Here is a 115343-nt window from a genome sequence, read left to right as displayed (position 1 = left end):
TGATTAAGAAAATATTCCTAATTGGTAGTCTCTTTAAAAAGATCTTCTGCTCCGTTGGCATGGGTGTAGAGGTGATATAGTTTACCCGTTTCCATTTTTTATCAAGACCTCCAAGGTCTCAAAGACCTTGGAGGTCTGTTACCCTTTTAGTTTTTTATAAATCTCCAGGCAAACCCAGGCATCAGTAGCAGCATACTCCAATTGTTTTTGGGTAAGGGTTGGCGCTTCCCAATTGGAGGTTTGGGCACCTTTTGATATACGAAAGCCAAGCAATAATGCAGAAAGTTTTTTTACACTCTCCACCTGTAAACCGGCTTCTTTAGCCAGGGTCGACAGTTCAGTAAAACCACCAGGTTCAAAGCGCGAAAGTTTTTGCATGGCTTTGATGTCGTCCCGGATGCCCACACCGGCCTTTACTAAAGAATCATTTTCAACAAAATCAATAATGTGTTTGGTGAAACCGGTTTGGTTAAGGCGAACTAAAAAAACTTTGTTCGGTATGGCTACTTGCAAAAGTGATACCTTATGCAGGACGCCCTTTTTAAAACTTGGCCTGGTTTCCGTATCAAAGCCGATATAGGCATGTTCATGGATTTCCTCAAAAGCCCGGCCCAGCTTTGACGCTTCCTGAACCAAAACAATTTTTCCCGTAAACGACCGTAACGGAAGGTCGTTTATCTCTTCATGTGAAATGGTTATGTTCCCGTTAAGGTGCGGGGTTTTCCTGCTTGTCATCCAACCTGCGAATCTTAATATTCAAATAAGCAAAAAGTACCGTCATGAACGGACTGATAATACAAAAAAATGTATAAGGAGCGTATACGGCTGTGGCTATTCCCAGCACACCAGCTTGCGTAGCACCACAGGTATTCCACGGAACCAGTACAGAGGTAACCGTTCCGGAATCTTCCAGTGTTCGGCTTAACACTTCTGGCTTTAAGCCACGTTTGCGATAGGTATCGGCATACATACGGCCGGGCACGGCTATGGCCATGTATTGATCGGAGGCGGTAACATTAAAGAATAGACAGGTGGCGGCTGTTGATGTTACCAATGATCCCGTAGAATGGGCAAACTTGATGATTTCATCAGCAATGCGTTTTAACAACCCACACGATTCCATTACGCCACCAAAAATCATGGCGCAGATAATCAACCATACAGTATTTAACATACCGTACATGCCTTTGCCGGTAAGCAGTTCATTGATTTGTGCGTCATCCGTTTGAACATGAATGGTGGTGGATAAGGCATTCATTACGGCAACAAACGATGATTTTAAATAGTCGCCATCAATGCCTGAAACCTGGTTGACAACCTGCGGTTGAAAAATAACAGCAAATAAACCACCCAACAATGCCCCAACCAGTAATGCCGGTGCGGCCGGTACGCGTTTAACGATCATGAAAATGACCAGGGCAGGAACAATGAATAACAGCGGACTTAAATTGAAGGATGCTTCCAATGCCGAAAGCACCGCATCTGAATCGGTTTGTGCAGCGCTTGTATTAAATGTAAAGCCCCACACCAGGAAAATAACAAGTGTAATGCCCAATGATGGAATGGTAGTGTATACCATGTACCGGATGTGCGTAAACAAATCGGTGCCCGCCATAGCGGGCGCCAGGTTGGTGGTATCGGATAAGGGCGACATTTTATCACCGAAATAAGCACCTGATATAATGGCTCCGGCAACCACCCCAACGGGTAAATCAAGTGCCTGGCCAATGCCCAGCAAGGCAATACCCACGGTGGCAATGGTAGACCATGAACTGCCAGTGGCCAGGGAAACAATGGCGCTTACTATACAAGCTGCAAATAGAAAAATGGTAGGATTAAGGATTTTAATACCGTAATAAATCATGGCTGGAACAATACCGCTTAGCAGCCAGGTACCAGAAAGTGAACCGATGGTGAGCAAAATAATGATGGCCGACATGGCCGAGCTAATGCTTTTAACAATGCTGCTGTTAATTTCGGTATAGGTGTAACCTAAATACCAGGCCACTAAGCCGGCCACACCGGCAGCGAGGAGCAATACAATTTGATTGGCACCGCCAATCGCATCCGATCCGAATACGGTCACATTTAAAGTAAGCAACGCAATCAGAACAAGTATGGGGAGCAGCGCCTGGAATAAAGTAGCCTGTTTTTTCTGCATCAGTCCATGGTTAATTCAGGCAAGATATAAATTATATTTTACGTGGTATTGAGTTTCAGAGCGTTAGTTCATTTTTGCTTGCTACTTACTACTTGCTACTTATGTCTGTTTTATAATTCACCCCCCGCTCTTTCAGGTAACTCAAAATAAACTTGAAATCATTCTCGTCTTCTCCTAAATACTCTGGCGGGCAAATGCCCTTGCGGTTGAATTTGTTATCAGCCACCAAATGAACAACGGCAGTGCACGTATACCCGGTTGTACGCGCCATGGAAAGTGTTGCGGTAGTTTTCTCGGTTCGGTCAAGTAAATTGTATTGATATATTTTTGGAGCACCATCTTCCTCACCTTCAATCCGAATACGCATCACAGTAAACTCTTCTTCACCGGGTTTTAGTTTCCACTTAGGAAAAAGGAGTTTAGCGGTTACATCAATGGGCCTCACTTTAACACCTTTGATGTCAATCTCATCATAAGAAAAATACCCGGTGTCGCGCAACACGCGCAGGTATTCGATACAACCTGGGTAGCGCAACGTTTTTTCAATCATGTTGGGAATGTTCGGCATGGTTTTGATGAGTGAACGCAAACCATCCGAATTCCACGACTCTAATGTACCCACCTGATCAAAAGGGATTAGTTCCGGATCACTTAAAGCTTCTTTTATAACTACCGCTCCGTTTTGAACGTAACGAGCCGGTCGAACATATTCTTCAATAACATCAATAGGGGAGAACACAGCTTTGTATTCATAAGGCCATTCACGCACCACAGGCAGCCCGCCTACCAGGCATTCATAAGAATTGATTTTCATTCGCTTATTGTGGTAACCCAGAATAACATTGCCCATACCAGGGGCAACACCACAATCGGTAACGATGGTAACGTTATTCTTTTTGGCAAGCTCATCGAGGAGAAACGGATCTTCCGGAAAAAACGAAATATCCACCATATTTTTACCGGCTTCAATTACGGTCTTGGCGGTTTGAAAGCCCATGAAACCGGGCACAGCCCCCACAACCAGATCGAATGGTTTTAAAAGGCCAGCGAGTTGCTGAAGATTTGAGAGATCGGACTTTTTAGTTTTTATACCATGCGCAGCAACGCTGTCCAGCGCATCCTCATTTATATCGGTGGAGGTAACATCAAAGGATTTTGCAAGGTCAATAGCCATGGCTTTACCCACCAGCCCGGCACCAAGAACAATTATTTTCTTCATGCCGCAAAATACTGCCCTTATCTTAAAATCCCATAGAGTAACGCAGCCAGGGCAGGCATCATTAATACAATATCCACTAATGAAATTTTCTTTTTCATGGCAGCACGGTTAATGTTAACTGAAAAGGCTGGGATTAGGAGGGAAACAGAAATTGGTTAGTTCCACTTAACGAGGACTGGTGGATTGGGTTGCAAAAATTTTATCTTTAGACACCATAAACCTGATTCAGCCTATGTTTAGCCCCGATGAAATACTATTGAAAGCCAGAACTTCAAAGTTCCACCTAATGCTACTTAACTGGTCGCTTAGCCGGATGATCCCATTCAATAAACCGCACGGATTCAAAGTATTGGAAGTGAATGAATTCCGACTGAAAACATTGATGCCGTATAAGCGGAGCAATTTCAATCACATTAAAGGATTGCACGCCTGCGGCCTGGCTACCATATCAGAATTTACAACCGGTTTTCTTTTACTCAGCAGCCTGGACATGAAGAAGTACCGCATTATTATGCAACGCATGGAAATGGACTATCACTACCAGGGAAAGATGGATGCAACTGCTGAGTTTACCATTTCGTCTGACTGGCTGCAGGAAAAAGTAATCCAACCTTTACAAACTCAGGAGGCTGTAGTTGTTCCTTGTGAAGTTAAAATTCATGATGCCAAAGGCAACCATTTAACCACAGGCAAAGTATTTTGGCAAATAAAGGATTGGGCCAGGGTAAAAACAAAATTGAGTTGATTTGAGGATTGTAAATAGATCATTAACTTCAACCACATAAATAGAACTGCAATGAGACGAATCGATGCCCTGCTTTCGGAATATGGTGAAAGTCATCAAAACGAAACCAATAAAGCCATTCATTGGATCTGTGTTCCACTAATTTTCTTTAGTGTAGTGGGTTTGGTTGCTTCTATTCCCTCAGGTTTTGTCAGGGGGTTTTTAGGCGACAGCCCGTATGCCCATTGGGCAACCGTAGTATTGGTACTGGCCATTGTATATTACGTAACGCTTTCTATACCGCTAAGCCTGGGCATGATGTTGTTTGCCGCGCTGTGCCTGTTTTTAGTTAAGGTTGTTGCCGGGTTAAACATTGCACCCCTGTGGGCCATTTGCCTTGGTATTTTTGTAGTAGCCTGGATTGGGCAGTTCTATGGTCATAAAGTGGAAGGAAAAAAACCCTCCTTCTTTAAAGATCTTCAATTCCTCCTTATTGGTCCTGCCTGGTTAATGCATTTTATATTTAAGAAAATCGGTATTCCCTATTGAACGATTACCACTTTACGGATCAGGCACCACCGGCTGACTATCGCGAAGATTTCAAAGCCTCAATTTTTCATGATAACAGGCATTTGAAGTTGCAGGCTGAAAGCGGCTGGCGATCATTCTATGTTCTCAATCAAAAACATAAAACTATTCAAGGTGCTGTTCATGTGCATGTGAAAGATCATGTTGCCGTTAGTCCATTAAAAGCATCGTTTGGATCATTTGCCTTTACTGGATCGCTCCCGGCCGAAATCATATTTCGTTTTATTGGATTTGTTGAAAATGCATTAAGGGCCTTGGGGATTAAACAAGTTGTCTATACTAATCCGCCCATAGCATATCAATCCAATCAGCTGCAGCTACTTTACGTGTTATTGAGTAATGCAGGGTATCAGGTTCAAACTGCAGAGGCGGGTGCGGTGATATCCGTTTCTGATGAATTACTTGATACAAAAATGGATGATTGGGAAGTTCGAAAATTGAAACAGGCCCGTGAAGCTGAGTTTGTATTTACATCTGCTACCGTAAATCCCGTTGATGAAATTTTTCAGTTTATTTTAAATGCCCGAAAGGAAAAGGGATATACACTTTCCATGACACAGGTTATGCTGGAACGTACCGTAGAAGCATTTCCAAGTCAGTTTGTTTTTTTTGAAGTGATGAAAGGATACGAACGCGCAGCGGCAAGTATCGCCATTCGGGTTATGGATGATATTCTGTATAATTTTTATTCCGCGCACCATTCCCGGTATGATGCCTGGAGCCCCGTAGTGATGCTGATTGACGGCATGTACGGCTGGTGTCAACACCAGCGAATCAGGTTATTGGATTTGGGAACATCTGCCTTGGACAACCAACCTAATTTTTCCTTGCTTGATTTTAAGTTACGCCTTGGGGCGCATCCTACTGCGAAGCTCACCTTTACCAAAGATCTTGCGTAAGCATGGGCCCGCCATTGGTATCGGTAATTTGTTTGTGCTATAATCAAAAAAGGTTTATACGTGAAGCGATTGAGTCGGTGCTTAACCAATCGTACCCATCGGTTCAACTTATTGTGGTAGATGATTGCAGTTCAGATGGTAGTCAGGATATGATTAAACAGTTAAAGGTTCAATATCCACAACTCGAAATGCTGTTGTTGAAGGAGAATGTTGGCAATTGCAGAGCGTTTAATATGGGTTTAGCGATGGCAAAAGGGCAATACCTGATTGATCTTGCCGCTGATGATGTTTTGCTGGCAGACCGGGTGAAGATTGGGGTTGAAGCTTTGGAGGAAGCCGGTAAAGAATTTGGCGTGCATTTTTCCGATGCAATTGTTATGGATGAAGACGGAAAGTTTTTGCAAAACCATTCCGACAGGTTTCCGCATCACTTCATCCCGCAAGGAGATATTTATACAGAAATTATTAAACGGTATTTCATCTGCCCACCAACCGTAATGTTTAGAAAAACGGTAATGGATAAATTGGGTGGATACGATGAATCGTTGATCTACGAGGATTTTGACTTCTGGGTTCGGTCATCCAGGTTTTTTAAGTATCGGTATTCAAAGGAGGTGCTTGTAAAAAAGCGTATTGTTAAAAATGCCCTGTCAGTCAGCCAGTTTAAGGTCCTGAGCAGGTACTCCATGAGTACATACAAAGTTTGTGAAAAAATACTTTCATTAAACAGATCAGTAAAGGAGCGGCAAGCCTTAAATGAAAGAATTCGTTATGAGATTAAATTGAATCTCAGGTTGTTGAATTTTGGGGTTGCTTTAAAATACCTGAAGTTGCTGAAGAAGAATACATCAACAACCTACGTATAGACTTTTTTTATTTCCGGTTATCCTCACCTGAAAGCATACTCAGGTAGTTGGCATACCGGCTAGTGGCAATTTCACCTTCCTCAACAGCGTGCTTTATTGCACACCGGGGTTCATTTACGTGCAGGCACCGATACCCGTATTTGCATTCAGAACGCAAGGCACGCATTTCCGGAAAATTATCAGAAAGTTCTTCGCCCGAAATATTCACAAGCCCCCATTCTTTTATCCCGGGCGTATCGATAACAAATGTTTGGTTGTTGATGCGGAACATCTCAGCGAACGTAGTGGTGTGTGTTCCTTTTTCAGAGAAACCCGAAATGCCTGAAGTTGTTTGGTTTATTTCTGGTGAAAGTTTATTGAGCAGTGTTGATTTGCCGACACCGGAATGACCGGCAATGAGGGAAGTTTTATTTTTTAATAATTCCTGTACTTCATTAAGGTCATCCGTAAGGGCTGAAATTTTAAGGCAGCGTACGCCAATCCTGGTGTATGTTTCGATGAGTTGATTTTGCAGGTCAAGGCTTTCGTGGTCCAATACATCCTGTTTGTTAAAAATTATTGCCTGTGGAATGTCGTAAGCTTCTGCCGTGACCAAAAACCTGTCGATAAAACCTGAAGATGTTCGTGGAAGGATCATGGTAACAACCAGAACGGCCTGATCGATGTTGGCGGCCAGCACATGGGCATGACCGGTTTTTTTTACCGATTGCCTGAGGATATGGTTTTTCCGATCCAGTATTTTATAGATAACACCTCCGTCATTTTCGATGTCCAGTTCAACATAATCACCAACGGCAACAGGGTTGGATTCTTTAAAACCCTCCAACCGAAGTTTACCTCGCGTACGGCATGCAAGTATCCGACCATCTTCCAAGTACACATCGTACCATGAGCCGGTAGAACGTTTCACCAGTCCTATCATGATTTTGATAATAATGGCGTGCAGTAATCCATTATTTTGTCGGTAGCACCAAGGTTTTCTTCAACGTATAAGCGGGTAACGTCACAGGCTAATAAAAAATTTTCCGGAAGGTTAACCGATTCGTATTTGGCTTTCATTTCCCGGTAATCCTCTACTTCAAACGCACCGCCACGGTTTATCAAATCAACTGCCTCCTGGAATTTTTCATAATTTTTGTTGCCAAAAAAAACAGGTATGCCATAGCAGGCAGCTTCAAGAATGTTGTGCAAACCTTTTCCAAAGGCCCCGCCCACATAAGCAAACTCACCATACCGGTAAAGCCGGCCAAGCATACCTACATTATCAATTATTAAAACATGGTACTCTTCAAGGTTACCCATGGCCTGCGAATAGCGGATGCATTTTGTATTTAACGCACCTTCTATCTCTGATAAAAATGCTTCTGTAATTTCATGTGGTGCAATAATGAACTTTAAACTAAAATAATGATCGTTGATGAACGGTATAAGTACATCCAGATCTTCGCGCCAACAACTGCCTACCACCATTACCTTATCGGTTCCCTTAAAATTTTTGGCAATGGGTATTTCATTGTCTTGCCTGACCAGTTGGTTAACCCGGTCGAACCGTGTATCTCCCGCACGCGATACTGATTTTATATTTATTTCTTTCAGCAAGCGTACTGATTCATCGTTCTGTACAAAAAACCAGGAGAAGTTTTTAAGGACGGTGCGATAAAAGCCGCCATAAGGTTTAAAAAATATTTGAGATGGACGAAAAATAGCAGAGATGGAAAGCAGGGGTATGTTTCTTTTTTTTAGTTCACTCGAGTAGTGAAGCCAGAATTCATACTTTACAAAAATAGCCAATACCGGGTTGCATATTTCGATAAAGCGTGTTGCATGGTTGTGCGAATCCCACGGGAGGTAAAAAACATAATCGGCATAGCGGTAATTTTTTCTAACCTCATAGCCGGAAGGCGAGAAAAAAGTTAGCAGTATTTTATAATGCGGGAACTCTGTTTTTAATTTTTCAATAACCGGTCGCCCTTGTTCAAATTCACCAAGCGATGCACAATGCACCCATATAACCGGATTGATCTCCTGGGCAAAAGCTTTTTGAAACCGTTTAAAAAAGTCGGCCCGGCCTGTTACAAATGCATGGGCTTTGCCATCGAAAAAACTGGCGATGAAATAAAAGAAACGGATAGCAGCAATGGTAAAGGAGTATAGTATAGTCATACTGCCCCAAAAATAGAAACATTAATGTGCTGTTTCTCTTGCAGTTTGTAAATAAATTTGAAAGTTTTACGATAATGAGCTTACCAAAAAACCTGTACTGGAATGTATGGGGCAAACGAAACAAACAAGAAACCTATGTTTATGAATACGATATCCAGATTGACTTGTGTATCATCACTTATTGTGTTTTTTCTTTTTTCAATTTCTGCCAAGGCACAGAACGAAGATGACATCATTCGCTTTTTACAGGCCGGGCAGGAGGATGGAGGTAAACTTATTACGGCCTATATCAGCCCCATGATTGAAGGGTTTTCGTATGCCCTTAACGGTGCGTGGTTTCACACCGCTAAGCCGCATAAGCTCGGTGGGTTTGATATAAACCTGGCGGTAACACCTGTGTTTATTCCCAAATCAAAAGATTTTTTTGATCCCGAGGCCTTGAATATGACTACCGTTGTGGGGTACGCTAACACAACCAACCCCGGTGGCAAGGCACCAACCATTATTGGCCCTAAAGACAGAACAACTTACCAGGTAGATTTTGATGGAGATCAGCAAGCTGACGCAAGCTTTGCCGGGCCACAAGGCTTAGGCGTTCGTAAAACCTTAAAGGTAGCCCCTGTTGGCTTACCCATGTTGCAGGTAGGAATTGGTCTGGTGAAGGGTACTGACCTGATGGTTCGTTTTATCCCTAAAACAAATGTTGGCAGTACCGATTTAAACCTCATTGGTTTTGGTGTGCGCCATGATGTTAAGCAGCATATTCCCGGTATAAAAATGTTACCGTTCGATCTATCGGTAATGGCAGGGTATACATCATTTAAAGGTGTTACTAACCTGGCCGGTTTGGCCACAGAGTTTCCACCCGCTACAGCAGGAACAACCCAAGAAAGTATTTACAAGTTTAATGCTTTTATGGCTGAAGCATTGATTTCAAAGAAGCTGGCCTTTGTTACATTTTTTGGAGGGGTTGGTTTTAATGGCATAAACACCACCGCTGATGTAAAAGGAAGCTACACATTTTTTGATGGAACACCCGGTGAATTTGCTTTGACCAATCCGTATTCGGCAAAATTCAAGAGCAGCAGCATGCGCCTGGATGTTGGTATGCGCATTAACTTGCTTGCATTTTATATTTATGGAAATTATTCCGTGCAGGAGTTTAATGCCTTCACCACAGGTTTAGGGTTTACGTTCAGATAAGCACAAAAACACGATTTAATATTTAAAAAAACGCTCCGTAAGGAGCGTTTTTTATTGTAATGGGTTATTGTAAGGCTGCTGAATAATTCTACCGAAGAAAGCCTCATCTAAAAATGCTTTCCTCCAGTTAGCCCAAGGCTGTCAGCGATAGGAGGGTTCAAGAACCTCAATAGCATTTTTGAAGATGACTTGTAGTATCTTTCTAACACGATGTATAAGCTGTGCACGACTATCGTCTTCTTGATTTTTATAATTGCTTTTGCGGCATGCAAGCGCATTAACCCGGAAGCACCAGCACGTATTCAACTAGACTCAACCCTTGTTGTGCCGGTTTCGGAGTTAAGTGTGCCGGTTTATTTTCCGGTGAAGGAACTGGAAAATATGGTTAATGAAAAACTTAAGGCACGCATAGTGGAGGCCCACATGGCAATCAATGATAAGGATGATAGCGTGCACCTGTTCATCTCACGGTTTCAACCGATCCGGTTGAAGTACGATGGTGAACGCGGAATTACCTATACGGTGCCTGTTCAGGTGGAAGGGTACCTTAACAGTAAGGTGATCGGCATCCGTATCCGGAACAAAGAACCTGTACAGGCAAAAATTATTATCACCCTTTTTTCAAACCTGTACCTTGATGATGCGTGGAACCTGGCCCCAAAAACCGAATTAAAATCAATCGTGTGGGTGGAGGAGCCACGGCTTACTATTGCCGGGATAAAATTCAACCTGAAGGGCTCTATTGAAAAAATACTGGAGAACCATAGAACTGAAGTAGTTACCCGGCTGGACGAATCGGCCAAAGACATTATCAAAATCAGGCCATCCATCGAAAAACTTTGGTCTGATATTCAAAAGCCCATCCGACTTAACCGAAATGTTGTGCCGGTATGGCTTAAGGCTGAAGCTTCGGAAATTGATGCGAGGCTCTTTCCGGTTTCAGAAGACACGCTACTGGTTAATGCCCGGTTAAAGGCGCAATTGTACACGGTGTTGGATTCGGCAAATGCGCTCACAAAATCCGGTAAGCTGCCAAAACTGAAACATCAGGTAATAAGCGAACCTAACGTGGAAGCCTATATTTTGGTAACCTTACCGTTTACTGAAATTAATGCCATCATAAACCAGGTGGTGGATACGATGCGTTTCTCGTTTGGTGGTCACGCGGTGCGTATTCAATCAAGCGAGTTGTACGGAACACCCGAAGGATTGGCCATGGGTATAACGTTGCGCGGTGACCTAAGGGCAACGGTTTATCTTAAAGGTACGTTGGGATTTGATTCGGTAGAGAAAAAGGTTGTCATTGAAAATTTCGGTTTTGACCTGGCTTCCGAACAGCGGTTGTTAACAGCAGCCAGTTGGTTTGCGCACGATCAGGTTGTTGAGCGGATTAGGCCTTACCTGTCATTGTCGGCCGAGACTTTTTTTGCCCAAGTTCCGGAGTTGATCGATAAAGGCCTGGAAAAAGGGAAATTGGGAAAGAAATTGAACGTTCACTTTGAAACCTGGGAACTTAATTTTCATTCACACCTGGTAACCCGGCACAACATCCAGTTGATACTTTCGGCAAAAGCAAGCGCAGGTGTTGAATTACAGAAAGGGCTGTTCGATAAAAAAAAGAAACCGGTTTGATACCGATGCTGGCAGAATTGCTTGCTAAACTAATTCATCGACAAAACTTGCTTCACTGTTTCGACTGACAGCGGTTTAACCAGGTAATCGGATACCAATGGATTGGCTTTCGCCCGGTTAACGTCCTCTGGTGCAATGGATGAGCTGACCATATAGATCGTGATCTTTTTTTTCAGCTTTTGTTTTAGTGTTTTAAATTCATCCAAAAACATCCATCCATCCACTATCGGCATATTAATATCCAACAAAATTACATCGGGTAATTTTTCAGCGTCTTCTGAATTTTTGTTTAAATAGCTAAGGGCCTGGTCACCGTTAAAGAATTGTGTTACGGTATAGGGCAGGTTTGTCAATTTAACAATCCGCAAAGTTGTGAACTGGAAAATTTCATCATCATCGATAAGGGCTATGGTTGACTGGGCACTCATTGTTTGTCATTCTGTTTTTTAAACAGTATGGTAAAGGTTGTGCCCTTATTTTCGGTACTCTGAACAGTAATACTCCCACCCATCGCTTCTACCTGATTTTTTACCAGGAAAAGACCAATGCCCCGTGCTTCCGGATGGTAATGAAACGTTTTTCGCATCTTAAAAATCTGGTGACCGTATTTTTCCAGGTTTATGCCCAGCCCATTATCGGTTACGGTAAGTATTACCTCCTGGTCAGTTTCGGCCGACTTTATGGTTATTAACAACGCACGGTTAGGATTGTTGTATTTAAGTGAATTGCTGAGCAGGTTCAGGAAGATACTCTCCAGGTAAATGGATGGAAAATATACTACCGGTGCATCATCAAAATCAGCATTTATCCGGGCAGATAGTTCCATAATTTTCCCGGTCAACATCTTCTTGGCATTTTCCAGCGCTTCGGCTAACCGTACATGCTGCCGTTCAATATCCCGGTTTTGCTTAATCTTCAAAACTTCGTTAAGCTCGTTTAGCGAAAGCAGTATGCTGTCACCGGTTTGTTTCAGTAAGCGAAAGTATTCTGTCTTTTCTTCGTGACTGTCTGTTTGCTCAAAAAGATTGAGCAAGGAGGCAATGTTGCCGGCCGGTGATCGAAGGTTGTGCGAAACAATTTGTGTAAACTCTTCAAGCTGATCGTTCTTTTTGGTGAGGTCTTCCGCGAGGTGTGTTAACCGTATATTCTGTTCTTTTATTTTTTCTTCGGCTATTTTTCGCATAGTAATATCACGGAACTCCGTTACACGTATGGTAGCACCACGGTAAGGGATTTCTTTTCCCTGGATTTCCAGGAAATACCTGCTGCCGTCTTTGCGAACACCTTCAACATCATAGGGTTTGTCGTAACCGGATAGGATATTTTTCTTCACCGTTTCCTGCCATTCGGGTGCTATCAGGTTAAAGCCGTTCATGCCTATCAATTCTTCATAACTGTACCCGGTTATATCGCAAAGCCCTTTATTGCAATCAATAATTTTGCCTTTGTCGTGCAAACCAATGCCGCCAAAGGAGGCTTGCTGCAGTGTTCTGAAACGGAGCTCGCTTTCGCGGATTTCATTTTCAATTTTCCTGCGCTCGGTTATGTCCCACGCGGTGGCGATTATTACGGCCTTGCCAAAATAAAACCCACGATTGGTATGCACTTCTTTTAAGAAGATCTCACCGTTCTTCTTCTTGCCCCACCACTCAAAGGTTTGCGGTGTCCCTGCAATAACTTCCTGAAATTTTCGGGCAATTGTTTCCAGGTCATTCATTCCTTCTGCCATAAAAATGGCAGGGGTTTGACCAACCAGTTCATTTTTTGTGTAGCCGTAAAGTTCAAGCACGCGTTGGTTCACATCCAGAATGGTTCCATTGAAATCGTGAACATAGATGGCTTCACCAACGGTATCAAAAAGGTTTCGGTAACTTACCTCGCTATGCGCCAATGCTTCCACTGAAAGTTTGCGTTCGATGGCCGCTGCCAGGCTCGATGAAAATGAATGAAGCACGGAAAATTCCAATTCGCTCCAATTTCGTTCGGTGGTACAATCATCAAACCCGATGAAGCCCCAGAATTTTTGCTTTACATAAATTGGAAAGATGAGGATAGATACAATAGACTGTCCTTGCAACAATTCCCTCAGCCCCTTATCAGCGATATTTTTTACTACTGAGTGAAAGGGTTTGTTCTTTAGCATGAGGTCAATGCCGGGAAACACGACTATGGGCAGGTTTTGCAATTCGGGGTTGTTGATTTGCGGGTCGGCATGGGATGAATTCCATTCAAAGCGTTGACTTGATGTTTCAATTGCCCCGGTTTCCGTAATATCATTCTGAAAAATGTATACCCTGTCAACGCGCATCATTTCGCCCAGTGATTGCAGAACGGATAGGATGGCATCCTCCCAGTTGGCGTGTTGAATGAATTCGCTGGTTACATGGGCTAGTGTTGCGAATAGCAAGTCACGATGCTGAAGCTGTCCTTCGTTGTTCTTCCGGTCGGTTATGTCACGCACGGTTCCGGTAAGCGACAAGGCTTTTCCCTCATCATTAAAAATTATTTTACCGTTACCTTCAATCCAACGGATTACATCTCCCTTGAGCACCACCCGATGCTCTACGCTGAAATCGATTTTATTTTTTAGGGCATTATTAATGGTTTGGGCTACAAAATCACGATCCTCCTCAACAATGTTATCCAGGTAGGTTTGGGCTTTTCCATCAAACTTGTTCTTAAGGCCAATAATGCGTTCAACATTTTCGGACCAGCGCACTTCACCTGTTTGCAGGTTCCACTCCCAAATGCCCATATTGGCTGCTTCTAAGGCCAACTTGAGGTGGAATTTTTCCAACCTGCCATCGGACTGCTGCCTGGGTGTATGGTGTGTATTGAAAGCCATGGAATGACAAAGGACAGTATTAAGATTGATTTTATTTCGGGATTTTCCAACAAAAACCTACCCCGTTCATACGCGTGGTAAATGTTGCTTAAGGATGGGCGGGAATCAAGAATTTAGGTGTTGCCCAGTTCCCCTGTTTCTGAAAGCCATACGGCAATAAAGCGGGTACTTTCAAAACGCGAAAAGGTGATTAGCATAACGGAGGTGATGGGCACAGAAAGGAACATACCCAGCACGCCCCAGATAACGCCCCAAAAGGTTAAGGCCAGCATTACGCCTAGCGGACTGAGATTAAGTGTGCGCCCCATCACCTTAGGTTCAAGCACGTTGCCTACTAATAACTGCACCGATTGAATGGCCAGGAATACCCAAAACAACATGGCAAACGATTGGAACTGGAACAATGCAAAAACAGCAGGCAGTGATGTGGCAATAAATGAGCCTATATAGGGGATGTAGTTGAGCAGGAAAATCAAAAAGGCCCAAAGCACCGGAAAGTCCACCCCAAAAAGCCACAGCAAAATGTAGCTCAACACACCGGTTAACAGACTCATTTGAGTTTTTACGGATATATATTTTCTGATGGCATCTGTAATTTGGCTAATTACCAGATCAACTTTTTCTTGCTTAGTGGAACTTGCGGTAACGGCATGTAATTTTTTGGTGAAGAATTTTTCTTCCACCAGCAAAAAGGCAACATAAATAATAATGATTACTGTATTGCCGGCAATACTGGTTAAGCTATTCAACAAGGCCGTAAGGATAGGCTGGATATCAAATTCTTTCGCACGGCTTACAATTCTTTCCTGTATGTCTTGAAAACCCTCAAGGGTCTGCAATCCGGAAATCATATTCTTAAAGTTCTCGGCATATTCGGGCGATTTTCGGATGACCAACTCCAGGTTTGAAGTAAGGATTTCAAAAACACCAAAACTGATGAGCAGGATAATCAGGAAAGCGAATGTGGTAAGCAACCAGTTAGGTAATGGTTTTCCTTTTATTTTGATTTTATCCAATAGCCGTTTCAATTCATATACGCCATACCAAATCATTATGGCTACAACAATGGGTTGCAGGAAATTGCTGAAGTAATTAAGGCAGAAAATAATTATAGCCAGAATGATAAACCACGCGGCTGTGCGTTCAACATTAAAAGTTCGTGAGCCTGATTGATCCATGCGCAAACGATCAGCGGCCCTTAAACTCGGCTTTTCTTTTTTCAACGAAGGCCTTCATGCCTTCTTTCTGGTCTTCAGAGGCAAAGGTTAAGTAAAAATTTTTACGTTCGAAGGCGAGCCCTTCGTCCAACTGGGTTTCAAATGAACGATTAATAGCTTCTTTAGCCAGCTGAACAGCCACCGGTGACATTTGTGCTATTTCTTTAGCCAGTTCAACCGCTTCGTGCAGGTACATTTCCACCGGCACAACCTTGTTCACCAAGCCATAAAAATGGGCCTCTTCAGCCGAAATGAACCTGCCTGTCAGGATCAGTTCCATGGCCTTGGCTTTGCCAACGGCTTTGGTCAGTCGTTGCGTTCCCCCGGCACCGGGTATTGTTCCTATTTTTATTTCGGGCTGGCCAAACTTTGCAGTTTCGGAAGCAATAATCATATCGCAGGTCATGGCAAATTCACAGCCGCCTCCTAAGGCAAAACCCGATACCGCGGCAATAATGGGTTTTTTGGTTTTCCGGATTTGATCCCAGGTGCTGAACTGGTCGATCAACAACATGTCAACTGCTGATTTGTCAGCCATTTGTTTGATGTCGGCCCCGGCAGCAAATGCACGCTCATCACCGGTAATGATGATGACGCGGACTGCCTCGTTTTTGTCAAGTTGCTGCAGCGTGTCACGCACCTCTTCCATCAACTGTTTATTCAACGCGTTGAGTTCTTTGGGACGGTTAAGTTGGATAAGGGCAATGGCAGGTTGATATTGTTCGGTAACCTTGATAAACTCCATAACAATCAGATTTTCACAAATCTAAAAAAATATTAACAGGCCGGTTAGTGAATACGGGGTGGGTATAAATAAGAAAAGCCCCCTTCGAGCAAGTGAAGGAGGGCTTTTCAAACCAAAAGGCGGTAAAAGTGTGCTATGCGTGTTTATATACGTTTGGGCTGGCTTTTTGTAACCCGGCCATTTATTATTTTAACCGCTAAATTCTGCAGTTTAACGTTAGCAAAAACTGACCAGCATCACGATGTCAAATGTAAAAGTACTTTTTGTTTGCCTGGGCAATATTTGCCGATCGCCCCTGGCAGAGGCTATTTTTAAACACAAAATTTCGCAACGGGGTTATCAGCACCAGGTTGAAGCGGACTCGTGCGGTACATCAAACTATCATATTGGTGACTTGCCTGATGAGCGGACAAGGGCCAATGCGCATCAAAACGGTATTTCCATTAACCACCGGGGCAGGCAATTACAACCAAGCGACCTGGAGTATTTTGATTTTATTTTGGCGATGGACAGGAGTAACCATCAAAACATATTGAATTTACCGAATGCTTCCCTTCATCGGCACAAAGTATATTTAATGCGTTCTTTTGATTCAACCGATGACCACGATGAAGTTCCTGATCCGTACTATGGCGGCATGCGTGGATTCCAGGAAGTTTTTGAAATCCTCGACCGGTCAACAGAAGCATTTCTTGTGCACCTTGAACAGAGCGTATTTAACAGGGAATAGATGTGGCGTGCCGAGCCCTTTTATTTATCCCTTTACAAGCACTTGCAATGTTGATCGTGACGATTGCTCCAATAACAGCCCGGGTATTTTCCGGTACGTTTCAAAACTGGGCTCATCATAATTTTTAATGGTGATGAGCGTGAGGTTTGTGTTGTAGTACACCTCAAAGTTTTGTTGTAGTTTTTCAATAAGCGCCATAACCTTGTTCTCGCGGAAGTCGATACAAAACGAAAAGGAAATCGCGGAGTTTTGCATCACATTTAATTTCATGTTCAATTCGGTTAATGCATGGAATATGGTACCGAGTTGCTCCTCATTAACAAAAGTAAAATCAGTAACCTTGCAAGAGATCAGGCATTGGTTATCCTTAAACACAATCATAGGCGGCAGGTTCTCCACCTTGCAGTCGTGTATTTTTGTGCCGGGCAGTTGCGGATTGGCAAAACTCTTCACCCATAAGGGTATGCCTTTAAGCGCTAATGGTTTTATTGTTTTCGGATGGATGACGGAGGCACCATAGTAGGTCATTTCAGCGGCTTCTTTGTAGGGTAACTCGTTAAATACAACGGCTGCCGGTAAGCGTTTAGGGTCGGCATTCATTACCCCGGGTACATCTTTCCATATGGTTACCGATTCGGCATGAAGGCAAGAAGCAAAAATGGCTGCCGAAAAATCAGAACCTTCGCGACCAAGTGTGGTGGGGTTTCCAGTTGCATCGCTTCCGATAAATCCTTGCGTAAGCAGTATGGAAGTATTTCGTTCACTTTTCAGCTTGCTTATATTTTTCTCAGTAGAGGCCCAATCGATTTTTCCTTCACGGAATGTACTGTCGGTTCGGATTAATTCCCGTGCATCAAGCCATTCGTTTTCAATGCCGGTTTCCTTTAGGTAATGATGGACAATGATGGAAGAGAAGATTTCACCAAAGCAAACTACCTGGTCGTACAGTGCGTCCTCATCCCCTGCTGCTTTAAGCTTGTCCAGTAACTGAGCGGTTAGTGGTTTCAAGGCAGTAAGGGCTGTTTGTGGGTTTTTGAAGAGATCATTCACAAGGCTTTCATGAAAGGATACTATGCTGTTGATTTCCGATTGAAAATCCCCACCGGAAAGGAAAGTTTTAACTACCTTTTCCAAAGCATTGGTGGTTTTGTCCATGGCGGAAACAATGATCACCAAAGGGCCGCTGGAATATTTACGCACAATAGCGACCATGTTGCGCACGGCCTGGGCATGTTTAAGGGAGGCACCCCCAAATTTAAAAACCTTCATATTTCGTTGTTCTAAATCGTTTGCAGGTTAATTTTACAGGCTGTAAAGATCAATTTAAAATAACGTAATGCCAATCATGGAAGAATCCCGGATTGCCGCACCCATCGGCAGCGCACTCGACAGGTTTATTAAAAGCAAGCAAAACCAGTTTGCCTACGCTAGCGGTGAGCTCTCCCAGCTTCTTCGCGACATCGCACTAGCCTCAAAGGTTGTTAACCGCGAGGTAAACAAAGCCGGACTTATTGATATTATGGGGTCGCTGGGATCAACCAATACAGGTGGTGAGCAGCAGCAAAAACTTGATGTACTGGCCAACATACGGTTTACGCGTGCGCTGATGAAAGGTGGGGAGGCTTGCGCCTTGATTTCGGAAGAGAGTGAAAGTTACCTTGATTTGAACAATGACGGAAAATATGTCATTGCCATTGATCCGCTTGACGGTTCATCTAACATTGATGTGAATGTTTCGATTGGTACTATTTTTTCGATTTACCGAAGAAAAACCAAACCCGGCACGCCCATACAAGAGGAGGATATTTTGCAGAAGGGATCAGAACAGGTAGCGGCAGGTTACATCTTGTATGGTTCATCCACCATGCTTGTGTATACAACCGGGCATGGCGTTAATGGTTTTACTTACGAACCCACATTGGGCGAGTATTTTCTATCGCACCCGAACATGCGGCAACCCATTAACGGAAAAATATTTTCGGTTAACGAAGGCTCTTATAAATCATTCTCACAGTCGGTGCGCAATTACCTGCATTATTGCAAGGATGAAGGTTACACCGGTCGGTACATTGGCTCATTGGTTGCCGACTTTCACCGAAACTTACTTAAAGGCGGTATTTACATTTACCCCGCAACGGCCAAAGATCCCAATGGGAAATTGCGCTTAATGTATGAGTGCAATGCACTTGCTTTTGTAGCCGAACAGGCCGGAGGTAAGGCATCCAATGGAAAGGAACGGATATTGGATATACAACCTACATCGCTTCACCAACGAACCCCATTTTATGTAGGCTCAAAAAATATGGTGGAGCTGGCCGAGCAATATTAATCTGGCTTTTTCTCTTCCACTTTGTTTTCAGCCGCTGCAAAAATTTCGGGCGCCTGAGCGATTAAAATACTGTACCAGCGCACCAGTTTTTTAATATCCGATACATAAACACGATCCTGATCGTATTCGGGCAGCACCGATTTCATAAAAGATTTTAATTCGGTATTATCCGCATCAGCATCTAGCCCAAGGTCGGCACCAAAGTTGGCATTTATTTTTTTTAAAACTTCCAATAAAGAAACCGTACCCTCTTTGGTTGTGGTATAAATCGAGATTTCACTGAGCACAGAAAGCTTGTGGTGAGCGGTTGCCACCAACTTGGTTTTTGCATCGTCAAGCGATTCCAGTATAACACCCGATTTGCCGGGTTTTAAGATTTTAAATAAGCCTCCTTTACCCGATAGTGTTGCAATGTCCTCTAGTTTCATAGTAGCAGTTTGTTCGGGCGCAAAACTAAAAGAAATTACTGATTAGCCTTTAGCACCGTATCGATAAAGTCGAGCACATCATCTTTACCGGTTTTTTTTTCTGAGGATGTTAAGATGCTTTGGGGCAATTCTTCCCAGGTTTTTAACAGTTCATTTTCAAAAACTTTCCGGTTTTGCTCAACTTTACTTTTTGAAAGCTTGTCTGCTTTAGTATAAATAAAAGCCAGGGGTATTTGTTGTGAACCTGCCCATTGTATGAAGCTCAGGTCGATGGGTTGAGGTTTGAGCCGGATATCGATGAGCACAAACAGGCAAAACAAGTTCGGGCTTTTCGTAACGTAGTTTTCTATGATCTTCCCAAATCCGGCCCTTTTCTCCTGGCTTACGCCTGCCCACCCGTAACCGGGCAAGTCCACCAGGTACCATTCACTGTTGATCAAATAGTGGTTGATGGTCTGTGTTTTACCGGGTTTTGCCGAGGTTTTGGCTAATTGCTTTCGGCCTGTTAACATGTTGACCAATGATGACTTACCCACATTGGAGCGGCCGATAAAGGCAAATTCGGGCAGTTTTTTCCCAGGCAATTGGGCAAGGTTGGTTATGCTGGAAACAAATTCGGCCTCGCGGATAATCATGGTTTTTGGTTGAAGTAAAGCTTTCACCCCAAAATACTAATAATGTAAGATTTGAGTGCTTTATGGCTGGTATTTGTGTTATTCTACAAGCGGTTTTTCCTATATTGGCATACTTATTTTTTTAAAACTATAGTTACCGTTAATCGTAAACCCATTTTTAGCATGTTCAGCACCCGGTATGTACTGGTTTTTTTAGCTGTTGCAGGGACGTTCGTCATTAGTTTCAGTCAAGATACCAAACAACAAGCTCAGGAATACCTGAAAGTTGCGGAATTGATGCGCGAAGGCTCGCAGGCCGACAACGATATACGCGAAGTTTTGGTTATTGGTGCCAATCTCGATCCGGAGAACCTCACCATTAACTTTGAAGCAGGGCGTTACCACCTCATGACTATCCAAAAGGACCTGGCCGTGCAATATTTCATGCGCGTTTACGAACAGGATCCGAACTATCGCTTTCATATCGAATACCTGATTGGGCAGAGCTACCAATATGGATTACAATTCGACAAGGCCATTGAATTCTATAACCGTTATAAAGATCGGGTCAACAAACGACCTAATTACCAGGGTCGCGATAAGGTTGACCTTGCCACGGTTGACAGGAACATTCAGGAATGTGAAAACGGAAAAGAGTTCGTAAGCAGCCCTAAAAACTATTCTATCGTAAACATAAGCCGTGAAATAAATTCCGAATGGGATGACTATGCCCCCGTATTGAATGCTGCAGAGGATGAAATAATCTTCACCTCCCGAAGAAAGGACGGCAACATGAATCAAAACGTGGATACAGACAACAAACCGTTTGAAGACATTTTTATCTCCAAAAAAGTAAATGGTGTTTGGCAGCCTGCTGAAAATATTGGTCCGGTTGTAAATTCAATCTACCACGATTCTAACCTGGCTTTCTCTGCCGATGGTCAAACGTTGTTTATTTATAAAACCGATAATGGCGGAGACATCTATTATTCCGAACGCAAGCCCGATGGCTCATGGGGTGTGCCTGTTCCACTGCCAGGCATCATCAACTCAAGTTTTGAAGAAAAATCAATAACAATTTCTCCCGATGAAAAAACACTGTATTTCTCCAGCAATCGCCCGGGTGGTTTTGGTGGGTTGGATTTATACAAGGCTACGCTTGATTCAAAAGGTGAATGGTCCAGTGTGAAAAACCTGGGTCCCAAAATCAATACATCAGCGGATGATGATGGCCCCTTTATTGACTACGATGGTAAAACACTTTACTTCAGCTCAAAAGGAAGAAAAGGCATGGGTGGTTTTGATATCTACAAATCGGTTTTTGATGAAGCTACCAATGAATGGACTGAGCCGGAGAATTTAGGATACCCCATTAACACCCCAGACAACGATATTTTCTTTGTGAGCACCAAAGATGGCAAGCGGGCCTATTATTCATCGGTACGCGAAGATGGATTAGGGTATGATGATATTTACATGATCACCATCCCTGACCAACCATTGGCTAAAAAAGATCCTGAACCCGTTTCAGATCAGGTTGAAGAGAAAACAAAAATTCCTTTACGCTACATTGTAAGTGCTGTTGATGCCCAATCAAAAGAGCCTGTTGACGCACGCATTCGATTGGAAGGCTTGCGCGATAACATCATTGTGCCATCATCAACCAAACAACCCGGTAAGGTGGAATTCAGGATAAGCGAAGCCGAGGCGAAAGACTACCGGCTATCAGTTGAAAGCGAAGGGTACATGTTTGTTAACCAAAATGTTCGCATAGAAGGTGCTTCCGATCAGGACAAGGAAGTAACACGTACGATTGAATTGCGAAAACTCCAAACCGGCATGGTGTCAATCTTACGGAACATTTACTTTGATTTTAACAAAGCAACGTTCAAGCAAGAGTCATACAATGAATTGAATAAACTTGAACGCATGATGCAGCAAAACCCAGGCATGAAAGTAGAGATTGCCGGGCATACCGATAACATTGGTACGGCTGCCTATAACATGGCCTTGTCGCAGCGAAGGGCCGAAGCAGTAAAGGATTTTCTCACCAAAAAGGGTATTGATGCCAGAAGGATAACCGCCATTGGCTTTGGAAAAACCAAGCCCCTGGCCAGCAATGACGATGAAGAGGAGGGAAGAGAGTTGAACCGCAGGGTTGAATTTAAGGTTATATCCAATTAAAAAAGTATACAGAAGAGCCTTGAGCCTCCGGTTTAGAGGCTTTTTTATTGGTTTTTATTAGCAACTTGCTGCCCGAAATTGTTTTCCTAAAAAAGTACCATGGAAGTTGTTCCATATAAAAACGAAACCGCAACAAAGAAAGAACAAGTGGCCCGCATGTTCGATAACATAAGCCACCGCTATGACTTTTTGAATCACTTCCTGAGCCTGGGGATTGATAAGGGCTGGCGCAAAAAGGCCATCAAGTTACTGAAGCCTGCAAACCCTAAAATATTATTGGATGTTGCCACCGGAACCGGTGATTTTGCCTTACAGGCCTTAACATTAAAGCCTGAAAAAATCATCGGAGTGGATATTTCGGCCGGCATGTTGGATGTTGGACGGAAGAAACTGGAAAAACGTGGCTTGACAGGAGTAATTGAAATGGTTCAGGCCGACTCAGAGAATCTTCCCTTTGAACAAAATAAATTTGATGCTGTAACCGTTGCATTTGGTGTACGCAATTTTGAAAATCTGGAGAAGGGACTGCAAGAGATATTCCGGGTTATGAAACCGGGAGCTTTGTTGGCTGTTTTGGAATTTTCACGACCTAGGCGTTTTCCTTTTAAACAGGGCTATAATTTTTATTTTAAGACCATTTTACCTAAAATCGGAAATTGGATATCGCGGGACAAAGCCGCTTACTCTTACCTGCCTGAATCGGTAGAGGCTTTTCCGGATGGGGAAGACTTTTTGAGAATACTTAAAGCAATTGGATATAAAAATGTTTCATGCAAACCGCTCACGTTCGGAATAAGCTCCATTTACACAGCGCAAAAGTAGTTGTTACACTGTTGTTGCTTTATGCGGGTGTGTGCCATGCACAGGGCTTTTTGTATGCCCGAAAGAATAACCCGTTTTATGATGAGAAGCGGAAAATAACATATGGGTTTCTGATTGGTTTGCACACCACAACCTATCAGATAAACTACAACGATCGGTTTGTTACCCCGGCTTTTGATACCTTGTTTGCTGTGACTCCGGAATGGAAGCCTGGCTTTTCGCTTGGGTTTATTGTCAACTACCGGGCGCATGAATTTCTGGATTTCAGGATAACGCCAAAAGTCGCTTTCTATGAACACTCCCTGGTTTACCGGTTTACCGATGGAACAAGTGAAAAAGAACTGGTTGAAACTACTATGGTGGAGTTTCCAATGCTGGTGAAATATAAGTCGATGCGCAGGGGAAACGTGCGTATGTACATGATTGGTGGCATGAAGCCGGGCATTGAGGCTTCCGGAAAAAAGGAAGTAGAAAATGTCACGAATCAACTGGAAGTCACTCCGTTCAACTTAAGTGTTGAAGCGGGCCTTGGATTTGATTTATACTTTCCATTATTCAAGTTCTCCCCCGAAATTCGTTTTTCGCGCGGTATCACCAACCACTTGGACAATACAACAAACAAATTCGGTGCGCCTTTAAGCCGAATAAATACAAACACTGTTACCGTATACCTACTCTTTCAATAATGCATAAACGAATTGCCTTAATAACCGGTGCAACCTCGGGCATTGGCCTGGCTACAGCACACCTATTGGCTAAAAACAATTTCAGGGTAATACTCTGCGGCCGAAGAAAAGACCGGTTGGCAAAAGAAAAAACTTTGCTTAACGATTTTACAGAAGTACTAACATTAACTTTTGATGTACGTGATCATGAGGCTGTTAAGAAAACTTTTGAAACATTGCCGCCCGAATGGAAAGCTATCGATGTATTGATTAATAATGCAGGAAATGCCCATGGCTTAGACCCAATACAAAATGGAGATGTGCGTGATTGGGACGCCATGATGGATATAAATGTTAAAGGACTGCTTTACGTTTCAAAAGAAGTAATCCCGGGCATGGTAAGCCAAAAGTCCGGACACATCATTAACATGGGTTCCATTGCCGGCAAGGAAGTCTATCCGAATGGTAATGTTTATTCGGCCAGTAAATTTGCCGTTGATGCGTTGACTAAAGGTATGCGCATGGACCTGAACCCGTATGGAATAAAAGTTACTTCGATCAATCCCGGGTTGGTTGAAACCGAGTTTTCACTTGTGCGTTTTAAGGGCGATGAAAATCGTGCAGGTTCTGTTTACAAAGGGTTTAAACCCCTAACAGCCGAAGACATTGCTGGTATAATTCTTTTTGTTTTGCAACAACCGGATCATGTTGTGCTGGCTGACATTACAGTTTTCCCGACCGCACAAGCCAGCAGCACAATTGTTAACAAAGAGATCTAAACCAGCAAATGAAGGGTGGGTTCATGAATTTCATGCCCACCGTCAAACGTGATCTGAGTTGGTTTAATGCCTAAACGCATAGTTAAATCCGTCATTTCTTTTAACCGGCCTTCGTTGATAAATGGATCGTGCTTTCCGTAAACAACCGTTACATCTTTATGTGAAAGAATTTCATTACCCTTTTCAAAATCCATGTCCGGAGGAAAAATCCCTGACCACAGGATTAAACGTTGATAATTTTCCGGGTAATGGATAGCCCATCGTGAAGCGGTTGCCGAACCTTGTGAAAAGCCTAGGATGGTTACGGGCGCAGATGTGCCGTTACTTAAAATCGTTTGATAGACGTGCTGAAGGTAATTGAGGTAATTGTCAATGTCCATTAACCTGTTTTCTGCAGTCATCCAGGTGGCGCCCACCCGGTTGTTTCCCGTTACGGCCCTTTTCGTTACATCTTCCAGGTAAAACCTCGAAAGTCCTTCAGGGGCAACTACACAAATATTCTGTTTTTGGAGTGTTTCAAATTTTGGTAAGAAAAATTTAGCCAACTGCCCATACCCGTGCAGCACAAACCAAACCTGCTTAGTTGTTGATGAGATTTCGCCTAGTTGATAATACCTGGCTTTAAAGCTAAACGATAGTTCATGTTCTTGCATGTCGAATTCTTATAGAAGTCATCTCAAAAATACAATTTTTGAAACCACAGCGTTCACAAAGGTCTGCACAAAGGGAACAAAGCGATTCAATTTAGCAGCTGCTTCTCCGTGGAACTTTGTGTTTTCTTCGTACCCTTAGTGGTTAAACTTATTTTTTAGATGGATTCTAATTTTATTTACCTAGATTGAAAAAAAGAAAACCCTGACGTTGTTGCCAGGGTTCTTAATTCATTATTTAAATTCCGATTATCTTTTAAAACCCAGGGCACTTCCTCCACAGTATTTCGATGAACCGTCAAAAGTGTACTGTATATAGTATATACCCGTTGCGTTACATGGAAAGGCAATGGCAGAAATAAACTGGCCATTGATTTTGCTGGAGGCAACTTTGTTACGGTTTGAATCATATAAAGTAACCACAATACCATCCGTAGGCTGCGCGGGGGCACAAATGTTAATCATGTACTGGGTGCCTTTGGTAAATACATAGGAGTATTCAACCTTGTCTTTCGATCCGTTGACACCATCAATCTTATAACTTTTCAAAAAATTAAAGCCGGATGCAAGCTTGGGAATACAATCATTCGAAAGATTCTCAGCATTACACTGCCCGGAGGCTTGGGAGGTACTGATTAAAAACACCGACAAAATATAAAAGAATAACCTTTTCATAGGGCTCAATTATCTTAGCTAATGATCTTATTTCTTATGGAACCAATTATTGTACGGATGCTATTAATATCATCCGGTGTAATATCAATGGTGGTAGTGCTATTATCCTTAATAACCATAACACCATTAACTACTTCAAAGGTAGACTCCTTATACGTATACGTAATGTTCACCTTGTCAAAAGCTGCCTTGAGTTCTGTCATGTCACTCAATAAGGATGCCATATTTTGGTCGCTTTCCTTATAAAAGGAGAGCAACAGCATAATGTTTTCAAGGATTACCTTTTGTTCACCGATTTTCTCCTGCAACTCTTTATTGTTCGGATCACTGGCGGCAACATTACACGTGATGTGCACTGCTTCAATCCATCCACCGGTTAAAAGTAGAACGCTCAAATTAGCACGCCCCTGCGTTTGCAAATAATGGTTAATGCTGTTGAAATTCTGGGTAGTGATCAATAATAAAGAGTCAAGGTTTTTGCTGTTGGTAGCCAAACGACCAATGGTTTCGATATCGAAAAACTGGCCGATATTAAGCCCATCAGCCAGGCTTTTAATGGCGGATATGTATTTTACACCATCCTGGTTTTGTTCGTAGATATTGGTATATCCCAAATCGGTACCATAAATTCCAAGATTTAGAGCCTTCTTGTAATTGCTGTTATACTTCGGAAGATTATCTGCCGAGTTTAACATGGAAGCATTGTACTTCTTTCCGGATTCTTTCAGCAATACGGAAATTTCCAACGGGCTGGGTATTTGTTGCAAGATGTCGCCAATAACGGCTTCGGAGATTGTGGGCCCTTCAGGTTTGCCTGTGTCCAGTGTTTCAAGGAAAGCCTGTTCATCAGATTTTTTATCTGAACCACACGCTGCCAAAAGCACGGCTATCAGCCCAAATTTCACAATTTTCATAGATTCAAAATTATGAGTTTACAAAGTTAACAATTCACCATTCCTGACCAAAAAGGTACAAGGATGCTATTTTTTCTTTGGCAAGTTAACCTTGCCAAACAGGTCAATAAATTTCCTGAGCCATTCAAAATATAACGTAACATAGAACCCTACAGCCATCAGCCAAATTACAACTATGTTAAACCAGTAGGTGTCCCACGAGGTGTTGAATAAATTTTTGGTAGGCGCAAAAAAGTGCGCCCGGTAATTCAATGCTCCTGTATTTCGGGGCTCTAAAAACACGGGGTTGATTTGCTGGATCAAAGCACCATTATACTCCAATATCCGGTTTTTGGTCGATACATTTTTTACAAGGTCGGCCAGGCTTTCGTTGTAATAACGGTTTTTATAATCGTTAAGGCTATAGGGCTTATTTTTATCGTTCTCCATCTTGTAAATCAACTGCTCGCGTGCAGCCACGGCCTTATTGTATACATCCTGATAAAAGCGTTTGTACGCCAACAGGAATTCCTCCAATTGTGTGTCAAATTCCTTGGTATAACTTTCAATCGTCCAAGGTTTTTCCCAATCTATGTTTTCAAGCCCGCGTTTAAAATAATCATCCTTCAAGCTCTTGCGGATAATTTCAAGGTCTTTTTGTGCGGCTTGCCGGGTGGAATCATTTTTTGTTTGAATGTTTTCGGCTATTGATTTTCTTTTTTTCTCTAATTCATCAATCAGAAATGAGGACCTGAAATCGGCCTGCGATTCAAATTTCTCATAATCATAAAAAGGCTTTTCGTAGGAGTTGCTTTTGAAGTTGTAAACGGCCAGCGCTTCAAACGCCCAACGCGAGGCCATAAAGTCGGCCACCAGCGGAACTTTTCCCTTTGTGCTGATCAAATCATTTAGTTTATCGAACCTGAAAAGCAGACCGCTCAAAATCATTTGCGGAATGAGCAGCAGGGGAATCATTACGTATACAGTAACTGCTGAATTGAAAGCGGATGAGATGTTGAGCCCCAAAATATTAGTCATGCATGATACTGTGAAAAGTGCAAACCAGAAGGGCAGGATCATACGCCACTCGATTTCCAGTATTAAATGCCCAACCAGTACAAACATTAGGGTTTGGATGGCTGACAATGTAAACAAAATGGAAATTTTAGAGACGAGGTAGCTGTTCCAACTCAGGTTCAGGAATGATTCGCGTTTAAGGATTTTACGGTCGCGGATAATTTCCTCGGCACTTACCGTTAGTCCCATAAACAGGGCTACAATAATGCTCATCAGTATAAAGGCAGGGAAATTGTCGTTAAACCGGAACATGTATTCCTTTCCACCGGGTGCACTTTTGTATTTGATGATAACCGCCAGTATAAACGCCAGTAGCGGTGCTTCCAGCAAATTGATGAGCAGGTATTGCTTATTGCTTAGCTTGGCCAGGGTATCGCGTGTTGCAAAGATGAACGACTGTTTGATTTTGGAAGGGAGGGTTAAAGAGCCGGGTGGTTCTTCTCTTACATCTTCCACCTTCGCCAACCGGAAACGTTCCTTGTACCAGTCGTGCCATTGTACAGGGGTGATTTTCCGTTTGTTTGTTGGCTGGCCGTATTCGTCAACCACTTTGGCTTCAATAATATTGAAGATTTGTTCGGGGTTTACGTTACCACAGGTTTCACATTGCCCGCGATTGCTGTCTACCTGAAGTGTGGATCGTTTAAAATAGGTTACAGCTTCTACCGGTGGCCCATAATAGGCAGGGTATCCTCCTGTATCCATAATGATCATCTTGTCAAACATCTTATAGATGTCGGATGAAGGCTGGTGGATTACGACAAAGATCAACTTGCCTTTTAATGAAAGTTCCTTCAACAGGTCAATCACGTTTTCTGAGTCACGGGAAGACAATCCTGAGGTAGGCTCATCCAGAAAAAGTATAGCGGGCTCACGAATTAGTTCAAGGGCTATATTAAGCCGTTTACGCTGGCCACCGCTAATGGTTTTTTCAAGTGGGTTTCCTACTTTCAAGTCTTTACGCTGATCCAAGCCAAGGTTTTCCAATACTTCCATTACTCTTTGCTGTATTTGCTCTTCGGTAAAGTGGGCAAAGCAAAGCTTGGCATTGTAGTACAGGTTTTGGTAAACGGTAAGTTCTTCAATCAGCAGGTCATCTTGCGAAACATACCCGATAACCCCGTGTATCTTTTCTTTTTCTTCGTAGATATCAAATCCGTTGATGAGGATTTTTCCTTTTGTAGGCGGCACTAACCCCGCCAGCACGTTAAGCAGGGTTGTTTTTCCAGCACCGCTGGCGCCCATAATCCCGATAAGTTTGCCGGGACCTTCCGAAACGACTACATCGCGTAAGCCAATGGCCCCGTTAGGGAAGCGCAATTCTTCCACGGTAGCGTTAAAGGATAGTTTGGTGGTTTTTATTTCATCGTTGAAATCGGCCACCAAATCGCTGTAATACAAGGCATCTCCGGCCTGTGTTTTAATGGTACTTCCATGCGAAAACAGGTAGGCCCGGTTGGGTTGCATAATAAACCCGTTAAGCATGTTTGATTCTTCGCCTACGTATTTGGTGTAATACATATCAACGCTGCGAATGCGCATGAACACCAAGGTTCCTTCCAGGTGGGCATGGATATGCTTGTGGCCCTTATCATCGCCTGATTTTTCTTTTTTGTTCGCTAACAGGATATCCGCGAAGCTCAGTTTTTCGGGATCTTCGGCAGTGATGAAGTTCTCAATTAAATCGTACTCTTCCTTTTCGATGTTAAACACCGTAGATACGGTGTTGATGATTTCCATTCGTTGAGCGGAGAAGTTCTTGTCGATGGCAACCAACTCCAGCAACTTGATGAGTACAACTATTTTTTGTTTTTGTGTAAGGGTTTTGTTGATCTTTTTACAAATACCCAGTACCCGTACCGACTCTTTAACTGAGGTTAGCTTTTTACCGCCCTCTTCATCGGTTTTGCCGTACCCGGATTGTTCGTCATACTGGGCCAGGTATTCTTTTATAGTGTCCTGATCAAGTTCGGTCTGGAAAAAGTTGATCACATACTGGCGCTCATTGGCAGATACACCACCATCTTGCTTGGTGATGATTGCAAAAAGTTGCGTTAGCGCTTTGAGTATTTCTTCACTCATGGGTCAGGTTTAAAAAATATCGGTTACCTGTTTTATTTTTTAGTCCAGATAACCGATTGAAACACTTTCTGTTTTTTGGATCAGTAGGTTTTGAATTCGAACGGGATTTCCACCAGTTCGGAAAACTCCTGTCCGGCTTCTTCCATGTCTTCATCGTCTTCGTGATAATACCACAAAATTTTCATGCCCTTTATGTCTTCCAAGGCAGAAAGTACATCCAAAATCAACTTTGACGATGCCGTGTTGAAGTATTCCAACTTAAAAACAAATTCGGTTGATGGGTTGGCATCACCGCCATAATTGCCAATCCACTCCAGTACAGGGCGGTAAAATTCAGCCGAATCTTCAGGCAGTGAGCGACCCGAGATTTCAAAAATTCCGTTTTTCTTATCAAGAATGATTTTAGGTGTATCTTCAGTTCCTTCTAGATTTAAGATTTCCATGGTGATAGTCAGTTATCGGTTAAGTTTTTTAGTCAATTATTATTCTTCTCCTCTTGGCACGTTAACCTTCAGGCAGAAAAAGCAATATTCGGCATTCATTTCAGGGAATGAGAACTCAAGCTTTTCGCCTGATTTACGGGCCATATCAACAAACCCAAGGCTTGCACCTCCTTTTTCGGAGATGGTTGTGTTTTTAATGATTTCCTTGTACAGATCTTTTAATCCGTCCTTATCCAATCCGTTAATATGCTCCAGCTTTTTTTGCAGGTTGGGGATGTTCACCTTTCGGATGGGGTTACCCGACATGATGGAGTAGCGGTTGGCCTCCCTGCCGATAAGGAATATGGCTGCATGACTGCGGGTTTCACCATCCACCAGTTCATCGCTGTGCTTTACAATATTTTGTAAGGCCTCAACCATTACGTTAAATACCTTCCGTTTGGTACTTGATCCTTCACCGGAAGAGTCAAGATTCCGCTCCGCCATGGCCAGTATGGATTTTGTTGTTTCCTGGGTGAAGTCGCCCTGGTACACCAGAATCAGTTTTTCTGACATCATGGTACGGTGCAGTTCGTAAATGAAGTTCATGTCGTTTGTTATGATTTGGGTTTCGAATTTATTAAGATTTGGGTCAATATCATGATTTAAATAGCTCTAAATGAGTGTTTTTCATACATGGGTTAAAACTTGATTCCGATCAGCAGCACATCATCCGTTTGCTTGGTTTCACCCCGCCAGCTTTCCCACTCATGGTCAAACGTTTTGGCGGCTTCCTGCATAGGTAATTTATGTACTTGTTCAATAATTTCGCGCACCCGCTTAGGCCCGAACTTCCGCCCTTCCGGGCCACCAAACTGATCGGGGTATCCATCGGAACTGAAGTAAATCGAATCGCCTTTTTTCAGGGTTAGTTTCGTGTTGGTGAAGTTAGTTTGATTCTTGAAGATACCTCCGCCAATCGGGAATTTATTCCCTTTAATTTCTTCCATTGCCCCGTTGCGCATAATGTACAATGGACGGTGTGCCCCGGCATACTCAACTTCCCGGCTGTCCATGTTCACTTTGCAAAGGGCTATGTCCATACCATCTTTGGTTGAGGCGTCTTCATCCTGGCGCAGGGTTTTAGTCACCCCTTCATCCAGCAAGTCGAGAATAACACCGGGGTCGGTAACCTTACGGCTGCGAACAATATCGTTGAGCAGGAAGTAACCGATTAACGACAATAATGCGCCAGGCACGCCATGGCCTGTGCAGTCTACCGCGGCAATGTAAATATCATTTTTAACCTGCATGTACCAAGGGAAGTCACCGCTTACCACATCGCGCGGCTTATATAATATAAAGGAGTCGGGCAGCGATTTGTTGATAACGCGTGAGTTGGGCAGGATAGCCGTTTGGATACGCTTGGCGTAGTTGATACTCTCGGTTATCTTTTTGTTTTTATTTTGTATTTCCAACTCGATCATCTTGCGTTCGGTAATATCGTGCGATACCACCAGTACCGACTCAAGTTTGTTGGACTCATCAAATTCCGGAATTGCATTAACCTGCATTACACGGTTGCCCAGTTCTGACGGGAAATCCATTTCGGTGGCCACCGTTTCGTTGGAGGCATTCACCTGCTCCACAATCCTTAGCCACCCTTCCAGGATGGAGTTGTCGAGTTCTGCCTCGCGGAATTTTTTGTTCAGGTAATCAGCCGGCCGTTTGCCCGTGTACGATTCAATTACCGGGTTGATGTAGGAAATAGCCTCACCTTCCAAACGAGTAATCAAGTCGGGCGAGTTTTCAGAAAGGGCTTGCATTTTACTGCGCATGCGTTGTTCCTGCTCGGCCCTTCTGCGTTCGGTAATGTCGCGGGCATTAAGGATATAACCGTGAATGGCCGGGTTCGACATACAGTTGGTTCCCGTGGCCTCAATCCAGATGTAGCTACCGTCTTTGGTTTTGTACTCGTATTGAACCGTTACTTTTTCATCCGGGTTTTCCTTCATCCGGGCGAACAAGCTTTGGTACACGTCTTTGTAATCGGCATGTACTTTCTCAAAGTCGCTACGGCCTATCATTTCTTTTTGGCCATACCCAAGAATGGTTTCAACTGAGGGTGAGATGTACCGTATGGTTTCATCTTCCTCATAAATGGTAATAACCTCAGAGGCATTTTCCAGCAGCAGTTGCATACGCTTTTGCGTGCGGTTAACTTCTTCCACCTGGTGCTCAAGTTGCGTGTTGGTGCGCTCCAGTTCTTCTTGCGTAGCCTGCATCTCTTCGGCATTCTGGCGCAAAACTTCCTGCTTTTCTTTAAGTTCGTTGCTCATGGCCTGCGACTCTTCAAGCAGTTTGCGTGTGCGCTCGTTTACTTTAATGTTGAAGATGGTGCGGGCGAGTATCAAGCTCAGTTCCTGCACAAATTTTACCTGCGAGGGATCAAACTTTTTCAGGGCTGCGTATTCCAAAACGCCATACACTTCTTCATTGGTGATCAAAGGCACAATGAGTATGCAGGTTGGACGCTGATCGCCCAGAATACCCGAGGTAAGCGTTACATAATCATCGGGGATTTCGGTTCGGAGAATCGTGTCTTTTTCAACAGCGGCCTGGCCCACCAAACCTTCGGCAAACCTGAATTTAGATTGCAGGTATTTTTTTCGCCCATAGGCAAAACTTGCACGCATTTCGATGATGGGTTCGCGGCCTTCATCGTCAACCACATAAAATGCGCCTTGTACCGCCCCGATTTTATCAAGTATAAATTTTACCACATCATCGCTTAGCGAATCGATGGAATCGTGAAGCCTTAGCATTTCGCTTATTTCGGCAACCCCACGTACAATCCAGTTGCGCTCGGTATCCCTGCGTTCATTATCCACCAGGTTTTTGCGCATGTTCAGTAACGACATGCCCAGCAAGTCGTTTTCTCCGGCCGGGGTAAACTCCGTATCGAACTTGCCTTCGCCAATACGCTGGGCGAAATCGGCATTTCTTTTTAGTGATTGGGTAAGTTCATTGATTTTGCCAGACATTTTACCGAATTCATCGCGGTTACTGTCATCTATTTTTTCGGGCAGTACACCTTCGGCAATCATACCCAGCGCGGTGGTCATGGTATTGATAGGGCGCAACAGCGTACGGGAGTATAGTATACCGGCCGCAATGGCCAGTAAGGCTATGCATAACCCAACGGTGAGGAAAATCTTTGTCAGCCCGGCAGCATCGCCCGATGCTTCGCTCAAATCCATTTTACCAACCAAGGCCCATCCCGGTTGATTGAGTTTATACCACACCTGTAATACTTCGGCATTGCGGTAATCGATGCCCTCGGCATTTCCCTCTTTATTCTCAAGCGCGTTACGGAAGGCAGAAACCAGCTTATCTGAATAATCGAATAATTTAATAGCTGCATCAGGTTCGGCCCGCAACGGGCTTACGAGCAGGATTTTGTTGTTTGCCTCATCTTTGCGTGCCACGATTACTTCGCCCGTATTTCCCAGGCCAGCATAATTAATGAGCGGTTTAAATGTATCGTTTAGGACCACCTTGGCAACCAAAAAACCATTGCCTGGTGCGGGCGCAAAAACATAAAGAAAATATTGAGAATCTCTTTTGAATACCGTGCTGAAATGAACACCCCGGGAGCCATTTGAAAAGCTGGTTCCATCCGGATCTTGGAATACCCGGCTCTCCAGGTTTTCATCGGTTGTTTCCAAAATGGAGCCATTGGAGGATAACAAGTATAGTTCGGAAAATCCGTAAACGCTTTTTTGTGTGCCCAGGTAATCGGCTATTGCTTCATTGGTAAGACCTGCTTGTACGGTGGCTATGGCTTTGGCCGTAGTGGTAAAAAAAAGATTTATATGCTCGGCTTTTGTTTCGGCAATGGCGTTTAGGCCGTAGATGTATTTTTCGCTGGTGGCTTTTTTGTTGAAGTCGAACGTAAACAAACTAATACTGCCTACCGCTACAACCGAAAGCAGGAGTACGAGTATTGTAATTTTAGAAGTGATGTCGAGATCGTTATACAATTTATACATAGTCTGCTTCCCGCTTAATTTTTAGAACTTAGTTTATCGGCCAAAACCTGGGCTGCTTGTTCGGCAAATTTTTGTTTGGTATTGTCGAAAGAAGAGAATGATGCCAGTTCGAAAACGCCCAATACTTCATTTTCTTTTTTAATGGGCACCACCAGTAAATAACGTGGCGAGGAGCTCCCCAGGCCGGAGATGATATTGATGTACCCTTCGGGTATTTCATCCAGGTTAATGATTTTGCCATCTGCCGCTACCTGGCCGATAAGGCCATCGCCCAAATCGAATTGAATGGTTTTTCCCTCTTCCAATATAAAGGCATATCCATCCGTAAAGTTTACCGTGATGAGGTCATCGTTTTTCACAACCTGGTAAATAGCGCCCTGGCCAACCTGCAGAACTTTGCCAATGGTTTGAAGGCCTTTATGTAAAATATCAGTTGTTTTTTTTGCTTCTTTTAATGCGGAATGAACAAGCCCTATGTTATACGATGTGGCTTGGGCTGTCTGGGCATTTTCTTCATCTTTATTGCTGACTACACGATCGCGTATTACCACCAGTTCTTTTTTATACTCCAATGCAAAAATCAATGCAGCGGCACCAAGCATAAAAGTTGCTGCAATAACGATGTACAGCGGAATCAAACGGTAAAAACCATCGGTGAGGTAAAGGGTTGAAGGTATCCGGTATAAAAAGTAAACGGAAAACAAAATGCCCAGGAAAAACAGAGCTGTTAACACGTGGCTGCTGCGAAGTTTATCTTTAACGATCTGCATCATCGGTATTGCTTATCAAGTTCTTTGAAAAATTCTACTATCTGGTCAACCTTCAACACGTGGTCGATGGTTGTTACGGCCATAGCTGATTTGGGCATGGTTTCGATCATACACTCGGCAGGATCCTGCACGATGGTTAACCCGCCACGGTCTTTAATATATTTCATTCCCAGGGCACCATCGCGATTGGCGCCCGAAAGTAAAATACCAATCAGTTTGTCTTTAAAAACATAAGCGCACGAGCCAAGGGTAATGTCAATAGCAGGCCGCGAATTGTTCATCATTTCTTCTGTCGACAAGGCAAAGTGGTTGCCCAACTCTACCGACAAATGGTAGTTGGCCGGGGCCAGGTACACGCCCCCCTTTTTTATAGGTTCTTTGTCATCAGGTTCAACCACAGGCACCACACTTTTTAACGATAACGCTTCAATAAACCCATGCCGCACATGCTTAAGCCGGTGCAAGGCCATGATAATCGGAAGCGGAAAGCCTTTGGGCAGTTGGGCAAGGATTTTAACAACCCCTTGAAAACTGCCGGCTGATCCTCCGATAACAACGGCTTTGTAGCTGTTATTTAGTGTAAACATGCTCATCCGGATCAACCTAGTCTTTTATCTTTTTATAAATTTTTTCTTCGTTGTTAACCACTATAAACCGGTTGGCGTAGTCGCACCAGATCAGCGATTCTTTTGACCCGATGGCCAGGTACCCGTATTTGAACAAGCTTTCGTGAAATTTTTTCAACACTTCATTCTGCAGTGTTTGATTGAAATAAATCATCACGTTTCGGCACAGTATCAAATCAAATTTGTTGAAGGGTTCGCCCAACACCAGGTCCTGTTTGCGGAAGTTTACATTGGCGAGAAGTTCTTTGTTGAAAACGGCCATACCGTTTTCTTCCTTGTAATAGTCGGTTAATGCACCGGCACCCTGAAAACGGATGTAGTTCTTCTCGTTGAGCTCCATGTTTTTTATGGGGTAAGTAGCCATTTTGGCCCGCTCCATAATGTTCACATCCAGGTCGGTGGCGTATAACTGCACATTGTTCAATATGCCCATCTCTTTCAACAAGATGGCCATGGAAAGTACCTCCTCTCCGGAGGAGCAGCCTGCGTGCCATATTTTGAATTGCTTGTGGTTAAGCAATATGGCGGGTATTATTTCTTCCCGCATTACCCTCCAAAAGCTTGGGTCGCGGAACATCTCGGTAACGTTTACCGTCAATTCGTCCAAAAACTCATTAATAAATAAAGGGGAGTCGTTAAGCTTTTTGACCAGGCCGTCAACGGTTAGCTTTTTAAGCTCTAGTATGCGCTGTACCCTGCGCTTGAACGATGACATGGCATAATTCCGGAAGTCATAATTGTACTTCTGGTAAATAAGCTCCGAAATCCTTTTCAGGTCGACTATGTCAATGTCCTGCATGAGAGTTGGTTCTTTTTTCTAAATACTGGCCTCAAAAATAGATCATGGCAAACGCCATTCAGGCCTAATTCTATGCAAAATATTACATGAGTTAAATACAGTGGCACCAAATCGATTTTAATTCATGAAGTAAAAACCAGTTTATTGTTTTGAGAAGGCTTAAAACCCCAAAAAGGCCATTTTTTGACCTAATAAGCCTGATTTTAGGGTTTAAAAACCAGCCTCTTGATTAGCCTGATTATTTTTTGGGATGAGCTTCAAGGTTATCTTTTGTGAAACTGAAGGGTAAAAGCGATGCTGCCGAAGGGGCAATAACCCATGAATTGTCGCTGACCTGCATAACAATGGCCAATGGCTTTTTTTGATTCGTTTCAAATTCAAGCATAACCTGCCGGCAAGGCCCGCACGAGGTAGCCGGTAAAAGTTCTTTGCCGCCTTTCTTTTTGGCTACTACGGCCATCTTCAAAATCCGCTTATCGGGGTGTTGCGCTGCTGCAGCAAAAAGGGCAACACGTTCGGCACACATGCCCGATGGGTATGCGGCATTTTCATAATTGGCTCCTGTTATTACCGTGCCGTCTTCCAGGATAAGGGCGGCACCTACCGTAAACTTCGAATAGGGTGCATGTGCATGGTTGGCTGCATCTTTCGCTTTATGGGCCAGGTATTTCGATTCCTGGTCCAGGTCATCGAAATTTTTAAAGAAACTAAATTCGCTCATGGCTGAGAGGTTAGGTTAGTAAGTTAAAAATTTTCGGTCGGTAATTCTACAAACCCCGTATTTCGGCTACTTTGCCGGGTATGAAAACCATTCTTGTTTTAGGCGCGGGACGGTCGTCATCATCGCTTATCGATTACCTGATTGCTACAGCAAATAAATTCTCATGGAAAATTATCGTGGGTGATGCTTCTCTTGATGCTGCCCGCTCACGCATCAGGGATTCGTCCTGTGCCACAGCCGTAGCATTTACTGTTGAGCAGCAAGAAACGAGTGATGACGCAATTGCTGCTTCAGATGTTGTTATATCCTTGTTGCCTCCCCATTATCATGTTACTGTGGCACGCCTGTGCCTGAGTAAAGGCAAACACTTGATTACCGCCAGCTATGTTTCGGATGAAATGAAAAGTTTGGATGGTGAGGCGCGATCCAGGAACCTGATTTTTTTAAATGAGTGTGGATTAGATCCGGGCATTGACCATATGAGTGCGATGCAAATTATCGATACCCTTCAGGCACAAGGTGGGAAAATTGTTTCGTTTGAGTCGTTTACCGGTGGTTTGATTGCGCCTGAAACGGATCCTGAAAATCCCTGGCGGTATAAGTTCACCTGGAACCCGCGCAACGTGGTTATGGCCGGGCAAGGCACAGCAAAATTTTTACACGAAGGAAAAGTTAAGTACATACCGTATCAGCAACTCTTTAAAAGGATAAATCACATTACTGTTCACGGGCACGGTGCATTTGAGGGTTATGCCAACCGCGACTCTTTAAAATACATAGAAACCTACCGGTTGAAAGGTATACAAACGTTGCTTCGGGGTACGCTTCGCGACCACGGCTTTTGTCCTACATGGAATGTGCTGGTGCAGTTGGGTTGCTGCGATGACACCTATACTATAGATGGTATAGAGCATATGACGCACCGCGATTTCATGGATGTATTTCTGGACGGTAGCAGGACTGAGGCTATTGAAGACAGGGTTATCAAACAATTTGACCTCTTGCCTGATGGCCCTGAAATGAGGCGCTTAACCTGGTCCGGGTTTTTTACCACTGAAAAGGTAGGCCTTAAAAATGGAACACCGGCACAAGTACTTGAGCATATTTTAAACAAACGGTGGGCATTAGCAACTGGCGATAAGGACATGATCGTGATGATCCATCGGTTTGTCATAGATTTTTCGGGCAAGTCAAAAACCCTGCAGGCTTCTTTGGTAGTAAAAGGTGAAGATGCAGTAAACACGGCCATGGCTAAAACGGTAGGTTTGCCCCTGGGCATTGCAGCCAAACTTTTATTGCAGGATAAAATAACCCTTCGAGGGGTTGTTATTCCAACCGAGGCAGAACTCTATAACCCGATATTGAACGAGCTTAAAACCCTGGGCATTGAAATGATTGAACATTAGCGGTTGTAGGCAACCAGCCCGCTAAGCGGTAAGGAAATAAAAAAAGCTGCTGCCCATAACGGTTGGTTTGTAAGGGCATAAAATACGGTTACCAGTATGGCATAATTCATTGGAACAAGGAAAATACCCAAGGCCACTTTTACAGAACCAACAAACTGATCATCCTTTATTTTTTTGGTCACCATCCAGTTGATGATAAGTGCAGGGAGAAGATGAACAAGCTTTCCGTAAGGAACCAACGGATTGAGCCAATGGAAAAGCGAAGGTTTGCGAGCGGCATTTCCTGCGTTTTCCTTTTTCCAGTTAGCCATGAGGTGCCGGTCGGCTTCCAGTTGTTCAACCAGGTCGGTTTTATATTGCCGGTTGTGGATGAGAAAACTTTTTCGCTCCGGATAATCTTCATCAAAAGGAATGGTAAGGATCAGTGAGCGAAGTTTCTCACCAGTGTGTTTTGAAAGTGCTGTTAATTTTTCACGGCTATCCTGAAAAGATCCGGTAATTTCCTTAACAGAGATAGGATTGCCATACGAAACCAACACACGCGACCGAAAATCCTGGTGGTTTTCGTAATGATAACCCACGGGTATGATAGAAATATCCTTGCCGGTTTGCTCGGTGTATTGAAGCGCCATGTGTGCAAACCCGCGTTGCAGTTCGCGGGTTGTCCAGGGTTGGTTGTGGTTTCCTTCGGCAAAAATTAAAATACACTCACCGTCTTTAAGCAGGTTAATGCATTCATTCATCATCCGGTCGTTCTTGCGCATGGCTTCATGCCCATCGCGAAAGCGAAACAAGGGCTTTATGCGGAGGAAGGTAAGCAGTTTAATGGCCAGTGGATTTTTAAATACATCGCCCCGTGCAATAAACCAAGGGTTTCGTTTTGTGCCACACACTACAAGCAAAGCATCTAAAAATGCGTTTTGATGGTTAGGCACCAGAATACAAGGGCCATCTGCCGGCATATTGTGCGTGTTAACGGATTGCCATTTTTTGAAGTAAATCCTAAGGCCAACAGTTACATATTTTTTTAGCAGGAAGTAGCGCCAGGAAGGAGTCATGTCAGTTGATGAATACTTTTACGTTGAAAAATATAGGCAACGGTAAACCCACTGATGAGGTGCCACACCCCCCACCAGGCAGCAATTAGCGCCATGTATCCGTTTCCATTAAAAAATGTAAAAATTAAAACAAGTGCCAAGCCCGAGTTTTGAATGCCTGTTTCAATGGCCACCGTTCGGTGCATATCGTTTCTGTTTTTGAGGAGGTAACTAAGGGTATAACCACCGGCAAGCGCCAATCCGTTATGGAGCATGACCAACCAAAAAATGAGCATGATGTATTCTTTGAACACCATGGCATTGGTGTAAAGTGTTACCACAATAAAGCTGATAAGGATTAGAATAGAGGTAACCCTTACAGGCTTGGAAATTTTTTCGGCTGCATTAGGAAAGCGATTGTTGAAAAGCATACCCAATAGGAGTGGCAACAGCAAAATGCCAATCATGTTCAGGAACAAATCCAGAAATTGAATTTCAAGTTGGCGCAACTGCGAAGAAAGCCCGGGTACAAACGATGCCCACAATAGGAAACTGGCAGGTGTTATAACAAAGGCCAGCAGTGAGGTAAAAGCAGTAAGCGTTACCGAAAGTGCAACATTGCCGCGCGAAATCATGGTGTAGAAGTTGGAAACATTGCCGCCCGGGCACGCGGCCACCAGTATCATGCCCAACGCAATCCAGGGAGATGGGGTAAGGATAATGATGAGCAAATAAGTTAATAGCGGTAGTAAAAGGTATTGTGATGCAAGTCCGGTGAACAAAGCTTTTTTCTGATGGCGAAGCTGGTAGAAATGCTGCGGCTTGATGGAGAGCGCAACGCCAAACATGATAATGGCCAGGCAAACATTTAATGCCTGTAGCGAACCTGGTGAAAAGTTTATTTTGGGCTCCAATGCATCGGTTTAACCGTTCAAGATAAGAAGCAAAAATGAAATGCCAAGATGGCCTTACTCTGGGGCTTTGTCGCGGTTATTTTCGTACCAGGTATCGGTATAAAGTAAAGGGCCTTGTGCAGCGGTTACGGCAAGCCCATCGCAACGTTCATTTTCCGGGTGGCCTGCATGGCCCTTTACCCAAATGAATTTTGGTTTATGTTTATGATACAGCGGGATAAAGCGTTTCCATAAATCAGCATTTGCTTTTTTGGCAAAGTTTTTCTTCTGCCAATTCCATATCCAGCCTTTTTCAACGGCCTCTACCACATATTTTGAATCGGAATATATTGAAACGGGTATACCTTCTTTCTTTATGGCTTCCAATCCGGCAATCACGGCCAGCAATTCCATGCGGTTATTGGTGGTTAGCCTGAACCCAGCCGAAAGTTCTTTAACGTGGTGGTTGAATTTCATCACCACGCCATAACCCCCGGGGCCGGGGTTTCCTTGTGCTGCGCCATCGGTGTAGATGCGGATCATCCGAAGGAAACATTGTCCTTGAAAATCTTAACGGCAATGGCCAGCAGTATTACACCAAACACCCTGCGTAAAACTGAGAACACCGACTTGCCAAGTTTTCGTTCCAGCCATGATGATGAGCGCAACACAAGGTAAACGAAAACCAGGTTTACCAGGATACCGATAAGCACGTTGGTTTGTTCATAAACAGCACGAAGGGAAAGTATGGTTGTTAAAGTACCGGCACCTGCAATAAGGGGAAAAGCCAGGGGCACCACCGATCCCGAACCTTTTGCTTCAGGGTCATCGCGGATCAGGGTTATGCCCAGTATCATCTCCATGGCAACAATAAAAATCACGATGGAGCCGGCCACAGCAAAAGACGCAACATCAAGGCCGAATAATTTAAGGATAGATTGCCCAAGAAAAAGAAAACCCACCATAAGTACCGCTGAAATAATGGTGGCTTTTTCGGCATGTATCCTTCCTTCGCGTTTTTTAATGATGATGATGAAGGGTATCGATCCGATGATATCAATAACGGAAAAGAGGATGAGTGTTACAGAAAAAATTTCTTTCAGGTTGGCCATAGGTTTAAACGAAACCACAAAACTAAAATAAAAAAGCCGGACTTGTGATCCGGCTGCTCAAACTTTGTTGTTGCAAATTATCTTCCTAAGGGTATACCAATAGTAAATTGAAGAACACGATTCTTAGAAGTTTGTTCTTCAAATAAATCGGATAATCCGATTCCGTATCTAATATCAATCATAACTTTATTGGCAATGGTTACTCCGCCACCTACCTGTACACCAAAGTCGATGGCATTATCTATATAAAGGTCATCGCTTTCATTAAATTCAGGTTCATTACCAAATTTAATCTTGCCTTTTTCTGATTCAGTATAAATATCACCGAAATAATTCTCGCGATAATCATATTTATATTTTCCACCAAAACCATAACCTATTGATGGACCTGCATTAATGTGGAATTTTAATGCATCTGGCCCTAATGAAACCTTTAGTAAAACAGGTAGTTCAATATAGTTGGTTGTAACATCATAATTCTCGGATTCTGAATAATCTTGTTCCTCATAGGTGTAACCAAATTTTGTTCCTTTTTGAATGAACAATAGTTCAGGTTGAACACTGAAAATACCGAGGTTTAATGAATAGGCAAGACCTGCTGAAAAACCGATTATACTGGTTGCGCTGTATTCACTGTCATCAAAGTTGATAGTCGATAAGGTAATTCCTGCTTTAGGAATGAACTGGGCATAAGTAAATATGCCCGAGCACAAAAAAGCAATTAATAGGACGTTCTTTTTCATTATGATAAGGGTTTAGTCAACCTTAACATACATCTTTATTTCGACTAAATCAATTGTCAGACAAAATGTTTTCTAAATCAAAACAGATTTAACGGGACACCAAGGCTAATTGCAATAACGCGATTCTTGAAGTCTGTATCATTGATCAGGTTGGTAACGCCCGTTGTGTAGCGTACATCAATATTTACTTTCCCGAAAAGCAGTGCGCCCGCGCCAACCTGTATCCCTGCATCTATACGGTTATCGATATAAACATTATTGCCATCGTAATCAGTTGGTTTATCGGCAAATTTTATTTTACTGTTTACATCTTCGTTAAGGGGTAAGCCACCAAATGTACTTCGGAATTTGTAGGTTCCTCCAAGCCCTAAGGCTACGGAAGGGCCGGCATTAACATAAAATTTTGTAACACCACCAAACTTCAATTTTACCAGTACAGGTACTTCCAGGTAGTTAAGTTTATATTCTGAGTTTAGTTTGTACTCGTAACCATCCGGATAGTCAACTTCACTAACGTTCATTCCTTTCTGCACAAAATTGATTTCGGGCACCACACTAAAGCGATCGTTAATGAATATATCGTAACCAACACCGGCTGTAAAACCAACCATAGGTTGCTGGGTACTCGTTTGGGCAAAATCAGCGTTGGGCCTGTATGATGATCCGGAGAGGGTAACCCCGGCACGAGGTGTTAGGTTTGGGCAAAAGCAGTGGTAATGGCCAGCAACAAGCCTGCTGTTAGCGTTAACTTTTTCATGTGGATTAAAACGGTTTGAATATGAGCCGTTGAACGAACCGGATACAAAGCGGTTTAGTAAAATGTTAAATAAAATTTTTTTGTAACCTTAACCGGATGGTGTTCGTTTTCTTCAGGCGCATGCTATGCGCTTAAATAAAATCGTGCAGAAAATCCATGAGGTGGGCAATCTCCTTGCGTTGTATAGCGGGGAAATTGGCAATGCGAAAGGTTGTACTTTTTAAATTGCCATAACCATTGCCCAGCAGCATGCCTGCTTTTTTTGCCTGGGCTTTTACGTTTTCAATAACTACAGGTTTTGCTTCTATGGTTAGTACAGTTTGCGAGCGCACTGTTTTGTTATTTATCAGCAGGTTCAATTGTTCACTCTTTTTGTCAAAAAAAGCTTCCCATTTTTTATAACGGCTAATAATCGTTTTGTTAATGCTATCGATGGGCTTAACCGATTCCATAACCCGCATCAGTAAATATATGGCTAACACATTCGGGGTATAGGATGTCTGCCAACGCTTCATCATGTCATCCAAAAGCAAAACGCTGTTGTAATGTTGCCGGTTGTTTATGGATTGGGCGCGTTCGATGGCCTGTGGTGAACAGATGAGTATTCCTAACCCTGCAGGCAATCCAAAGCATTTCTGAACAGACGCAAACCAAATGTCGGCCGAGAAAAAATTTAACCTGACACCACCCATCGATGAAGTGGCATCTACGGCCAACAAGCTGTCTGGATTATTTTTTCGGATGGATTGGATAGTTTCATTTTTTACCTGTGTCCCGTTTGAAGTTTCATTCTGTGTTAAACATATAACACCTGTTGTGTTAAAAATTAATTTACCGGGTACCAGGGCTTCTTCACGATGGAACACAAGTGATTTGGCATCGGGCTTTAATTTTTTCGTATACTGAAACCATTTTTCGCCAAAAGCGCCATTGTAAATATGGATGGATTCTTTTTGGGTTAGCGACTGTGCTATAATCTCCCAACATTCGGTTGCAGACGATACAAAGTAAATGGTGTATTCAACCGGGATGTTCAGTTTTTCCTTTAGCAAAGCAACTGTTCTTTTCGAAATACCCACAAACTCATCGCTTCGGTGATTGATGCTCATAATCCCTTGCGCGTAGGCATCTTTTACGTACTGCGGTACTTTAGTGTAAACACGTGAAGGGCCTGGATAAAAGGACACCATACAAAATGTTGGGTTTAATTTTTCTGGTTCACGATGTGCTGGATCGCAAGGTCGTAGCTCTTCAGGCCAAACCCTGAAATGAGCCCAACGCATTTGGAAGTAATCAGGTTTTTATGCCGGAACTCCTCCCGGGCATAAATATTGGATATGTGCACTTCCGTTACCGGGGTTTTTATGGCGGCAATGGCATCATGAAGGGCAACAGATGTGTGTGTGTAGGCCCCGGCATTTAAAACAATAGCGTTGAAATTAAAGCCAACTTCGTGAAGCTTGTTTATCAACTCACCTTCAATATTGGATTGAAAGTAGTGCAATTCGGCCTGTGGAAATTTGCGTTTCAATTCCTCGAAATAATTTTCAAAATCCCTGCTTCCGTAAATATCTTCTTCGCGTACGCCAAGCAGGTTTAAATTGGGGCCGTTAATGATCTGGATTTTCATAACCGAAAGATAGACAGTCTTTATGCAATAGTCCATTACCTTGCTTTGATATTGAACCCTGAATCTTCAATTTTGAATTATGTGGGACCTGCACATTAAACACTTTGGCCATTATTTGAAGCTTGAGCGTTCGCTATCGGAAAATTCTATTGCCGCCTATGTGCACGATGTGGAATTGCTTAAACAATACATTGAGCTGAACAAGCTTAAGGTTACCCCGTTAACCATTGCCCCAAAGCACTTGCAGTTGTTTCTTCAATATATTAATGAGTTGGGCATGAGTGCTTACAGTCAGGCCAGGATATTGTCGGGGATTAAGGGTTTTTATAAATACCTGATGTTTGAGGAGTTGATCGAAAAAGATCCAACCGAGTTAATTGAGGGGCCAAAGATCGGGCGCAAACTTCCTGATACGCTCAACGTTGCAGAAATTGAACAGTTGCTGGAGGCCATTGACCTGTCGAGGCCAGAGGGAGCCCGAAGCCGGGCAATGCTTGAGGTATTGTACAGTTCGGGTTTGCGTGTGTCGGAATTGGTTGAGTTGAAAATCAACAACATATATTTTGATGTTGGTTTTTTGCGTGTAATCGGCAAGGGTAACAAAGAACGGCTAGTGCCCCTTGGCCGCAGTGCCATGAAGCATTTAAAAATTTACCTGGAAGAAGTGCGGGTGCATATGCCTGTAAAAAAGGGATTTGAACCTTTTGTCTTTCTTAACCGGTTTGGCAAAAAAATATCCCGGGTTTCAGTATTCACCATGATCAAAGCATTAGCCGGGCAAATCGGGTTAAAGAAAACCATCAGTCCGCATACGTTCCGTCATTCTTTTGCCACCCATTTAATTGAAGGCGGTGCCGATTTGCGGGCTGTACAGGAAATGCTTGGGCATGAATCCATTACCACAACAGAAATCTATACCCACCTCGACAGGGATTACCTGCGGCAGGTTATCACGGAGTTTCATCCAAGAAGTTAAAAGCAGGCTACTGGTGTTTTTAATGTGAAGTATAACATAGGATACATTTTGATTTATCCTTAATTTCGGATTATGAACCCGCAGAAAGCATTAATGGTAAGTCTTTTTGTTTTTCTTTCGGCAAATCTTCTTTGTCAGGATTTCACCACCTCTACGGCCAGCGGGGTCGATCTGTTAAAATACGAAACGTTCACCGTTGTACGCGGGAGCGTAATTGCCAATGCCGATCAGCCGATCAATAAAGAGGCACTATATGAGGCCATAAAACCATCTATAATCAGGGAGTTGGAAATGCGTGGTTATAAATTTTTGGAAGACTCTACAGCCCAACTCACGGTTTCTTATGTTGTGGAAACCACCATCCGAATGGATGTGCAACGCCAGGGGCAAATCGGCCAGTTTGTGGTCACCAATCCATCGGGTGCAAACCAGGATCAGGGCTGGTCGAGAGAATTTACACAGGGTATGCTTATTTTAGAGATTGAAGACACCGCCCGCAAAACAGCGGTCTGGTCGGCCGAAGGTATGATGGACATTACCCGTACCCGGGGAAGCAACTTGTTAGATGCAGCTGTACGCAATGCCTTCCGAAAGTTTCCCGACAGAAACAAAAAGGTGAAAACGGGTAAACAACGAAAAAAGTAAGCTTAACGGTCGGATAAGTTATCCATAGCTATGGTTGCCGTTAACCGGGCAAGGGTTGCAAAAACCAACGGATGCCTGTATACTTGCTGACAATTTATTTTTTAGAACTTAAATAAGATCAACTAAATACAACTATGAAAAAGATCAGTTTGCTTTTTGTTTTCAGTCTACTTGCTTGTGCAGTGTCAATCGCCCAGGCCCCTCCGGGTAAAGGCGGAAAGCAATTTAATGCCGGCCTTGGTTTTTCAGGCTGGGGAGTACCGGTTTATGCCGGTGTGGACTTTGGTGTGCACGAAGATATTACCATCGGTCCCCGTGTATCTTACAGAAATTATAAATACCGCGCCTTAGGTGCCGACTGGAACCAGAGCTTATTCGTAATTGGCTTCAATGGCAATTATCACTTCAACAAGCTTCTGGACATGCCCAGCGAATGGAATTTATATGCCGGCCTTACTATCGGGTACTTGATCTGGTCGGATAATGAGTACTCCGGTGCACGTGCTTCAGGCCTTGGCTTGGATGGCCAGATTGGTGGCCGCTATTTCTTCTCCAATAAATTTGGTGTTAATCTCGAGTTTGGAGGTGGCAGCGGGACAGGAGGAGGAAGTTTTGGTATTACCGTGAAACTCTGATGTTATAGAGCATCTTTAGTATTGCATATAATGAACGCCAGGTAATGCACCTGGCGTTTTTTATTTTCTGGCCTATTGCATAATGTTGCAGCACTTGCCATTGCGTTTATGTATAAAGCTCTCATACGCCCTTTGCTTTTTTTGATGGATCCTGAGCGGGTACATCATTTGGTTTTTTCGCTTTTGCGATGGAAGGGATCTGTACCTGGATTTATACCCCTGTTGTCAGCGCTTTTCAGTTACCGGCACACCTCTCTTCAGCGTACCTTGTTCGGTATCACATTCAAAAATCCCATTGGCCTGGCAGCCGGCTTTGATAAAGATGCCAAACTCATTGACGAACTCGCCAGCTTTGGTTTTGGGTTTATTGAAATCGGAACATTAACGCCCAAGCCCCAACCCGGTAATGATAAGCCTCGATTGTTCAGGCTGCCTCAAGATCAGGCCCTGATTAACCGGATGGGGTTTAATAATGGAGGCGTGCTGGCAGCCGTGGAGCGACTACAGAAAAGAAAGTCGGATGTAATTGTTGGGGGTAACATCGGTAAAAACAAAAACACACCCAATGAAAAAGCGCTGGATGATTACGCCTATTGCATTGAAGCACTTTATCCGGTAGTGGATTATTTTGTCGTGAATGTTAGCTCACCGAATACACCGGGCTTACGCGACTTACAGGAAAAGGAACCCTTACGAAAGTTACTGACCTTTGTTAAAGCACAAGTGGCTGCCAAGCTTAACCCCAAACCCGTTTTATTAAAAATTGCACCTGACCTTACGGTTGAACAACTGGATGATGTGATTGAGATTTTGAAGGAGACCAATACCGATGGCATCATTGCCACCAACACTACCATATCACGTGAGCATTTAACAACACCGACTGACATAGTTCAAAAGATCGGGGCTGGTGGTTTGAGTGGAAAACCTTTAACACATCATTCAACCGAAGTCATCCGGTATCTGCGTAAACAGCTTGGACCTGATTTCCCCATTATTGGTGTAGGCGGAATAATGTCGGTGCAAGATGCGATCGATAAATTAAACGCAGGTGCTGATTTAATTCAGCTTTATACAGGCTTTGTGTATGAGGGGCCTGGGTTTGTGAAGAGAATAGTAAAGGCACTTGTAAAAAAATCTTCACATCATTAAAGTTTTGAAATTCTTGGAAGTCTACAATTACTCTTTTCTTCCATAACCGGAGTAATCACCATAGCCGGTATCCTGCAGCCATAAAATACGCGCTCCTTTTATGCAGGAGAAATAAGCATTATACAATTTTGGTTTGCCTTCCAGGTCTGAGAAATGAATTTGCCAGTTGTTGGGGTTGGTGAATTTTCCGGATGATTTAGCGTTTGAAAATTTTATACTCCCCACAAATCCACTGGCAACGCCTATCGACCAATTATAGGTACCATTGGCAAGAAACTCAAAAGTTTGCGAGGAAGAATGCGTATTCATTCCGGCATCTGCACCGGTATAGGCATTGACGTATTGAGTAAAACCACTGAAGTTGTTTGTCCATGTGCCGGTTAGGTCTGAAGCTGCTACGGCAAATTTGTTATAACCCTCAAACTTGTGCAATGGATTCCATGCTTCATTTTCAACATACCCATTAAGGGTAGTTATATCAAAGCCGGTAGCTTGCCCAAAGGCAGTAATGTTCGGTGCAATAAATTCCATCCATGGACTTCTATCGCGTTTAAAAAGTGCCACATATACCGTTTGCCCGGTTTTGTTGTCCGTAAGTGTTCCGGATATAAATGATCCCTGGATATAGGAAAGTGCACACTTTGCCACGAAATAATTTTGCAGGTTGCTATAGCGTGGTGCTACTAAGATATTCCAGGCAATGCGCTTCATTTCATTTGGATCGGATATGTATTCGTTGGTAGTGGGGTTAGGATAATGAATAAGAACCCGCACGTTGTTTTTTGTTACCTCCACCCAATCTTCGCGCACAGTGCTAACCCAGCCATCATCAAAGTTGATGGTGGTAAATTTATATCCTGAAGGAGGTGATGAAGCTGGGGATGCTGTAATTCTTTGTTCAGTACTTTCTTTTTGTGGAGTAGTTACGGGTACTGAATTAGCGGGTTGATCGTTTGATTTATTTTGCGGAGGAGTACTTTGTGAAATGACTGGTGTGGTATTGTTTTGGCCTGTCTTTATTCGCGATAAATAAAGTTGCGTGTCTCTTTTGTTGGATTCCAGATACATAAGCAGCGAGGAGTAATTTTTACTCAGCACCCAGTACCTGGTTTGGCCTGAAAGGGATGTAAGTTGCCAACCTGCTTGCTGAGCGGCAAGCTTTACCTGCTCTACTGTGCCTGACCCAACAGTTCCGACTAAAGTAAAAACTTCCACATCTTCCTCCAGGTTAATTTTATTTTCTTCCGCTGTCATGTCCAGTAATGTTTTGGCTGAGGCGGTTGCCAGGATGCGTTTGTCTTGTTTAGACCCAACGGGCAGTTCAATGCCGGCCATCTCAGATCGTGTAACTGGATTAACTTTTGATTGAGCAAATCCAGCGATAGCGATAATTAATAAACAATAAGCAAAAATTAGTCGCTTCATTGGGTAAAAATTTAGCTTAAGGGTTAGGATGTTTTTTAAGTTTATTTAGAAATCCGAAATCGTGCTCAGATCGTGAAACCGTAGCAAACGTGTTCGGATGCCAACGGTTATTTCATGTGCCGTATAGTTTAACCCCACCGACTTATCTGTAGGCAATTCAAAAATGTATCCCACCCGCAGCATATCGCCTAAATTAATTTTCATCATGGCGCCATAGGTATGCAAGCTTCGGGTAAACAAGCCTAACGTATAACTGTCGTCAGCATTCAGTGCGACACCAAAATCGGTATTCACCGGTGCACCTGCAGTGTATCGGGCCATTATAAAAGGTTTGAGTTTAAGGCGGTGTGAAAGTGTGAACAGGTACGAACCCATCCCATAAAACTGCTGGCTGTACAACACCACATCAATGTTATCGGATGTAGTGGTTTTTCCGTCCAGCATTTTCGGAACGGAAACACTCAGGTAAAATTTATCGGAGGAATAAATAATGCCGGCCCCAAAACTCGGGCTGAACTCACTGATGCTGCTTTGAAATTTCGGATCGTTTTTATCGATGGTCAGATCGTTGAAATCGTTACGGTAGTTAACCACACCAGCCTGCAGGCCAAACGATACACGACTGTTGTTTCGGAAGCTGATGTGGTAGCCGTACGAAACCAGGAACTCATTAGTTTTATTCGTACCGATCTTATCCTGAAGTATGGTTAGCCCAAGTCCCATGCGGTTATCGGCCAGGGCCATATGTCCGGAGGCATTCATGGTTACAGGGCTGCCATCCATACCGGCCCACTGCACACGATAGGCTGCCAATCCGGTCAGGTCTTTACTAAAGCCGGCATAAGCCGGGTTGATGATAAATGGATTAAAGATGTATTGCGAATACAATGGATCTTGCTGGGCTTGTATGGTTTTCAGAGTGATGAACATCAATAGGACAATCATCTGGAATGGCCTGATGTTGGTGCGGCAAGGCTGACAACCGCGATCATCAGCCTTGTGAGAGGGACCTAACCAAAACGCACCGAAAATGTGTTGAAATCTTTTCATGGCTATCGCATTAAGGTGATGAAACCGGTTAATGGTTTATTACCCGACAATTCAATTTTATAGAAATAGGTACCGGAGGGAAGTTCCGAGCCGTTTTTACTCAACCCGGTAAACACGCGGTCGATGTTGTTGTAATTTTCAATGTCAAACACCACATCGCCCCAGCGGTTAAATATCATCACGCGGTTTTGCGAAGCGCCCTCCACCACATCAATGTATTTGATAAACAGGAAATCGTTGTGGCCATCGCCATCGGGTGTAAGGCCGTTATACACTACTACGGCACCGACTACCTCTATGTCGATAACCTGTTGAACACAAAGTCCGGCAAGGTCGCACACTTCCAGCGTTATGCGGTCAGTGCCGGTAAATGGATTGCCGGTATAGTCAATTTTTAAAAAGTATGATGCATCAATAATTGCCGCTACTCCGCGCGCGGTAATGTTATTGATTACACGCAGGGTTGAGAAGTCAATGTTGTTATCCGGATCACTCACCAATGCGGTAAGGTCAACGTCCACTTTACCTTCAATTTGTGAAGCCAGCGGTGTTGGATTTACTGCCGGAGGGGCATTGGTTGGATTGCCGCCACCGCAAGGAGGCGTGAGGACAGTAACCACCACTGGGTCTGATGGCAAGCTTGGGCAGTTTGCACCGGTTGTTCTTATCGTAAGAAAGAACACACCGGTTTGTGTTACAGAAATAGTTTGTGTGGTAGCCCCATTCGACCATAGATATTCAAAACCATTTGGCCCGGTTAAATCAACTGAACCTGTTCCGCAAATGGTGGTATTGCCGGTAACTGTAATCACCGGTTTGGCAGGTGCAGGGATAACCGTTAATATAACGGCTTCGGATGCTTCGCTCTGGCATGTTCCATCGCCTACCTGTACGGTATAGCTTCCCGATTGTGTGGCCAGTATTTGTTGCGTGGCATCGGTTAGCGTAGCTCCGTCTTTTGACCATATATATTGAGCAAACCCTGATGGTGCAGAAAGAAATACCGAACTGCCCTGACAAATAGAGAGATTTCCCAAAGGGTTGATGGTGGGTTTAGCAATAGTGGTTACGGTGGCAGCGACCGTTACACGCGAGCTTTCACAATTCGTTCCCGGATCAAAAATGCTGACATAATAATTTTTGGAGGTGGTGAGTGAAGGAGTAATGAATGAAGATCCGGTAAATAAAAGGTTATTCAATATCGGGTCATCGTACCAACGGTACACTTGAGCGCCTGTGGCACCGGTAGCGTTAAGAGTAACGGTACCTTCGTTGCACCGGCTTACACCAGTAGCCGCAGGAGGGGCGGGTGGCGTGCAGGCCGATACCGTAAAGTTTGCTGTTTCCAGAAGGCTCCACACGCCCTGTGAATCTTTAATGCGGATGCTTAACGTATGGTTGCCGGTTGGTACACCGGTCATGTCCAACGCTACAAGTTGATTCAGATCAGTCGCAGGTACAATACCCGGTATGCGTGTACCAGTTCCTGTACCGTGTATGTTATCTATAAAATATTCGGCTGCTACGATCTGACGGTTGGAAAGTGAAGCCGTATTGAGCACATAGAACGTTTTTGTTTCGGCATGGCTCCACCGGTTTTTATTATCGCGGTAACGAAAGCCGATTTGATGGAAGCCGGGAGTAAGTGTTCCGGGTAGTGTAATCGGCACTGAATTGCTCTGAGGGTTTCCTGCCGTAATGGGTATGGAGGTATTGTTGCCCGGCCCCAGATCGGTATTGAAAAAATATTCCATACGTGTAATATTGGTTGCAGGGTCAGTAGTTACAGGCGGTATCACATAAAAACTATGCGCACTGGCATGTGTCCATCGGCCGCGGTCATCGCGAAAGCGAAAACTTATAAAGTGAAAACCTGGCGACAAAGAACCAATGTTTACATTCAGTGCAGGAATGTTTACAGCGTTGCCCGGGGTGAATGAAAAGGCTGTACCGTTTCCAAAGCCCGGGTCGGCATCAAAAAAGTATTCCGCGGTTACTAAGTTGTTCGAGGCGGGTATTACCGGTGTGATAAAAAACAATGTATGGTTGGGATGGCTCCACAGTCCGTTATTTTGTCGCAGCCTGAAACCCAGGGTGTGAAAGCCAATACTTAGCGCATTTGTATTGATTGTAAAATTGAAATTCACATTGGCCGATGGTGCTGAAACTGTTACAGATGTTCCGTTTCCGTTTCCTGGATCGGTGTCAATAAAATATTCAGCACGGTTAATGGTTTGGGTGAAAGCTGTTACACTGAGTAAGCAGCACAGAATAAAAAGTCCATAGTTCTTTAGTCCATAGTCCATAGTCGATTGTATGCTATGGACCATGGATCCTCGACTACTTACTAACAACCAATACCAATTTGGTTTCATTGCTTGAAGTCTGTTAATCACAGCGATCAATTATTCACTCTTCCTTGAACCTGCACATTCAGCGTACCGTTAGGTGCGATAGTGGCATTTTGAATGTTTACTGCCGTTACCTGTGGAATGGGCGGCATAGGAGCAGTATCAAAACCACTGCCTGCAGTTCCGCCAGAAGGGAAAGGATAGGTTCCACCATAAATACCTGCGTCTGTTCCATCTGTGCTGAAAGGTGCTTTACCTGGAGAGCCCGCTTGCAGGCGATAATTGTAGGTAACATCATAGGTATTGTTGTTGGGCACATTCACAAACAAGGGATTAGTGCCTACCAGGTTACCGCTACCGGAGTTGGAGCCACCCCCTGTACTCGTAAATGTTGTTTCGAAAATGTTTGTTGGATTATATAAAGAAGCTGGGGCGATGGTATTTTGAAGTGAAATATTTTTATTAAACGTGCAGAACACCACTTCGCTCGAAAAAATATCACCGCTTGCCCGGACAAAAATATTATTGGTTACAATGGCATTCCAAAGCTGGTATAGATTAGTTGAACCCAGAAAAACATTGTGATCGATTAATACTGTATTGCTATTAAAGTTTGTGACGCTACCGGTAATAATATTGTTAGCGATAAGAATATTAGTGGCTGAGGCTCCGGTTCTGGAAGTGGCATTGGCAAGCACCTGGTAAACGATGTTGTTGTAGATCGTCCAACCGGTAGCTTGAAGAGTTGAATTGATGTATAGATAAATGTAATTGTTTATACGGTTACGGAATACGGTTACATTATTGGTAATTAGTGTACCAGTGCAGTTAATGCTCCCACTGATAAAGAACCCTATGATTACCGAACCAGAAGGATCGGTGGAGCCATCACGGAACAGACTAATGCCAGTAGCCCTGGTGGGTTGCCCGAACTGATTATTAGGTGCATAACCTGCTCCAATTACTACAAGCCTTTTGCTAATGGTGAGGGTGCCATAATCGAAAGGTGAACCATACACGTAAATCGTATCGCCTGCCGAGGATGCCGTATGGGCAGCAACAAATCCTGTGTTCCCTGTTCCATTAAACTGTGCCGGACGCGTAGCATCGTTACTTACCGTACGAACAATTGCAAATGAGGAAACTGAAATCAAAAGTGTAAGCGCAAAACTGAGGGCCGTTTTCATAGTATTGTTGTTTTTTATTTTACTTTAAAAAGCCACGTAGTTTGAATGGTGGCCGAGCTGTTATTTTTATCGGTTACCGTAACGTAGCAGATGTAATCTTTGCCGGGTTGCATGGGCTCACCTACGGTAAACGTGGCACGTAATACGGATGCATCTTCAGGCGATAAGCCCTCGGTGTAGGAGGCCAGCAAATCGTCTTCATTTACAATCACTCCGCTCTCACCCGTCATCATCATCGTTAGTTTGGGATAGGCCTTGCCGTTCTTAAGGGTGTAATTTTTAATTCCTTCATACACGATGGAGAATTTCGAGTTCAGGGCAACCGTTTCGCCTGTAATTTTTTTATCTGCACCGTCAATCAGGTGTATATTATCAAAAGTTAAAACCTCATAAATCGTTTGCAGGTTGGTGTTGTCACTATCGCCCCTATAGCCTTTCGTACCATCTTCGGATACGATTTCATTTTCTTTAACCGTAAAGCTGTTGTCACCGTCTATTATTTTTATTCCATCCTTTGAACCTGCTCCTCCACAGGCTGAAAAGAAAAGACTCCCCAGTACAAAGCTTACTACTGCCACTTCGCGCAGTGTTTGATTTTTGGTATCGCCCTTTGTAAAGTCAAAGGTGATCGAGTTGGTTTTCTTTTCGCGTTTTTGTTTTTGTACTTGTCGATAGCCAAAAACACTCAGGCCCAGCCCGAATAAGAGTATACCAAAACTCATTGCCTGAGTGGGCGTGAGGCCGAATTGCTTAAGGGATGTTTGGGTTTGATCAGGTTTGGGCAGTTCAGTTGTAAAGCTTAAAAGTTTTTCCGAATCTATTAACATCACAGATCCCGTAAGGAACCCCAGTAGACCCAGGGTTGTGATGATGTGGGGTAGTTTCTTGCGCATAGTTCAATGTGGTTAATTGCGCTTCAAAACTGCGTGTATTATCTAAAAACCTGTTAACGCCTATGTGGAATTGCTTAACGTTGTGGTTGTTTTATGGATGTCTTACCCGTGAAAACCGATTTCCATATACTGCTGGCAGCCTTCGACAGGCTCAGGATGACAAGTTCAGTTTAAGGCTGAAGAATATCTGAAGCCTCAGGAGTACTCGCTGGGTAGTTTGCCAAACTCTTCTTTAAAGGCTTTACTAAAGTGGGAAAGGTTTTCATACCCAACCTGGTAGGCCACCTGCGAAACCGGGGCGGCTTTTGCGGCAAGAAGTTGGGCAGCCCGTTGTAATTTCAGTTTACGGATAAAGGCAGAGGGTGACAATCCGGTAAGGGCCATGATTTTACGGTAACATTGTTCGCGGCCCAGGTTCAGTTCTTCCGCCAATCGCTCAACCGAAAGTGACGCATCGCCAAGGTTGGACTCCACAAAGGTTTTGGCTTTCATAATAAACTGTTCCGAAGCCGAAACAGCCTTTACCGGAGTGGCTTTGGTTAACAGGTTAAGCTTAATGTGTTCCTGCAGTTTTTCACGAAGCTGCACCAGGTTTTGTACTTTAAAAATAAGCTCTTGCTTGTTGAAAGGCTTAATCAGGTAATCATCCGCTCCGGTTTGTAAACCGGTAAGTTTGTGCTCATCGGCAGCTTTGGCCGTGAGCATGATAAACGGGATGTGGTTGGTGTTTGGGTCTTTTTTTACGCGTTCACAAAACTCAAGGCCATCCATTTCGGGCATCATCAGGTCGCTGATGATCATATCCGGAATTTCTGTCCGGGCTTTCTCCAACCCCTCTTTTCCATGCCGTGCTTCACGGTAACGATAAGCTGCACCTAAACAGCTTTTTATTAACGTGCGTATGTCTTCGTTGTCTTCCACCAGCAAGAGCATTGGCAGGTGCGCTTCGCCATTGGTTTCGGTTGCTTCCTGCTGGATAAGCGGAGTGTTGTATTGCTCGGTATCAGGTTCTGTCTGTGTTGTTGACGGTTGAAGGGGTAACGTAACGGTAAATACCGTTCCTTTTCCCGGAATACTTTGCACATGGATAATTCCCCTCATCAGTTCTACATATTCTTTAACCAGTGCCAGGCCAATACCGGTACCTTCTGCATGGCTGCTGTCGGATGCTTCAACCTGGTAAAACCTGTCGAAAATATGTTCCAGTTTATTGGCCGGAATACCACGGCCGGTGTCTTCTACCTTAAACAAAAATTTATCATCCTGAAATTGGGCAAACACTTTAACATTCCCGCCTGATGGGGTAAACTTCAAAGCGTTTGACATGAGGTTGATGAGTATGGTTTCAATTTTTTCTTCATCACCCACTACGGTAGGTATGGGTTCGGTTAGCTGCCATTGAAAGCTAATGTTGCGTGATTCGGCCATGCTGGTGAATTGGGCAATGGTGGCGCGGCACAACGAAGCGAGGTTTAATGGTTTTTTATCCAGTTTGGTTTCGTTGGCGTCTAACTTTGCGAGGTCAAGTAGTTGATTGATAAGTTTGAGCAAACGCTGTGCGTTGGATTTGATCAGGTTAAGTTGTTGAACGGTTTCTTTATCGGTAGTTTTTTCAAGTAAATTATCGGCAGGCCCTTGTATTAAGGTTAACGGTGTGCGGAACTCATGCGTGATGTTGGAGAAGAATTTTGTTTTCAGGTGGTCCAGTTCGCGCAGTGTTTGTTTTTCTTTCTGCTCTAATGCCACTTGTGCTTTCAGGCGTTCGCGGTTAATGATGTTTTTTCTGGCGGCCCATAATAACCCGATCAAAATTATTCCATAAGTTGTGTATGCCCACCACGTTTTCCATGGAGGAGGGAGAACCGTAATGACCATGGAGACACCTTCTTCATTCCAGGCCTCATTGTGTCCTTTTCCTTTTGCATGAAAGATGTAGGTACCCGGGCTAATGTTGGTGTATGTTACGAACCTTCGCGTGCCGCTGTACGTCCATGTGTTATCGAAGTTCTCCAGCATGTAGGCGTATTCATTGGTGTTGGGGTCTGTAAAATCAAGCAAGGAGAATTCAATGGAAAAAAGGTTTTGATCATAGGCCAGTGTAATACCGTTTCGAAAAGATGGATTAATGACTAATTCCGAAGAATCAAGCGGATGGCTGTTGTTTGGATCGATGGAAAACTGAGTAATCACAATGGGTACTGCTGTTGTTGATACGATGTAAGCGGAATAGGGTAGCTGGTAGACTTTGTCGGCAATAACAAGATTATAGTTCCGGTCTTTTACACTAAGTAATTGAATAACCGATGAGGAGACAGGTGAAGGTAACTTTACAAATTCGAATTCGTTAGCGGCCTGTTTTCTGAAACAGCTATAAAGGCCATGGTCTGATTGAATGAAAATTTCATAGCCTTTTCCAGCAGCAATGATGCCAATGCTGCTGCCATCCAGCTGTGTAGCCGTATGCATCCGTTCAACTTTTTTGGTATTAGGGTTGTAGCGGTTTAGGCCCTGTCGCGTGCCAATCCAGATGTAGTTTTGATGGTCTTGAAATAACGCAGTGATGTAATTATTACTTAAGCCTTTACTGCCTGCTTCATATTGAAAGTTATGGATGATGCTGTCTTTTTCCGCGTTGAATAACAAAAGGCCACCGGTGGCCGTTCCAAGCCATAGCCCTTCGTCCGTTTCCAAAAATTGCATGATGCTTTTCTGAAAAAACTCAGGCTTACGGAACTTAAAAAACTGTTTTTTATCGGGCAGGAATAAATTCAGGTCGAACGGAGTGCCTGCCCAAAGCCTGTTTTTTGAATCGATAAAAATAGAGTTTACCGAATTGTGGCTAAGGCTCGTATTATCTCCCGGTATGTTAAAATAGTAGTTAGCTTTTTTGGTTTCCGGGTCAAACTCGGTAATACCAAAGTCGGTTCCGATAAAAATTTTTCCATCGCCACGTTCAACAACACCTGAAACAAAGTTTCCGCCAAGCCCGTTTGGTTTACGGTCGCGAAACGGTGGCAGGGTAAATACCAAACCTTCATTTTCAGAATATGCCATTAATCCATGCTGATCGGAAAGAAAGTAGTGATAACGCTTGCCTGCAATAGCTGCCCGTATCGGTTGTTTCAGTTGGCCCGATCCGGCAAACTCTTTCAAGGCTTCAATTGGCTTAAGCTTGTAAATGCCATCACCATTTGTGCCCAGCCAAAACGTTCCATCCCTGTCGGCAAAAAACGAGCGTGCCTCGTTACTGTTTATTCCAAATATGCTCCCGGGTTTAAACATGTTGTTTTCAAATCGATCATGCGTTGCATCGTAGTAACTTAATCCACCACCCCATGACGCGATCCAGATTTTTCCGTGTTTGTCAGGATAAATATTCCATAACGAATTATGCCGTAAGCTGAAAGGGTCATCAGGTTTATTAATCCAATGCCGGATACTTTTTGTGGCAGGATTGAACTGCACTAAGCCTCCATAGGTTGCGAGCCAGAGGGTGCCCTGATCATCTTCCTGAAAGTTGCGGATAACATTGGCCCGGGCAGCAATAGCGGCATCGGGATGGGTAACCCGGTAGATTTCAAATTGCCCGGTGGTTTTATTAAGCACGCCAAAACCATCGCCATTGGAGCCTATCCATGCGGTGTTATTTCGACCAAATAAAATCTTGGTGATGCCAAAATCCGGTGGCAAGGCAAGTGGAAGACTATCAATGGCCAGCGTGACCGGGTTGATTTTGTAAGGTTTGCCGGAGATCACCCAAACATTACCAGAATCATCTATATCAATATCCGTCATTGATTTGCCTGGTATACCAATTTTATCAGCTGAAGACTTGTTGAGACGGATAGCGGTATTGGTGGCTGTTAAAAATTTATTGAGCCCGCCATTCAGGGTACCTACCCAAAGATTACCGTCACGATCTTCCTGCAAAGCGGTGATAAACGATTCGCTTAATGAATTTGGATTTCCAGGATCATGCTTGTACACAATGGTGGTGTAGCCATCATAGCGGTACAACCCTGAGGAAGCAGCAAACCACATGAAACCTTTGCTGTCGCGCAGGATTTCATAGACAGTGCCAGCAGGAAAGGTAAGGTGTTGGGCGAGTGATGGTTGCGCTTGTGCTGAAAACCAAAATACCTGGCTGGGCAGCACCAGTAAACACCAATGTAAAACACGCCCCCACTTCATGCAAAACTTAGTTAGCGCCACCAATGTACTCAGAAATCAACCTTTTTTGCAATGCAACATTACCGTTAACCAATGCCACCAATCCGTTAGGTTGAATTCCATACAGATTTTGAAATTTGAGTGTCGTTTAAACAAAAGAGAATGGTTATGGCAAGTCGAAAATTCAACCTGATATTATGCTTGTTGCTATCAGTTTCGGTTTTTGCGCAGAAAAATCTCGTGCCCGTTTCCAGTTCTGCTTATACGGGCATTGACCTTCCGGCCGGCACGCGGCAGGATAAGCGGGTGTTCAATGTGGCATTGGTAATGACTTTCCTGGAAGGGGAGACGAAAAAATATAACGTTACCGTAAGCGATGCAGAAGTGTTCAGGCTTCCCCCCGGTGTCAATCATACCGAAAGCCTAAAAACATCTTTGAACACCAGGGGGTGGGAAATCAGGCAACTGGATGACCGGCCCGAGTATGCGTGGTTGATTAAGCAGGGGCAGTACTATTTCATGTATTGGTCGTTTAATGTGAAAAACCCGGAACTGTATTTTGGCAAGCTAGAGGGCGTGCCTGCTTTAGAAAATTCCTTACCCGTTGTTTCGAATCAACCTGTAACCAAAACAACTTTACCTCCTGTCCAGCAAAATCCTTCCTTGCCAACGGCTGCGGTGAGCCAACAAACTCAAACCACTGTATCACCTAACAGCGCACCAACAGTTCAACCTGTTCGAACCGGCAACTTTACCTTTTCGGTTACCAACTGGGATGATGGTTGGGTTTCGACTATTGAAAACGATAAAGTGGTAGTAACAAAAGGCGCGATCAAGGTTCACGTGTATTATCCTGTTTCACATAATGATGCTTCGCGCCATGCCGGAAGAGATTTTTACTGGGATAATTATCTGGCCAAAGAGTTTCGTATTCTTACCAAACAATACCGCGATCATGGTGAAGTCATTTCATCATTTCAGGCCCCTTATATTGAAGGTACTGCCATTGATACCAAAACGGGTAAGAACTGTTTTTTGGCTATGTATGTCACCTCTTCTAACGGTAATATGTTTCCGGTGGTGGCGGTGATGCCCGATGAAGCCACCCTGCGAAAAACCTTTCCGAATGCCGAGAAAGAATTTGATTCTGAATTGCCGGGCATGAGCCGGTACAACAGGTTTGCCGTTGCGTTAAATGATATCATTGGCAAATGGAGCGGAGGTGGAAGTGCCACTGCAAATTATTATAATGCTTACACGGGTGCTTATGCCGGCATGGGTGCCGTTGCCATGAGCGATAAGTTTGAATTTTTTGCCAACAGTGATTACGTAAGCAAACATCAGGGCGCCTCAGGCATGGTGGGTTCCATGTCAACCTATTCGCAGGAGTATAAAGGGAAGGCTACTGTGTCCAACTGGGAAATTGTTTTGCCCAACCGGTGGGAAGGAAAAACCAGTAAGTTCAACGCGTGGTTTGAAGCGGTACGGGGCGGGCGAATTCTTAACCTGCAGGATATGCAGTATAGTGGAAGCCGGTATAGTTTGGTCAAAGAGTAACAATTTATCCCTGGTCTGTGAAGACACAGACCAGGGAATAAGGAAAAATCTACTCAACCACTTTAACAGAAACTTTACTTACAATTTCTGCTTCTGCATTTTGCTTGTCGAATACCCGTGCCGTTACGGTATAGGTTTCGCCAACTTTCATCGGGTCGCCAACGGTTAGGGTGGCACGCAGTACGCCTGCATCGGTTGGTGATACACCTTCTGTATAGCTGGCCAGCATATCATCAAAGGCAACCACCTCTGCTCCTGAAGGATCGGTAACGGTTAAGGTGATACCCGGAAAAGCATTTCCATCTTTTAAGGTGTAGTTGCTTATGCCTTCAAATACGAAGGAGCATTCGGTGTTCCACGAAACCTGTTTGTTGGTGATGGATTGATCTTCCTGATCAACAAAGTAAATGGTTTCAGCGCTTAAGCCATTCCAGGTTGAAGAAAGGCCGGAAACAAGATCGGCTTTGGTGCCAGCCGAAAAATTACAGCTGGTTACTACGAGTGTAATCACGCTAAGGATTAAAAGGGTCTTTTTCATGGTTTTATATTTTAGGATACCGAATGTAGAAAGTAATTTTTGATAAAATTGATGGATGGCGTATAAAAAAATAAAAACCTCCAAAGCCTTAAACCCCGGAGGTTTAGGTGTTGGAGGTTTTAGTTTGAATTTTCCTTTACTTGGTCTGTGTCGACTCAAGCCAAGGGGATTATTTACAACTTCTCAATCTTTGGTTTGGTTTCAATCACCTCCTTCATTCCCAGTATATCAAAAACAAACGTATACTCCCGGGCAGTTTCGCGTAGCCTTCTGAACCTGCCGCTGGCCCCACCATGGCCTGCATCCATGTTGGTGTATAAATAGAGTCTGTTGTTATCGGTTTTCATTGCGCGCAGTTTGGCAACCCATTTAGCGGGTTCCCAGTACTGCACCTGTGAGTCGTGCAGCCCGGTGGTGACCATTAAATTAGGGTAAGCTTTTTTCTCTACGTTATCGTAAGGGGAGTAGGAGAGCATGTAATCATATTCTTCTTTAATGTTCGGGTTTCCCCACTCTTTCCATTCAAAGGTTGTTAATGGAATACTTTCATCTTCCATGGTGGTAATCACATCGACAAACGGAACGGCCGCAATTACCCCGCGGTATAATTCAGGACGCATGTTTACCACAGCGCCCATGAGTAGGCCACCGGCACTACCGCCCGAGGCAAAGAGTTTATCTTTGGCAACGTACTTGTTTTGGATCAACCAATCTGAACAATCGATGAAATCCGTAAACGTGTTTTTCTTGTTCAGCATTTTACCATCATCGTGCCAGGCACCACCCATTTCTTTTCCACCGCGAATGTGTGCGATGGCATAAACAAATCCACGATCAAGTAGGCTGATGCGTGCAATACTAAATGTCGGGAACATGGAGGCGCCATAAGAGCCATAACCGTATATCCAGCCGGGTGAAGTGCCGTCTTTCTTAAAAGCATCTTTTCTGTAAACAATGGATAGCGGAACTTCCTTACCATCTCGGGCTTTTACCATTACACGTTCAGTAACGTAATCGTTTTTATTAAAACCGCCCAATACCTCTTGTTCTTTTTTTAATTCTTTTTCGCGCGTGTCCATGTTATAATCGAATGTTGAGTTGGGGGTAGTCATCGATTGGTAGTTGTAGCGGATAAGGTTGGTGTTAAAATCCGGATTGTAACCAATGCCGGCATAGTAAGCCTGCTCGCCAAAGTCGATGGTGTGTTCTGATTTATCTGCCCATTTGATTAAGCGGATGGAAGCCAGCCCGGTTTTCATTTCTTCCAGCGCCAGGTAATCTTTAAAGTAGTCTACATCTTGCAGGTAAACATTATCGCGGTGTGCGATTACATCTTTCCAGTTAGCTTTTCCCGGAGCATTGATCGGGGTTTCGGCTAACCGATAATTTACAGCATTCAGGTTAGTATAGATATAAAACTTATCACCTCCGGCATGATCAACACTATACTCAACATTATCCTGGATCGGTTCAATAACGATAGGTTTACCTGGGTTGTCAGCACTGATGTATTGTGAAAAATTTGCATCGGTTCGTCCGGAAGAGATAATAAAATATTTTTTCGATTTGGTTTTACCGATACCTACATCCAGGGTTTGATCTTTTTCTTCGTAGATAACAGGATCAGTTGTAGTAGCGGTACCCAATACATGTCGTTTAATCTGATAGTTGCGCAGCGTTTTCTTATCGGGAACGGCATAGAAAATAGATTTGTTGTCGTTGGTCCAACTGTAGCCCCCGCGGGTATCGGGTATTTTGTCGGCCAGGTATTTTCCAGTAGTAAGGTCTTTAAACTTAACGGTGTAAAAATTCCTGCCCACCGTATCCATTACAATAGCCACCATTTTGTGGTCAACACTCACTGAAGTAAAGAAATTAAAGAATGACTGCCCCTTGCCCAATTCGTTACCATCGGCAATAATTTCTTCAGGTGCATCCATTGATCCTTTTTTGCGGCAATAGATCGGGTATTCGCCACCGGTAACAAACCGGGTGTAGTAATAATAGTCATCAAGCTTGTAGGGTACTGAAGCGTCATCTTCCTTGATCCGCCCGCGCATTTCATTGAACAAGGCTTCCTGAAAGGCATTGGTGTGCGCCATCATGGTATCCAGGTAATGGTTTTCGGCTGTGAGGTAATTTATCACGGTTGAGTCTTCGCGGTTCTTTAGCCAGTAGTAATTATCGGTACGAACAGCACCGTGTTTGCTGGTTAATTCATGGGGTATAATGGTGGCAACAGGCGGTGCCACATCGGGCAAGCTTACTTGTTTTTCGACTGGGGTACACGCAGCAATCCAAGCGAGGGCTGCAATAATTACTAAGGATAAAAATTTTAATTTTTGCATAGGATGTTTTTTTAGCGACTTCGAAGATGGCGAATAATTCCAATTAGTGACAGCTAACATTCGGAAATTTCATGCACCATGCAAAAGAAGTAGATCAGGTTTAGCGAAATAATCCAAGGTGTTGGCAATTGGCATTTAAAGGTCAGGCAAATGGATACGGAATGTAGATCCCTGTCCCCACACCGATTCAAATGTAACTTGTCCGCCAATTTTTTTTATAGCCTCCCTTGCTATGTAAAGGCCAAGGCCCGATCCGGACGCGCTTGCGGTGCCCCGATAAAACATACTGAAAAGCTTTCCTTTATACTGATCTTGGATACCTTCTCCATTATCGCTCACTTCAAGAATAATTTCCTTATCATTTTTGAATGAATTGAAAGTTACTTTAGCGTGATGGTCTTTGAATTTCTTTTGATATTTGATTGCATTGGAAATCATGTTACCGAGCGCCACTTTAACCAATAAGCGGTCGCTGGTAAACACGGGTATTTTCAGGTTATAGGTAAATTCGATTTTTGAGAAATTTTCCATGAACTCAAGCTTCGAATTGATCTCTTCAATTAATTCTTTAATGTGAATTTGTTCAAGTTCAATATTTTTTCGTGTTGCCCTGGAGTAATCCAGTACCTCATTTATGAACTCTTCCAGTTTATTGGCACTTAGCTCAATTTTGTCCAGGTATAAATTCGCCTGATCAGGTTGCAGGCGACTGATGGTGACCAGGCCTTTTATTGATTTGAGCGGTGCGCTCAAATCATGCGAAACACTGTAAACGAAGTGATCAAGTTCCTGGTTGGCTTGTTCCAACTCCTCATTAATGACCTCAACTCTTAACTTTTCATTTTTCAGGTTCTTTTCGGTAGTGTGCAGATCAGTCACCACACGTCCAACCAAAAGCGATACAAACATCATGGTGCTCATGCCCAGGTGTACACTTATGTATTGTGTTGAACCTAAACTTATAAGCAAGGAAGACGCAAATTCAAACAAAGGCAGCAGGTAGCTTAGCATGAAAATGATGGTGTTGAGAACAACTACTGCAGCAAAGCCCCAACGTAGGGCAAACAGGGTAGCACCAATGCCATAGATGAACCAATATTTATCGAATGGGAACAGTAAAGAAAGAATAATAAATACAAGGGTAACCAACCCCAGTTCAACCCAAAGCCGGTTTGAAAAATTAAGCCTTTTGCGCTTAAAGGATTGAGAGGCTTTATCAAAGGAAAAAAAATACAGCAGGGCAATGGAAAGCGGCAAAATGGTTATAAAGTCAGAAAGCCAATAAAGCGCAACTTTGTCAGGGTCGCCCTGTACAAAAGCATAGTGGTACACATATATGGAGTTGATGGTTATTGGGATAAGCACGGCCAGCAATGTAAACCTCAGGAAATAATTAGTGTTGCCAAAGCGTGCTTTTTCTTTGGGTGGAAATAGTTTACAAAACAGTAGCCACGAAACCAGCGCCACTACGGCTTCATGCGTGGAAAGCAACCAGAGGCGCAAGGTAAAGTTTGAAATCCCCCATATCATGAGAGTAGTTATTCCGTTTATGAGTAAACCGGGCAACACCGGCCATCCAAACCAATGAATGAATACAATGCCCAATACCAATGGGAGGTACAACAACAACGAATGTGTAGCGGAGCTGAGTTGGTAAGAGGCGTATGATAACGCCAAGAGTATGGCCTGTAGCAGGATAAGCTGAGCGATCCCTCTTAAAATCTTGTTCAATTCGGCAGAATTTTACTTGCAAAGTAAGCATATTTTTTACGATGCGTTAATCCGGGTTTACCGGATTAACGCATAACATTGGCCAGAAAAGAAATGCCGCAAAGGAGAATTTTGCTTTAAGGTTATTTCGGTTGCAGCGGAATACCTACCGTAAATTGGAGTACCCTGTTTTTTGTTTCGTAGGAGTTGTCCGGGTCATATAAATTCGAAAGACCTAATCCATAACGAACCTCGATCATTATTTTATCGGCCAGGAACACACCTCCACCCAACTGAAGGCCAAAATCCATGCGGTTGTCGATATACCGGTCGTTACCCTCATATCCATCGGGCGCATTACCAAATTTTATAGCGCCCTTTCCATCCAACGGGTATACGTACACTTCGTCATCATACGATTCGGTAAAGGATCCTTCTTCTTTATATTTTCCTCCGAGCCCAACACCCAGGGATGGCCCGGCCATCACGTGAAATTTTGTTACTTTTCCAAAAGTAGCCTTAACCAAAACAGGCAATTCTATGTAGTTGGTTGTTTCAACCTGTTTGTAATCATTTTGATAATAAAACCACCTTCCATCAACCTCTTCTTCCCAGGCAGATGAATTCTCTTCTTTATAACCTTTTTGAATAAAGTTCAATTCCGGTTGTATGGAAAGTAAATCCGTTAAACCATAATTAACCCCTACGCCAAGGGTAAAGCCCGGTTTAGATTTTATATCGTCAGCATATTCCCTTGAAATTGTTGAAAAAGTTGCCCCTATTTTGGGGATTATGGATAGCGTTTGTGCATTCACACAGATGGAAATCATAAGAAACAAAGTGGCAAGCAAATATTTTTTCATGGTTAGGAGGGTTAGGTTAATTTGTTATTAAATCTGGTGGCATCCGGCAAGGCCAGAAGCTCATTTCAAATTTCGACCTTATACTTCGTTTAAGTGTTACGGATTTGTAACAATGTCTTGCTGATTTGTAACAGCTGGATTTTCCGAAAGGCTGTTTTCCTGATATTCAGAGGGGGTAACGCCTGCCCATGCCTTAAAGATGCGGCTGAAGTTGGGCAGGTTATTAAAGCCGGATCGGTAAGCCGCTTCACTCACCGATATGCCTTTAATGGAAAGCAATTTTTTAGCATGCCCCAGTCTAAACAACCGTAAAAAATCTCCGGGCGATTGATCGGTAAGTGCTTTGAGTTTGCGGTGCAATTGCATGCGGCTCATGCCGATTTCGCGGGTAAACTCCTCTATACCAAAAGCAGGGTCGGTAAAGTTTTTTTCTATAATGGAAATAACCTTGTTGTAAAAGGCAGTATCGCGCGACTCACCAGCGACACGGGTGAACGAAGAGGCTTGTTGACTGAATATCGCTTTTAATTTTTTGCGCTGTTCCACCAGGTTTTGAATGCGCGCCAGCAGTTCACGGGCATCGAAAGGTTTGGTAAGGTAATCATCAGCCCCGGTGTGCAGGCCTTCCAGTTTACTTTCCTGGTCTGCGCGGGCAGTAAGCATAATCACCGGAATGTGGCTGGTGGCTTCGTGTGTTTTTAATCGTTTGCACAATTCGGTACCGTTTATTCCGGGCATCATCAGGTCGCTGATCACCAGGTCGGGAATGTGGTGCAGGGCTTTGCTCCAGGCTTCATCTCCGTTTTCAGTCATCACCACATCAAACTGTTCTGCTATAACCTGATGAATAAAAGTTCGCATATCTGCATGGTCTTCGGCAATAAGGATAACAGGTCGATCTGTAGTTGCCGTACTTTCAACAGGTTGTTCATCAACCGGGTATTCATCATAAATTAATTCTGATGTTTCTACCTGATCAGTTAATTCACTCTTATAAAATGAGCGTGCCGTAGGAATGGTGAGTGTGAATATACTGCCCCCCGTTTCCGGACTTTCAGCTGTTAATGTACCGTGGTGTGCCTCAGCCAATTCTTTTGATAACGCCAGCCCCAGGCCGGTGCCCTCTACAATCCTGGCGGCAGTGCCTTCAATCTGGTGGAACCGATTGAATATCTGCGTAAGCTGATCGGCAGGAATGCCCGGGCCGGTATCCTTAACCTGAACCGTGAGCTGATGATTGATGTGTGTAATACTAAGTTGAACGTGTCCGCCCTCGGGCGTAAACTTCAAGGCGTTGTAGATTAGATTGCTCACAATTTTTTCAAGCTTGTCGCGATCAAAGTATCCGGTAACGGAACCATCGGGTGCATGAAGGGTATAGTCAATTTGCTTTTGTTCAGCTAACGAAATGAATGAAGCGAAAACTGTTTTTAAAAATTGTTTCAAGTCACCTTCTGCGGTACGCAATTTCATGTTTCCGGATTCAATTTTTGAAAGATCCAATATTTCGTTGATCAGCCGGTGTAAGCGAACCGCATTGCGATGCATGATTTTCCACGTTGCGGCTTCTGGCGCGTGCGGATTTTCCTGAATAGTTTTTTGCAGTGGCCCGATGATAAGGCTTAGCGGTGTGCGAAATTCATGCGAGATGTTGGCAAAGAAACGCGACTGTACCTGGTTGAGCGTTTCCAGTTTTTTGTTGATTTTCTGTTTGGCATTATACAGGTAGCCCAATAATCCGATCAGCGCAAGCGACAGCGCCAAAATTCCGATAAGATAGTTACGCTGACTTTCCTGTTGCTGCAGGCGTAGCATGGCCAGTTCATTTTCGGTGTTGAGTGTTCGGATTTCATTTTCCTTTTTTTCATTTTGATAAAGTGCTTCACGATTGGCCGCTTCTTCACGGTTTTGAAGTGCGGTGAGGCTGTCGTTTAATGCTGTGTAGCGCAGATGATAGTGGTAGGCAAGATCAAATTTTTTCTGATCGGCATACAATTCACTTAATCCGAGGTAGGAGTCCATCACCAATGCCGGAAGCTTTATCTGTCTGGCAATGCGAATGGTGGAGTCAAAATACAAAACAGCCTGTGTGTGTTGCCTGAGTTGCGCGGAGGCAGACCCCAGTGCTGCATAACTATAGGTCATGTTGGCCGAATCGGAGAGTGATTTACTGATGCTTAGTGATCGGGTGTAGTATGACTTGGCTTTATTGAGATCTTCTTTTTCATAATAAATATTGCCCATGCTGGTGAGCGTTTCCGATACATCGCGCCTGGCACCGATGGTTTCATATACTTCGATAGCTTTTTGATAGACAAGTAATGCATCATCATACTTTTGTAGCTTTCGGTATATTCTGCCCAGCAAACGATTTGAATAGGCTATGGAAGGTTGCTTGTTTATTTTTTCCGCTATGGTTAAACTTTGCTGTGCGTATTCCAGGGCTTTATCATAATCGCCCATCAGGTTTTGCAGGTTGCCGATGTTGGAAAGACTTTGTGTTAAACCGTTATCATCCTGCAGGTGTTCAAAAATTTCAGTGGCCTTCAGGTAATAGTCAACAGCTTCTTTGTAGTTATTTTTTTCCTTCAACACATTGCCCATCATATTATAAAAGGAGGCCGTCATCGGTTGATTGTTCTGTTCGGTAGAAATGGTAATTCCTTTTGTTAAATAGTATGCTGAGGAATCAAATTTTGCCAAACGTAAATGTGCAATGCCCAATTCAAGGTACGTGTTGAGAAGTGCTGTATCGTTTTTGCCGGCAGCCAGTGCTTTCATGTAGTATGAAATAGCTGTTGCATATTCACTATGCTTGCGGTAATGAATGCCAAGGTTGGTGTATGCATCAGCAATGAGCTGGTTATTGTTGGTTTGTAACGCTGCGGCAAGGGCTTGTTGTTCATAGTTCAGGGAAGCGTTCTGGTCGGTTGTATACCCAGCCAGTTGATGATAAAGCTGAAAAGTTAATTCGGGTTTTTCTGTTTTATCAATAAGCTTGAGCAAACTGTCCGTCTTTTGGATGTTCAGATCTTGTCCGGGGCAGTAATTAACCCACAGTATGAAACCAATAAACAGAACCAAACGGACAGGCATGTAACGGAGGTAAATAAAACTCTTTAAGATAGTTACAAAAGCAGGTCAGGCCAAGCTGTTTCTGTCCGATGGTGGATAATCGGGGGTGATGAACGTGTAAATAGCTCTCCGCTTGAAATTAACTATGTCGAATGAAGGTAGATTACTTTATCAATGCACCTTTTGCCACGCTCAAATGGATTTGAAAATCCCGACCACTATTTGATCGCAAACATATACCCGATTCGCACAGCAACATGGCTCTCATTCCCAAAATCACTTCCTTCCCCAGGCTGATTGGTCAGGCCTTTACTGTAGTTGAAATGTAATTTAAGTTTCCCAAAAGAATATCCTGCCATAACATTTACAGCAAGTGTTATTCGTTGCTCGAGTCCCTCTTCGCTTCCAAATACATGGTCATCACGCTTTGTTTGTGTTCCGTCAATAGTAACAGTACGTTTTCCAGACAGGCCGTAAAAAACAGAGGGGCCCGCGCCAACAAAGAAGCCTGATGCACGGGGCTGCCTTAACACTAATTGCACGGGTATTTCCAGGTAGTTAATAGTCATTTTTGTTTTTGTGATTTCAAAACTATCGTCAAGTTCATCACTCCACGACTTGCTTACCCAGTTTATCGCGGGTTGTAAAGAGAGTGTGCCGGTTAGCGGCAGTTCGAATAAAATGCCGCCTGTAAAACCGTAAGCGGCTCCAAGCACATCAAGCGAGTCATGTGTAACGAAGCCATCACCAATAACGCCAATGAAACCTCCCTGCACACCAAGCTGTGCATACGTTTTTGAGCCGAAGAATGTAATGCCTGCAAGCAGGAGTAGTGTTAAACGGTATGTGCGTTTCATATTTATAGTCTATTAGTTGCTACTATTTTATCTATTCAATAGCCTTCACAAAAAACCGTTCACCGTTTCCGGTGAGTTCGTTTGATGCAGCCGATTTTTCCAATACGATTTCCTCCATCCCTTTTTTGTTTCCGTTAAGTATCAGCACGGCTTTGTTTCCCCGGTTTACAATTCTCCAGGTGCCCTGATCGCGATCGTTGTCGCTACCGTAGAAACTATTCGAATTGTAGGTATACGTATAGACATAATCATACCGCCCATTGCTGTACAGGTTGTAGTAATACTTGGTACTTCCGCCACTAATGGTTTTGAGATACAACAACTGTTTGCCGCGCACGCGGTTGAGCCAGGTGTTGTCTTCCACCGGTTTTTCGAATACCACCGTTTGGGCAATTTGTTCCACTAAACTGAAATGTTCCGGAATAAGGTTTTTACTATACATGGTTGCACTAACCATAACCCCTCCGCCATGGGGCGAGTAAAGAAAAAGCGCTTCGATCACCACGTTCTTGCCTTGCAGCTTGCCGCGCGAAGTCGTGCGCACGTGTTGCGTGCCGTAAGGCTGTGAGGTGGCGGTAATGTAATTGAAGATGTCCTCAAACTCTTCACCATTGCCTTCGCGCAGCATTTGCTGCCGATCCGAATAGTGATGAGCCGCAATCCCGATTTCCGTTGTTTCCCCTGCTTTGGTTAACACATAGGCATCATCTTGCTGTTTTGATCGCCAGCCATCGGGTATGTTTACGGTAAATGTGCCGCCCGGATCTTTGATCACATTGCTAAAGTTTTCCGGGATGATCACTCCGGCAGGCGCGACTGTGGACGTTGCAGCAACAGGTGCTGTGGTGGAAGTAGTTGCCTGTTGTACGGGAGGCAACCTGGATTTGGTAACCTGGATGGCTACCGCGGCATCAGCCGGAAATTCTGCCTGGGGTACTTTCTTAAGCGAGTAATCCTGACTGTCAATCGAGAAGGCCCATACATCGCCCGTCCGGGTAAGCGTAAATTGTTTATCTACTCCATTGGATTGATATTCACCAACCATTACACCCAGTAGCGTTAAAGCTTTCATGGGTATGATCACATCCTGGTATAACAGTCGCCCACGGAAATAGCCCTCCTTGTCTTTGGGCTCAACCTGAAGCAGAATTTTATCGGCTGGGCTTTCGTAATAGCCAAGCCATTTATCCTGGGCAAAGGATGTGAAGCTGACAAGCATTACGCTTACCGTGAAGCAAAGCATAATCATCTGTTTTGCTGTAGGTGTTGCAGGTATTTTTGTTTCCATATTACTAATGGTTGTAATCTGCTCACTCGCTGTTTTGCCCCCTGGTCTGTGTCCGCACAGACCAAAATGCGCAATAGTCATTTTATTTCTTCAACGCCAGGTATCCCGTCTTCATCGGTCGTCCACTGGTAAATTCCAGTTTATAGAAGTAGGTACCTGACGGAAGTTCATTTCCGTTTTTGTTCAATCCTTTAAATACCACGGTGGTGTTATCGTAATTTTTCCCTTCCCACACCACATCGCCCCAGCGGTTGTAAATGGTTACGCGGTTGTTTTGTGCATCAGGCAGCGTGGTGATGTATTGAATAAACAGGATTTCATTTTTGGTATCGCCATTGGGCGAAATGGCATTGAACACTTCAATGTCGCCCCCCACTTCCACCTGTAAGGTTTGCTGTGTGCATACGCGGAACAAATCGCACACGAGTAAATCCACAAAGTCTGATCCGGCAAACAACACACCGCTGTAATCGAGCGTAAGCAGTTGATTAGTTAATGAGGCTGACGCACCGCGCTGCGACTGTGACGTGAGTACGCGCAAGGTGGAGATGTCTAAGTTATCATCGGGGTCGCTCACCAATGGGTTCAGGTCGATGGAAACTTTGCCTTCAATCCATACGGCTGTAACGCTTGCTTCAATCTCAGGCGGGCGATTTAAACAAGGGAATGCCTGAATGATCACTTCAAAACTTTCGGAAGGTACGCTGGTGCAACCGGTGTTATCGGTAACCGTAACGGTGTAGGTACCTGAAGTGGAAACGGTAATAGTTGGTGTTGTGGCTCCGTTCGACCAGGCGTAGCCGGTAAAGCCTGTGGGTGCTGATAGCGAGATGCTGCTGCCGGCACAAAGTGTAACCTGGCTGCCGTTTACCGGGAAGGACGTGCTGATAGTTGGTTGTGCACTGAACGAAAGCGTTACCGGTATAGCAGTGCGCACCGATTCACACGTGCCATTGATGATGGCTACATAGTACGTGGTGTTGGCCGTCACGGCCGGTGTGGTAAACGCACCGGTGGCCGTTACCGCCAGGGCCTCCCCGCCCACGGGTACACTAAACCACGCATACCGTTCGGCCCCTACGGCACCGGTGGCCGTTAAGTTGGCGCCCGTGTTAAGGCACGTGGTGATGGCCGATGCCGAAGGTGTGTTGAGCGGATCGCAAATCACAGCAGGAGTAATAAACGCATGCTTCGCTTTCTTGCTGCGCTTGTTGCTGTTATCCACCGCGGTGATGTACACATCGTAGCTGGTGCTGGGTTGCAACTCATTGAGCGGTGCGTTAAACGAAAGATCAACGTTGGCAGCCGGTGTAAACGCGGAGTAAGTACGGGGTGCAGTAGCCGTGGTGCCGTCATCAAAAAAATATTCCAGCGCGGTAATTACCGTGCCCGGCCCCGACTGCTGTGCATAGAAGGGCCGCGCCAGAGGCAGGCTCCAGCGTCCGTTTACATCTTGCGTACGCAGGTAGAGCGTATGAAAGCCATCGGGCACGCTGGCGAGGTTGATCACGATACTTTCGGTAATGTTCGGAGCCGACAAAGCAACCTGTGTTGCGTTACCGGTGCCCGGATCGGTATCGATAAAATACTCGAAGCGTTTTAGCGCAGGCGTGGGCGCAGATTGTGCATTGTTCTGAACAAACACCGGGTGGATGACCGGAATGCTCCACAATCCGTTGCTGTCTTTCGCACGAAGGTAGAGGGCATGAAACCCTTCGCTGATTGTTCCTAAGGGCACCGTAAAACTTTGCGTGATGTTGATGGCGCTGGTGATGGGAATGTTGAAACCATTGCCGCGACCGGGGTCCGTATCAAAAAAATACTCTACGCGGGTTAATGGCACCAAACTGGCGCTTTGTGCAGAGAGTTGAACATAAACGGGATGAATTACCGGAATGCTCCACAAGCCGTTGCTGTCTTTTGCCCGAATATAAAGTGCGTGAAAGCCTTGACTTACTGTACCTAACGGTACGGTGAAACCTTGTGTAATGCTAGCCGCGCTGGTAATGGGAATTGAAATGCCATTTCCAAAACCGGGGTCACTATCAAAGAAGTACTCGACCCGCGTAATGGACTGGGAAAAGGCGCTTGATGCACTAAAGAGTAAGCCAACTACTATATAAAGTACAAACTTTAGGCTGTTCGACATTTGCAATGTCGAACGCAGATGAAACGGATTTGAAATCCTTTTTATCTGTGGTTCGGGATTGCAAATCCCGAACAGCGGAAACAGCGGAAGTGACAGGTATCGCCAACGGTGCATAAGCGAATTAGTTATTGGATTTTGCTTTGATTTCAATGGGCAACCCGGTATTCTTTTCACCGGTGAGGGGCGCATCTAACGAATAAATAGTAGGTATGGGCGGTATGCCCGAGAGCACATACGGTTCTGCGCCACCGAACATACCCATATCGGTGCCGTTGTATCCGCTACCAAGGGCAGGAGAGCCATCTTTGAGTTTCCATTGGCCATCTGTTGTTCCTGTGGCGACAAATATGGAAGCAAAGGCTACACCATTAACATTACCATTGCCTGCCGGGAATACGCTATTGTTAACATGCATATTGTTGCGGACGACTGATGTGGTAGAAGTGAACCCGCCACCAATACAAACATTATTTTGAACTAATGCATTGCTTGTAAAGACATCCATTGCTATCACATTATTGGAAATCTCTACCCCGGAACCTTCCGTCCGGATTGCAGGGACTGAACCAGCGCTAAAGGATAATCCTTGAATGTAATTGTTACGCAAGGTAACATTCGAAAATCCGGTCGGTATAAGTATTCCCCCAATATTGCTATTCGTCTGAAAATAGTTTTGAACGACAGAAACGTTAGATCCGGAAGCAGCAAATAGGTATGTGGGACAAAAACCAAGTCCTATAAAGTGATTTCTCTTGATCATAATGTTACTCGTATTCGCACGCACCAAACAATTAAAAGTTAAGCCCATCGCCACAGAGCCTTCTGAGCCGGCAACGAAGTCAATTCCTGCTTCTGTACAAAAGGTTGTGGTCAATCTCAAGACTGCGGGTAGTAATGAAACCAGTGTTTCCGGGTTGTTCAAAAAATAACCTGGCCCAATGATGACAATGCGTTTGCTTATGGTAACCTTAGATGTAATGTAACTTACACTTGAGCCAATCAAATACAGGGTGTCTCCGGCACTGGCGCCATCGTGGGCTTCCTGTAAGTTCACAAAATCTTTAGAGGCACTGCCGGGGTTGCTGTCCACAATCCAGATTTTGGCAAACAGTGTAAGGGGCAGTATGAGTAGCGAGACGAGGAGTAGTTTTTTCATGGGTTATTAGTTGGTAGTTGATGGTTGTTAATTATTTGCTTTGGCCTTAATGGTAATGGGCAGCCCGGTGTTTTTCTCACCTACAGCCGGGGCATTGAGTTGGTAAATGGTGGGTATGGGCGGAATGCCCGAGAGCACATAGGGCTCATCACCACCAAACATGCCCATGTCCACCCCTTCAAAACCAGCACCAATTGCGGGGGAGCCATCTTTGAGTTTCCATCTGCCATCTGGTGTACCAGTGAGGACAAATATGTTGGCTAACGAAACTTGACTTATGTTACCATTTCCAGAGGGAAGTAGAGTGCTTGGATGGGTTGCCATATTATTTCTGAAGACAGATCCTGTTATTGTAAGAAAGGGATTAACTGTAAAAATGTTGTTTTGAATGATGCCAGCATTCGCCACTATACCGTAATCCATTACGTTATTACTAATTTCAACTCCGCTATTAAGAGCAGAAATGGCCGTTCCTCCTGCTGAGTGAATGTAGTTGCTAATTATTTTAACATTACTAAATCCAGCTCCGATAAAAACTCCCTGACCATTTACACTGTCCCTAAAGTAATTTTGAATAATTGTTACGTTTGATCCATGCGATGTTATTCTTGGATTCAGACAAACTCCGATAGGGTGCTCGTCTTCAAATAAATTCCGTTTTATCAAAATATTGTTTGTTGAAATTCTTATTCGTCCACGGATAGTTACCCCTATTAATGCGGAACCTTGCGCACCATCGACAAAGTCAATGACAAAGTCACCACATCCTGTTGGTTGTCTTAGAAAGGCAACAAGAAGCGAAACCTGTGTCTCTGGATTATTTAAAAAATAACCGGGCCCAATCATTACTAGTCGTTTAGAAATATTGACTTTAGCCGATATATAATTCACTCCGGAGCCAATCAGGTACAAGGTATCTCCGGCATTGGCGCCATCGTGGGCTTCTTGTAAGTTCACAAAATCTTTACTGGCGCTGCCCGGGTTGCTGTCCACAATCCAGATTTTGGCAAACAGGGTGAGCGGCAAAAGCAGGGCGGTGAGGAGGATTAACTTTTTCACGGGTAAAGGGTTTTAGTTGTTCGTTATTAGTTGTTCGTTGTTCGTTGTTAGTGATTGGTCAATAGTTATTGGTCATTAGTCATTGGTTGTTATTTGTTAGATATGGGTTTACTTTCTACCTCATTTATTGCAGCGCAGTAGCAATAGAAGTGGGCTTTATCCCTCATACTTTTTTCACTATTTTTGAGAAACTGAATCTTATCATAACAGAGTATCCTATGACCATTCACATCACGCCTAAAACAAAGCGTCAGGATTTGGTAAATGCTGCGCGCAAATTGAAGCAGGGAAAAAAACTGGATGCCAAAAAATTTTGTGGCACGGTGAAGTGGAAAGAAGATGGCTTGGCGGCCCAAAAACGAATGCGCAATGAATGGAATTGATCTGCAGGCTTTCTGCGATACCAATATTGCCATATACTTATTGAGTGGTGATGAACACCTGGCTGAGCTACTCCAGGGCATGGACACTAAGCTTTCCTTCATTACTGAACTTGAATTGCTTAGTAAACCCAATATTACACCGGGTGAGACTGTCAAAACAAAAGCGTTTATCAACCAGTGTACTGTGGTGGATATTTCGCCTGCCATTAAGAAAAAGGTAATTGAGATCAGGCTAAAAATGAAGATTAAACTACCGGATGCCATTATCGCTGCATCTGCAATTACTTTGGGCTTGCCAATCATTACGGCTGATAAACAGTTTGAAAAAATACCGGGCTTAAGTGCAATCATCGTTAATCGTTAAGGTTTCTTTCGGTTTGGTAAAGGGTTTTGGTTGTTCGTTATTCGTTGTTAGTGATTAGTAAATAGTCATTGGTCATTAGTCATTAGTTGTTACCAGATACCGGGGTGTTCAGTAGGCTGTACATTTCGGGGGTAATGGTAACGTTAAAAACATAAGCATCATTTTTGTCGTGGTAGCGGTACACCACCGTAGCCTTATGGTCGCGGAATACCTGGGCTCCAGCATTTGTTCGAATGACGTGTATCATGTCAGGTTCCAGTTGCCGCTTGGCATTAAGGGTATCGATTTCAGCTTTCGTTACGTTTACCAGCGTATAGTTGTATCGAAAGGTATTGTTGGGTAGTATTTCTGCACCATCCAGGCGCGTTTCTGAGTCCACCAGCAAGGGCGATGCTTCATTTACTTGTCGTGCGGCTTCCCGCAGACTGATGGCAGCCGCCAGGAAGTTTTCAGTATTGCCATCATCATCTTTCTCTTCCAATTCCCTTAGTCTTTGTTCTAACTCCGCTGTCCGTTGGGCGTCTATTTCCACTCCGGGTTGAACTACCATGAAATACATCAAGGCAATGGCCACCACTCCGGCCAGTGATCCTACCATCCAGGAATTTGAAGAGCCGCTCATTTTCTTCACGTTTGCCAATGACGTAATCACAATTAAGGCGGGTACAATTAGTGCCGTTACGTCCCACGTCTCTGCCATGAAAGAAATGATTTGATTGAATACCACGAGTACCGTATAGGCAAATACAGCCCAACGCTTCATTTTCCAAATCCCGACCAGGCATGCCAGGCTTAATAAAGTTGAAAGTGTCAGGTAGTTAGGATACCACCCCCCATCTTCAAGGATACTTGAAAAAGCAAATTGAAGTACCAGGATAGTGGTGATAAACCCGAAAACGCAAACGAGCGTAATGATGGCCAGGCGTTTGGTTTCTTCGGGGTTTTCGGTCATGTTTGTTGGCTCCATTTAGAAATCACTTTTGGCTTTATGATCTACAATTTTTTATATCTTCATGCCATAGGGATTTATCCCTAGTGCGGTGTGATTGCGGCTTGATTGTCGATTGATTTTTTTTACATAATGCTATGTTCCACGATGATAAAGTTGCGATTTGGTGCGCTCTGCTTCAATACCTGAAAACCGTCATTTTTTGACAGAAAAAACTACCGGAAATCCGGTAGAATATTTTCTGGCGTGTCGTTTCCTGAAGCGTGTGGTTCTCTCATTCCGTATGGTTGGTGTTGTATGGGCAATGCTTGGTGCAATGTTGGCCCAAACGGCCCTTGGGCAGGGATCACCAACAGCTTACACCGATAGCCTGCTGGCCATTGTAAATAAACCCAACCCGGATTCAGCATCGGTTGCAGCGGTCATGCAGGTTCAACGCTACTTTTTTGAACATGGTCAGTACGATTCAACACTTAAGTATGCGCAGCTGGCCATGCGGCTTACGGCTCAATTAAAAGATGCAAAGGCTAGCGCCCGCGCACATTACAACATGGGCATGACGTACACCAACCTGGCCCGGTACGACAGTGCACGGTTTTACCTCGATGCTGTACTGGATTACTGGCCGTTGTTGCAGGATACTTTATTACAGGTGAGTGCTTACAATGCCCTGGGTATACTCAGTAATTACCAGTCCGACTATGGATCGGCTGTGGAATATTTGCTGGAAGCCGAGGCATTGATCGATCAATCCTCATCCATCGAAGTGCGTAATCTTTTTCCACAAATCCTTTCGGGCATAAGCCGTAACCTGATTGCCGAAAAACAATACGAACGCGGTATTGGGTATGCGAAAAAGGCCCTTCGTATCCGTAACTATCCAACTGAAGGCCGCTACCGGGTAATGATACACCTTGATATTTTTGATGCCTACCTCACCCTCAAAAACACAGCACTTGCCAAACCTCACCTCGATTCCGCAATCTATTTCAATCAATCGCTAAGCAACATGGTGATTACCCAAATGGTTTACCTGAATGAAGGCAACTACCACCTGACCATGCAAGATTATGCCAAAGCCCACAAAGCCTATCAGGAAGCCTACTGGTTGTGTAAACAAATCAAAAACAATTACCTGATTGCCGGTGCAGCCCGCAACCTGGCCCATGCTTGTTACCTTATCGGGCGGTACGATGAGGCCATCCAATATGCCAATGAAGTGATTGCCCTGGGCAAGCCCTTGAAACAATATGACGAAGTTGCCGGCAGTTATGATGTATTGAAGCAGGTTGCATCTTTGCGCGGTGATTTTAAAAATGCCGTGTACTATGCCGATTTGCATAAACTGTATGCCGATAGCAGCACCAATACAGCAACACAAAATCGTATCCTCGGGTTGGAGTCGCGGTATCAACATCAGAAGCGTGAGCAGGAACTGGCTACCCTGAAGTCGGAAAGCACGTTAAATGAACTCGAAACCGTGCGCAGGAACAGGATGTTTTTAATTGCAGGGATTTCAGCTATTGCGCTAATTATTATTCTGATCATTTATTCCGGCTACAGCCGCCAAAAGCAAACGCTTGCAGAAAAAGAAAGGAAACTTCAGGAAGACCGTGTAAAATTTCTGGAACGCCAGCAGCAGGTAGTGTCGCTGCAGTCCATGATCAACGGGCAGGAAACCGAACGCACCCGCATTGCAAAAGATTTGCACGATGGGTTGGGCGGAGTGTTCTCCACCATTAAAATGTATTTCAACTCCCTTCATCACGAGCAACCTGTTTTGCGTGAGCAGGAGTTATTTCAAAAAAGTTACACACTGATAAACGATGCCTCGGAAGAGATCAGGCGTATTGCCCATAATATGATGCCGGAAGTGCTGATGAAGATGGGGCTGGTGAATGCGTTGAGAGATTTGTGTGCCAATATTTCTGCCGGCAAGTTGCTGCAGGTAAAACTGGAGGTGCATGGCATGGATAAACGATTAAACACTACCACTGAAATTATGTTGTTTAGGATTATGCAGGAGTTATTGAACAACATTATAAAACATGCACACGCTACGGAGGCCATTATCCAGATCGTGCGCGATGGAAACCGATTAAGTGTACAGGTGGAAGACAACGGCAGGGGTTTTAATACGGCCGAGGCAGATAATCAAAAGCGCGCGGGCATGGAAAGTGTGCAGAGCCGGGTTGCCTACCTGAATGGTAAACTGAGTATTGACTCGCAGCAGAACGTGGGTACCACGGTAATGATGGATTTCTTAATACAAGATGTATGATACGGGTGCTTATTATCGATGATCACCCGCTGGTACGGGATGGTATAAAAACCATGTTGCAGTCGGAGGCTAGGGTAGAAGTTATCGGTGCGTGCAAAAGTGGAGCCGAGGCATTGGCATTTCTGGTGGCTAACGTGCCCGATATTATTCTGCTCGATATCAACCTTCCGGACATGGATGGTTTGCAACTGTGTGAGCGGATACGGAAGCAACATGCCAGCGTGAAAATTATTGGCCTCACCTCTATAAATGAAGCCGGCATGATTACCGGGTTGCTGCAACGCGGGGGCAACGGCTACCTGCTGAAAAATATGGAACGGGAAGAGCTGCTGAAGGCCATGGAGAAGGTGATGGCGGGCCATGTGTATTTGAGTGAAGATGCCAACCTGAAAGTACTGGAGCAATACAAATCCTTTGAAGAAGTGACAAGGCCATCCTTAACCCGCAGAGAGAAGGAAATACTGGATTTGCTGGCCGGTGGTTTGTCGGGACCGGAAATTGCCAAGCAACTTGTATTGAGTGACCTTACCGTAGAAACGCACCGCAAAAATTTATTCCGCAAGTTTAATGTCCATAACGTTCAGTCGCTGTTGAAGCTGGCGCGGGGGTTTGGATTTCTGGATTAGAATACCTGAGTATCCATTTCAAGTCCTAAATAAAGATTAAATCTCCTCGGTCTGTGTCCCACAGACCGAAAATTCGAATAATGATGTGGTTCGTGAGGACACGAACCATGGAGGTAGATTAGAATTCGATTAGAGAAACTATCGCAATCCGCCCAGTATCTCTAAGCCCTTGGAGGATTTAGTCAATTTCTCTATCTTCAAAACCATAGGGATTTATCCCTATTCTGTTTATGTGCGCGAGCATTGTAAGCACTGAACGTTATGTATGGTTAAACGAACACATATCCTTCCTAAGGTTAATGTTGAGACATTCAGCAAACAGAAGCTTGATGTTCCGCACCGCGCTGCTGAGCAGGCATTGGCACAACTCCGTGCCCGTGTAGATCACATCGATACGTTTTCCATCGGTAGGTATTTTTGGTTTATTGCAGACACCACAAGCTTTACGCACCTGCAAGCCGGTGGAGCGCTGGAAGAAATGTTGCCGTTGCAGCTTCATGAATTTGTGAATGCGCCTGCCCAGGTTTTGTTTCAGCATATTCACCCTGAGGATGGTGAAAAAATGTTTGCGTTTTCGAAATACTATGCCATGCATTGTGGTGGTTTGGCTGAGCATGAACGCAAACACATCCGCACATCCATATTTATCCGGCTTAAAAACAAAAAGGGAGAATTTTACTGGGCCTTAATCCAGTACCTGGATGCTGTTTTTAATGAGGCTGGCCAGTTGGTGTACATGCTTACGCTGGTTACGGATGTTTCGCACGTAAAGCAAGGCGGGGTTGCTTCCATGACGTTGCTGGATTTACGGGATAACACCAGCCGCATGTTTTTTAGTTTCAATGGTGAGACAAAAGAATCCGCACATCAGGAGCTTCCGAAAATTTCCACACGCGAACGCGAGGTGCTTAAGTTGCTTACCAAAGGCTTAAGCAGCAAACAGATTTCCGATGCGCTGAGTATTTCACAAAAAACGGTTGACAACCACCGGCAAAGCCTGCTCCGCAAAACCGGTAGCAAATCAACTGCGGAGGCAGTTGCTTTCGCGATGGATTATGGGTTGATGTAGAGATTTCTCTCCATGGCCTGTGACGACACTGACCAAGGTACTAGCTGTTCGACATTTATAATGTCGAACAAAGATGGGAGGGATTTTTAATCCGGAATGAGGATTTCAAATTCTGGCTATTGAAAATGTCAGACAGCACTGTCGACACCAGACCAAAGTAGTACTATCGATTGATGAGATAATTTTCTTGCGCAGTCCCCTTGCGAGGCACTGCGAAGAAGAGAGGGTTCGGTATTTCACCGAACAACGTGGCGATGAGTTTAAATAAATCACAAAACCTCCAAGGTCTTTAAGACCTTGGAGGTTTTGTGATTTATTAAGGTTCAATACCTAACCAGGCGCAGGTAGCGAAATAATCTTCCGGGTTTTGCGGTAAGCTTGTTCGGCCGTTGCTGGCTGGCGGTATAATTACATAGCGCACCTGAGAGTTGGGGAAATTTAAATCAATTTTCGCTGTTCGACATTTGTAATGTCGAGCAAAGATGAGTTGGATTTTAATCCGGAATGGGCAATTCAGTAAACCCTGAACCACTTTACAATGGCTCTAGTTCCAACAAGCCTTTACGTGTACCATAAAAATCCCCACAGCTGCTCAGCATGTATTCCTCTTCCTTATCAACCAGGCCTGCTCGCACCGGATTCATGTGGATGTAATTCACTTTTGAGTCGCAGAATTCTTTACTGGTTATTTCTTCTCCATGGTAACCTTCTTCCCAAAACCAAATGTGATTGTCCTTCTTTAATAGCCAGGTTAGCCAACGTTTCCGACTTTCATGTTCATTATTTTCAATAGTTTCGAAAATCTTCTTAGCTGTGTGTTTTTTAAAGTCACGGATTACATCGCTGAGATTATGGCGTTCTGTCCGCAGAATAAAATGGCAATGGTTACTCATGATAACCCAAGCATATATTTTGAGCCCTTTATGTTGCTGACAGTAACGAAGGTTTTCTAGTAACAGATCAACATAAGTCCTTCGAGTGAAGACATCTACCCATTGGTGCACGGTAAAAGTGACGAAATACAAGCCTTGTTGATCATGGATTCGGTATGCTTGTGCCATGAAGTGAAGTTACTAATAAAAGTAGAATAGGATAGGCCTGGATTAGAAATCCATTTTATCTATCGTCCGACATTGCAAATGTCGGACAGCGGGAATGTCGGACAGCACAAAGACAGCATAGACTCTATCTTTTGAGAGACAGATACCCCGTTTTCATTTTCCGCCCGCTGGTGAATTCGAGTTTGTAGAAGTACGTACCTGACGGAAGTTCATTCCCGTTTTTATTCAACCCACGGAACACCCGCGTTTGATTGTCGTAGTTTGTAATTTCAAAAACCGCATCGCCCCAACGGTTGTAGATGGTTACGCGGTTTTGTTGTGTATCGGGAAAGAGGTTAATGTAATCGATCTGAAAGAAGTCATTACGATCATCACCGTTTGGAGAGAAGCCTGTACGAACAATAATGTCACCTTCAACATAAATGGTGAGTTGTTGTTGGGTGCAGGCACCCAGCAAGTCGCACACTTCAATAGAGATTCGATCAACACCTGTGAAGAGTATGCCACCGTAATCTAAAATCAATTCATGGAAAGAATTAATCGAAGCAGAAGCCCCCGCTTTAGTTTGGGTATTCAGCACCCGCAAACTGCCCAAGTCGAGGTTATCATCCGGATCACTTAATAGAGGCGTGAGGTCAACGCGGACAAGTCCTTCAATGTATAGCCCCGTAAGTGTGGTAATAATTACAGGTGGCTGATTGCTGCATGGCTCGGGAAGTATCGTTACTGCGAGCGATGCAGAAGCAGGACTTGCACAGCCCCCGGCATTTGTAACCGTAACGAAGTATATACCACTGACAGCAACAGTTATTTGTTGTGTGCTTTCCCCATTCGACCAATCATAGGTTGCAAAACCTGCCGGTGCGGTTAAGGTAAGGGTTGAACTGCTGCACACAGTAACGGCATTGGCAACCGGTGTAATGCTGGAGGTAATAGCGGGTTGTGCCGGGACGGAACTAATCGTTGCGGTGATGAGTACACGTGTACTTTCGCAAAACGCATCAGCAAGGGAGACAAAATAATTTGTGGTGGCAGTAAGCACGGGCGTTGCGTAGGTATCGTTCACTTCACCCGTAATCAAGGCGAACGGAGTTTCAGTGTACCAGCGATAATCACCGGGCGTTCCGCCACTGGCGTTAAGGGTAACCGAACCCGTTCCGCATCGGCTGGCATTGATGACATCGGGGGACGTAGGCAGCGCATTAACAACGAATTGAGCTACGTTGGTGAATACATCTGCTGCGAGGTCGCCTCTTATTAAACATCGATAATCTCCGGCTACTAGGTTGCTTACGGTAGTTATAGACAAAGTAGAAGTTGTAACGCCCGAATAAATTGTATTGTTAGTCAGGTTCTCGAACAGAGACGTTCCGGTATTGAACTTCTGCCACTGATAGGTAATGTTGGTGGTGCCAGTGGCAGCCGTTATAAATGATGCATTGGTTCCCTCACACGCATAAGCCGGAGAGGTTGGTTGTGTAGTGATGGTAATAGAGACATTAGGAATCAGATTTTCATAGATAGCGAGAAACCCATTTCGCGTGATGACGATTTCCGGTTTACCATCCACATTTAAATCAGCCGTGACAATAGCCCTTGGTGCCGTTACGGTAGTATTGAAGGGCGCTGCGAAAGACGCGGCTGAGAGTGCTCCGGAAGTATGTATGTTTTTGAAAACGGAAAACCGGTTTCCGGTTTCACTGGTGGTAAGAATATCCACTCGTCCATCACCATCCACATCGGCAATGTGCGCAACGGTAGTAGCGCTGGGGTTTGTTAGGTCTATTCTGTTGAAGGAAATATTGCCCGGAGTGCTCTGGTTGTGCAAAAGTATGAGTAAAGTATTATTGGCACCTGTTCCATGGTAGAGCAATAAATCCTGGCGTCCGTCATTGTCAAAATCACCGCTATAAATGCGACTTGGGTTTGTACCTGTTGGGATATCTGTTCGTGTGAAACTTCCTGTACGAATTCGGGGCAGTTGCTGATTGTGATATATACTCATGGATGCAGTAGTTGGATTAGTAACTGCAATATCGGGCCAACCATCTCGGTCAAAGTCGGCTGTTACGATACCACCATTGGTACTCGGTTTTGCAAAGTTTATGTTGGCCGTGAAGGAAGGAAAAGTACCCGCAGTGAATGGTCCTTTTCGGGTACGGTTTTCCTTAACAATCAGCTGGGCACCACCATTACTAGGATAAGCCATATCCATTTTGCCATCCTGATTAAAATCGGCAAAGGCTAAGTTGGATCCTCCGCCACCGAACGTTACGTTGGCATCAATTTCAATGGTGCTGCCGGTAGAAATGTTTTTACGAAGTATTCCGTTTACAGTAGCCACATCCAATAAACCATTGCCATCAAAGTCTTGAAGTTTAGGATTGAGGAACGATCCGGTAATGCTTACATCGAGGGTTAAGGCATCGGCTGTGATAGCACCACCACTATAGGTGTTTCGGAAAATTCGTGCAGCATTGGTGATCTCGACTAATAAATCGGGAAGACCATCATTGTTCATATCGCCTACATCAATATCATAATCTGCTCCGGCCAGGGCAATGGTGACGGGAGGTGCAAAGTGACTGTTATCAAAATCAACACCATTGCCGAACGTAGCAGAAAAAGGCTGATGATAATACGATGTTAACCGATCGCGCGTAACACCTACCGGTGCATAAGTACTTCCAAGGGGTGCTTCCACGGTAAGTTCTGTTTTAGATGCGGTTAGTACGTTTGCCTGCACACCACCAAACCATACCGTATTTCGTTCAGGAATGGAAGAAAACTTCTCACCGGTTATCGTAATGGTACTTCCGGCAGCAGCGCGAAGTGGTGAAACGGTATTTACCGAAATGGTTGGCTTGGGCACACTTTCATTTTCGTAAATAATGAGGCGATTAGCACCGCTCGAACCAAACGTAATTACGTCAGGCTTATTGTCGCCATTAAGGTCACCCACCAGCGGTGCATTCAGGTTAACGTTTCCTTGAAAGCTTACTTCTTCAATAAAGGAATCCTGGGTTAGTGTGCCCGGAGTGGTAACATTTTCGAATACAACAAAACTGGCGGTAACGCCCATCAAAATGATTTCCGGCAGGTTATCACCATTGATGTCGGCCACACGTTGCGAATAGGCGCGATTGATTTTGGATAAAATAATTTCAGGTGCGAGTGAGGCCTCTGTAACCGGGCCCGTAGTGTGAATATTTTTTCGAATCACCAGGTCGTAATCATTAAAGCCATTTATCCTGTAAAAGGTCAAGTCTTGTTTGCCATCGCCATCCAGATCGGCAGCTGTAATGCCGCTTACCATGCTACCCGGAAAGGAAAATGCGGGAGTAATCACAATGTTGCCGGGCGTTGACTCATTTTGAAAAATGATATTAGTGTTACCTGCACCTGTGGCAATCACTTCCGGTTTTCCATCGTTGTTTAGGTCGCACACCGTTACATAACCACTCACACTGTTAATGCGCCTGGCGGCAGCAAACTCAATCATACCCGGTGCCCTGCTGGTATTTTGGAAGATGACGAGTCCGGTTGAGTTGATCAGGATATCCTGTCGGCCGTCTCCATCTAAATCGGCAACAGTAATGCCGTTTTGAAATATATCAATTTCAAAAAAGAGTCGGGCAGGTTCAAAGGCGATGTTTCCCGGTGTGCTGATGTTGCGGCTAATGGTAATACCACCCGAGTTGGCAAAGCCATCGAAACGCCCTCGCGAATAGGTGACTAAGTCAAGCTTGCCATCGTTGTCAAAATCAGCTAAAGCAAGACCGCCTGAGTTTCCCTGGCCTTGCTCGCCAGACGGAATACCAACGCGGGGATGAAACGTTGAGGAATTAATTTCGCCACCAGAGCCTGCATTACGAAAAATTCCCATGGTGGCACCTGATTCTAAGGTAACGACATCCAGCCAACCATCGCCATCAATATCTCCCATAACGGAGGCCAATACACCGGCCGAGTAGGGCACCTCCACATTTAACCCGAAGGTACTGGCAATGATGCGACCACCGGTCTCATCTGGATTGTTAAACTGCGGTTGAAAAAAAGCGGAGGATTGTGCAGAGAGTCCAGTGGATGTGTTGAGTACGCGAATAGGTGCAAAGGTTGCCCCAGGCGGAACAGTAACCTGGAGTTGTGTTGCGCTGGCAGAAATTACTGTTGCTTCGGTGTTGCCGAAGTAAATACGATTGTTGGAAATGGATTCACCAAAGTTTGTACCGTTTATGGTTACGGTTGCATGGGTTAGTGCAGCAGTTGGTGTAACGGATGCCACGGTTGGTGCGGGCATCAGTTCAAGTTGTTCCAGTGTTACATTATCAAGCTGACTACTATAGCCCGCTACATTAATCCACTTGCACCGGATTTGTATTTGCGAAAGGTTAGCCAGTACCCTTCGTATTTCATGTTCATAAGCTACATTCCCGGCCGCGCTGTTCGATCGCCAGTCGGCTGATAAATCTAATGGGATAGAATAAGATGTCCATTCTGTGCCGGGCTTTTCAGGAAAGCGCAAATGAATGGATTGTCCTCCGGAGGCACGAAGGATGATGTCGCTCACAGTGTTATCAGTTCCGGCAGTTGATTGCTTTAAATCAAGTTTTAAATGTTGGCCATATGAGAAACTGAACTGCCCCAAAAACTTGGCTGGTGCTACCCAATACCAGTTCATACCTATATTAACCGAGCCTCCTGAAGTTGGAGGAGACGCAGACAAATATCCACCAGGATTTCCTCCGGTTGATACGTATTCAAAAGTAGCTGTGGTCCCACCGGTATGGGCTGCAGCCCAACCTTCATCATCCGCTGTAAAGTTGCTGATGATTTGCGCATGGCTGGTACAAAAAATTAGTAGCAGGATAAGGGTTAGGCATTTTTGCATACTCAAATTTACCTTCTCCCCTATACAATCGGTATCACATGATTATGTGATGAATGAATATGTTGAGTTGAAGCGATTGAGGTATTTTCACTATTTGGGAGCGTTCTTTGAAATCAATGTTCTGATTAGGGATGGAAAATATTTTGCCAGGAAAACAGCAAACTTTCCATGAACTTTGTGCTTTCTTCGTGTCCTTAGTGGTTAGACTTATTTGAGATGGCTAAAATAAAATTCGATTGATCAGGGCGACTGTAAAAATGCTTAAACCTGACCGTTTCCAGATCTTTAAGTACTATATAAGTTGCATTTAAAAACTCATCATATTCAAGTCCCCGAAAAATGTTATACATCCTCCTATAAGATTCGATGAGTTCATAGTGAAAATCTTTAACATATGAGTTGTAATATGACCCATTATAATAGGTTATAAGATAGGTGCTAAAATACTCACCAAAAATAGTCCAGTACACCTGACAACTAAAGCTAAGCAAAACTTAAATACTTAGCCATGAAATACCCGCTATAAGCCTAACTCCGATAAGCCTGCCTGCCAGGGTAAGCATTGAACACCTTCAATAATTTTAGGAGTTGAATCATTGGAGAGGCAAAACAACTCACAATCGGGTATGTCTTTACCCAAGGTGAGTAAACCCCTCAAGTCACTTTGTGTTATGGTTGTGGTTGATTTTATTTCCACGGCTGCTCGCTTTAGCCCGGGTCGTTCAATGATCAGATCTATTTCGACTCCCGCCCCCGTGAGCAAGTAGGATAACCGATAATCTTTTCGGTAGTAGGATTGTAGTCTGTTGATTTCATTGATGATGAATTGTTCAAACACATTGCCATACTGTGAGGTGCGCGGATTCAGCGTGGTGTTCAATTCATCTAGCAGGGTACGTTGAATGCCGGTGTCGAAAAAATAAAATTTGGGGTTCGACCGTTGTCTTTTTCGGATAGACTCATGAAACTGCGGCAAGGTAAAACCTAGTAATGTATCCTCCAGGATTTGGAAATAGGATTGAATAGTGGGTACACTGGTACCTGTGTCAAACGCAATCTTTGAATAGTTGATAACCTTGCCGGCCATTTGAGCAGCCACCGGTAAAAATCGTTGAAAGGGTTCCAGTTTGCGAATGATTTGTTCTTGAAGGATTTCTTCCCGTAGGTACGTGTTGGCGTAAGCTCTCAGGAATTCCTTTTTGTCCTGCACTTCAGGTAAATCCAAAAGTTTTGGTAATGTTCCCCAATGGAGTGCTTCGTGCAAATCAAAACCATTTCCGATTTCTTTTGCCGTTAATGGATACAGGTTATACACGAATGCTCTTCCGGCCAATAAGTTGGCTGCACCACGTTTCAATTTCCGGGCACTGGATCCGCTAAGGATAAACTTTTGTTTTGTTGATTCAATTTGCTGATGTATCAAATCTAAGAGCGCAGGTACTTTTTGTACTTCATCAATAATGACCCATTCAGGTGCCGGTTTTCTGGCTGCAAGCTCTTGCACAAAAACAGCCGGGCTCAACAGATACTTTCGGGAAACCTCGGGATTTAACAAGTCGATGTACCAGTTATTACCATAGGCATAGCGTTCTTTCAATAAATGGGTTTTTCCCGTCCCTCTTGCCCCAAATAAAAAAAGGCTGTTTTTACGCGAAAATTCAACAATTCTTTTAATCATACTTTAAATATGTCGTTCAAATTTAAAGTAAACTTTACGATGTGGAAAAGTCATTATGAAAATAAAGCACCGGTTAAAGTGAAAAAGCCTTCATTCTCCCGGAAATGAAATAGCCCACCAAGTGGTTGAATAACCCAAACAGCCCAGGCTGCACCAAAACTTTAAGTAGAAGCTTGGCGCAAAGCCAAGAAAGACAACAAAAAGCAGAAACCCAATTATGCGGAGTAGAAGTAGTTAGAGCGTGTCATAATTGTTATCCATTAAAAAGAAAAGCTGCCAACCGATTCCATACAGGATGGTATGGCATAGTGTAAAAAAGTAAAACGCCAATACCATGAATCAGCAGCACGGTGAGGGTTGGTTGAAGACTTAGTTTTTTCTTTTGATGAAAGAATAACAGACAAACAAACACCAGGCCCACCAATGCAAATACAAAATTTCCGGCAACAGCATTAAACGGCCAGCCCATGGCATCACAAAAATGACCGATCAGCCTGTCGCCTGCAGGACCAAGAATGGTTAAGGCGGCAGCCAGCATGAATGTAGCATGGGCTATGGTTCTCTTTCTAAAGCTCACACCCAAAACATAATACACAATTAACCATAACCAATACACTGTGCCAATAACCACAAAATCTGCTGCTTTGATGTGCAAGGGAAAATCAGCAGGATAATAGCCAGGAGGGCCCACATCGTCACCGCCTAATGCACGATGGTAAGAATAGTGAAGAATAAAATACCCGCTGAGGATAACAATCGGCATAAGTCCATAGCTGATCTTTCCGATAAGTCGGTGATGGTTTAGTTTGTTGAACTTTATGAGTAGTGGTTGTGCAATCACGGTGGCCAGCCATAGTAACATGAATGTGCTGTGCAGATGAATGACCGTTGGGGTTGGAGCGTTGAGCTTAGCGAAATAACTGGGGTAAAAGCCAAGAAAGGTGATGGGAATAAGTAAAAATAATATCCATGCTGTGCCGGGTAGGAGCGTTCTGTCGATAAGGGAGTTTTTCATGGCTTACGAAACACCTGTTAGAATTCTTCTTGCAATCTCTTAGCTAACATAAATACGTTATATCTATGCTCAGAATTTTGTCTCTTTGTCCCAATTCCTTATAAGGTCAGCCAGACTCGTAGCTACATTTTGTTCAAGGAAATTGACAAAAGCATCATCTTGAAGTTTTTCTTTCTGTTGCTTTAATGCTTGCCATAGTTTTACAGATACCTCTTTACCACCCACATCGTAAACTTTTGCAGCACCGGCATGCCAGCGGCATTGAAACCAGCCATAGTTTTTAGCATGTTGCTGCCCGATTTCATTGTAACGCTCTTCAATATCTTGCAAGCGCGTGTACGTATATTCTTTTGCCCCCGCAGCCACTACCATATTCGGGAAAACGGTTAGCGCTGGCAAAGCTTTGGGTTCTTTTTCGGCTACATAAGTATGTAAAAAAATGTTGCAGAAGAGTTCCCCCATCCACATGCGCTGCATGTTCAACCCGCCCTGTGTGTGAAATGCATGGCCAAGTTCGTGTATGGCCAGCAGGTCGAAGAATGGCTGCATGGTTAATTTTTCGTTATTCGAGTATGTGGTACGGATTTGGTCGGCTAGTTCCTTTGGTAGTTGATCAAGTGGAGGAATAAAACTTTGCCAGAATGGATTGTCTTCAATAGCTACTACCAACGTTTTATTGTCAGTATAATGGGGCATTCCATAAACAGGAAATGAGGTGTAATTACCCCAGTCTGCTGCCGATAGCACCAGTAGTGTTACCGAAGGTTTAAAACCAAGCAGTTGTTCATGGTAACTGAGTGCATTAGCCAACCGCTGTGCAATGACCGTTGATGGCCTTTCAAAACTTTTGCTGCAATAGACATTGAATTCTGGTAGCGAGAGCTTGGTAAGTTTTTCCAACGCTTGACCCATCAAAACGTGTGTAAAAAGTAAAAGGCCTGTCATACAGAAGAATTTTCTCATAACATTTTTTATTAAACAAGTTTTTCGTTAATCGCCTTACTTACTGCCTCCGTCTGTGAATGCACCTGCAGCTTTTCATAAATTTTTTTGATGTGCGTACGGACAGTATCAATGCTGATCTCAAATTGTGCGGCAATCATTTTGTAACTGTTGCCCTGGCTTAATGCACTGAGAATTTCTTTTTCTCGGGAGGTTAGTTGATAGTCCTTCGCAGCGGGTTGCTGCATGGATTGAATAACCATGCGCGCAATGCTGGGCGACATAGGCGCGCCACCGTGCAATACATCCTGGATAGCATCAAAAAGTTTTACGGCAATGTGCTTCTTGAGCAGGTAACCACTGGCTCCGGCTTGCAAGGCTTCAAATACGTGGGTGTTGTCATCAAAAACGGTGAGCATCAAAATGGCCACCTCCCGATTCTGTGTGCGGATTTGTCGTACAGCTTGTATACCGGTCATACCCGGCATATCAATATCCATGAGTATAACATCCGGTTTTAGTTCGGTTACCTCAGGAATGACATTTAATACATGACTAAAGGCACCAACCAGGTTAAAGGTTTGGTGTGAGGCTACCAGGCTGGATAAACTTTCCCGAAGGATTGTGTTGTCTTCGTAAATAAGGATGCGAACAGCCATCGTTTATTAATATAGGGTAAAAAAGCGCTATTTATAGCCATTTTGAAATACCGCAATCATGTGATGGGAAGGTTTACAGTTACGGTTGTGCCTTCATTTGGTTTACTGTGGCGGATAAGTGTGCCCTTAACTTGCTTTGCACGGGCTTCCATATTCCGAAGCCCGTTGCCATGTTTTATTTCGGTTTCCAGAAAGCCCTTGCCATTATCATTTACTGCAAGTGTTAAGGTATTGTCACTTTCCTTCAGGCGGATAGAAATGTTGCTGCCCTCGCTGTATTTGGCCGCATTGTTAATGGCTTCTTTGTAAATCAGGAATAGATTTTTTCGCTTCCCGGCATTTAGGCGGATGGCCGCAGGATTGGACGGTTCATCAAATTGATAGGCGATACCTTTCGGTTCAAGAATCTCCGCGGCAAATTCTTTCATCTTAATAAGAAGTTTGTCAACGGTATCGTTCTCCGGATTGATTGACCATACAATATCCGACATGCTGTCCATCATGCGGGACGATTGTTCATTTATCCGCTGCAGATAGTTTTCTGACAGTCCATTTTTTTGGGTAATACCCATTTGACTGATGATGTTAATGCTGGATAACGCAGACCCTAAATCATCATGAAGATCGCGCGCAATGTCACTGCGCATTTTTTCCAGTTCAAGTTGGCGCCTGGTTCGGTTCAACACCCGATAACGGTTTATCAGCACGATGCTGATAACCAAAACTGAAACCAATGCAATGATGATAATGTTTTGGTTTGCTTGTTGCCGTTCGAGTTCTGTTTCATGCAATTGTTGACGCGCTTTTAACAATTCAATTTCATTTTCTTTTTGTGCTACCTGGTATTGGGTTTCCATTTGGGAAATGCGCAGCTTAACTTCCTTGCCTTCCAGTGAATCGGTAAGTGCTTGCTGGCGGATCAGTTGCCTGAAAGCCTCTTCATAGTTTTTTTCCTGAAGGTAAAACTCTTTCAAAAATGTCACGGCATGAAGTTCACTGATTAACTCGCCACTGGCTTGGGCTTGTTCAATGCCTTCATTAAGTTTTTTGAGCGCAAGCGATCTTTGGGCTTCATCCTGAAGTGCCTGTTGTGTGTAAACCCTTCCTTTTTCAGCCGAGATAAAGGCATCAAACCTGGTGATGCCCAATTCTTTGAATAGCTGTTCTCCCCGGTTAAAATAATCAAGGGCATCCTGCAGCCGGTTCATTTTTTGATAGATCTTTCCCAGGTTTACATAATTTTTACCAATTTCCTCTTTAAGCTGTTGCTCTTTATTTAGCTCAAGCGCTGCCTGCTGAAGTTCCAATGCCTCTTTGAAGCGATCGGTATCCATGGCTATGTTGGCAAGGTTATTATAAGTTGTAGCCATGCCGCGTTTGTCATTGCGCTTTATCCGTATGTTTAGCGACTTCCGGTAGTACTGTTCTGCTTTTGTGTAATCTTTTTGTTCATAGAAAATATTGCCCAGTGAATTGTAACAAAAAGACAAGCCCATCTCGTTGTTCAATTCTTCAAAAATGACTAATGCCTTAAACGTTGACTCTTCCCGTTTCGATGCCTGGTTTAATCGTGCGTACACATTGGACATGTTCAGGTAATTGCCGGCCATGTTTTCTTTTCCTAATACAGCCTCTCCCAACTCATCATTCTTTTCATAGGCTATTAACGCCTCGGCATAGTTTCCAAAATTGTTATTGAAGATTCCCCATCCGGTTAAATAAGCTGATAACCCTTTGTTGTTGGGATACTTTTCAAGATAGCTTTTGGATTTATCAAAAAAATACAGGGCACTGTCACGATCACCTATGGAAACGTAAACACCGGCTAATCGAACATAAGCCGTGTTTACCCATAAACCGTTCAAGCCGCCTTCGTGCAACTCAAGTGACGATTTAAAATATTTCCGCGACTTTTTGGTGTCGATTCTTTCATAAGCCAGGCCAAGGTTTACCAACGTTTTGGCGTGGATTGTATCATTCAGATTCCTGTTTATAATAGTTAACATGCTGTCAATCCTTTTCTGTGCGCAGAGTAGTGCGGGTAAGGACAGCAAGGAGAGAAGTAATGAGGATCTCAGCATGGCGTTATTCTGGTTTACCAAGATAGGCAAACCTTGAAGAATAGGCTCTATTAAAAATTACGGTTTCGTTGTTTTTCCTTAGTTTTGAGTACTTTTTAAACTTATTGATGGCTCAGAACACTTACAAATCCAACACTTTTAAAAAACCAGAGAAGGAAAGAAAAGGCAAAGCCTCTAAAAGCAAGTTTGACATTCAATTTTTGAAAGACCCAAAACTTGTGCTGGCGTTGGGCTTTGTTGTACTTATTAGTTCTGTTTTTTTATTCATTGCTTTTCTCTCGTACCTGTTCACAGGTAAGGCCGATCACAGTGTAGTGGAAGGACTTTCGCAAAGCGGGTTGATTGATTCAGGTTTGGAAACCGAGAATTGGTTAGGATTGTATGGAGCTGTTGCTTCGCATTATTTTATATTTCGCTGGTTTGGTGTTTCGGCCTTTTTGGTGCCGTTTGTTTTGTTTCTGATTGGTTTCAGGTTGGCGTTTAAGCGCACTTTATTATCCATTACAAGCGTCTTGATTTTTAGTGTATTCACAAGTTTGTGGGTCTGCTTGTTGTTCGGTTATTTAACATTAAATATTGATGGTGTAACCGAGTGGAGTTTTTTGGGCGGTGGGCTTGGCTTTCAATTGGCTATGCTTGCGCATGGATTGTTAGGCTGGGGAACATTTTTGCTGCTGATACTTTCGTTGTTCATATTCATCATCTTCTTTTTTAATGTAACCTCCATACCATCGTTTAACCCTGCTGATCCTAAACCCATGGGCAACGATGCCATCCTTGCCGGAGAAGAAATGGAAAAAACTTATTTGGACGAACAAGATAATTGGCCACAGCAGGTAGCACAGGATGAAGTTGTTCCGGAACCGGTGGTACTGGTAAAACCTGTTGAGCCGGAAAAGCCATTACCCGAAATGAAACTTGACGTAGCTAAGCCGGAAACCCCTAAAAAGGAGAAAGCGGAACCCGATTTTATCATTGAAGAGCGCACCGAGACCGATGAGTTGGCTGAGAAACTGGTGGAGGAGAAGGGCGTATATGACCCTACGCTCGACCTTAGCAATTACAAGTTTCCTCCGCTTGAGTTGTTGAACGAGTACGATACCGGCAAGGTTCAGGTAACACAAGAGGAACTAAATCAAAATAAGGATAAGATTCTTGCCACCCTTACCAATTTTAAAATAGGCATCTCCAGCATCAAGGCAACCATTGGTCCCACCGTTACCCTGTACGAAATTGTACCCGATGCGGGTATTAAAATCTCAAGGATCAAAAACCTGGAAGATGACATTGCCCTGAGTTTGTCTGCCTTGGGCATTCGAATTATTGCCCCGATACCCGGCAAGGGAACAATAGGTATAGAAGTGCCCAACAAAAACCGCGAGATGGTTAGTATCCGTTCGGTGCTGTCAACAGTGGCATTTCAAAAAACAGATAAAGAACTACCAGTAGCATTAGGAAAGACGATTTCCAATGAGGTGCTGGTTATTGACCTTGCCAAGATGCCGCACCTGCTCGTAGCAGGTGCTACTGGTCAGGGTAAATCGGTAGGATTGAACGTTATCCTCGGTTCTCTATTATATAAGCGTCATCCTTCGCAGTTGAAATTTGTTTTGGTTGACCCGAAGAAGGTAGAGATGGCGCTGTTCAGCAAAATTGAACGTCATTACCTGGCCAAGTTGCCCAACAGCGAAGAAGCAATCATTACCGATACAAAAAAAGTGGTGCATACCCTCAATTCATTGTGTATTGAAATGGAAAACCGGTATGAAATTTTGAAAGATGCCGGTGCCCGAAACTTAAAAGAATACAACACGAAGTTTTTGGGGCGTAAGCTTAATCCTAAAGAAGGTCATCGTTTTTTGCCTTATATAGTATTGGTGATTGATGAGTTGGCCGACTTAATGATGACGGCCGGTAAGGAAGTGGAGACACCCATCGCACGATTGGCACAATTAGCGCGTGCCATAGGAATTCACTTAGTGGTAGCCACCCAGCGTCCTTCGGTTAACGTAATTACCGGTGTAATCAAAGCTAATTTTCCGGCACGCTTGTCTTTTCGGGTAACATCAAAAGTCGACTCACGGACTATTTTGGATACCGGTGGAGCCGATCAATTGGTGGGTATGGGCGATATGCTGCTTTCGTCCGGCTCAGACATCATTCGATTGCAATGCCCGTTTGTTGATACACCTGAAATTGAGCGTATCTGCGAATATATCGGCTCTCAACGCGGCTATGATTCAGCCTACTTGTTGCCCGAGTATGAAGATGAGGAGAGCGGTGCTTCTACGGTTGATCTTTCGGAGCGTGATGCCTTGTTTGAGGAAGCCGCCAGGCTAATTGTGATGCATCAGCAGGGAAGCACTTCTCTTATCCAGCGAAAGCTAAAATTGGGCTATAACCGGGCCGGTCGGCTTATTGACCAGCTTGAGGCAGCTGGAATTGTAGGCGCCTTCGAGGGGAGTAAGGCCAGGGAAGTACTGATTAAAGATGAGTTGAGTTTGGAACAATTATTGAATGGATTGAAGGAAAAACACGGTCAGTAAGCTATTTTTGCTGCCCGCGAATTTCAGCATAATAACTTCCTATAAATAATGAAAAAGCTCTTTATCACCCTTCTTTTAGCCCTTTTTGCAAAAGCATCCTTCGCCCAATACGATCCCAAAGCCCTGGAGATACTGGAGGCCATGAGCAAACGGTATAAAGCCTATACTTCGTTTGAAGCCAATATTACCTCCAGCATGACCAACGAAACGGAAGGCATAAAAGAAGAGTTTAAGGGTAAAATTACGGTTAAGGGCGACAAGTTCCGGTTAGCCATGGATGACCAGGAAATTATCAATAACGGCACCACGGTATGGACCTACCTGCCCGCGGCAAAAGAGGTGAATATCGATAATTATGATCCGGCTGCCGATGAAATAAACCCGTCTAAGATTTACGAGTTGTACAAAAAGGGATTTAAGTATTTATATCTCGAAGATCAGACTGAAAATGGCGTATTGTGTGAAGTGATTGACCTGGTGCCGGAAAAAAAAGATGCCCAGTATTTTAAAATTAAAATGAACATCGGTAAGAAAGATAAAAGCATTCAAAGTTGGACCATGTTTGATAAGAGTGGAAATAAATACAAGTACACCATCTCTAAGTTTACGCCCAACGTTGCAGTAGCCGATGCCTTTTTTACGTTTGATCCGAAGAAGTATCCGGGGGTTGAGGTTATTGATTTACGATAGAAATGAATTTTATGAAAGAAGGCCCGGTAGTTTTTAACGCTTCCGGGTCTTTTTATTTTAATCTATGAACAGACAGCAGTTATTTTCACAAATCAAAAAAAAACAATCCTACCTCTGCGTTGGATTGGATACCGATCTGGAAAAAATCCCAGCTCATTTAAAAACTGAACCGGATCCTGTCTTTACGTTTAATAAAGCGATTATTGATGCTACGCATAATTATGGTGTGGCCTACAAACCGAATATTGCTTTTTATGAAGCCCTTGGTCCAAAAGGTTGGGAGAGCTTACAGAAAACATTGGACTACATTCCGAAGGATTGCTTCACCATTGCAGATGCCAAGCGTGGCGACATTGGCAATACATCTTCACTGTACGCCCGCGCTTTTTTTGAACAGATGAATTTTGATGCAATAACCGTAGCGCCCTATATGGGTGAAGATTCAGTAAAGCCATTTTTGAAATTCAAAGACAAGTGGGTGATTTTGTTGGCCCATACTTCTAACCCCGGTAGTGCGGATTTCCAATTGATGGAATCAAAAGTTACAAATCGCAGGCTTTATGAAGAGGTAATAATTAAAGCTAAAACCTGGGCCCCCCCCGATCAATTAATGTTTGTGGTAGGGGCTACGCAAGCCGATAAAATGCAGCACATTCGTGAATTGGCTCCGGAGCATTTCTTTCTGGTGCCGGGTATTGGGGCACAGGGTGGTGATTTGGAAATGGTATCGAAATATGGAATGAATAAGCACTGTGGCCTGTTGGTGAATTCGGCAAGGGCAATTATTTATGCTTCAGAAGGAAAGGATTTTGCTGAAGCAGCAGCAAGAGAGGCTCAAATTGTTCAACAACAAATGAGTGAGCTCCTTAAAGAGGCTCAGATTCTATAAGCTGACCAGTCAATTGATTTTAGATTTCAAAAATCGTAAATCGTAAGACTGAATCTGAAATCTGTGACCGAATCCTTCCTCCACTATATCTGGCAATTTCAATACTTCACAAAGAAGGATTTATGTACCACTGCGGGAGAAACTATTCAAATAGTGCATCCGGGTGTCCGTAATACCCATGCCGGCCCGGATTTTAGCGAGGCCAAAGTAAAAATAGGTGACCTTGAGTGGCGAGGAAGTGTGGAAATTCACATCAAGGCTTCAGGTTGGATTGACCACAGCCATGGTGACGATGCTGCTTACGAAAAAGTAATACTGCATGTAGTGTGGGAAAATGATAAACCCATCAGTCGATCGGACAACTCTTCAATGCCGACATTGGAATTAAAAAATAGAGTAGACTCATCGCTTTGGAGTAGGTATAAAAAATTATTCACCAGCGCTGAGCGCATTCCGTGTGCATCTTCCTGGCGAAAGGTTGATGATCTGGTAAAATTATCGATGCTGGATAAGGCATTAACGCAACGACTGGAAGTAAAAGCTGGTGTTGTTATCGAAATGTTGAAGCGTAACCAGGGCGATTGGGAAGAGACAGCTTATCAGTTGCTCTGTAAAAATTTCGGTTTTAAAGTCAATACTGATTCATTTCAGCGATTAGCAGAATCTCTTCCATATAAGATTGTATTAAAGCATATCGATAAACTCCACCACGTTGAGGCTTTACTTTTTGGTCAGGCTGGTTTTTTAGAAAAAGTCAAAATCGATGAACACTCGCAGGTATTGGTTCGGGAGTTTAAGCTGCTTGAAAAAAAATATGGACTAAAGGATAAACGGCTTCATAAATCTCAATGGCGGTTTTTACGGTTGCGACCTGCTAACTTTCCAAGTGTACGGTTAGCCCAGTTGGCGGCAGTCATTCACCAACGAAAAAATATATTCTCTACTATTGTTAACACAACAGACTATAAGGATTTATATGCATGGCTTAGTGTTCATCAATCAGATTATTGGAAAACGCATTACCAGTTTGGCAAGATGACCAAAAGCGTTCCCGTACTCGGTAAATCCAGTATTCAAAATCTTATCATAAACACCGTTGTGCCCTTATTGGTAGCCTATGCAATTACACACGATGATTATTCCTATATGGACCGGGCAGTGGATTGGCTACAGAAAATACCCGCTGAAAAAAATATCATAACCCGGCAATGGGCTGAGTTAGGCTATGCTGCTAAAACATCCTTCGACTCGCAAGCACTTATTGAGCTGTACAATGCATATTGCATGAAGCGAAGGTGCCTCGAATGTACAGTAGGAGCCTCAATTATTCGACCGGTATGACGATCATTCTCTATTGTGTTCATGGTGCTGTTATCTTCCTGCTAGCCTGGTGGTGGTTTAGGCATAACAGGTCTTCTCTTGATAAACTTTACTGGCCGGCACTGTTGGTAAAACTAGGTGCAGGTATTGCATTGGGACTGATTTACAGCAGATACTATGTGGATAGTGATACGTTTTCATTTTTTCAGGAAAGTATCCGGTTGGCGGAAATAGGAAGGGCGGATTGGGTTGAGTACTTACGCTATTTATGGTTTGAAAAAGAGCAGGCTTTTTCAGGTGAGAACAGAACATTGTTTTTCGTTAAGCTGGTGAGTTTATTTTCAATTATCACCAATAACAATTACTGGATCATTTCGATTTACGTTTCTTTTTTTTCATTTGCTTCAGCTTGGTGGCTGGTGAAGCGGATAAGCCTTAGTTTCCCAGCATTTACATTACCTGCTGTAGTTGCTTTTTTGTTTTTCCCTTCGTGTGTGTTCTGGAGTGCAGGAATCATTAAAGAAAGTGTGGCCATGACCGTTCTCTATGCCATGACCGGTTTGCTTCTCATCATCTGGAAAAGCCATAAGGTCACTTGGTTACAATTTGCAACAACAATAGTTTGTGTGTGGGTTTTGTGGAGCCTTAAGTATTACTATGCTGCAGTTTTTTTACCGGTAGCGTTGTCGGCTTTGTTAACCCGATGGTTTGTTCAAAACCGGATGAAACCCTCGGCAGTTACCGCTTACCGTGAATTTGTTTTACTGTCGGTGTTGCTGATGGTTTTCATTTTTGTGGTCACGTTTGTGCATCCCAATTTTTATCCACATCGTATTTTTGAGGTGATTGTAGAAAATTACGAAGCTTTTTATGAGAAATCGGATCCTGGCAAGATGGTTCATTTTAATAACCTGAGGCCTGAAATCGGGAGCATTTTGCTTCATGCCCCCAGGGCTTTGACTTCAGGATTGTTTCGTCCGTTTATTTGGGAGGCCAGTAACCTCTTTCAGTTGATGGTAAGCCTGGAGAACCTGCTTTTATTGTTCCTAACCATTCTAGCCTTCAGAAATATAAATAAGCTTACAGCCTCTCCTGATCGGTTGTTGTTATTTTCCTTGCTGCTTTATTGCACGATGTTGTGTGTGTTTCTAACACTTTCGGCCCCAAACTTTGGTACGTATGTCAGGTACCGGGTAGGTTTCTTCCCTTTTTTCATTATGCTGGTTATGTACAACTCACCGTTTGATCGGGGGTTTACAAAACTTTTCAAGATCAACTGATTTTCGTCCTTGTGAGGCTGTTGTAATGAGGGTACATTTGTTTTCTGACAAACAGCTATGGATAATCCTGTAATAATTTTTGGCGCAAACTACCTGGGGCGGATAGCCCGGGAAATTTTTGAGGTAAATGGAAATGTGGTATATGGATTTTTAGATGACGATAAGCAGCGTCACGGAAAGGAATTTGACGGTATAACGGTGCTGGGGAGTACCGATGATGATGGTTTTTTGAAATTGATAGGAAAGAAGTGTGAAGCGTTTGTGGCCGTAGATGATAACCGGTTGCGTAAAAGTTTGGTAAAAATGCTGAACGAGGTTCGTCACGTTCAACCTGTAAATGCCATTCACCGGGATGCATCGCTCGCCAATCATGTTGAGCTGGGTCATGGAAATTTTATTGATGCTGGTGTTAAAGTTGGCGTAGGGGCAAAACTCGGCAACCATTGCATCGTGCAATGTGGCGCCCTTATTGGTGCGGAAGCTGTTGTTTCGGATTTTACGCAGATAGGGGCCGGTTCAATTATTAATGCAGGTGTACGTATTGAGTCGGAGGCTTTTATCGGATCAGGCGTTACCATTGTTTCGGGTGTAAGTATTGGCAAGGGAGCCCGGGTGGGCGCTGGTGCCGTTGTTATTGCCCCGGTTAAAGATGGTGAAATTGTTTTTGGCAACCCTGCCCAACCTGTAAAACAATAACCTATGCCTAAACTATCTGAAACCGATTTAATTCTGAATAAAGATGGCAGCGTCTACCATCTGAACTTATTGCCCAAACATGTATCGGATATTGTTATTGCCGTGGGTGATCCAAGCCGGGTATACAAGGTAAGTCAGTATTTTGATGAGGTAGAGTTTGAAATGAACAAACGTGAGTTTATTACACATGTGGGCCATTTCAATGGAAAGAAAATTACGGTGATCAGTACCGGTATTGGTACCGATAATGTGGAGATTTTTATGACGGAGCTTGATGCCCTTGTTAATATTGATTTGAAGTCGCGGGAGATAAAACCGAAAAAGAAGAAACTAAAGATTATTCGCATTGGAACTTCAGGCGCATTACAGGAAGATATACCCGTTGGCTCACACCTGGTTACTGATTATGCCATTGGTTTGGACAACCTCATCGGCTTTTACGAGTTGCCATCTACCCGGTTTGAATCATCTATTGCCAGTGATATTGCCAAAAAAGTTAAGCTGCCATTCAAGCCCTATGTGGTACAGGGCTCAGAAGAATTATTGACGCGGATCGGGCACGATATGATTCGGGGCAACACCATTACCACACCCGGGTTTTATGCACCGCAAGGCAGAAAAGTAAGGGCCGGTACCCGTATGCCCAAATTGCTTGACGACCTGAATTTTTACCACAACAAGACCAGCGACTTCTGGCTCACGAATTTTGAAATGGAAACCGCTGCCTACTATGCACTAGGCAGGCTTCTTGGACATGAAATGTTGAGTGTAAACGCCATTATCGCTAACCGCATCAAAAATAAGTTTGCTAAAAATCCGGAGAAGGTCGTTGATGCATTAATTGAAAAAGTATTGGAACGGATATAATCAGCCGCCATTAATTCCGGCATCCATACGCACAATGTGCCGGCCAGCATTCAGCGGGTCATCATTATAAAAACCTGATAAAATCCTGTGGGCAATTTGTTCCACAATCAGTTCCTGATCGGTCTTTCCTTCCTTGCCTCTCCAGAAGACCCGTTTCGGGTGACGTTTCATGTCTTCAACATATTCTTTAGCCCGGTTGAATTGTTCATCGGTGAAGGTAATCGTAAAGCAGGTTTTAACGCGTTGAGTTTCCATAGTTAAAGTGGTTTACAATTGATATGCCATTTTCAAGCTTTTCAAATTAAGTAAAATGAGCTAACACAAAGCAAATGCTTGCCCGTGAACGGTCACCCGTGTTCGCAGTTGGGACGGTAGTCGTTTACATGGTATTTTTGTGCCTGTATGAAAGCGTTGCATCGTGTTGTTTTACCGAATGGAATCCGCCTGGTCTATCAGCAGGTTGAGAACACACAAATTGTGCATTGCGGGGTTTTTCTGGACGTGGGCAGTCGTGACGAAAGTGAGGCTACACAAGGCATTACTCATTTTTGGGAGCACATGGCATTTAAGGGTACCCGAAAGCGCAAAGTTTTTCAGATCATCAACAGCATCGATTCGGTGGGTGGCGAACTGAATGCCTATACCGATAAGGAAAAAGTAGTCTTTTTTACCGCTGTGCGTGATCAATATTTTGAGCGATCCGTTGACGTACTGGCCGACATTACCTTCAATTCGGTTTTTCCGGATCACGAAATTGAAAAGGAACGCGGTGTTATCCTTCAGGAAATGGCCATGTACTTCGACAGCCCTGATGATTCTTTACAAGATGAATTCGAATCGGTTATTTACGGTAAGCACCCTATGGGTATGAACATACTTGGCCGGCATGAAACCGTGTCAACCTTTAGCCGGGCCGACTTCAAAGGGTTTTTTAAAGAACATCTTGATACGAGGAGAATTGTTTTTAGTTGCGTTGGTAGCTTACCACCATCGGAAGTTGAACAAATTTTTCGAAGCTATTTTGATGTAAAACCAACCAAGCGTACGGCAAAAAGAAAACCAGCAGGTAAATACAAACCACAAAGCAAAGAATTGTTGCGCCCGGTTAAGCAGGCCAAGTGTGCGATTGGCCGTCCGGCATACCCGGTTCATCATAAAAACCGTATTCCATTTTATTTGCTGGTGAACATGTTGGGAGGCCCCGGCATGAATTCCCGTCTCAATATGGCGCTTCGCGAAAAGCATGGCTATGTTTACTCCATTGATGCGCATTACATGGCGTATACCGATACCGGAATGTTTGCAGTTTTCTTTGGTACTAAACCGAACAAACTTGATCGTTGTATTGAATTGGTCAGGCAGGAGTTGGATAAGTTCATGGACAAACCGCTTAATGCCCGACAATTGAAAGCTGCCCAGGAACAATTAAAAGGACAGATGGCCATGGCTGAGGAGAACAATCAGAATATGATGATGATGCTGGGCCGCTCAACCCTTGATTTAGACCGGGTGCCTTCCCTGAAAGAGGTTTTTGAAATTATTGATGGTGCGAGCCCGGCTATGTTAAGGCGCATAGCCAGTGAAATGTTTGATCCTGATGGTTTAAGTTATTTAAGAATGATTCCGAAATAATATGATGGATTTCCTGAACGCAGACCTGGTACGCTATGCCGAGCAACATACTTCTTCGGAAAGTGAGCTATTAAAACGGATCAATCGGGAAACGCATGCGCAAGTACTTATGCCACGCATGCTATCCGGGCATTTGCAAGGGAGATTGTTGGCCATGGTAAGCAGTATGCTTCGGCCAAAGAGAATACTGGAAATCGGAACCTATACAGGATACTCCGCGATATGCCTGGCGGAAGGCCTTGCACCGCAAGGAATACTTATTACCATCGATATTAATGAAGAACTGGAAGACAGGGTGCGTCAATACTTTAATGAAGCAGGTATTTCACGCAGGGTGGATTATCGTATTGGCAATGCCCTGGAAATTATCCCACAGCTACAAGGGCCGTTTGATCTTGTTTTTATAGATGCCGATAAAGAAAACTACGCCCGCTATTACGATTTAGTGTTCAATCTTGTACCTTTGGGAGGTTATATCCTGGCCGACAACGTGTTGTGGAGCGGCAAGGTGCTGGATCAAAAACCGGATAAAGACACCCGGGCCATTATGGCGTTTAACTTGAAGGTACAGCAAGATAAACGGGTCGAAAATTTACTCTTGCCGGTTCGTGATGGCATTATGATTGCACGTAAAGTCAGGGATTGATTTTTTAGGCTGACTATTTTTTAACCTTAGCAGTATGCGACTTACAGCCATTCTTAGTTTACTCCTGCATGTGGTATTGGCTCAAACCCCGGAGGTTCCGCACAAGATGAACTTTGCCGGCATTACCCTTACCATTCGTGATGATGCACGCAGGGAAATCCAAAAAGATGTAGATGCCTTAACCCAATACCCTAAGTATTTCAATGTAAAGGTTGAACGTGCAAAAACATATTTTCCCATTATTGAAAAGATTTTTGCCGAAGAACGTTTGCCTGATGATTTCAAATACCTGGTGATCCAGGAAAGTGCATTGATACCTGATGCCGTGTCGGTATCGAACGCAGTTGGGTTTTGGCAGTTTAAAGACTTTACGGCCGCTGAGATGGGCTTGCGTGTAGACAAGGAAATCGATGAACGCATGAACATTGTTTCATCCACACGGGCAGCAGCTCAGTACCTGAAAAAGAACAATACTTTTTTTAACAATTGGCTATATGCTTTACAAGCCTATCAAATGGGTGCAGGCGGTGTAATGCGTGCGGTGAAAGATTATGAGAGTGGGACAAAGCATATGGAAATCACCAGTCAAACATACTGGTATGTGAAGAAATTCCTGGCCCATAAAATTGCTTTTGAGGGAGCCGTGAAGGGGCAAGGCGAAGTAAACGTAATTGCCTATGAAAACCATAGCGGAAAATCACTGGCTGCAATTGCCAGGGAAGTTTCCGTTGCTGAAGAAAGCCTGATAGAGTTTAATAAGTGGGCAAAAAAGGGAACTGTTCCGGGAGATAAAAGCTATAGCGTTTCCATTCCCGTTAAAGGCGAAGCCCAGCCTGTCTATGCCTCTGTTGAAATGATAAATACCGAACACCATAAGCACAATCCGCATAAAAAACTTGAAGCTAAACCCGCCCTGGCAACGCAAAGCGACAAGAAAATAATTAATGGCCTACCAACGATCAAGGCCCAGGCTGGAGAAAATGCAGTAGCACTAAGCAAGCGCGCAGGTGTAGGTTTGTCATTTTTCCTGGCATGTAATGATCTATCGATAAGTGACCCGTTGCTGGAGGGCAATTATTATTACCTGAAGAAGAAAAGGGCAAAGGCAAAGGCGGTATCGCATACGGTAAAGTTATTGGACGAAACTCTTTGGTCGGTTAGCCAACAATATGGAGTTCAGTTAAAAAAAATTACCCGATTAAACCCCGGGTTGCCAACCTCAACCCTTAAACCTGGAACATTGGTTGTGTTATCGGGCACTTCAAAGTCTGTTTCGCCAGAACCTGCTATTGCCGGTGTTGTTGAAGTAGAGACAGGTGAGTTTTTTAGCTGGACGGTAAACCCAGGGGCTTCCTCTTTCAAACCTGCGGAGGTATCGGTAGTTGTTACTCAGCCGATAGAGGAATCAGGAAACGATTTAGTATCCGATAAGGTAGTTGAGCCTACAGTTGTAGTTCAGACGATAGAGGAGAATACTGCGAAGGTAAGCGAGCAGCAGGTGGAGGTTTCTAAAACCGAACCATTGCCCGCACGACATGTAGTGGTAACGGGCGAAACATTGTATGCTATAGCCAAACGGTATGGCGTAGGGGTTATGGACATCGTAAATTGGAACCAACTAAAGTTGGAGGATGGCATTAAGCCCGGCCAGGAATTAATGATGCGAGCGCCCATACCGGCTGAGGCCATGGTGCAATCAGCTCAGGAGGCAAGGGAGGGGAATTTTATCGTGCATGAAGTTAAACCTGCCGACACCCTTTATGGTGTGGCCCGAAAATATGGCGTTACCATTAAAGACCTGATGGACTGGAATCAGAAAAAGGATTTTAATGTTGCCACAGGCGAGAAGCTTAAGGTACAGGTTAAATAGGGGCTGATTTTATTTACCTTTTTCGTGATTTTATTACGTCAACGCCCCGATTTTCTCAAGAACTGCCTTAAAGTAGCCAAAAAAGGATATTTTTGTAGCCTGCGATTTTGTCAAATTTTAGAAACACTGTAATTGATTAATTATTGGGATGGAAACGGATACAAAATCCATTGATTTAGTATTGCTGGTGGACGATAATGACACTGACAATTTCATCAGCAAACGTATTATTGAAATCACCAAATTCTCGAAGCGGGTTGAGGCAAAAGGTTCGGGCAAGGCTGCACTGGACTATTTAAAGGAAAATGAGAACAAACCCGATAATTTACCCAGCCTGATATTCCTGGACATCAACATGCCCATTGTTGATGGCTTTGTGTTTCTATACGAGTTCGAGAAGTTTAATGAAATTGTACGTAATAAGTGTAAGGTTATCATTCTCTCCAGTTCGGACAACAAACGCGATATTGATAAGATCGTAAACAACAACCACGTTATTAAATTCATTACTAAACCGCTTACCGAGATTGCCCTCGAAGAGATAAAGTTGAACAATATTTAATCTTACTTGTTCACCAAGTAAATTACCAAAAACCTTTACAACCTATGAAAATGAGACTTTCTTCAGGAGCCCTCGTGCTCATTCTGTTCACTGTAAGTTTATTTGCCGCACAGGCACAGGTGATAAAGCCTGATACTGCCTCTAATTGGAAGAAGAAACTCCTTTTTAACGTAAACGTTAACCAGGCTTCATTTTCATCCAACTGGAAAGCCGGAGGTATCAATTCCATTGGGTTAAATTCGGCATTTAACTATAAAGCCGCTTACTCAAAAGACAAAATTACCTGGGCAAACGAAATTGACTTTTTATATGGTTTTGTGGATAACAGCGGTCAGGGTTTCCGCAAAACCCTGGATCGGATGTTTTTTGACACCAAGCTTGGGTATAAACTAAACGATAAATGGGATGTTTTTACCTCCCTGAATTTTATGAGCCAGTTCGACAAGGGATTTCGGTTTAATGCTGATGATACCAAAGACCTTATTTCCGATATTTTGGCTCCCGCTTTTGTCACTTCTGCCTGGGGTGTTCAGTATAAGCCAGTAGATTATTTCTTTATACGGATGTCACCCTTTGCGCCCCGTGTAACCATAGTGCGTGACAACAATGGCCGGTTTGATGCGGTTGATCCAGTGCGGCCTTATGGTGTTGAACTGGGGGAGTCCACCCGGTTTGAATGGCTGGCCTTTCAACTTACGGCCGACTTTGATAAGGACATTGCCACCAACCTGAATCTAAAATGGCGATACCTGATGTTTGCAAACTATGAAACACTTGAAGCAAAGACCATTGACCACCGGCTGGACCTGATGCTTACAGCAAAGGTGAACAAATTTATAAGCGTTGGCCTGGGCGGTATTTTACTTTACGACTTTGATCAGGATTCGGGTGTCCAGCTAAGCCAGGCTTTTAATTTTGGTTTCCGGTATAGCTTCCAGAATTACGAAGAAAAGAAATAACCTGTATTTAAAAATCAGGGTCTAACCCTAACCGATCTCTAAGCAGTATCAGGTTAGGGTTTTTTTCTGCCAGGTGTTCAAATTTTTCGCGGTTGGTATAAATAACTTTTTTGCTATCGCTGCTTTTTAATTCACCGGTTATTTGAATGGTAAAGTTGTTCAGCCGCTCGCGCACAAACTGCATCAGGTCACTTTTAATATCGTTCAACAAGGTTTCCTGAACCGGATTGTGGAGGTGCAACACAACAGTTGATTCACGGATTTCAATTTCCTGTGTTAAAAGCTGGTATTCGGCCTTGTACATTTTTCTGCTTTCGGCATAGGCATGCCAGGTATTTCGCAGTTGTGCTTCATTGTAGTCATCATGGGCTAACGGTGTTGCTGCTTTAGTTTCTTCCTGGATCACAGCTGTATTTTCCGATTGCAGCATGGCCTTAAGGGCTGAAATCTTAGGGGTGCTTTTGCTTCGCGAGGGTGCGGCTCCGGTAGTTTTTGGTGTTTCTGAAGCAGTTTTTGTTAACTCGTTGGGTGGCTTAATTTCTTGAGCCGGTGGTGTGGGGCTGACGGAAGGCTCCTCAACTTCAACTACGGGTTGGTCAATAATTTTTTTTTTAAGGCCTCTTGTGAAGGTGCAGCAAGGTTAATAACGGCCTGAACGTTGGCCATTTTCATCAGGGCAAGTTCAACCAGCAGGCGTTGGTTCTTACTGGCTTTATATTGTATATCGCACTGGTTGGCAATATTTAACCAGGATAGTAACAAGGATGGCGAAGCGGCCTGGGCTTGCTGGGCGTATTTCTTTTTTACACTTTCGGGCACCTCCATTAAATCGGTAGTGCGTACATCTTGCGATACCAATAGATTTCTGAAGTGTTCACTCAACCCGACAATAAAATTTTGCCCATCAAAGCCCTTTCGTAAAATTTCATCCAGGATTATAAGCGGCTCGGTATGGTTTTGGGTGAGTAGTGCGTCCACTACGGTAAAGTAATAATCATAATCGAGGATGTGAAGATTGTTCAATACATCCTTAAACGTGATGGCTTTGCCGGAAGAGTAGGTAACCATCAAATCAAAAATAGAAAGGGCATCGCGTAAAGCGCCATCTGCTTTTTGGGCAATCAGGTGCAGGGCTTCGTCTTCGGCTTTAACCCCTTCGTGCCGGGCAATAGTTTTCAAATGGTTGCCGATATCCGAAATCTGTATGCGGTTAAAATCAAAAATCTGACAACGCGATAATATGGTGGGTATTACTTTGTGTTTTTCGGTCGTGGCCAGTATAAAAATGGCGTAGGCCGGTGGTTCTTCCAATGTTTTCAGGAATGCATTGAAGGCAGCATTCGACAGCATGTGAACCTCATCTATTATGTAAACCTTGAATTTACCGAATTGGGGCGGGTAACGAACCTGGTCGATAAGGTTACGTATATCCTCAACCGAGTTGTTGGAGGCAGCGTCCAGTTCGAAAATGTTAAGGGTATTTAATTCAGCCTTTTCTTCAAAGCCATTAATTAAACGGGCAACAATGCGGGCACAGGTGGTTTTGCCAACACCCCTGGGGCCACAAAAAAGTAAGGCTTGGGCTAATTTGTTATTGTCGATGGCATTTTTTAAGGTGGTGGTAATATGTTCCTGTCCAACAACCTCTTCAAAACCTGTAGGGCGGTATTTGCGTGCCGATACAACAAAGTTTTCCATGACGGCAAATTAATCTATTTCATGTGTATATAAGAAATGATTTTGAGGATATGTGCCGGCCTGCCCAAATTCAAAAGTGTTTGTCAGAATTTGTACGTAATCCCATTGCTGAACCGATAGATGGTTCGCACGATTGGCACAATTGGGCGATTTTCGAAGCTCAGTATGAACGATGTAGTCCATTGAAGCCGGGCCGTAAGTTTGGTGTTCAGGTTAACGTCCGTGCTGTACCGATGCCTGAAGGCTTCTATGCCCGGATCGTATGCTGTTTGGTAGTATTGAATGGAGTTAAAGTCGGCCCATTCAGAAATTTTAATTCTGAAAACCAGGTAATTGGTTGATTTCCAAAAAGCAATGGGTATAATTTCCTCTGTTTTAGGATGGGTCCATTTCTCTGATTCATACATGATACCCACGCTAAAAATGAGTGTAAAGTGTTCGTCACGGTAAAGCCGGTGTCGCATGCCGGTACCCACGAGTAGGCGTGGGTCTAACCCACGAAAGTTATCGTATTGGTACTGTGCAAAAATTTCAGGGTGCACCTTACGGTCTTTCCGGAAATCGAACCTGAAGTGTTGATAGCCGGTGTTCAGGAAGGGATCTTCATTGATCTTCAGGTAATCAATACGACTGATCGAGGAAAGCCTGTGCTTACCCGGGAACCACGCAATACTGGAACGGAAGTCAAATCCAAAAAACTCCACAGGCTCATCTGCAGCAGCACTTCGGTTGTAGAGCAGCAGGTTACCATTAATGTTGCCAATAAACTTTTTGGTGGTATCACGATCAAGCACGGATTTTTCGATATTAAGGATTTGTGCCACGGCCATGTGGCTGCACAGCAAAACAATAATGTAATAGGGTGTGCATTTCATTTGACTTAAAATTAAGGCATCTGTTAAAGATCATTGCCCAACCCGGGTGAACTTTTTTGCACCTATATTTGTATGCCTTAACAGTGTAACGGCTATAAGTTCTTTGAGGTATTGGGGCCGACCGGTTTTGACAGGATGTGTTATGACGTGTGTAAGCATGCAGGCTCGTAGGATGAGAGCCTTGAAAGATAGTCCTGAACCATACGTGGCGAGACTAACTACGCCATGGCTGCTTAATCTGTCGATACGATAGGTTAGCTTATCCCCGATAAGATCGGGGAGGCCATCATCGCTCAGTGCGCTGTTCTGCAGGTACTGGTATAGCGGTGTCGTTTTGCAGAACTGCTCCGTGTGGGGTTACACCACCCGGCTAAGACAACGTAACTACGGAATGGGTTGGCTGTTGCCTGCCGGCTTATTCCCGACAATGAAAGTCAACTAAGCATGTAGAAGATACGATTGTAATCTTCTCTGGACCAGGGTTCGATTCCCTGCGGCTCCACGCATTCAGGTTTTGTAAAACAAAAAGGGCTGATCATTGACCAGCCCTTTTTGTTTGTTGATGTTTCCATCAACGTCAATTACTTCTTCTTCTTAGCTGCTTTCTTTGCTGTCTTCTTCTTAGCAGCTTTTTTCGCTTTCTTTGCCATAGCGTTTTTAATTTTGGTTAAACATTCATTTAAAACTGATCTAAGGTACTATTAGAAACTTAATTTCCAAAATTTTTGATAAAATATTTGCATCTATCAAATTTTTAATACTAAACATGTAAGCAATAAAATTTTCCATATAAACATGTTAGTAAAATAATTCTTGAGTGAATGTTGAAGTGCTTCAATAATCTTACTCCTCATTTACTGCCGTAATGGAAATCATGAAGTGCAAAACGATTTGTGTTTTTCGGCAGGCGAAAAATGTTTTGTATCGCATCAATGATGCCCCCGCTCAGGATTTCTATTAAAGAAAACGATAAAGCAGGGTAATTGTTTGAGTTGCCATTAAGGATAACGCTATACAAGCAGGAGAAATGGCTACAACTCCGGTTTGAAGTAACCTAACGCGAGAAACCAGAAAGAAACTTTGGTTACTTTAAAGCGGGCGAAAAAAAATCCCTCAGTTGTTATACTGAAGGATTTACCAGTAGCCCCGGTAGGAATCGAACCTACATCCTAAGTTCCGGAAACTTATATTCTATCCATTGAACTACGGAGCCAAATCCCTTAAGCGGGCGTGCAAAAATAAGGAATAGCCGGAAGGGAAAAAATTTATCTAAACCGAACTTCTATTCAACTGCTCGGTATAATGGCTTATAAATTCGGGCATTTTTTTTCGCTTGTATTGCATAATAAACCGTGGATGAGGTAAAGGTACAATCAATTTAAAGAACCTGTACTGATCATTGAGCCGACTCAGGAAAACGAAGTTTTTCCCTTCGCCAAGGCAAAAACAAATATCACGGTTCAATCCAAAATCAAGTTGTTTAATAAGGGAGTCAACCGCAAAAGCAGTAACCATTTTCTCCAACGCTTTAATGTCATAGTAATTCAGGTTTTTTCCATCCTTAACAAACCCCAGTGGACTAACCGAGCTGATGTAGAATCTGCTAAAAAATAGTTCTGGCCCGCCCAAAGCATCAAATACCTTGTACATGAAATCAGCCGATAGCTCTGCTTTCTTTTGCATTGTGTTTGAAATGCCACATCGTTCTTCCAATTTAATTGGGTCAGTAAACGGAACCCCTGTAAGCCCCGCACCAAAGCGGCCGGGGTTAATGCCCACAATTAAGGAGCGTGAATTTGAATCGTTATAATATTTCTTGTAGAACAGCTCGCATAAGTAAAAGGTATCTGGCTGCTGAAATGGATTCAATACCTCTACACCCTTTGGGAGTGGGGCGATAATCTTCAGGGTTTTGTTAAAAGAAAGAATCCGATCGGCTAACGTCATGGCTTGAAGTTAGCAGATCGGATTCATTATAGTTTAAAAGCGCAGGGTTGATCGTTACTTTTTTGCTTGTTTGCCTGCATTCTTCACGTACAGTTCCAGCCACCGGTTCATTTCCCACAGGGTGTGCAAAATGCTTTCTTTAGCAGCATAGCCGTGGCTTTCGTAAGGCAACACCACATAGCGTGCCGTTCCGCCATGGCCTTTAATGGCATTGTAAAAGCGTTCTGTTTGAATTGGAAAGGTGCCCGAATTGTTATCGGCTTCACCGTGGATAAACAAGATGGGTTCTTTCAGTTTATCGGCAAAAGAAAAGGGCGACATTTGGTAATACACGTCAGGTGCTTGCCAATAGGTGCGTTCTTCGGCCTGGAAGCCAAAAGGTGTAAGCGTTCGGTTATAGGCCCCACTTCGTGCAATGCCGGCTTTAAAAATATCCGAATGTGCCAGCAAATTGGCTGTCATAAACGCACCGTACGAATGGCCGCCAACGCCAACACGCGATGGATCGAGCACGCCTAATGACGCGGCATAATCAACCACGGCTTGCGCGCTGGCTACTAATTGTTCAATGTACGTATCATTAGGTTCCTTATCACCCTCACCAACGATCGGCATGGATGCGTTATCTAACACAGCATAGCCTTGCGTTACCCAATAAATCGGGCCACCCCAACTCAGGCGGGTAAAGGTATGAGGCGAACCCTGCACTTGGCCGGCTGCATCGGCCGACTTAAACTCGCGTGGATAAGCCCACACCAATCCTGGTAACGGGCCATCTCCTTTTTTGTAGCCTTGCGGCAGGTAGAGATGTGCGGTAAGCTCAACGCCATCGCTGCGCTTGTATTGCAACACTTGCTTTTTAACATCTTTTATTTGAGGATACGGGTGCGCGAAAGCGGTGAGTTGTGTTGTTTTGGTTGAGCCTGCAGTTCTGATAAAGTAGTTTGGGTTTTCGGTATTCGATTCGCGCGAAGTAACAAAAGTTACTTTTTTAGTGTCTAGCAGGTTAACTACGTATTCATAATAAGGAGCCTGGCAACGCCAAAGGCGGGTTGTCTTTCCGGTGTTAATATCCATTTTATCCAAAAATGGAAGATCCCCTTGAGGCGATGAGCCTTGCCCTGTAAGAAATACCGTAGTGTTGTTGGTGATTAGCATAACGCTTCTACCAAACGCATTTGGTGCCGTTACTACATTGCCGGGGTTGTTGTAGTTGTCTTCATAATTTCTGTCAAACACAACTTTCTTCGCCAGGGTTGATGGGTTAACCTGGTACACACGTTCTTTACGGTCGCTGGTCCAGCGCTCGTAAACCCAGGCCAGATTATCGTTTCCCCAGGTAATACGGGCATAGCGCAACGGCAGGCTGATCAACTCCTTGGGTTCGCCTTTAAAGGGATAATCCCACGTATAGACTTTATCCCGGATTTCCGTTTTTACTTTGGGGTCGCCACCATCCTGTGCGTGCGTCCAATACAATGTTGCAGGCTTATCGCTTCGCCAGTTATGGCCGCGCGGTTCGCGCTGTGTGGCGTTGAATCCTGTGGGAATGTAATCGGTTAACGGTATGGCCGCAATATCGTTCACCAGCTTACCGTCAAGATCAATAACATTAATATGTTTGGGAAAATTATACACAGGAACCAGGTAGGAGTAGGGGCGTTGTATGGTTTCGATAAGGATAAGTTTACCATCAGGCGAGGGACTGAAGTTGTAATGAATGGCAGACGGACTTAAGATTTTTTCAGCTCCGCTTAAATTTTTCAATACCAGGTCGGAGGAGGTATAGTAATCAAAAGCTGCTTCATCGTATGGATTTTTCATGAGGTCCTGATAGGTGCGTGAAGGCGCCTTTTTGCCCAGGTTCTCTTCTACAATGGGGCCTGCCGGTACACGGGATTTAGATGGCAGTGGTTTAAGGTTAGCAGGTACAGCAGTAAACAGCAGGTGCTGCGAATCAGAAAGCCAGGCAAGTGAACCGCCCATCGTGTCGTTGATTTTACGATTGGTTATTTTTGATGCTGTAAGAGTAGCCATGTCAATTACCCAAAGTTCAATGCCATCCGGATTGTAATTGAGCACGGCCAGTTTTTTACTGTCGGGAGAAAATGATGGACTGCCCAGTAATGCATTTGCCGGAAGGTTTTTGATTTCTAATTCTGGCCCACCGCTGATTTTTTTTGCTTTTACACCGATAATATAGTTGCCCCGGCTTTGACCAAAATTGTCGGGGTTGATGCGCATACCGGCAATGCGTAATTCAGGCCGCGAAAGTTGTTCAATGGTGGGATAGTCGGAACGTTCCAGCAACATCATCCACTGCTTATCGGGCGAAAATGTTACGAACGGTGTAAGGGGCGCCTCCACCAGTTTGGCGATTTCCTTGGGCGGGCGCTGGTAGGTTAAATTTTCCTGCGCAAAAAGCAAAGTAGTCACCAGTAAAAGAATCAGGTATAAATGCTTTTTCATAAAAACTTTGATTTACTTTTTAATGGAAGTAATGTACAACAATGCCCCAGACGTAGCCAGCTTTTTTTGATGGGGTTATGGAAAAGAAAAAGCCCCGGATTTTATTGTCCGGGGCTGTATTAGTGGCTTTGCAGGTTTAGCCTTGCTTTTCTTTCC

Annotated in this window: 97 protein-coding genes, 1 tRNA gene and 1 other RNA gene (1 of these 99 running past the window's edge); 36 read left to right on the top strand and 63 right to left on the bottom strand. The window is 43.9% G+C overall.

Annotation, left to right across the window (positions count from 1 at the left end):
* Nucleotides 1-138 precede the first annotated feature (138 nt).
* The 3 genes from KIT51_15555 to KIT51_15545 all read right to left on the bottom strand — a co-directional run bounded on the left by KIT51_15555 (nucleotide 139) and on the right by KIT51_15545 (nucleotide 3380).
* Nucleotides 139-735, bottom strand: coding sequence for a 3'-5' exonuclease domain-containing protein 2 (locus tag KIT51_15555; protein UYN86266.1), 597 nt, complete (start codon nucleotides 733-735; stop codon nucleotides 139-141).
* Nucleotides 707-2161: a Na+/H+ antiporter NhaC gene (nhaC, locus tag KIT51_15550; GenBank protein ID UYN86265.1), complete on the bottom strand. Its 1455-nt coding sequence runs from the start codon at nucleotides 2159-2161 to the stop codon at nucleotides 707-709. The genes KIT51_15555 and nhaC overlap by 29 nt, the downstream gene beginning before the upstream one ends.
* Before the next feature lie 88 nt (nucleotides 2162-2249).
* Nucleotides 2250-3380 (bottom strand): saccharopine dehydrogenase NADP-binding domain-containing protein, encoded by a 1131-nt coding sequence (locus tag KIT51_15545; GenBank protein ID UYN86264.1) that lies wholly within the window; start codon nucleotides 3378-3380, stop codon nucleotides 2250-2252.
* Between the two features lie 232 nt (nucleotides 3381-3612).
* Here KIT51_15545 and KIT51_15540 point away from each other — a divergent pair, with 232 nt between their 5' ends.
* The 4 genes from KIT51_15540 to KIT51_15525 are packed head-to-tail and all read left to right on the top strand — an operon-like array spanning nucleotide 3613 to nucleotide 6457.
* Nucleotides 3613-4125 carry a DUF4442 domain-containing protein gene (locus KIT51_15540; protein ID UYN86263.1) on the top strand — a complete coding sequence of 171 codons (513 nt, stop codon included), beginning with the start codon at nucleotides 3613-3615 and terminating at the stop codon, nucleotides 4123-4125.
* Between the two features lie 51 nt (nucleotides 4126-4176).
* On the top strand, nucleotides 4177-4653 hold the full coding sequence (locus KIT51_15535) for a DUF962 domain-containing protein (GenBank protein ID UYN86262.1): 477 nt from the start codon (nucleotides 4177-4179) through the stop codon (nucleotides 4651-4653).
* Nucleotides 4650-5591 carry a GNAT family N-acetyltransferase gene (locus KIT51_15530; protein ID UYN86261.1) on the top strand — a complete coding sequence of 314 codons (942 nt, stop codon included), beginning with the start codon at nucleotides 4650-4652 and terminating at the stop codon, nucleotides 5589-5591. Before KIT51_15535 ends, KIT51_15530 begins: the two co-directional genes overlap by 4 nt.
* Nucleotides 5592-5593: 2 nt before the next feature.
* The gene (locus KIT51_15525) at nucleotides 5594-6457 is read left to right on the top strand and encodes a glycosyltransferase (GenBank protein UYN86260.1); all 864 of its coding nucleotides are present in this window, start codon (nucleotides 5594-5596) and stop codon (nucleotides 6455-6457) included.
* 7 nt (nucleotides 6458-6464) lie between these two features.
* Here the strand turns inward: KIT51_15525 and rsgA are convergent, their stop codons facing one another.
* Both rsgA and KIT51_15515 read right to left on the bottom strand, forming a co-directional pair.
* Nucleotides 6465-7379 (bottom strand): ribosome small subunit-dependent GTPase A, encoded by a 915-nt coding sequence (gene rsgA / locus KIT51_15520; GenBank protein ID UYN86259.1) that lies wholly within the window; start codon nucleotides 7377-7379, stop codon nucleotides 6465-6467.
* Complete coding sequence (locus KIT51_15515) at nucleotides 7376-8620, bottom strand: 3-deoxy-D-manno-octulosonic acid transferase (GenBank protein UYN86258.1); 1245 nt, start codon at nucleotides 8618-8620, stop codon at nucleotides 7376-7378. Before KIT51_15515 ends, rsgA begins: the two co-directional genes overlap by 4 nt.
* 141 nt (nucleotides 8621-8761) lie before the next feature.
* On the opposite strand from KIT51_15515, the gene KIT51_15510 reads away from it, so the two are divergent.
* Together KIT51_15510 and KIT51_15505 are read left to right on the top strand one after the other, a co-directional pair.
* Complete coding sequence (locus KIT51_15510) at nucleotides 8762-9823, top strand: hypothetical protein (protein UYN86257.1); 1062 nt, start codon at nucleotides 8762-8764, stop codon at nucleotides 9821-9823.
* Nucleotides 9824-10063: 240 nt separating this feature from the next.
* Nucleotides 10064-11455, top strand: coding sequence for a DUF4403 family protein (locus tag KIT51_15505; GenBank protein ID UYN86256.1), 1392 nt, complete (start codon nucleotides 10064-10066; stop codon nucleotides 11453-11455).
* Nucleotides 11456-11484: 29 nt separating this feature from the next.
* Here KIT51_15505 and KIT51_15500 read toward each other — a convergent pair whose 3' ends face one another.
* From KIT51_15500 to KIT51_15485, 4 genes are all read right to left on the bottom strand, one after another.
* Complete coding sequence (locus tag KIT51_15500) at nucleotides 11485-11883, bottom strand: response regulator (protein UYN86255.1); 399 nt, start codon at nucleotides 11881-11883, stop codon at nucleotides 11485-11487.
* Entirely contained in the window at nucleotides 11880-14300 is a 2421-nt protein-coding gene (locus KIT51_15495) for a PAS domain S-box protein (protein UYN86254.1), read from the bottom strand. The genes KIT51_15500 and KIT51_15495 overlap by 4 nt, the downstream gene beginning before the upstream one ends.
* 113 nt (nucleotides 14301-14413) lie before the next feature.
* Nucleotides 14414-15478 carry an AI-2E family transporter gene (locus KIT51_15490; GenBank protein UYN86253.1) on the bottom strand — a complete coding sequence of 355 codons (1065 nt, stop codon included), beginning with the start codon at nucleotides 15476-15478 and terminating at the stop codon, nucleotides 14414-14416.
* Between the two features lie 10 nt (nucleotides 15479-15488).
* A complete protein-coding gene (locus KIT51_15485) occupies nucleotides 15489-16262 on the bottom strand; it encodes an enoyl-CoA hydratase/isomerase family protein (GenBank protein UYN86252.1) in 774 nt (257 codons plus the stop codon).
* A 241-nt stretch (nucleotides 16263-16503) separates the two neighbouring features.
* Here KIT51_15485 and KIT51_15480 point away from each other — a divergent pair, with 241 nt between their 5' ends.
* Nucleotides 16504-16992, top strand: coding sequence for a low molecular weight phosphotyrosine protein phosphatase (locus tag KIT51_15480; protein ID UYN86251.1), 489 nt, complete (start codon nucleotides 16504-16506; stop codon nucleotides 16990-16992).
* Between the two features lie 24 nt (nucleotides 16993-17016).
* Here the strand turns inward: KIT51_15480 and KIT51_15475 are convergent, their stop codons facing one another.
* Nucleotides 17017-18261 carry an aspartate kinase gene (locus KIT51_15475; protein UYN86250.1) on the bottom strand — a complete coding sequence of 415 codons (1245 nt, stop codon included), beginning with the start codon at nucleotides 18259-18261 and terminating at the stop codon, nucleotides 17017-17019.
* Between the two features lie 76 nt (nucleotides 18262-18337).
* On the opposite strand from KIT51_15475, the gene fbp reads away from it, so the two are divergent.
* Entirely contained in the window at nucleotides 18338-19321 is a 984-nt protein-coding gene (fbp, locus tag KIT51_15470) for a class 1 fructose-bisphosphatase (protein UYN86249.1), read from the top strand.
* Here the strand turns inward: fbp and KIT51_15465 are convergent.
* Together KIT51_15465 and yihA are read right to left on the bottom strand one after the other, a co-directional pair.
* The gene (locus KIT51_15465) at nucleotides 19318-19749 is read right to left on the bottom strand and encodes a DUF5606 domain-containing protein (GenBank protein ID UYN86248.1); all 432 of its coding nucleotides are present in this window, start codon (nucleotides 19747-19749) and stop codon (nucleotides 19318-19320) included. The genes fbp and KIT51_15465 overlap by 4 nt on opposite strands.
* A 35-nt stretch (nucleotides 19750-19784) precedes the next feature.
* The gene (yihA, locus tag KIT51_15460) at nucleotides 19785-20384 is read right to left on the bottom strand and encodes a ribosome biogenesis GTP-binding protein YihA/YsxC (protein UYN86247.1); all 600 of its coding nucleotides are present in this window, start codon (nucleotides 20382-20384) and stop codon (nucleotides 19785-19787) included.
* A 162-nt stretch (nucleotides 20385-20546) separates the two neighbouring features.
* On the opposite strand from yihA, the gene KIT51_15455 reads away from it, so the two are divergent.
* The 4 genes from KIT51_15455 (at nucleotide 20547) to KIT51_15440 (ending at nucleotide 24813) form a co-directional block, all read left to right on the top strand.
* Nucleotides 20547-22547 carry a PD40 domain-containing protein gene (locus KIT51_15455; protein ID UYN86246.1) on the top strand — a complete coding sequence of 667 codons (2001 nt, stop codon included), beginning with the start codon at nucleotides 20547-20549 and terminating at the stop codon, nucleotides 22545-22547.
* 99 nt (nucleotides 22548-22646) lie between these two features.
* Nucleotides 22647-23369 (top strand): bifunctional demethylmenaquinone methyltransferase/2-methoxy-6-polyprenyl-1,4-benzoquinol methylase UbiE, encoded by a 723-nt coding sequence (ubiE, locus tag KIT51_15450; GenBank protein ID UYN86245.1) that lies wholly within the window; start codon nucleotides 22647-22649, stop codon nucleotides 23367-23369.
* On the top strand, nucleotides 23318-24055 hold the full coding sequence (locus KIT51_15445) for a PorT family protein (protein ID UYN86244.1): 738 nt from the start codon (nucleotides 23318-23320) through the stop codon (nucleotides 24053-24055). The genes ubiE and KIT51_15445 overlap by 52 nt, the downstream gene beginning before the upstream one ends.
* Nucleotides 24055-24813, top strand: a complete 759-nt coding sequence (locus KIT51_15440; protein ID UYN86243.1) for an SDR family NAD(P)-dependent oxidoreductase — start codon at nucleotides 24055-24057, stop codon at nucleotides 24811-24813. The genes KIT51_15445 and KIT51_15440 overlap by 1 nt, the downstream gene beginning before the upstream one ends.
* Here KIT51_15440 and KIT51_15435 read toward each other — a convergent pair.
* The 11 genes from KIT51_15435 to cdd all read right to left on the bottom strand — a co-directional run bounded on the left by KIT51_15435 (nucleotide 24810) and on the right by cdd (nucleotide 37580).
* Nucleotides 24810-25466 (bottom strand): alpha/beta hydrolase, encoded by a 657-nt coding sequence (locus KIT51_15435; GenBank protein UYN86242.1) that lies wholly within the window; start codon nucleotides 25464-25466, stop codon nucleotides 24810-24812. The genes KIT51_15440 and KIT51_15435 overlap by 4 nt on opposite strands.
* Before the next feature lie 246 nt (nucleotides 25467-25712).
* Nucleotides 25713-26138, bottom strand: coding sequence for a hypothetical protein (locus KIT51_15430; protein ID UYN86241.1), 426 nt, complete (start codon nucleotides 26136-26138; stop codon nucleotides 25713-25715).
* A 14-nt stretch (nucleotides 26139-26152) separates the two neighbouring features.
* Nucleotides 26153-27052, bottom strand: coding sequence for a hypothetical protein (locus KIT51_15425; GenBank protein UYN86240.1), 900 nt, complete (start codon nucleotides 27050-27052; stop codon nucleotides 26153-26155).
* Nucleotides 27053-27118: 66 nt separating this feature from the next.
* Nucleotides 27119-30190, bottom strand: a complete 3072-nt coding sequence (locus KIT51_15420) for an ATP-binding cassette domain-containing protein (protein ID UYN86239.1) — start codon at nucleotides 30188-30190, stop codon at nucleotides 27119-27121.
* Between the two features lie 80 nt (nucleotides 30191-30270).
* Nucleotides 30271-30633: a DUF1987 domain-containing protein gene (locus KIT51_15415; protein ID UYN86238.1), complete on the bottom strand. Its 363-nt coding sequence runs from the start codon at nucleotides 30631-30633 to the stop codon at nucleotides 30271-30273.
* Nucleotides 30634-30672: 39 nt separating this feature from the next.
* Entirely contained in the window at nucleotides 30673-31221 is a 549-nt protein-coding gene (locus tag KIT51_15410; protein ID UYN86237.1) for a SiaB family protein kinase, read from the bottom strand.
* Nucleotides 31222-31313: 92 nt separating this feature from the next.
* A complete protein-coding gene (locus KIT51_15405) occupies nucleotides 31314-34664 on the bottom strand; it encodes a PAS domain S-box protein (GenBank protein UYN86236.1) in 3351 nt (1116 codons plus the stop codon).
* A gap of 14 nt (nucleotides 34665-34678) precedes the next feature.
* The gene (locus KIT51_15400) at nucleotides 34679-35437 is read right to left on the bottom strand and encodes a GAF domain-containing protein (protein UYN86235.1); all 759 of its coding nucleotides are present in this window, start codon (nucleotides 35435-35437) and stop codon (nucleotides 34679-34681) included.
* A complete protein-coding gene (locus KIT51_15395; protein UYN86234.1) occupies nucleotides 35434-36027 on the bottom strand; it encodes a chemotaxis protein CheB in 594 nt (197 codons plus the stop codon). The genes KIT51_15400 and KIT51_15395 overlap by 4 nt, the downstream gene beginning before the upstream one ends.
* A 10-nt stretch (nucleotides 36028-36037) precedes the next feature.
* Nucleotides 36038-36859: a protein-glutamate O-methyltransferase CheR gene (locus KIT51_15390; protein ID UYN86233.1), complete on the bottom strand. Its 822-nt coding sequence runs from the start codon at nucleotides 36857-36859 to the stop codon at nucleotides 36038-36040.
* Between the two features lie 238 nt (nucleotides 36860-37097).
* Nucleotides 37098-37580, bottom strand: a complete 483-nt coding sequence (cdd, locus tag KIT51_15385; GenBank protein UYN86232.1) for a cytidine deaminase — start codon at nucleotides 37578-37580, stop codon at nucleotides 37098-37100.
* A gap of 80 nt (nucleotides 37581-37660) precedes the next feature.
* On the opposite strand from cdd, the gene KIT51_15380 reads away from it, so the two are divergent.
* Nucleotides 37661-38986 (top strand): saccharopine dehydrogenase NADP-binding domain-containing protein, encoded by a 1326-nt coding sequence (locus KIT51_15380; GenBank protein UYN86231.1) that lies wholly within the window; start codon nucleotides 37661-37663, stop codon nucleotides 38984-38986.
* Here KIT51_15380 and KIT51_15375 read toward each other — a convergent pair.
* The 8 genes from KIT51_15375 to aroQ form a co-directional block, all read right to left on the bottom strand.
* Nucleotides 38983-40044 (bottom strand): 1-acyl-sn-glycerol-3-phosphate acyltransferase, encoded by a 1062-nt coding sequence (locus KIT51_15375; protein ID UYN86230.1) that lies wholly within the window; start codon nucleotides 40042-40044, stop codon nucleotides 38983-38985. The genes KIT51_15380 and KIT51_15375 overlap by 4 nt on opposite strands.
* Nucleotides 40041-40937, bottom strand: a complete 897-nt coding sequence (locus KIT51_15370; GenBank protein UYN86229.1) for a bile acid:sodium symporter family protein — start codon at nucleotides 40935-40937, stop codon at nucleotides 40041-40043. Before KIT51_15370 ends, KIT51_15375 begins: the two co-directional genes overlap by 4 nt.
* 54 nt (nucleotides 40938-40991) lie before the next feature.
* Nucleotides 40992-41459, bottom strand: coding sequence for a ribonuclease HI (gene rnhA, locus KIT51_15365; GenBank protein ID UYN86228.1), 468 nt, complete (start codon nucleotides 41457-41459; stop codon nucleotides 40992-40994).
* Nucleotides 41456-42028: a MarC family protein gene (locus KIT51_15360; GenBank protein ID UYN86227.1), complete on the bottom strand. Its 573-nt coding sequence runs from the start codon at nucleotides 42026-42028 to the stop codon at nucleotides 41456-41458. Before KIT51_15360 ends, rnhA begins: the two co-directional genes overlap by 4 nt.
* A gap of 77 nt (nucleotides 42029-42105) precedes the next feature.
* On the bottom strand, nucleotides 42106-42771 hold the full coding sequence (locus KIT51_15355; protein ID UYN86226.1) for a PorT family protein: 666 nt from the start codon (nucleotides 42769-42771) through the stop codon (nucleotides 42106-42108).
* Nucleotides 42772-42848: 77 nt separating this feature from the next.
* Nucleotides 42849-43604, bottom strand: a complete 756-nt coding sequence (locus KIT51_15350; protein UYN88606.1) for a PorT family protein — start codon at nucleotides 43602-43604, stop codon at nucleotides 42849-42851.
* Nucleotides 43605-43659: 55 nt separating this feature from the next.
* Entirely contained in the window at nucleotides 43660-44718 is a 1059-nt protein-coding gene (locus KIT51_15345; protein UYN86225.1) for an aminotransferase class V-fold PLP-dependent enzyme, read from the bottom strand.
* A gap of 14 nt (nucleotides 44719-44732) precedes the next feature.
* Nucleotides 44733-45158, bottom strand: coding sequence for a type II 3-dehydroquinate dehydratase (gene aroQ, locus KIT51_15340; GenBank protein UYN86224.1), 426 nt, complete (start codon nucleotides 45156-45158; stop codon nucleotides 44733-44735).
* A 79-nt stretch (nucleotides 45159-45237) separates the two neighbouring features.
* On the opposite strand from aroQ, the gene xerD reads away from it, so the two are divergent.
* The 4 genes from xerD to KIT51_15320 all read left to right on the top strand — a co-directional run bounded on the left by xerD (nucleotide 45238) and on the right by KIT51_15320 (nucleotide 48566).
* Nucleotides 45238-46134 (top strand): site-specific tyrosine recombinase XerD, encoded by an 897-nt coding sequence (gene xerD / locus KIT51_15335; GenBank protein ID UYN86223.1) that lies wholly within the window; start codon nucleotides 45238-45240, stop codon nucleotides 46132-46134.
* A gap of 72 nt (nucleotides 46135-46206) precedes the next feature.
* Nucleotides 46207-46779 carry a DUF4136 domain-containing protein gene (locus KIT51_15330; GenBank protein ID UYN86222.1) on the top strand — a complete coding sequence of 191 codons (573 nt, stop codon included), beginning with the start codon at nucleotides 46207-46209 and terminating at the stop codon, nucleotides 46777-46779.
* 134 nt (nucleotides 46780-46913) lie between these two features.
* A complete protein-coding gene (locus KIT51_15325; protein ID UYN86221.1) occupies nucleotides 46914-47414 on the top strand; it encodes a hypothetical protein in 501 nt (166 codons plus the stop codon).
* Nucleotides 47415-47522: 108 nt separating this feature from the next.
* Nucleotides 47523-48566: a quinone-dependent dihydroorotate dehydrogenase gene (locus KIT51_15320; GenBank protein ID UYN86220.1), complete on the top strand. Its 1044-nt coding sequence runs from the start codon at nucleotides 47523-47525 to the stop codon at nucleotides 48564-48566.
* A gap of 27 nt (nucleotides 48567-48593) precedes the next feature.
* Here the strand turns inward: KIT51_15320 and KIT51_15315 are convergent, their stop codons facing one another.
* The 6 genes from KIT51_15315 to KIT51_15290 form a co-directional block, all read right to left on the bottom strand.
* A complete protein-coding gene (locus KIT51_15315) occupies nucleotides 48594-49991 on the bottom strand; it encodes a hypothetical protein (protein ID UYN86219.1) in 1398 nt (465 codons plus the stop codon).
* 45 nt (nucleotides 49992-50036) lie between these two features.
* A complete protein-coding gene (locus KIT51_15310) occupies nucleotides 50037-51041 on the bottom strand; it encodes a type IX secretion system membrane protein PorP/SprF (GenBank protein ID UYN86218.1) in 1005 nt (334 codons plus the stop codon).
* A gap of 2 nt (nucleotides 51042-51043) precedes the next feature.
* A complete protein-coding gene (locus KIT51_15305; protein ID UYN86217.1) occupies nucleotides 51044-53347 on the bottom strand; it encodes a gliding motility-associated C-terminal domain-containing protein in 2304 nt (767 codons plus the stop codon).
* Between the two features lie 95 nt (nucleotides 53348-53442).
* The gene (locus tag KIT51_15300) at nucleotides 53443-54579 is read right to left on the bottom strand and encodes a hypothetical protein (protein UYN86216.1); all 1137 of its coding nucleotides are present in this window, start codon (nucleotides 54577-54579) and stop codon (nucleotides 53443-53445) included.
* A 14-nt stretch (nucleotides 54580-54593) separates the two neighbouring features.
* Nucleotides 54594-55472, bottom strand: coding sequence for a hypothetical protein (locus KIT51_15295; protein UYN86215.1), 879 nt, complete (start codon nucleotides 55470-55472; stop codon nucleotides 54594-54596).
* Nucleotides 55473-55667: 195 nt separating this feature from the next.
* Entirely contained in the window at nucleotides 55668-59663 is a 3996-nt protein-coding gene (locus KIT51_15290) for a response regulator (GenBank protein UYN86214.1), read from the bottom strand.
* A 147-nt stretch (nucleotides 59664-59810) separates the two neighbouring features.
* Between KIT51_15290 and KIT51_15285 the strand changes: the two genes are divergently transcribed.
* Nucleotides 59811-61199, top strand: coding sequence for a hypothetical protein (locus tag KIT51_15285; protein UYN86213.1), 1389 nt, complete (start codon nucleotides 59811-59813; stop codon nucleotides 61197-61199).
* Nucleotides 61200-61248: 49 nt separating this feature from the next.
* Here KIT51_15285 and KIT51_15280 read toward each other — a convergent pair whose 3' ends face one another.
* From KIT51_15280 to KIT51_15235, 10 genes are all read right to left on the bottom strand, one after another.
* On the bottom strand, nucleotides 61249-61737 hold the full coding sequence (locus tag KIT51_15280) for a hypothetical protein (GenBank protein UYN86212.1): 489 nt from the start codon (nucleotides 61735-61737) through the stop codon (nucleotides 61249-61251).
* A gap of 173 nt (nucleotides 61738-61910) precedes the next feature.
* A complete protein-coding gene (locus KIT51_15275) occupies nucleotides 61911-64085 on the bottom strand; it encodes a S9 family peptidase (protein ID UYN86211.1) in 2175 nt (724 codons plus the stop codon).
* Between the two features lie 135 nt (nucleotides 64086-64220).
* On the bottom strand, nucleotides 64221-65816 hold the full coding sequence (locus tag KIT51_15270; protein ID UYN86210.1) for a GHKL domain-containing protein: 1596 nt from the start codon (nucleotides 65814-65816) through the stop codon (nucleotides 64221-64223).
* A gap of 122 nt (nucleotides 65817-65938) precedes the next feature.
* Nucleotides 65939-66658: a PorT family protein gene (locus KIT51_15265; protein ID UYN86209.1), complete on the bottom strand. Its 720-nt coding sequence runs from the start codon at nucleotides 66656-66658 to the stop codon at nucleotides 65939-65941.
* Between the two features lie 96 nt (nucleotides 66659-66754).
* Complete coding sequence (locus tag KIT51_15260) at nucleotides 66755-69754, bottom strand: tetratricopeptide repeat protein (GenBank protein UYN86208.1); 3000 nt, start codon at nucleotides 69752-69754, stop codon at nucleotides 66755-66757.
* A gap of 197 nt (nucleotides 69755-69951) precedes the next feature.
* A complete protein-coding gene (locus KIT51_15255) occupies nucleotides 69952-70590 on the bottom strand; it encodes a PorT family protein (GenBank protein ID UYN86207.1) in 639 nt (212 codons plus the stop codon).
* A 31-nt stretch (nucleotides 70591-70621) separates the two neighbouring features.
* On the bottom strand, nucleotides 70622-71878 hold the full coding sequence (locus KIT51_15250) for a hypothetical protein (GenBank protein UYN86206.1): 1257 nt from the start codon (nucleotides 71876-71878) through the stop codon (nucleotides 70622-70624).
* A gap of 82 nt (nucleotides 71879-71960) precedes the next feature.
* On the bottom strand, nucleotides 71961-74141 hold the full coding sequence (locus KIT51_15245; GenBank protein ID UYN86205.1) for a gliding motility-associated C-terminal domain-containing protein: 2181 nt from the start codon (nucleotides 74139-74141) through the stop codon (nucleotides 71961-71963).
* A 7-nt stretch (nucleotides 74142-74148) separates the two neighbouring features.
* Entirely contained in the window at nucleotides 74149-75183 is a 1035-nt protein-coding gene (locus KIT51_15240; protein UYN86204.1) for a hypothetical protein, read from the bottom strand.
* Nucleotides 75184-75210: 27 nt separating this feature from the next.
* The gene (locus tag KIT51_15235; GenBank protein ID UYN86203.1) at nucleotides 75211-76242 is read right to left on the bottom strand and encodes a hypothetical protein; all 1032 of its coding nucleotides are present in this window, start codon (nucleotides 76240-76242) and stop codon (nucleotides 75211-75213) included.
* Nucleotides 76243-76460: 218 nt separating this feature from the next.
* Here KIT51_15235 and KIT51_15230 point away from each other — a divergent pair, with 218 nt between their 5' ends.
* Both KIT51_15230 and KIT51_15225 read left to right on the top strand, forming a co-directional pair.
* Nucleotides 76461-76625, top strand: coding sequence for a hypothetical protein (locus KIT51_15230; protein UYN86202.1), 165 nt, complete (start codon nucleotides 76461-76463; stop codon nucleotides 76623-76625).
* Entirely contained in the window at nucleotides 76612-76989 is a 378-nt protein-coding gene (locus tag KIT51_15225; protein ID UYN86201.1) for a type II toxin-antitoxin system VapC family toxin, read from the top strand. Before KIT51_15230 ends, KIT51_15225 begins: the two co-directional genes overlap by 14 nt.
* 82 nt (nucleotides 76990-77071) lie before the next feature.
* Here the strand turns inward: KIT51_15225 and KIT51_15220 are convergent, their stop codons facing one another.
* Nucleotides 77072-77956 (bottom strand): hypothetical protein, encoded by an 885-nt coding sequence (locus KIT51_15220; GenBank protein ID UYN86200.1) that lies wholly within the window; start codon nucleotides 77954-77956, stop codon nucleotides 77072-77074.
* 184 nt (nucleotides 77957-78140) lie between these two features.
* Here KIT51_15220 and KIT51_15215 point away from each other — a divergent pair, with 184 nt between their 5' ends.
* From KIT51_15215 to KIT51_15205, 3 genes are all read left to right on the top strand, one after another.
* Nucleotides 78141-80219 carry a sensor histidine kinase gene (locus tag KIT51_15215; protein UYN86199.1) on the top strand — a complete coding sequence of 693 codons (2079 nt, stop codon included), beginning with the start codon at nucleotides 78141-78143 and terminating at the stop codon, nucleotides 80217-80219.
* Nucleotides 80216-80845 (top strand): response regulator transcription factor, encoded by a 630-nt coding sequence (locus tag KIT51_15210; protein ID UYN86198.1) that lies wholly within the window; start codon nucleotides 80216-80218, stop codon nucleotides 80843-80845. The genes KIT51_15215 and KIT51_15210 overlap by 4 nt, the downstream gene beginning before the upstream one ends.
* Nucleotides 80846-81110: 265 nt before the next feature.
* Nucleotides 81111-81914, top strand: coding sequence for a hypothetical protein (locus KIT51_15205; GenBank protein ID UYN86197.1), 804 nt, complete (start codon nucleotides 81111-81113; stop codon nucleotides 81912-81914).
* A 533-nt stretch (nucleotides 81915-82447) separates the two neighbouring features.
* Here the strand turns inward: KIT51_15205 and KIT51_15200 are convergent.
* The 7 genes from KIT51_15200 to KIT51_15170 all read right to left on the bottom strand — a co-directional run bounded on the left by KIT51_15200 (nucleotide 82448) and on the right by KIT51_15170 (nucleotide 94241).
* The gene (locus KIT51_15200) at nucleotides 82448-82975 is read right to left on the bottom strand and encodes a transposase (GenBank protein UYN86196.1); all 528 of its coding nucleotides are present in this window, start codon (nucleotides 82973-82975) and stop codon (nucleotides 82448-82450) included.
* A 124-nt stretch (nucleotides 82976-83099) separates the two neighbouring features.
* Complete coding sequence (locus KIT51_15195; protein UYN86195.1) at nucleotides 83100-87866, bottom strand: VCBS repeat-containing protein; 4767 nt, start codon at nucleotides 87864-87866, stop codon at nucleotides 83100-83102.
* Between the two features lie 520 nt (nucleotides 87867-88386).
* Nucleotides 88387-89544, bottom strand: a complete 1158-nt coding sequence (locus KIT51_15190; GenBank protein UYN86194.1) for an ATP-binding protein — start codon at nucleotides 89542-89544, stop codon at nucleotides 88387-88389.
* 253 nt (nucleotides 89545-89797) lie between these two features.
* Nucleotides 89798-90559, bottom strand: a complete 762-nt coding sequence (locus tag KIT51_15185) for a hypothetical protein (protein ID UYN86193.1) — start codon at nucleotides 90557-90559, stop codon at nucleotides 89798-89800.
* Between the two features lie 69 nt (nucleotides 90560-90628).
* A complete protein-coding gene (locus KIT51_15180) occupies nucleotides 90629-91504 on the bottom strand; it encodes a hypothetical protein (protein UYN86192.1) in 876 nt (291 codons plus the stop codon).
* 29 nt (nucleotides 91505-91533) lie between these two features.
* Nucleotides 91534-92160 (bottom strand): response regulator transcription factor, encoded by a 627-nt coding sequence (locus KIT51_15175; GenBank protein UYN86191.1) that lies wholly within the window; start codon nucleotides 92158-92160, stop codon nucleotides 91534-91536.
* A 56-nt stretch (nucleotides 92161-92216) separates the two neighbouring features.
* Entirely contained in the window at nucleotides 92217-94241 is a 2025-nt protein-coding gene (locus tag KIT51_15170) for a tetratricopeptide repeat protein (GenBank protein UYN86190.1), read from the bottom strand.
* A gap of 107 nt (nucleotides 94242-94348) precedes the next feature.
* Between KIT51_15170 and KIT51_15165 the strand changes: the two genes are divergently transcribed.
* The 7 genes from KIT51_15165 (at nucleotide 94349) to KIT51_15135 (ending at nucleotide 102529) form a co-directional block, all read left to right on the top strand.
* Nucleotides 94349-96787 (top strand): DNA translocase FtsK 4TM domain-containing protein, encoded by a 2439-nt coding sequence (locus KIT51_15165; protein UYN86189.1) that lies wholly within the window; start codon nucleotides 94349-94351, stop codon nucleotides 96785-96787.
* Nucleotides 96788-96835: 48 nt separating this feature from the next.
* A complete protein-coding gene (locus KIT51_15160) occupies nucleotides 96836-97477 on the top strand; it encodes an outer membrane lipoprotein carrier protein LolA (GenBank protein UYN86188.1) in 642 nt (213 codons plus the stop codon).
* 64 nt (nucleotides 97478-97541) lie between these two features.
* The gene (pyrF, locus tag KIT51_15155) at nucleotides 97542-98366 is read left to right on the top strand and encodes an orotidine-5'-phosphate decarboxylase (GenBank protein ID UYN86187.1); all 825 of its coding nucleotides are present in this window, start codon (nucleotides 97542-97544) and stop codon (nucleotides 98364-98366) included.
* A gap of 63 nt (nucleotides 98367-98429) precedes the next feature.
* Nucleotides 98430-99707: a DUF2851 family protein gene (locus KIT51_15150; GenBank protein ID UYN86186.1), complete on the top strand. Its 1278-nt coding sequence runs from the start codon at nucleotides 98430-98432 to the stop codon at nucleotides 99705-99707.
* Complete coding sequence (locus tag KIT51_15145; protein UYN86185.1) at nucleotides 99704-100966, top strand: hypothetical protein; 1263 nt, start codon at nucleotides 99704-99706, stop codon at nucleotides 100964-100966. Before KIT51_15150 ends, KIT51_15145 begins: the two co-directional genes overlap by 4 nt.
* A 57-nt stretch (nucleotides 100967-101023) precedes the next feature.
* On the top strand, nucleotides 101024-101662 hold the full coding sequence (locus KIT51_15140) for an acetyltransferase (protein ID UYN86184.1): 639 nt from the start codon (nucleotides 101024-101026) through the stop codon (nucleotides 101660-101662).
* A gap of 3 nt (nucleotides 101663-101665) precedes the next feature.
* Nucleotides 101666-102529, top strand: coding sequence for a nucleoside phosphorylase (locus tag KIT51_15135; protein ID UYN86183.1), 864 nt, complete (start codon nucleotides 101666-101668; stop codon nucleotides 102527-102529).
* Here the strand turns inward: KIT51_15135 and KIT51_15130 are convergent, their stop codons facing one another.
* The gene (locus KIT51_15130) at nucleotides 102530-102784 is read right to left on the bottom strand and encodes a hypothetical protein (GenBank protein ID UYN86182.1); all 255 of its coding nucleotides are present in this window, start codon (nucleotides 102782-102784) and stop codon (nucleotides 102530-102532) included.
* Between the two features lie 147 nt (nucleotides 102785-102931).
* Between KIT51_15130 and KIT51_15125 the strand changes: the two genes are divergently transcribed.
* The 5 genes from KIT51_15125 to KIT51_15105 all read left to right on the top strand — a co-directional run bounded on the left by KIT51_15125 (nucleotide 102932) and on the right by KIT51_15105 (nucleotide 108198).
* The gene (locus tag KIT51_15125) at nucleotides 102932-104161 is read left to right on the top strand and encodes an insulinase family protein (GenBank protein ID UYN86181.1); all 1230 of its coding nucleotides are present in this window, start codon (nucleotides 102932-102934) and stop codon (nucleotides 104159-104161) included.
* 4 nt (nucleotides 104162-104165) lie between these two features.
* Entirely contained in the window at nucleotides 104166-104807 is a 642-nt protein-coding gene (locus tag KIT51_15120; protein ID UYN88605.1) for a class I SAM-dependent methyltransferase, read from the top strand.
* A 34-nt stretch (nucleotides 104808-104841) separates the two neighbouring features.
* A complete protein-coding gene (locus KIT51_15115) occupies nucleotides 104842-106677 on the top strand; it encodes a LysM peptidoglycan-binding domain-containing protein (GenBank protein ID UYN86180.1) in 1836 nt (611 codons plus the stop codon).
* Nucleotides 106678-106825: 148 nt separating this feature from the next.
* Nucleotides 106826-107239, top strand: a complete 414-nt coding sequence (locus KIT51_15110; GenBank protein ID UYN86179.1) for a response regulator — start codon at nucleotides 106826-106828, stop codon at nucleotides 107237-107239.
* A gap of 50 nt (nucleotides 107240-107289) precedes the next feature.
* Entirely contained in the window at nucleotides 107290-108198 is a 909-nt protein-coding gene (locus tag KIT51_15105) for a DUF3078 domain-containing protein (protein ID UYN88604.1), read from the top strand.
* A gap of 7 nt (nucleotides 108199-108205) precedes the next feature.
* Here the strand turns inward: KIT51_15105 and KIT51_15100 are convergent, their stop codons facing one another.
* From KIT51_15100 to KIT51_15090, 3 genes are all read right to left on the bottom strand, one after another.
* Nucleotides 108206-108628, bottom strand: a complete 423-nt coding sequence (locus KIT51_15100) for a hypothetical protein (protein ID UYN86178.1) — start codon at nucleotides 108626-108628, stop codon at nucleotides 108206-108208.
* A 155-nt stretch (nucleotides 108629-108783) separates the two neighbouring features.
* A complete protein-coding gene (dnaX, locus tag KIT51_15095) occupies nucleotides 108784-109896 on the bottom strand; it encodes a DNA polymerase III subunit gamma/tau (protein UYN86177.1) in 1113 nt (370 codons plus the stop codon).
* A gap of 83 nt (nucleotides 109897-109979) precedes the next feature.
* Nucleotides 109980-110771, bottom strand: coding sequence for a DUF481 domain-containing protein (locus KIT51_15090; GenBank protein UYN86176.1), 792 nt, complete (start codon nucleotides 110769-110771; stop codon nucleotides 109980-109982).
* 113 nt (nucleotides 110772-110884) lie between these two features.
* On the opposite strand from KIT51_15090, the gene ssrA reads away from it, so the two are divergent.
* Nucleotides 110885-111276, top strand: a transfer-messenger RNA (tmRNA) gene (gene ssrA, locus KIT51_15085).
* Nucleotides 111277-111912: 636 nt separating this feature from the next.
* Here the strand turns inward: ssrA and KIT51_15080 are convergent.
* The 4 genes from KIT51_15080 to raiA all read right to left on the bottom strand — a co-directional run.
* Nucleotides 111913-111984, bottom strand: a tRNA-Arg gene (locus KIT51_15080).
* Between the two features lie 56 nt (nucleotides 111985-112040).
* A complete protein-coding gene (locus tag KIT51_15075; GenBank protein UYN86175.1) occupies nucleotides 112041-112718 on the bottom strand; it encodes a DUF4918 family protein in 678 nt (225 codons plus the stop codon).
* A 54-nt stretch (nucleotides 112719-112772) separates the two neighbouring features.
* On the bottom strand, nucleotides 112773-115187 hold the full coding sequence (locus tag KIT51_15070; protein UYN86174.1) for a prolyl oligopeptidase family serine peptidase: 2415 nt from the start codon (nucleotides 115185-115187) through the stop codon (nucleotides 112773-112775).
* A gap of 136 nt (nucleotides 115188-115323) precedes the next feature.
* On the bottom strand, nucleotides 115324-115343 hold the final stretch of the coding sequence (raiA, locus tag KIT51_15065; GenBank protein ID UYN86173.1) for a ribosome-associated translation inhibitor RaiA. 274 nt of this gene lie beyond the right edge of the window; 20 of the gene's 294 nt are visible here — the last part of the coding sequence; its start codon lies beyond the right edge, outside the window; its stop codon occupies nucleotides 115324-115326.

This window comes from Cyclobacteriaceae bacterium, assembly GCA_025808415.1.
GTDB lineage: Bacteria > Bacteroidota > Bacteroidia > Cytophagales > Cyclobacteriaceae > UBA2336.
This window is presented reverse-complemented; position numbering and strand designations above follow the sequence as displayed.

Bases quoted from the DNA above. Each gene is read 5' to 3' on its own strand.
- KIT51_15205 (UYN86197.1), top strand. From the start codon at position 81,111: ATGGTTAAACGAACACATATCCTTCCTAAGGTTAATGTTGAGACATTC.
- KIT51_15320 (UYN86220.1), top strand. From the start codon at position 47,523: ATGTATAAAGCTCTCATACGCCCTTTGCTTTTTTTGATGGATCCTGAG.
- KIT51_15400 (UYN86235.1), bottom strand. From the start codon at position 35,437: ATGATGCAGATCGTTAAAGATAAACTTCGCAGCAGCCACGTGTTAACA.
- KIT51_15180 (UYN86192.1), bottom strand. From the start codon at position 91,504: ATGACAGGCCTTTTACTTTTTACACACGTTTTGATGGGTCAAGCGTTG.
- KIT51_15145 (UYN86185.1), top strand. From the start codon at position 99,704: ATGACGATCATTCTCTATTGTGTTCATGGTGCTGTTATCTTCCTGCTA.
- KIT51_15200 (UYN86196.1), bottom strand. From the start codon at position 82,975: ATGGCACAAGCATACCGAATCCATGATCAACAAGGCTTGTATTTCGTC.
- rnhA (UYN86228.1), bottom strand. From the start codon at position 41,459: ATGATCCGCATCTACACCGATGGCGCAGCACAAGGAAACCCCGGCCCC.
- KIT51_15220 (UYN86200.1), bottom strand. From the start codon at position 77,956: ATGGAGCCAACAAACATGACCGAAAACCCCGAAGAAACCAAACGCCTG.
- KIT51_15425 (UYN86240.1), bottom strand. From the start codon at position 27,052: ATGAAAATTGTGAAATTTGGGCTGATAGCCGTGCTTTTGGCAGCGTGT.
- KIT51_15265 (UYN86209.1), bottom strand. From the start codon at position 66,658: ATGAAAAAATATTTGCTTGCCACTTTGTTTCTTATGATTTCCATCTGT.
- KIT51_15440 (UYN86243.1), top strand. From the start codon at position 24,055: ATGCATAAACGAATTGCCTTAATAACCGGTGCAACCTCGGGCATTGGC.
- KIT51_15260 (UYN86208.1), bottom strand. From the start codon at position 69,754: ATGCCTGTCCGTTTGGTTCTGTTTATTGGTTTCATACTGTGGGTTAAT.
- KIT51_15310 (UYN86218.1), bottom strand. From the start codon at position 51,041: ATGAAAAGATTTCAACACATTTTCGGTGCGTTTTGGTTAGGTCCCTCT.
- aroQ (UYN86224.1), bottom strand. From the start codon at position 45,158: ATGAAAATCCAGATCATTAACGGCCCCAATTTAAACCTGCTTGGCGTA.
- xerD (UYN86223.1), top strand. From the start codon at position 45,238: ATGTGGGACCTGCACATTAAACACTTTGGCCATTATTTGAAGCTTGAG.
- KIT51_15240 (UYN86204.1), bottom strand. From the start codon at position 75,183: ATGAAAAAACTACTCCTCGTCTCGCTACTCATACTGCCCCTTACACTG.
- KIT51_15135 (UYN86183.1), top strand. From the start codon at position 101,666: ATGCCTAAACTATCTGAAACCGATTTAATTCTGAATAAAGATGGCAGC.
- KIT51_15435 (UYN86242.1), bottom strand. From the start codon at position 25,466: ATGCAAGAACATGAACTATCGTTTAGCTTTAAAGCCAGGTATTATCAA.
- KIT51_15195 (UYN86195.1), bottom strand. From the start codon at position 87,866: ATGCAAAAATGCCTAACCCTTATCCTGCTACTAATTTTTTGTACCAGC.
- yihA (UYN86247.1), bottom strand. From the start codon at position 20,384: ATGATTATCCGCGAGGCCGAATTTGTTTCCAGCATAACCAACCTTGCC.
- KIT51_15525 (UYN86260.1), top strand. From the start codon at position 5,594: ATGGGCCCGCCATTGGTATCGGTAATTTGTTTGTGCTATAATCAAAAA.
- KIT51_15420 (UYN86239.1), bottom strand. From the start codon at position 30,190: ATGAGTGAAGAAATACTCAAAGCGCTAACGCAACTTTTTGCAATCATC.
- KIT51_15360 (UYN86227.1), bottom strand. From the start codon at position 42,028: ATGGCCAACCTGAAAGAAATTTTTTCTGTAACACTCATCCTCTTTTCC.
- KIT51_15495 (UYN86254.1), bottom strand. From the start codon at position 14,300: ATGGCTTTCAATACACACCATACACCCAGGCAGCAGTCCGATGGCAGG.
- KIT51_15070 (UYN86174.1), bottom strand. From the start codon at position 115,187: ATGAAAAAGCATTTATACCTGATTCTTTTACTGGTGACTACTTTGCTT.
- KIT51_15115 (UYN86180.1), top strand. From the start codon at position 104,842: ATGCGACTTACAGCCATTCTTAGTTTACTCCTGCATGTGGTATTGGCT.
- KIT51_15250 (UYN86206.1), bottom strand. From the start codon at position 71,878: ATGGAAACAAAAATACCTGCAACACCTACAGCAAAACAGATGATTATG.
- KIT51_15295 (UYN86215.1), bottom strand. From the start codon at position 55,472: ATGCGCAAGAAACTACCCCACATCATCACAACCCTGGGTCTACTGGGG.
- KIT51_15515 (UYN86258.1), bottom strand. From the start codon at position 8,620: ATGACTATACTATACTCCTTTACCATTGCTGCTATCCGTTTCTTTTAT.
- KIT51_15230 (UYN86202.1), top strand. From the start codon at position 76,461: ATGACCATTCACATCACGCCTAAAACAAAGCGTCAGGATTTGGTAAAT.
- KIT51_15100 (UYN86178.1), bottom strand. From the start codon at position 108,628: ATGCTGCAATCGGAAAATACAGCTGTGATCCAGGAAGAAACTAAAGCA.
- KIT51_15475 (UYN86250.1), bottom strand. From the start codon at position 18,261: ATGAAGGTTTTTAAATTTGGGGGTGCCTCCCTTAAACATGCCCAGGCC.
- KIT51_15255 (UYN86207.1), bottom strand. From the start codon at position 70,590: ATGAAACGCACATACCGTTTAACACTACTCCTGCTTGCAGGCATTACA.
- KIT51_15315 (UYN86219.1), bottom strand. From the start codon at position 49,991: ATGAAGCGACTAATTTTTGCTTATTGTTTATTAATTATCGCTATCGCT.
- KIT51_15105 (UYN88604.1), top strand. From the start codon at position 107,290: ATGAGACTTTCTTCAGGAGCCCTCGTGCTCATTCTGTTCACTGTAAGT.
- KIT51_15160 (UYN86188.1), top strand. From the start codon at position 96,836: ATGAAAAAGCTCTTTATCACCCTTCTTTTAGCCCTTTTTGCAAAAGCA.
- KIT51_15480 (UYN86251.1), top strand. From the start codon at position 16,504: ATGTCAAATGTAAAAGTACTTTTTGTTTGCCTGGGCAATATTTGCCGA.
- KIT51_15075 (UYN86175.1), bottom strand. From the start codon at position 112,718: ATGACGTTAGCCGATCGGATTCTTTCTTTTAACAAAACCCTGAAGATT.
- KIT51_15405 (UYN86236.1), bottom strand. From the start codon at position 34,664: ATGTATAAATTGTATAACGATCTCGACATCACTTCTAAAATTACAATA.
- KIT51_15555 (UYN86266.1), bottom strand. From the start codon at position 735: ATGACAAGCAGGAAAACCCCGCACCTTAACGGGAACATAACCATTTCA.
- KIT51_15125 (UYN86181.1), top strand. From the start codon at position 102,932: ATGAAAGCGTTGCATCGTGTTGTTTTACCGAATGGAATCCGCCTGGTC.
- KIT51_15305 (UYN86217.1), bottom strand. From the start codon at position 53,347: ATGGACTATGGACTAAAGAACTATGGACTTTTTATTCTGTGCTGCTTA.
- KIT51_15430 (UYN86241.1), bottom strand. From the start codon at position 26,138: ATGAAAAGGTTATTCTTTTATATTTTGTCGGTGTTTTTAATCAGTACC.
- KIT51_15245 (UYN86205.1), bottom strand. From the start codon at position 74,141: ATGCACCGTTGGCGATACCTGTCACTTCCGCTGTTTCCGCTGTTCGGG.
- KIT51_15275 (UYN86211.1), bottom strand. From the start codon at position 64,085: ATGCAAAAATTAAAATTTTTATCCTTAGTAATTATTGCAGCCCTCGCT.
- KIT51_15210 (UYN86198.1), top strand. From the start codon at position 80,216: ATGATACGGGTGCTTATTATCGATGATCACCCGCTGGTACGGGATGGT.
- rsgA (UYN86259.1), bottom strand. From the start codon at position 7,379: ATGATAGGACTGGTGAAACGTTCTACCGGCTCATGGTACGATGTGTAC.
- KIT51_15185 (UYN86193.1), bottom strand. From the start codon at position 90,559: ATGAAAAACTCCCTTATCGACAGAACGCTCCTACCCGGCACAGCATGG.
- KIT51_15545 (UYN86264.1), bottom strand. From the start codon at position 3,380: ATGAAGAAAATAATTGTTCTTGGTGCCGGGCTGGTGGGTAAAGCCATG.
- KIT51_15345 (UYN86225.1), bottom strand. From the start codon at position 44,718: ATGGTGTCCTTTTATCCAGGCCCTTCACGTGTTTACACTAAAGTACCG.
- KIT51_15540 (UYN86263.1), top strand. From the start codon at position 3,613: ATGTTTAGCCCCGATGAAATACTATTGAAAGCCAGAACTTCAAAGTTC.
- KIT51_15395 (UYN86234.1), bottom strand. From the start codon at position 36,027: ATGAGCATGTTTACACTAAATAACAGCTACAAAGCCGTTGTTATCGGA.
- KIT51_15120 (UYN88605.1), top strand. From the start codon at position 104,166: ATGGATTTCCTGAACGCAGACCTGGTACGCTATGCCGAGCAACATACT.
- nhaC (UYN86265.1), bottom strand. From the start codon at position 2,161: ATGCAGAAAAAACAGGCTACTTTATTCCAGGCGCTGCTCCCCATACTT.
- KIT51_15510 (UYN86257.1), top strand. From the start codon at position 8,762: ATGAATACGATATCCAGATTGACTTGTGTATCATCACTTATTGTGTTT.
- KIT51_15165 (UYN86189.1), top strand. From the start codon at position 94,349: ATGGCTCAGAACACTTACAAATCCAACACTTTTAAAAAACCAGAGAAG.
- KIT51_15170 (UYN86190.1), bottom strand. From the start codon at position 94,241: ATGCTGAGATCCTCATTACTTCTCTCCTTGCTGTCCTTACCCGCACTA.
- KIT51_15380 (UYN86231.1), top strand. From the start codon at position 37,661: ATGAAAACCATTCTTGTTTTAGGCGCGGGACGGTCGTCATCATCGCTT.
- KIT51_15535 (UYN86262.1), top strand. From the start codon at position 4,177: ATGAGACGAATCGATGCCCTGCTTTCGGAATATGGTGAAAGTCATCAA.
- KIT51_15190 (UYN86194.1), bottom strand. From the start codon at position 89,544: ATGATTAAAAGAATTGTTGAATTTTCGCGTAAAAACAGCCTTTTTTTA.
- KIT51_15500 (UYN86255.1), bottom strand. From the start codon at position 11,883: ATGAGTGCCCAGTCAACCATAGCCCTTATCGATGATGATGAAATTTTC.
- cdd (UYN86232.1), bottom strand. From the start codon at position 37,580: ATGAGCGAATTTAGTTTCTTTAAAAATTTCGATGACCTGGACCAGGAA.
- KIT51_15280 (UYN86212.1), bottom strand. From the start codon at position 61,737: ATGAAAAAGACCCTTTTAATCCTTAGCGTGATTACACTCGTAGTAACC.
- KIT51_15390 (UYN86233.1), bottom strand. From the start codon at position 36,859: ATGCAGGACATTGACATAGTCGACCTGAAAAGGATTTCGGAGCTTATT.
- KIT51_15110 (UYN86179.1), top strand. From the start codon at position 106,826: ATGGAAACGGATACAAAATCCATTGATTTAGTATTGCTGGTGGACGAT.
- KIT51_15300 (UYN86216.1), bottom strand. From the start codon at position 54,579: ATGAAAACGGCCCTCAGTTTTGCGCTTACACTTTTGATTTCAGTTTCC.
- KIT51_15410 (UYN86237.1), bottom strand. From the start codon at position 31,221: ATGAACTTCATTTACGAACTGCACCGTACCATGATGTCAGAAAAACTG.
- KIT51_15490 (UYN86253.1), bottom strand. From the start codon at position 15,478: ATGGATCAATCAGGCTCACGAACTTTTAATGTTGAACGCACAGCCGCG.
- ubiE (UYN86245.1), top strand. From the start codon at position 22,647: ATGGAAGTTGTTCCATATAAAAACGAAACCGCAACAAAGAAAGAACAA.
- KIT51_15290 (UYN86214.1), bottom strand. From the start codon at position 59,663: ATGAAGTGGGGGCGTGTTTTACATTGGTGTTTACTGGTGCTGCCCAGC.
- fbp (UYN86249.1), top strand. From the start codon at position 18,338: ATGGAAGAATCCCGGATTGCCGCACCCATCGGCAGCGCACTCGACAGG.
- pyrF (UYN86187.1), top strand. From the start codon at position 97,542: ATGAACAGACAGCAGTTATTTTCACAAATCAAAAAAAAACAATCCTAC.
- KIT51_15355 (UYN86226.1), bottom strand. From the start codon at position 42,771: ATGAAAAAGAACGTCCTATTAATTGCTTTTTTGTGCTCGGGCATATTT.
- KIT51_15140 (UYN86184.1), top strand. From the start codon at position 101,024: ATGGATAATCCTGTAATAATTTTTGGCGCAAACTACCTGGGGCGGATA.
- KIT51_15445 (UYN86244.1), top strand. From the start codon at position 23,318: ATGCAAACCGCTCACGTTCGGAATAAGCTCCATTTACACAGCGCAAAA.
- KIT51_15090 (UYN86176.1), bottom strand. From the start codon at position 110,771: ATGAAATGCACACCCTATTACATTATTGTTTTGCTGTGCAGCCACATG.
- KIT51_15455 (UYN86246.1), top strand. From the start codon at position 20,547: ATGTTCAGCACCCGGTATGTACTGGTTTTTTTAGCTGTTGCAGGGACG.
- KIT51_15465 (UYN86248.1), bottom strand. From the start codon at position 19,749: ATGAAACTAGAGGACATTGCAACACTATCGGGTAAAGGAGGCTTATTT.
- dnaX (UYN86177.1), bottom strand. From the start codon at position 109,896: ATGGAAAACTTTGTTGTATCGGCACGCAAATACCGCCCTACAGGTTTT.
- KIT51_15375 (UYN86230.1), bottom strand. From the start codon at position 40,044: ATGACTCCTTCCTGGCGCTACTTCCTGCTAAAAAAATATGTAACTGTT.
- KIT51_15285 (UYN86213.1), top strand. From the start codon at position 59,811: ATGGCAAGTCGAAAATTCAACCTGATATTATGCTTGTTGCTATCAGTT.
- KIT51_15415 (UYN86238.1), bottom strand. From the start codon at position 30,633: ATGGAAATCTTAAATCTAGAAGGAACTGAAGATACACCTAAAATCATT.
- KIT51_15175 (UYN86191.1), bottom strand. From the start codon at position 92,160: ATGGCTGTTCGCATCCTTATTTACGAAGACAACACAATCCTTCGGGAA.
- KIT51_15130 (UYN86182.1), bottom strand. From the start codon at position 102,784: ATGGAAACTCAACGCGTTAAAACCTGCTTTACGATTACCTTCACCGAT.
- KIT51_15325 (UYN86221.1), top strand. From the start codon at position 46,914: ATGAAAAAGATCAGTTTGCTTTTTGTTTTCAGTCTACTTGCTTGTGCA.
- KIT51_15225 (UYN86201.1), top strand. From the start codon at position 76,612: ATGAATGGAATTGATCTGCAGGCTTTCTGCGATACCAATATTGCCATA.
- KIT51_15485 (UYN86252.1), bottom strand. From the start codon at position 16,262: ATGGAGTTTATCAAGGTTACCGAACAATATCAACCTGCCATTGCCCTT.
- KIT51_15330 (UYN86222.1), top strand. From the start codon at position 46,207: ATGAACCCGCAGAAAGCATTAATGGTAAGTCTTTTTGTTTTTCTTTCG.